The organism is Aeromicrobium sp. Leaf289, assembly GCF_001423335.1.
In the GTDB taxonomy this organism is placed as follows: domain Bacteria; phylum Actinomycetota; class Actinomycetes; order Propionibacteriales; family Nocardioidaceae; genus Aeromicrobium.
Window position 1 is genome coordinate 1 of sequence record NZ_LMNK01000001.1, and the last position, 111,870, is coordinate 111,870.

The 111,870-nt window shown below is 71.9% G+C and carries 115 protein-coding genes, 1 tRNA gene, 3 rRNA genes and 1 riboswitch (1 of these 120 only partly in view); of the genes, 79 read left to right on the forward strand and 40 right to left on the reverse strand.

Going from position 1 to position 111,870, the window contains the following annotated elements; all coding sequences use genetic code 11:
• Positions 1-196: 196 nt before the first annotated feature.
• The 43 genes from ASF37_RS00005 to ASF37_RS00215 all read left to right on the forward strand — a co-directional run bounded on the left by ASF37_RS00005 (position 197) and on the right by ASF37_RS00215 (position 40,107).
• Positions 197-1,715: ribosomal RNA gene (locus ASF37_RS00005) — 16S ribosomal RNA — on the forward strand.
• Positions 1,716-2,044: 329 nt separating this feature from the next.
• Positions 2,045-5,152: ribosomal RNA gene (locus ASF37_RS00010) — 23S ribosomal RNA — on the forward strand.
• Positions 5,153-5,265: 113 nt separating this feature from the next.
• A 5S ribosomal RNA gene (gene rrf / locus ASF37_RS00015) occupies positions 5,266-5,382 on the forward strand.
• The 16S, 23S and 5S rRNA genes sit together here, the layout of an rRNA operon.
• Before the next feature lie 490 nt (positions 5,383-5,872).
• The gene (locus tag ASF37_RS00020; protein ID WP_235499157.1) at positions 5,873-6,508 is read left to right on the forward strand and encodes a tetratricopeptide repeat protein; all 636 of its coding nucleotides are present in this window, start codon (positions 5,873-5,875) and stop codon (positions 6,506-6,508) included.
• Between the two features lie 126 nt (positions 6,509-6,634).
• Positions 6,635-6,979: a single-stranded DNA-binding protein gene (locus ASF37_RS00025; protein ID WP_055968446.1), complete on the forward strand. Its 345-nt coding sequence runs from the start codon at positions 6,635-6,637 to the stop codon at positions 6,977-6,979.
• Positions 6,980-6,988: 9 nt separating this feature from the next.
• Complete coding sequence (locus ASF37_RS00030; protein ID WP_056554783.1) at positions 6,989-7,999, forward strand: HAD-IIA family hydrolase; 1,011 nt, start codon at positions 6,989-6,991, stop codon at positions 7,997-7,999.
• Between the two features lie 4 nt (positions 8,000-8,003).
• Entirely contained in the window at positions 8,004-8,267 is a 264-nt protein-coding gene (locus ASF37_RS00035) for a hypothetical protein (protein WP_056578419.1), read from the forward strand.
• Positions 8,264-9,103: a TlyA family RNA methyltransferase gene (locus ASF37_RS00040; RefSeq protein ID WP_056578422.1), complete on the forward strand. Its 840-nt coding sequence runs from the start codon at positions 8,264-8,266 to the stop codon at positions 9,101-9,103. Before ASF37_RS00035 ends, ASF37_RS00040 begins: the two co-directional genes overlap by 4 nt.
• Positions 9,100-10,032, forward strand: a complete 933-nt coding sequence (locus tag ASF37_RS00045; RefSeq protein ID WP_056578426.1) for an NAD kinase — start codon at positions 9,100-9,102, stop codon at positions 10,030-10,032. The genes ASF37_RS00040 and ASF37_RS00045 overlap by 4 nt, the downstream gene beginning before the upstream one ends.
• Entirely contained in the window at positions 10,032-11,717 is a 1,686-nt protein-coding gene (recN, locus tag ASF37_RS00050; protein ID WP_055968437.1) for a DNA repair protein RecN, read from the forward strand. The genes ASF37_RS00045 and recN overlap by 1 nt, the downstream gene beginning before the upstream one ends.
• A gap of 79 nt (positions 11,718-11,796) precedes the next feature.
• The gene (steA, locus tag ASF37_RS00055) at positions 11,797-12,978 is read left to right on the forward strand and encodes a putative cytokinetic ring protein SteA (RefSeq protein WP_056578429.1); all 1,182 of its coding nucleotides are present in this window, start codon (positions 11,797-11,799) and stop codon (positions 12,976-12,978) included.
• Positions 12,979-13,827 (forward strand): copper transporter, encoded by an 849-nt coding sequence (locus tag ASF37_RS00060; protein WP_056554768.1) that lies wholly within the window; start codon positions 12,979-12,981, stop codon positions 13,825-13,827. It abuts the gene before it with no gap.
• A gap of 159 nt (positions 13,828-13,986) precedes the next feature.
• Positions 13,987-15,690, forward strand: coding sequence for a CTP synthase (locus tag ASF37_RS00065; RefSeq protein ID WP_056578432.1), 1,704 nt, complete (start codon positions 13,987-13,989; stop codon positions 15,688-15,690).
• Between the two features lie 15 nt (positions 15,691-15,705).
• Positions 15,706-16,314: an NUDIX domain-containing protein gene (locus tag ASF37_RS00070; protein WP_055968429.1), complete on the forward strand. Its 609-nt coding sequence runs from the start codon at positions 15,706-15,708 to the stop codon at positions 16,312-16,314.
• On the forward strand, positions 16,311-17,261 hold the full coding sequence (gene xerD / locus ASF37_RS00075; protein ID WP_056579137.1) for a site-specific tyrosine recombinase XerD: 951 nt from the start codon (positions 16,311-16,313) through the stop codon (positions 17,259-17,261). Before ASF37_RS00070 ends, xerD begins: the two co-directional genes overlap by 4 nt.
• Positions 17,262-17,391: 130 nt before the next feature.
• On the forward strand, positions 17,392-18,240 hold the full coding sequence (locus ASF37_RS00080) for a ParA family protein (protein WP_055968427.1): 849 nt from the start codon (positions 17,392-17,394) through the stop codon (positions 18,238-18,240).
• 2 nt (positions 18,241-18,242) lie between these two features.
• Positions 18,243-18,584: a hypothetical protein gene (locus ASF37_RS00085; RefSeq protein WP_369815143.1), complete on the forward strand. Its 342-nt coding sequence runs from the start codon at positions 18,243-18,245 to the stop codon at positions 18,582-18,584.
• Positions 18,581-19,462 carry a ScpA family protein gene (locus ASF37_RS00090; protein WP_055968423.1) on the forward strand — a complete coding sequence of 294 codons (882 nt, stop codon included), beginning with the start codon at positions 18,581-18,583 and terminating at the stop codon, positions 19,460-19,462. The genes ASF37_RS00085 and ASF37_RS00090 overlap by 4 nt, the downstream gene beginning before the upstream one ends.
• Positions 19,455-20,252 (forward strand): SMC-Scp complex subunit ScpB, encoded by a 798-nt coding sequence (scpB, locus tag ASF37_RS00095; RefSeq protein ID WP_082506323.1) that lies wholly within the window; start codon positions 19,455-19,457, stop codon positions 20,250-20,252. Before ASF37_RS00090 ends, scpB begins: the two co-directional genes overlap by 8 nt.
• Positions 20,239-20,979: a pseudouridine synthase gene (locus tag ASF37_RS00100; protein WP_056578435.1), complete on the forward strand. Its 741-nt coding sequence runs from the start codon at positions 20,239-20,241 to the stop codon at positions 20,977-20,979. The genes scpB and ASF37_RS00100 overlap by 14 nt, the downstream gene beginning before the upstream one ends.
• Positions 20,976-22,028 (forward strand): prephenate dehydrogenase, encoded by a 1,053-nt coding sequence (locus tag ASF37_RS00105; protein ID WP_056578438.1) that lies wholly within the window; start codon positions 20,976-20,978, stop codon positions 22,026-22,028. Before ASF37_RS00100 ends, ASF37_RS00105 begins: the two co-directional genes overlap by 4 nt.
• Before the next feature lie 53 nt (positions 22,029-22,081).
• Entirely contained in the window at positions 22,082-22,753 is a 672-nt protein-coding gene (gene cmk / locus ASF37_RS00110) for a (d)CMP kinase (RefSeq protein WP_055968417.1), read from the forward strand.
• Entirely contained in the window at positions 22,750-23,472 is a 723-nt protein-coding gene (locus tag ASF37_RS00115; RefSeq protein WP_082480204.1) for a 1-acyl-sn-glycerol-3-phosphate acyltransferase, read from the forward strand. Before cmk ends, ASF37_RS00115 begins: the two co-directional genes overlap by 4 nt.
• Positions 23,465-24,817, forward strand: coding sequence for a ribosome biogenesis GTPase Der (gene der, locus ASF37_RS00120; RefSeq protein ID WP_056578441.1), 1,353 nt, complete (start codon positions 23,465-23,467; stop codon positions 24,815-24,817). The genes ASF37_RS00115 and der overlap by 8 nt, the downstream gene beginning before the upstream one ends.
• A gap of 117 nt (positions 24,818-24,934) precedes the next feature.
• On the forward strand, positions 24,935-25,750 hold the full coding sequence (locus ASF37_RS00125; protein ID WP_369815219.1) for a pseudouridine synthase: 816 nt from the start codon (positions 24,935-24,937) through the stop codon (positions 25,748-25,750).
• 49 nt (positions 25,751-25,799) lie between these two features.
• Positions 25,800-25,873 (forward strand) — tRNA-Pro (locus tag ASF37_RS00130).
• Positions 25,874-25,981: 108 nt separating this feature from the next.
• Positions 25,982-26,263, forward strand: a complete 282-nt coding sequence (locus tag ASF37_RS00135) for a YrhK family protein (RefSeq protein WP_056554760.1) — start codon at positions 25,982-25,984, stop codon at positions 26,261-26,263.
• 149 nt (positions 26,264-26,412) lie between these two features.
• Entirely contained in the window at positions 26,413-27,240 is an 828-nt protein-coding gene (locus tag ASF37_RS00140; RefSeq protein WP_056578448.1) for an amidohydrolase family protein, read from the forward strand.
• A gap of 75 nt (positions 27,241-27,315) precedes the next feature.
• On the forward strand, positions 27,316-27,840 hold the full coding sequence (locus ASF37_RS00145) for an MSMEG_0572/Sll0783 family nitrogen starvation response protein (RefSeq protein WP_055968405.1): 525 nt from the start codon (positions 27,316-27,318) through the stop codon (positions 27,838-27,840).
• 10 nt (positions 27,841-27,850) lie between these two features.
• Positions 27,851-28,933 carry an MSMEG_0568 family radical SAM protein gene (locus ASF37_RS00150; protein WP_056578451.1) on the forward strand — a complete coding sequence of 361 codons (1,083 nt, stop codon included), beginning with the start codon at positions 27,851-27,853 and terminating at the stop codon, positions 28,931-28,933.
• Position 28,934: 1 nt separating this feature from the next.
• On the forward strand, positions 28,935-30,341 hold the full coding sequence (locus ASF37_RS00155) for an MSMEG_0567/sll0787 family protein (RefSeq protein ID WP_056578454.1): 1,407 nt from the start codon (positions 28,935-28,937) through the stop codon (positions 30,339-30,341).
• Entirely contained in the window at positions 30,338-31,192 is an 855-nt protein-coding gene (locus ASF37_RS00160; RefSeq protein WP_055968398.1) for a carbon-nitrogen hydrolase family protein, read from the forward strand. Before ASF37_RS00155 ends, ASF37_RS00160 begins: the two co-directional genes overlap by 4 nt.
• The gene (locus tag ASF37_RS00165) at positions 31,185-31,487 is read left to right on the forward strand and encodes an MSMEG_0570 family nitrogen starvation response protein (protein WP_055968396.1); all 303 of its coding nucleotides are present in this window, start codon (positions 31,185-31,187) and stop codon (positions 31,485-31,487) included. The genes ASF37_RS00160 and ASF37_RS00165 overlap by 8 nt, the downstream gene beginning before the upstream one ends.
• Positions 31,484-32,737, forward strand: a complete 1,254-nt coding sequence (locus ASF37_RS00170) for an MSMEG_0569 family flavin-dependent oxidoreductase (RefSeq protein ID WP_055968394.1) — start codon at positions 31,484-31,486, stop codon at positions 32,735-32,737. Before ASF37_RS00165 ends, ASF37_RS00170 begins: the two co-directional genes overlap by 4 nt.
• A gap of 1 nt (position 32,738) precedes the next feature.
• Positions 32,739-33,584, forward strand: coding sequence for a carbon-nitrogen hydrolase family protein (locus ASF37_RS00175; protein WP_055968391.1), 846 nt, complete (start codon positions 32,739-32,741; stop codon positions 33,582-33,584).
• Entirely contained in the window at positions 33,584-34,684 is a 1,101-nt protein-coding gene (locus ASF37_RS00180) for an MSMEG_0565 family glycosyltransferase (protein ID WP_055968388.1), read from the forward strand. Before ASF37_RS00175 ends, ASF37_RS00180 begins: the two co-directional genes overlap by 1 nt.
• On the forward strand, positions 34,681-36,135 hold the full coding sequence (locus tag ASF37_RS00185) for an AMP-binding protein (RefSeq protein ID WP_082506324.1): 1,455 nt from the start codon (positions 34,681-34,683) through the stop codon (positions 36,133-36,135). Before ASF37_RS00180 ends, ASF37_RS00185 begins: the two co-directional genes overlap by 4 nt.
• Positions 36,136-36,190: 55 nt before the next feature.
• Positions 36,191-37,417 (forward strand): endonuclease/exonuclease/phosphatase family protein, encoded by a 1,227-nt coding sequence (locus ASF37_RS00190; RefSeq protein WP_156364796.1) that lies wholly within the window; start codon positions 36,191-36,193, stop codon positions 37,415-37,417.
• 51 nt (positions 37,418-37,468) lie between these two features.
• On the forward strand, positions 37,469-37,906 hold the full coding sequence (locus tag ASF37_RS00195; protein WP_056573199.1) for a MarR family winged helix-turn-helix transcriptional regulator: 438 nt from the start codon (positions 37,469-37,471) through the stop codon (positions 37,904-37,906).
• 4 nt (positions 37,907-37,910) lie between these two features.
• Positions 37,911-38,261 (forward strand): YnfA family protein, encoded by a 351-nt coding sequence (locus tag ASF37_RS00200; RefSeq protein WP_055968382.1) that lies wholly within the window; start codon positions 37,911-37,913, stop codon positions 38,259-38,261.
• A 42-nt stretch (positions 38,262-38,303) separates the two neighbouring features.
• The gene (locus tag ASF37_RS00205) at positions 38,304-39,077 is read left to right on the forward strand and encodes an inositol monophosphatase family protein (RefSeq protein WP_056578458.1); all 774 of its coding nucleotides are present in this window, start codon (positions 38,304-38,306) and stop codon (positions 39,075-39,077) included.
• Entirely contained in the window at positions 39,074-39,682 is a 609-nt protein-coding gene (locus ASF37_RS00210; protein ID WP_056578461.1) for a TIGR00730 family Rossman fold protein, read from the forward strand. Before ASF37_RS00205 ends, ASF37_RS00210 begins: the two co-directional genes overlap by 4 nt.
• Entirely contained in the window at positions 39,679-40,107 is a 429-nt protein-coding gene (locus ASF37_RS00215; protein WP_255353911.1) for an NUDIX domain-containing protein, read from the forward strand. The genes ASF37_RS00210 and ASF37_RS00215 overlap by 4 nt, the downstream gene beginning before the upstream one ends.
• An 11-nt stretch (positions 40,108-40,118) precedes the next feature.
• On the opposite strand, the gene ASF37_RS00220 is transcribed toward ASF37_RS00215, so the two are convergent.
• The gene (locus ASF37_RS00220; protein ID WP_055968376.1) at positions 40,119-40,487 is read right to left on the reverse strand and encodes an RNA-binding S4 domain-containing protein; all 369 of its coding nucleotides are present in this window, start codon (positions 40,485-40,487) and stop codon (positions 40,119-40,121) included.
• 36 nt (positions 40,488-40,523) lie between these two features.
• Here ASF37_RS00220 and ASF37_RS00225 point away from each other — a divergent pair, with 36 nt between their 5' ends.
• Together ASF37_RS00225 and ASF37_RS00230 are read left to right on the forward strand one after the other, a co-directional pair.
• Positions 40,524-40,796, forward strand: coding sequence for an RNA-binding S4 domain-containing protein (locus ASF37_RS00225; protein WP_055968374.1), 273 nt, complete (start codon positions 40,524-40,526; stop codon positions 40,794-40,796).
• Complete coding sequence (locus ASF37_RS00230) at positions 40,793-41,605, forward strand: spermidine synthase (RefSeq protein ID WP_200914363.1); 813 nt, start codon at positions 40,793-40,795, stop codon at positions 41,603-41,605. Before ASF37_RS00225 ends, ASF37_RS00230 begins: the two co-directional genes overlap by 4 nt.
• 15 nt (positions 41,606-41,620) lie before the next feature.
• On the opposite strand, the gene ASF37_RS00235 is transcribed toward ASF37_RS00230, so the two are convergent.
• A complete protein-coding gene (locus ASF37_RS00235) occupies positions 41,621-42,040 on the reverse strand; it encodes a hypothetical protein (protein ID WP_055968373.1) in 420 nt (139 codons plus the stop codon).
• 10 nt (positions 42,041-42,050) lie between these two features.
• Complete coding sequence (rocD, locus tag ASF37_RS00240) at positions 42,051-43,262, reverse strand: ornithine--oxo-acid transaminase (protein WP_056578464.1); 1,212 nt, start codon at positions 43,260-43,262, stop codon at positions 42,051-42,053.
• A gap of 58 nt (positions 43,263-43,320) precedes the next feature.
• On the opposite strand from rocD, the gene ASF37_RS17010 reads away from it, so the two are divergent.
• The 4 genes from ASF37_RS17010 to ASF37_RS00260 are packed head-to-tail and all read left to right on the forward strand — an operon-like array spanning position 43,321 to position 47,068.
• Positions 43,321-43,827 (forward strand): hypothetical protein, encoded by a 507-nt coding sequence (locus ASF37_RS17010; protein ID WP_056578467.1) that lies wholly within the window; start codon positions 43,321-43,323, stop codon positions 43,825-43,827.
• 52 nt (positions 43,828-43,879) lie between these two features.
• The gene (locus tag ASF37_RS00250; RefSeq protein WP_200931152.1) at positions 43,880-44,602 is read left to right on the forward strand and encodes a YcnI family protein; all 723 of its coding nucleotides are present in this window, start codon (positions 43,880-43,882) and stop codon (positions 44,600-44,602) included.
• The gene (locus tag ASF37_RS00255) at positions 44,595-45,113 is read left to right on the forward strand and encodes a copper resistance CopC family protein (protein WP_162239218.1); all 519 of its coding nucleotides are present in this window, start codon (positions 44,595-44,597) and stop codon (positions 45,111-45,113) included. Before ASF37_RS00250 ends, ASF37_RS00255 begins: the two co-directional genes overlap by 8 nt.
• On the forward strand, positions 45,110-47,068 hold the full coding sequence (locus ASF37_RS00260; RefSeq protein WP_056554737.1) for a cytochrome c oxidase assembly protein: 1,959 nt from the start codon (positions 45,110-45,112) through the stop codon (positions 47,066-47,068). Before ASF37_RS00255 ends, ASF37_RS00260 begins: the two co-directional genes overlap by 4 nt.
• A 95-nt stretch (positions 47,069-47,163) precedes the next feature.
• On the opposite strand, the gene ASF37_RS00265 is transcribed toward ASF37_RS00260, so the two are convergent.
• Positions 47,164-47,781, reverse strand: coding sequence for a superoxide dismutase (locus ASF37_RS00265; RefSeq protein ID WP_055968361.1), 618 nt, complete (start codon positions 47,779-47,781; stop codon positions 47,164-47,166).
• Positions 47,782-47,988: 207 nt separating this feature from the next.
• Here ASF37_RS00265 and ASF37_RS00270 point away from each other — a divergent pair, with 207 nt between their 5' ends.
• The 10 genes from ASF37_RS00270 (at position 47,989) to gcvP (ending at position 56,524) form a co-directional block, all read left to right on the forward strand.
• On the forward strand, positions 47,989-48,564 hold the full coding sequence (locus tag ASF37_RS00270) for a CDP-alcohol phosphatidyltransferase family protein (protein WP_235492973.1): 576 nt from the start codon (positions 47,989-47,991) through the stop codon (positions 48,562-48,564).
• A 9-nt stretch (positions 48,565-48,573) separates the two neighbouring features.
• Entirely contained in the window at positions 48,574-49,386 is an 813-nt protein-coding gene (locus ASF37_RS00275; protein WP_056578470.1) for a DUF881 domain-containing protein, read from the forward strand.
• 2 nt (positions 49,387-49,388) lie between these two features.
• The gene (locus ASF37_RS00280) at positions 49,389-49,721 is read left to right on the forward strand and encodes a small basic family protein (RefSeq protein WP_055968355.1); all 333 of its coding nucleotides are present in this window, start codon (positions 49,389-49,391) and stop codon (positions 49,719-49,721) included.
• On the forward strand, positions 49,714-50,442 hold the full coding sequence (locus ASF37_RS00285; RefSeq protein WP_056578472.1) for a DUF881 domain-containing protein: 729 nt from the start codon (positions 49,714-49,716) through the stop codon (positions 50,440-50,442). The genes ASF37_RS00280 and ASF37_RS00285 overlap by 8 nt, the downstream gene beginning before the upstream one ends.
• Positions 50,443-50,503: 61 nt before the next feature.
• Positions 50,504-50,881: a glycine cleavage system protein GcvH gene (gcvH, locus tag ASF37_RS00290; protein ID WP_055968352.1), complete on the forward strand. Its 378-nt coding sequence runs from the start codon at positions 50,504-50,506 to the stop codon at positions 50,879-50,881.
• Positions 50,882-51,009: 128 nt separating this feature from the next.
• Positions 51,010-51,444, forward strand: coding sequence for an FHA domain-containing protein (locus tag ASF37_RS00295; RefSeq protein ID WP_055968350.1), 435 nt, complete (start codon positions 51,010-51,012; stop codon positions 51,442-51,444).
• Positions 51,441-52,157 (forward strand): MerR family transcriptional regulator, encoded by a 717-nt coding sequence (locus ASF37_RS00300; RefSeq protein ID WP_055968348.1) that lies wholly within the window; start codon positions 51,441-51,443, stop codon positions 52,155-52,157. Before ASF37_RS00295 ends, ASF37_RS00300 begins: the two co-directional genes overlap by 4 nt.
• Positions 52,158-52,161: 4 nt before the next feature.
• A complete protein-coding gene (locus tag ASF37_RS00305; RefSeq protein WP_055968346.1) occupies positions 52,162-52,623 on the forward strand; it encodes a bifunctional nuclease family protein in 462 nt (153 codons plus the stop codon).
• A 178-nt stretch (positions 52,624-52,801) separates the two neighbouring features.
• Positions 52,802-53,392, forward strand: coding sequence for a MerR family transcriptional regulator (locus ASF37_RS00310; protein ID WP_056578476.1), 591 nt, complete (start codon positions 52,802-52,804; stop codon positions 53,390-53,392).
• Between the two features lie 52 nt (positions 53,393-53,444).
• Positions 53,445-53,533: riboswitch (glycine riboswitch) on the forward strand.
• A 225-nt stretch (positions 53,534-53,758) separates the two neighbouring features.
• Entirely contained in the window at positions 53,759-56,524 is a 2,766-nt protein-coding gene (gene gcvP / locus ASF37_RS00315) for an aminomethyl-transferring glycine dehydrogenase (protein ID WP_235499948.1), read from the forward strand.
• 13 nt (positions 56,525-56,537) lie between these two features.
• Here the strand turns inward: gcvP and ASF37_RS00320 are convergent, their stop codons facing one another.
• The 3 genes from ASF37_RS00320 to sigK all read right to left on the reverse strand — a co-directional run bounded on the left by ASF37_RS00320 (position 56,538) and on the right by sigK (position 58,664).
• Positions 56,538-57,302 carry an alpha/beta fold hydrolase gene (locus tag ASF37_RS00320; protein WP_235499928.1) on the reverse strand — a complete coding sequence of 255 codons (765 nt, stop codon included), beginning with the start codon at positions 57,300-57,302 and terminating at the stop codon, positions 56,538-56,540.
• Between the two features lie 64 nt (positions 57,303-57,366).
• On the reverse strand, positions 57,367-58,071 hold the full coding sequence (locus ASF37_RS00325) for an anti-sigma factor domain-containing protein (RefSeq protein ID WP_055968339.1): 705 nt from the start codon (positions 58,069-58,071) through the stop codon (positions 57,367-57,369).
• The gene (gene sigK, locus ASF37_RS00330) at positions 58,068-58,664 is read right to left on the reverse strand and encodes an ECF RNA polymerase sigma factor SigK (RefSeq protein WP_055968337.1); all 597 of its coding nucleotides are present in this window, start codon (positions 58,662-58,664) and stop codon (positions 58,068-58,070) included. The genes ASF37_RS00325 and sigK overlap by 4 nt, the downstream gene beginning before the upstream one ends.
• A 149-nt stretch (positions 58,665-58,813) precedes the next feature.
• Here sigK and ASF37_RS00335 point away from each other — a divergent pair, with 149 nt between their 5' ends.
• From ASF37_RS00335 to ASF37_RS00345, 3 genes are read left to right on the forward strand one after another with little or no spacing between them, the layout of a single operon-like run.
• Complete coding sequence (locus tag ASF37_RS00335) at positions 58,814-59,500, forward strand: alpha/beta hydrolase (protein ID WP_055968334.1); 687 nt, start codon at positions 58,814-58,816, stop codon at positions 59,498-59,500.
• Between the two features lies 1 nt (position 59,501).
• Entirely contained in the window at positions 59,502-59,867 is a 366-nt protein-coding gene (locus ASF37_RS00340) for a hypothetical protein (protein ID WP_055968332.1), read from the forward strand.
• Positions 59,860-60,294 (forward strand): hypothetical protein, encoded by a 435-nt coding sequence (locus ASF37_RS00345; protein ID WP_055968329.1) that lies wholly within the window; start codon positions 59,860-59,862, stop codon positions 60,292-60,294. Before ASF37_RS00340 ends, ASF37_RS00345 begins: the two co-directional genes overlap by 8 nt.
• Here the strand turns inward: ASF37_RS00345 and ASF37_RS00350 are convergent.
• The 7 genes from ASF37_RS00350 to ASF37_RS00380 all read right to left on the reverse strand — a co-directional run bounded on the left by ASF37_RS00350 (position 60,264) and on the right by ASF37_RS00380 (position 67,281).
• Positions 60,264-61,082, reverse strand: a complete 819-nt coding sequence (locus ASF37_RS00350; RefSeq protein WP_056578482.1) for a hypothetical protein — start codon at positions 61,080-61,082, stop codon at positions 60,264-60,266. The two genes, ASF37_RS00345 and ASF37_RS00350, sit on opposite strands and share 31 nt — an antisense overlap.
• Before the next feature lie 31 nt (positions 61,083-61,113).
• On the reverse strand, positions 61,114-62,298 hold the full coding sequence (gene cobA / locus ASF37_RS00355) for a uroporphyrinogen-III C-methyltransferase (protein WP_055968325.1): 1,185 nt from the start codon (positions 62,296-62,298) through the stop codon (positions 61,114-61,116).
• A 2-nt stretch (positions 62,299-62,300) separates the two neighbouring features.
• Positions 62,301-63,593 (reverse strand): sulfate adenylyltransferase subunit 1, encoded by a 1,293-nt coding sequence (locus tag ASF37_RS00360; RefSeq protein WP_056578484.1) that lies wholly within the window; start codon positions 63,591-63,593, stop codon positions 62,301-62,303.
• Entirely contained in the window at positions 63,593-64,531 is a 939-nt protein-coding gene (cysD, locus tag ASF37_RS00365; RefSeq protein ID WP_056573172.1) for a sulfate adenylyltransferase subunit CysD, read from the reverse strand. Before cysD ends, ASF37_RS00360 begins: the two co-directional genes overlap by 1 nt.
• 37 nt (positions 64,532-64,568) lie before the next feature.
• The gene (locus ASF37_RS00370) at positions 64,569-65,393 is read right to left on the reverse strand and encodes a phosphoadenylyl-sulfate reductase (RefSeq protein WP_082480214.1); all 825 of its coding nucleotides are present in this window, start codon (positions 65,391-65,393) and stop codon (positions 64,569-64,571) included.
• Positions 65,394-65,455: 62 nt separating this feature from the next.
• Entirely contained in the window at positions 65,456-66,703 is a 1,248-nt protein-coding gene (locus tag ASF37_RS00375) for an MFS transporter (RefSeq protein WP_056573170.1), read from the reverse strand.
• A complete protein-coding gene (locus tag ASF37_RS00380; RefSeq protein WP_056573167.1) occupies positions 66,700-67,281 on the reverse strand; it encodes a winged helix-turn-helix domain-containing protein in 582 nt (193 codons plus the stop codon). Before ASF37_RS00380 ends, ASF37_RS00375 begins: the two co-directional genes overlap by 4 nt.
• A 103-nt stretch (positions 67,282-67,384) precedes the next feature.
• Here ASF37_RS00380 and ASF37_RS00385 point away from each other — a divergent pair, with 103 nt between their 5' ends.
• Positions 67,385-68,005: an L-threonylcarbamoyladenylate synthase gene (locus ASF37_RS00385; protein ID WP_055968315.1), complete on the forward strand. Its 621-nt coding sequence runs from the start codon at positions 67,385-67,387 to the stop codon at positions 68,003-68,005.
• Positions 68,002-68,715 (forward strand): alpha/beta fold hydrolase, encoded by a 714-nt coding sequence (locus ASF37_RS00390; protein ID WP_055968312.1) that lies wholly within the window; start codon positions 68,002-68,004, stop codon positions 68,713-68,715. Before ASF37_RS00385 ends, ASF37_RS00390 begins: the two co-directional genes overlap by 4 nt.
• Here ASF37_RS00390 and ASF37_RS00395 read toward each other — a convergent pair.
• The 5 genes from ASF37_RS00395 to ASF37_RS00415 are packed head-to-tail and all read right to left on the reverse strand — an operon-like array spanning position 68,701 to position 73,729.
• A complete protein-coding gene (locus ASF37_RS00395; protein ID WP_056554701.1) occupies positions 68,701-69,852 on the reverse strand; it encodes an MFS transporter in 1,152 nt (383 codons plus the stop codon). The genes ASF37_RS00390 and ASF37_RS00395 overlap by 15 nt on opposite strands.
• Before the next feature lie 34 nt (positions 69,853-69,886).
• A complete protein-coding gene (locus tag ASF37_RS00400) occupies positions 69,887-70,804 on the reverse strand; it encodes a DNA-3-methyladenine glycosylase (RefSeq protein ID WP_056578487.1) in 918 nt (305 codons plus the stop codon).
• The gene (locus ASF37_RS00405) at positions 70,801-71,391 is read right to left on the reverse strand and encodes a DUF1992 domain-containing protein (protein WP_056578490.1); all 591 of its coding nucleotides are present in this window, start codon (positions 71,389-71,391) and stop codon (positions 70,801-70,803) included. The genes ASF37_RS00400 and ASF37_RS00405 overlap by 4 nt, the downstream gene beginning before the upstream one ends.
• A 57-nt stretch (positions 71,392-71,448) precedes the next feature.
• Positions 71,449-72,969, reverse strand: coding sequence for a glycerol kinase GlpK (gene glpK, locus ASF37_RS00410; RefSeq protein WP_056578493.1), 1,521 nt, complete (start codon positions 72,967-72,969; stop codon positions 71,449-71,451).
• Positions 72,970-73,006: 37 nt separating this feature from the next.
• Positions 73,007-73,729 carry an MIP/aquaporin family protein gene (locus ASF37_RS00415; RefSeq protein ID WP_255353795.1) on the reverse strand — a complete coding sequence of 241 codons (723 nt, stop codon included), beginning with the start codon at positions 73,727-73,729 and terminating at the stop codon, positions 73,007-73,009.
• A 240-nt stretch (positions 73,730-73,969) separates the two neighbouring features.
• Here ASF37_RS00415 and ASF37_RS00420 point away from each other — a divergent pair, with 240 nt between their 5' ends.
• On the forward strand, positions 73,970-74,245 hold the full coding sequence (locus tag ASF37_RS00420; protein WP_056573147.1) for a hypothetical protein: 276 nt from the start codon (positions 73,970-73,972) through the stop codon (positions 74,243-74,245).
• A 20-nt stretch (positions 74,246-74,265) separates the two neighbouring features.
• Here ASF37_RS00420 and ASF37_RS00425 read toward each other — a convergent pair whose 3' ends face one another.
• A complete protein-coding gene (locus tag ASF37_RS00425; RefSeq protein ID WP_056578496.1) occupies positions 74,266-75,537 on the reverse strand; it encodes an HNH endonuclease signature motif containing protein in 1,272 nt (423 codons plus the stop codon).
• An 83-nt stretch (positions 75,538-75,620) separates the two neighbouring features.
• Positions 75,621-76,160, reverse strand: coding sequence for a putative immunity protein (locus ASF37_RS00430; RefSeq protein WP_056578499.1), 540 nt, complete (start codon positions 76,158-76,160; stop codon positions 75,621-75,623).
• A 41-nt stretch (positions 76,161-76,201) separates the two neighbouring features.
• Between ASF37_RS00430 and ASF37_RS00435 the strand changes: the two genes are divergently transcribed.
• The gene (locus ASF37_RS00435) at positions 76,202-76,780 is read left to right on the forward strand and encodes a DapH/DapD/GlmU-related protein (protein WP_235499929.1); all 579 of its coding nucleotides are present in this window, start codon (positions 76,202-76,204) and stop codon (positions 76,778-76,780) included.
• Here the strand turns inward: ASF37_RS00435 and ASF37_RS00440 are convergent.
• Together ASF37_RS00440 and ASF37_RS00445 are read right to left on the reverse strand one after the other, a co-directional pair.
• On the reverse strand, positions 76,777-77,712 hold the full coding sequence (locus ASF37_RS00440; RefSeq protein ID WP_200931153.1) for a GNAT family N-acetyltransferase: 936 nt from the start codon (positions 77,710-77,712) through the stop codon (positions 76,777-76,779). The genes ASF37_RS00435 and ASF37_RS00440 overlap by 4 nt on opposite strands.
• 170 nt (positions 77,713-77,882) lie before the next feature.
• Positions 77,883-78,686, reverse strand: a complete 804-nt coding sequence (locus ASF37_RS00445; RefSeq protein WP_056578501.1) for an alpha/beta fold hydrolase — start codon at positions 78,684-78,686, stop codon at positions 77,883-77,885.
• A gap of 143 nt (positions 78,687-78,829) precedes the next feature.
• Between ASF37_RS00445 and ASF37_RS17530 the strand changes: the two genes are divergently transcribed.
• Positions 78,830-80,590: a GNAT family N-acetyltransferase gene (locus tag ASF37_RS17530; RefSeq protein WP_056573130.1), complete on the forward strand. Its 1,761-nt coding sequence runs from the start codon at positions 78,830-78,832 to the stop codon at positions 80,588-80,590.
• Here the strand turns inward: ASF37_RS17530 and ASF37_RS00455 are convergent.
• Both ASF37_RS00455 and ASF37_RS00460 read right to left on the reverse strand, forming a co-directional pair.
• The gene (locus tag ASF37_RS00455) at positions 80,574-81,527 is read right to left on the reverse strand and encodes a DMT family transporter (protein WP_055968279.1); all 954 of its coding nucleotides are present in this window, start codon (positions 81,525-81,527) and stop codon (positions 80,574-80,576) included. The genes ASF37_RS17530 and ASF37_RS00455 overlap by 17 nt on opposite strands.
• Positions 81,520-83,874: an excinuclease ABC subunit UvrA gene (locus tag ASF37_RS00460; RefSeq protein ID WP_056578504.1), complete on the reverse strand. Its 2,355-nt coding sequence runs from the start codon at positions 83,872-83,874 to the stop codon at positions 81,520-81,522. Before ASF37_RS00460 ends, ASF37_RS00455 begins: the two co-directional genes overlap by 8 nt.
• An 87-nt stretch (positions 83,875-83,961) precedes the next feature.
• Here ASF37_RS00460 and ASF37_RS00465 point away from each other — a divergent pair, with 87 nt between their 5' ends.
• From ASF37_RS00465 to ASF37_RS00475, 3 genes are read left to right on the forward strand one after another with little or no spacing between them, the layout of a single operon-like run.
• A complete protein-coding gene (locus ASF37_RS00465) occupies positions 83,962-84,390 on the forward strand; it encodes a hypothetical protein (RefSeq protein WP_056554675.1) in 429 nt (142 codons plus the stop codon).
• On the forward strand, positions 84,387-85,550 hold the full coding sequence (locus tag ASF37_RS00470; protein ID WP_055968273.1) for an MFS transporter: 1,164 nt from the start codon (positions 84,387-84,389) through the stop codon (positions 85,548-85,550). The genes ASF37_RS00465 and ASF37_RS00470 overlap by 4 nt, the downstream gene beginning before the upstream one ends.
• 9 nt (positions 85,551-85,559) lie before the next feature.
• Entirely contained in the window at positions 85,560-85,946 is a 387-nt protein-coding gene (locus ASF37_RS00475; RefSeq protein WP_055968271.1) for a low affinity iron permease family protein, read from the forward strand.
• Positions 85,947-85,950: 4 nt separating this feature from the next.
• On the opposite strand, the gene ASF37_RS00480 is transcribed toward ASF37_RS00475, so the two are convergent.
• Both ASF37_RS00480 and ASF37_RS00485 read right to left on the reverse strand, forming a co-directional pair.
• Positions 85,951-86,745 carry an alpha/beta fold hydrolase gene (locus ASF37_RS00480; RefSeq protein WP_056578507.1) on the reverse strand — a complete coding sequence of 265 codons (795 nt, stop codon included), beginning with the start codon at positions 86,743-86,745 and terminating at the stop codon, positions 85,951-85,953.
• A gap of 45 nt (positions 86,746-86,790) precedes the next feature.
• Positions 86,791-87,699: an alpha/beta hydrolase gene (locus tag ASF37_RS00485; protein ID WP_055968267.1), complete on the reverse strand. Its 909-nt coding sequence runs from the start codon at positions 87,697-87,699 to the stop codon at positions 86,791-86,793.
• A 55-nt stretch (positions 87,700-87,754) separates the two neighbouring features.
• On the opposite strand from ASF37_RS00485, the gene ASF37_RS00490 reads away from it, so the two are divergent.
• The 6 genes from ASF37_RS00490 (at position 87,755) to ASF37_RS00515 (ending at position 93,545) form a co-directional block, all read left to right on the forward strand.
• Positions 87,755-88,414: an MBL fold metallo-hydrolase gene (locus tag ASF37_RS00490; RefSeq protein ID WP_055968265.1), complete on the forward strand. Its 660-nt coding sequence runs from the start codon at positions 87,755-87,757 to the stop codon at positions 88,412-88,414.
• A gap of 25 nt (positions 88,415-88,439) precedes the next feature.
• Positions 88,440-89,369, forward strand: coding sequence for a DMT family transporter (locus ASF37_RS00495; protein WP_082506365.1), 930 nt, complete (start codon positions 88,440-88,442; stop codon positions 89,367-89,369).
• Between the two features lie 45 nt (positions 89,370-89,414).
• The gene (locus ASF37_RS00500) at positions 89,415-90,950 is read left to right on the forward strand and encodes a UDP-N-acetylglucosamine 1-carboxyvinyltransferase (RefSeq protein WP_055968263.1); all 1,536 of its coding nucleotides are present in this window, start codon (positions 89,415-89,417) and stop codon (positions 90,948-90,950) included.
• Between the two features lie 44 nt (positions 90,951-90,994).
• A complete protein-coding gene (locus ASF37_RS00505) occupies positions 90,995-91,771 on the forward strand; it encodes a glycerophosphodiester phosphodiesterase (protein ID WP_055968618.1) in 777 nt (258 codons plus the stop codon).
• Positions 91,768-93,108, forward strand: coding sequence for an MFS transporter (locus ASF37_RS00510; protein ID WP_055968261.1), 1,341 nt, complete (start codon positions 91,768-91,770; stop codon positions 93,106-93,108). Before ASF37_RS00505 ends, ASF37_RS00510 begins: the two co-directional genes overlap by 4 nt.
• Before the next feature lie 62 nt (positions 93,109-93,170).
• Positions 93,171-93,545: an RNA polymerase-binding protein RbpA gene (locus tag ASF37_RS00515; RefSeq protein ID WP_055968259.1), complete on the forward strand. Its 375-nt coding sequence runs from the start codon at positions 93,171-93,173 to the stop codon at positions 93,543-93,545.
• 13 nt (positions 93,546-93,558) lie between these two features.
• On the opposite strand, the gene ASF37_RS00520 is transcribed toward ASF37_RS00515, so the two are convergent.
• The 3 genes from ASF37_RS00520 to ASF37_RS00530 are packed head-to-tail and all read right to left on the reverse strand — an operon-like array spanning position 93,559 to position 96,975.
• Positions 93,559-94,371: a polyprenol monophosphomannose synthase gene (locus tag ASF37_RS00520; RefSeq protein WP_082506366.1), complete on the reverse strand. Its 813-nt coding sequence runs from the start codon at positions 94,369-94,371 to the stop codon at positions 93,559-93,561.
• Positions 94,372-94,385: 14 nt separating this feature from the next.
• Positions 94,386-95,885, reverse strand: a complete 1,500-nt coding sequence (gene lnt, locus ASF37_RS00525; RefSeq protein WP_055968257.1) for an apolipoprotein N-acyltransferase — start codon at positions 95,883-95,885, stop codon at positions 94,386-94,388.
• Positions 95,886-95,898: 13 nt separating this feature from the next.
• On the reverse strand, positions 95,899-96,975 hold the full coding sequence (locus ASF37_RS00530) for a Xaa-Pro peptidase family protein (RefSeq protein WP_056578512.1): 1,077 nt from the start codon (positions 96,973-96,975) through the stop codon (positions 95,899-95,901).
• A gap of 106 nt (positions 96,976-97,081) precedes the next feature.
• On the opposite strand from ASF37_RS00530, the gene ASF37_RS00535 reads away from it, so the two are divergent.
• Positions 97,082-98,629 (forward strand): M20/M25/M40 family metallo-hydrolase, encoded by a 1,548-nt coding sequence (locus ASF37_RS00535; RefSeq protein ID WP_056578516.1) that lies wholly within the window; start codon positions 97,082-97,084, stop codon positions 98,627-98,629.
• Between the two features lie 136 nt (positions 98,630-98,765).
• Entirely contained in the window at positions 98,766-99,701 is a 936-nt protein-coding gene (locus ASF37_RS00540) for a 5'-3' exonuclease (RefSeq protein WP_235499930.1), read from the forward strand.
• On the opposite strand, the gene ASF37_RS00545 is transcribed toward ASF37_RS00540, so the two are convergent.
• The 8 genes from ASF37_RS00545 to pafA form a co-directional block, all read right to left on the reverse strand.
• Complete coding sequence (locus ASF37_RS00545) at positions 99,691-102,477, reverse strand: RNA helicase (RefSeq protein ID WP_056578519.1); 2,787 nt, start codon at positions 102,475-102,477, stop codon at positions 99,691-99,693. The genes ASF37_RS00540 and ASF37_RS00545 overlap by 11 nt on opposite strands.
• Before the next feature lie 23 nt (positions 102,478-102,500).
• Positions 102,501-103,370 carry a YegS/Rv2252/BmrU family lipid kinase gene (locus tag ASF37_RS00550; protein WP_056578522.1) on the reverse strand — a complete coding sequence of 290 codons (870 nt, stop codon included), beginning with the start codon at positions 103,368-103,370 and terminating at the stop codon, positions 102,501-102,503.
• A 35-nt stretch (positions 103,371-103,405) separates the two neighbouring features.
• Positions 103,406-104,248 carry a twin-arginine translocase subunit TatC gene (tatC, locus tag ASF37_RS00555; protein ID WP_235492968.1) on the reverse strand — a complete coding sequence of 281 codons (843 nt, stop codon included), beginning with the start codon at positions 104,246-104,248 and terminating at the stop codon, positions 103,406-103,408.
• Positions 104,249-104,251: 3 nt separating this feature from the next.
• Positions 104,252-104,530 (reverse strand): twin-arginine translocase TatA/TatE family subunit, encoded by a 279-nt coding sequence (tatA, locus tag ASF37_RS00560; protein ID WP_055968245.1) that lies wholly within the window; start codon positions 104,528-104,530, stop codon positions 104,252-104,254.
• Between the two features lie 25 nt (positions 104,531-104,555).
• Positions 104,556-105,521 carry a YafY family protein gene (locus tag ASF37_RS00565; RefSeq protein WP_235492967.1) on the reverse strand — a complete coding sequence of 322 codons (966 nt, stop codon included), beginning with the start codon at positions 105,519-105,521 and terminating at the stop codon, positions 104,556-104,558.
• Entirely contained in the window at positions 105,518-106,486 is a 969-nt protein-coding gene (locus ASF37_RS00570; protein WP_055968242.1) for a YafY family protein, read from the reverse strand. The genes ASF37_RS00565 and ASF37_RS00570 overlap by 4 nt, the downstream gene beginning before the upstream one ends.
• 20 nt (positions 106,487-106,506) lie before the next feature.
• Positions 106,507-107,427: an FKBP-type peptidyl-prolyl cis-trans isomerase gene (locus tag ASF37_RS00575; RefSeq protein WP_056577377.1), complete on the reverse strand. Its 921-nt coding sequence runs from the start codon at positions 107,425-107,427 to the stop codon at positions 106,507-106,509.
• Between the two features lie 103 nt (positions 107,428-107,530).
• A complete protein-coding gene (gene pafA, locus ASF37_RS00580; protein WP_055968239.1) occupies positions 107,531-108,892 on the reverse strand; it encodes a Pup--protein ligase in 1,362 nt (453 codons plus the stop codon).
• Between the two features lie 114 nt (positions 108,893-109,006).
• Here pafA and ASF37_RS00585 point away from each other — a divergent pair, with 114 nt between their 5' ends.
• Positions 109,007-109,987: an aldo/keto reductase gene (locus ASF37_RS00585; protein ID WP_056578525.1), complete on the forward strand. Its 981-nt coding sequence runs from the start codon at positions 109,007-109,009 to the stop codon at positions 109,985-109,987.
• A 34-nt stretch (positions 109,988-110,021) separates the two neighbouring features.
• Here the strand turns inward: ASF37_RS00585 and ASF37_RS00590 are convergent, their stop codons facing one another.
• Both ASF37_RS00590 and prcA read right to left on the reverse strand, forming a co-directional pair.
• Positions 110,022-111,641 carry an alpha/beta hydrolase gene (locus ASF37_RS00590; RefSeq protein WP_056578528.1) on the reverse strand — a complete coding sequence of 540 codons (1,620 nt, stop codon included), beginning with the start codon at positions 111,639-111,641 and terminating at the stop codon, positions 110,022-110,024.
• 114 nt (positions 111,642-111,755) lie between these two features.
• Positions 111,756-111,870, reverse strand: partial view of a proteasome subunit alpha gene (gene prcA, locus ASF37_RS00595; protein WP_056578531.1) — the 3' end only. It continues 581 nt past the right edge of the window; only the last 115 of its 696 coding nucleotides appear in the window; its start codon lies off the right edge, out of view — the gene reads right to left on this strand; its stop codon occupies positions 111,756-111,758.

Sequence of the window (111,870 nt, forward strand, 5' to 3'; positions counted from 1 at the left end):
TGTGCGTCTGATCCTTGAGAACTCAACAGTGTGCCAAAAGTCGACGAGATAATCAGTAGTAACCCTCGTCTGTGGTGTCGGGGCCCTTGTGGTCTTGATGCTGTGGCGAGTTTTGAAATTCCGACAATTGACTGTCAGCAGTCAGTTCTCAGGAATCAAACCAAGTAGTGATGTAGCTCCCTTTGGGGGTGCATTTTCAACGGAGAGTTTGATCCTGGCTCAGGACGAACGCTGGCGGCGTGCTTAACACATGCAAGTCGAGCGGTAAGGCCACTTCGGTGGTACACGAGCGGCGAACGGGTGAGTAACACGTGAGCAACCTGCCCTTCTCTTCGGAATAAGCGTTGGAAACGACGTCTAATGCCGAATATGACTTCCTTTTGCATGATTGGAAGTGGAAAGCTCCGGCGGAGAGGGATGGGCTCGCGGCCTATCAGCTAGTTGGTGTGGGTAATGGCCCACCAAGGCGACGACGGGTAGCCGGCCTGAGAGGGTGACCGGCCACACTGGGACTGAGACACGGCCCAGACTCCTACGGGAGGCAGCAGTGGGGAATATTGGACAATGGGCGAAAGCCTGATCCAGCAACGCCGCGTGAGGGATGACGGCCTTCGGGTTGTAAACCTCTTTCAGCGGGGACGAAGCGAAAGTGACGGTACCCGCAGAAGAAGGACCGGCCAACTACGTGCCAGCAGCCGCGGTAATACGTAGGGTCCGAGCGTTGTCCGGAATTATTGGGCGTAAAGGGCTCGTAGGCGGTCTGTCGCGTCGGGAGTGAAAACTCAGGGCTCAACCCTGAGCGTGCTTCCGATACGGGCAGACTAGAGGTATGCAGGGGAGAACGGAATTCCTGGTGTAGCGGTGGAATGCGCAGATATCAGGAGGAACACCGGTGGCGAAGGCGGTTCTCTGGGCATTACCTGACGCTGAGGAGCGAAAGCATGGGGAGCGAACAGGATTAGATACCCTGGTAGTCCATGCCGTAAACGTTGGGCGCTAGGTGTGGGGACCTTCCACGGTCTCCGTGCCGCAGCTAACGCATTAAGCGCCCCGCCTGGGGAGTACGGCCGCAAGGCTAAAACTCAAAGGAATTGACGGGGGCCCGCACAAGCGGCGGAGCATGCTGATTAATTCGATGCAACGCGAAGAACCTTACCTGGGTTTGACATATACCGGAAAGCTGCAGAGATGTAGCCCCCCTTGTGGTCGGTATACAGGTGGTGCATGGCTGTCGTCAGCTCGTGTCGTGAGATGTTGGGTTAAGTCCCGCAACGAGCGCAACCCTCGTCCTATGTTGCCAGCACGTYATGGTGGGGACTCATAGGAGACTGCCGGGGTCAACTCGGAGGAAGGTGGGGATGACGTCAAGTCTTCATGCCCCTTATGTCCAGGGCTTCAAGCATGCTACAATGGCCGGTACAAAGGGCTGCGAAACCGTAAGGTGGAGCGAATCCCAAAAAGCCGGTCTCAGTTCGGATTGGGGTCTGCAACTCGACCCCATGAAGTCGGAGTCGCTAGTAATCGCAGATCAGCAACGCTGCGGTGAATACGTTCCCGGGCCTTGTACACACCGCCCGTCACGTCATGAAAGTCGGCAACACCCGAAGCCGGTGGCCCAACCCTTGTGGAGGGAGCCGTCGAAGGTGGGGCTGGCGATTGGGACGAAGTCGTAACAAGGTAGCCGTACCGGAAGGTGCGGCTGGATCACCTCCTTTCTAAGGAGCATTTGGCTGTCCGGCTTGTCCGGGGAGTCCATTGCACTGAACGTGGACGTTCGTTCCACGCAGTGCAGCTCACTAGTGGACGTCGACTAGTTGGACGATCGCTGACGATGCTCGTCAGTACACCCTTCGGGGCAGGAACCTCGAGCAGAGAACGTGATCGCGCCTGGCACACTGTTGGGTCCTGAGGGATCAGCTTCGGCTGTATTCCTCGGACCGTATCTACCGACGAACCGCTCGCTGTTGGTGAGCAGGCGTCGATTCGGGTGCGGGACCGAACGTATCTTGAGAACTTCACAGTGGACGCGAGCATCTTGTAGCAACAACAAGCTACTAAGTGCACATGGTGGATGCCTTGGCATCGAGAGCCGATGAAGGACGTTGGAGTCTGCGAAAAGCCCCGGGAAGGTGACAACCGACCTGTGATCCGGGGATGTCCGAATGGGGAAACCCACCTGGAGGAAAGTCCAGGTACCTCTGCCTGAACACATAGGGCAGCTGGAGGGAACGCGGGGAAGTGAAACATCTCAGTACCCGCAGGAAGAGAAAACAACCGTGATTCCGGAAGTAGTGGCGAGCGAAACCGGAAGAGGCTAAACCTCAGTGATGTGATAGCCGGCAGGCGTTGTCACTGGGGGGTCGTGGGGCCGCAATGCTGGTTCTGCCGAATCAGCGAAGAGTCACAAACCATGAGTGAAGTGGAAACCGACTGGAAAGTCGTGGCGTAGAGGGTGAGACCCCCGTACACGTAAGCTCATGGCTCTTTTGCGTTACCCCGAGTAACACCGAACCCCTGAAATTCGGTGTGAATCTAGCGGGACCACCCGTTAAGCCTAAATACTCCTCGATGACCGATAGCGGACTAGTACCGTGAGGGAAAGGTGAAAAGTACCCCGGGAGGGGAGTGAAAGAGTACCTGAAACCATGTGCATACAATCCGTTGGAGCTCTTCCTTGTGAAGGGTGACAGCGTGCCTTTTGAAGAATGAGCCTGCGAGTTAGCGTGGTGTAGCGAGGTTAAGGCGAGGGCCGTAGCCGTAGCGAAAGCGAGTCCGAATAGGGCGTTTGAGTTGCACCATCTAGACCCGAAGCGGAGTGATCTATCCATGGGCAGGTTGAAGCGCGGGTAAGACCGCGTGGAGGACCGAACCCACCTAGGTTAAAAACTGGGGGGATGACCTGTGGATAGGGGTGAAAGGCCAATCAAACTCCGTGATAGCTGGTTCTCCCCGAAATGCATTTAGGTGCAGCGTTGCGTGTTTCTTGCCGGAGGTAGAGCACTGGATGGGCTAGGGGGCCTACAAGCTTACTGAACTCAGCCAAACTCCGAATGCCGGTAAGTGAGAGCGCAGCAGTGAGACTGCGGGGGATAAGCTCCGTAGTCGAGAGGGAAACAGCCCAGACCATCAGCTAAGGTCCCAAAGAGATTGCTAAGTGGAAAAGGATGTGAAGTCGCAGAGACAACCAGGAGGTTGGCTTAGAAGCAGCCACCCTTGAAAGAGTGCGTAATAGCTCACTGGTCAAGTGATTTCGCGCCGACAATTTAGCGGGGCTCAAGCAATCCACCGAAGCTATGGCATTCGTACATGTACCCGGCCCTTTGGGGTCCAGGTGTGCGGATGGGTAGGGGAGCGTCGTGTGGCGAGCGAAGCGGCGGGGTGACCCAGCCGTGGACGCCACACGAGTGAGAATGCAGGCATGAGTAGCGAATGAGGAGTGAGAAACTCCTCCACCGAATGACCAAGGGTTCCAGGGTCAAGCTAATCTTCCCTGGGTAAGTCGGGACCTAAGGCGAGGCCGACAGGCGTAGTCGATGGACAACGGGCTGATATTCCCGTACCGGCACTGAAGCGACCCTGCTGAATCCAGTGATGCTAAGTGCCCGAAACTAGCCTCCAGCTCCTTCGGGAGCATTGGCTAGCAGAGCGCATGACCCGAACTGGTACTAGGCAAGCAATGGTGTGACGCAGGAAGGTAGCTCAACCGCGGCGATGGTAGACCGCGGCCAAGGTCGTAGGGCGAACGGTAGGCAAATCCGCCGTTCATGTGCCTGAGAGCTGATGGGGAGACGATTTAGTCGAAGTGAGTGATCCTATGCTGCCGAGAAAAGCATCTAGCGATGTTTCAGAGCCGCCCGTACCCCAAACCGACTCAGGTGGTCAGGTAGAGAATACTAAGGTGATCGAGTGAATCATGGTTAAGGAACTCGGCAAAATGCCCCCGTAACTTCGGGAGAAGGGGGGCCGGATTCGTGAGTGGACTTGCTCCACGAAGCGTTGAAGGCCGCAGAGACCAGGCCCAAGCGACTGTTTACTAAAAACACAGGTCCGTGCTAAGTCGAAAGACGCCGTATACGGACTGACTCCTGCCCGGTGCTGGAAGGTTAAGGGGACGTGTTAGCGCAAGCGAAGCACAGAACTTAAGCCCCAGTAAACGGCGGTGGTAACTATAACCATCCTAAGGTAGCGAAATTCCTTGTCGGGTAAGTTCCGACCTGCACGAATGGAGTAACGACTTGGGCGCTGTCTCAACCATGAACTCGGCGAAATTGCACTACGAGTAAAGATGCTCGTTACGCGCGGCAGGACGGAAAGACCCCGGGACCTTTACTATAGTTTGGTATTGGTGTTTGGTTCAATTTGTGTAGGATAGGTGGGAGACTGTGAAGCCCGGACGCCAGTTCGGGTGGAGTCATCGTTGAAATACCACTCTGATTGAACTAGATATCTAACCTAGGTCCATTATCTGGATCAGGGACAGTGCCTGATGGGTAGTTTAACTGGGGCGGTTGCCTCCTAAAATGTAACGGAGGCGCCCAAAGGTTCCCTCAGCCTGGTTGGCAATCAGGTTTCGAGTGTAAGTGCACAAGGGAGCTTGACTGTGAGACTGACAAGTCGAGCAGGGACGAAAGTCGGGACTAGTGATCCGGCGCTGGCATGTGGAAGCGGCGTCGCTCAACGGATAAAAGGTACCCCGGGGATAACAGGCTGATCTTCCCCAAGAGTCCATATCGACGGGATGGTTTGGCACCTCGATGTCGGCTCGTCGCATCCTGGGGCCGTAGCAGGTCCCAAGGGTTGGGCTGTTCGCCCATTAAAGCGGCACGCGAGCTGGGTTTAGAACGTCGTGAGACAGTTCGGTCCCTATCCGCCGCGCGCGTAGGAAACTTGAGAAAGGCTGTCCCTAGTACGAGAGGACCGGGATGGACGAACCTCTGGTGTGCCAGTTGTTCTGCCAAGAGCACGGCTGGTTGGCTACGTTCGGAAGTGATAACCGCTGAAAGCATCTAAGCGGGAAGCACGTTTCAAGATGAGGTTTCCCACTGGTTTATCCAGGTAAGGCCCCCAGCAGACCACTGGGTTGATAGGCCGGAAGTAGAAGTGCAGCAATGCATGGAGCTGACCGGTACTAATAGGCCGAGGGCTTGTTTCTTACAAGATTACTGCGCGTCCACTGTGAGGTTCCCGAGATATGAGTCGGGAACATGCTCGATCAGGTCCCCGCCGGGGCTTGTTCGGGTAGATCGATTGATATCTCCATAGAGTTTCGGCGGCCATGGCGAAGGGGAAATACCCGGTGACATTCCGAACCCGGAAGTCAAGCCCTTCAGCGCCGATGGTACTGCGTGGGAGACTGCGTGGGAGAGTAGGACGCCGCCGGACAATCATTAGCGCGAGGCCGCTCCCTTCAGGGAGCGGCCTCGCTGCATTTCCCGATGGTACTGCGTGGGAGACTGCGTGGGAGAGTAGGACGCCGCCGGACAATCATTAGCGCGAGGCCGCTCCCTTCAGGGAGCGGCCTCGCTGCATTTCAGCAGGAGTCGGAATGAGTGAGCAGAAGGGCCCCCGTGGTGGGGGCGCAGGTCGTGGAGACGGCCGACGTGGATCGACCGGTGGTCGAGGCGGATCGAGCGGTCGGCCCGGTGCTGGCGGTCGGTCGGGCTCGGGCGGCCGTGGTCGTGACGAGAGCCCCCGTGGTGGGCGTCCTGGACAGGGGCGTTCGGACGGAGGGCGGCGAGGCGACGGTGCAGGGCGCCCGGAGCGTCGTGACACCCGGGGGCGACCCGGGACGGGCGGCACCGGCCGTCGTCCCGAGCGCGAGGAGCGCACGGTCGACCAGGTCGTCTACGACGGTCCGCCGATCCCGGACGACGTGTCGGCGAAGGACCTGGACCGGTACGCCCGCGACCAGCTGCAGAACCTGCCGGCCAAGCTCGCCGACCGGGTCGCGCGCCACCTCGTGATGGCGGGGCTGCTCGTCGCCACCGACCCGGAGACGGCCTACAAGCACGCGCTCGCGGCGCGGGCCCGAGCGCAGCGCAACGGCCTCGTCCGCGAGGCGTGCGGCGAGACCGCGTACGCCGCCGGCAAGTTCGCCGAGGCGCTGTCGGAGCTGCGCGCTGCGCGTCGCATGAACGGACAGCTGCTCTACGCGCCCATGATGGCCGACTGCGAGCGTGCCCTGGGACGACCGGAGAAGGCGCTGGCCTACGACACCCCGGACATCCGGGCCGCGCTGGACGACGCCGGCGGCGTCGAGCTGACCATCGTGGTCGCGGGCGCCCGACGCGACCTGGGTCAGGTCGACGCTGCGCTCCGTCTGCTCGAGACCGAGTCGCTGAACAGCAAGAACCGGTCCGAGTGGGTCGCTCGCCTGCGCTACGCGTACGCGGACACGCTCCTGGCGGCCGGCCGCCAGGAGGAGGCCGTCGAGTGGTTCCACCGGGTCGTGGCGGTCGACGGCAACAAGATCACTGATGCCGAGGAGCGCCTCTCCGCGCTGTCGTGACCTCTGCGCGCGAGCGCACCGCAGGGCCGGGCCGTCGTCCACAGGGACGATGCGCCCGGCCCTTCGTCGTCCACAGGGCTTGCCGGATGGCTGGGCTCGCGACGCCGACGCGGCCACGCTGGGGGGATGTCTGAACCACAGCACCACAACCAGGTGGCCCTGACCGGGCGGGTGTCGGGGACCCCGGAGGCACGCACGTTGCCGAGTGGCGACGAGATCGTCACCTTCCGCCTCGTCGTCCGTCGCACGAGGCCGCGGCGCGGCACGGCCCGGTCGGCGCAGACCGTCGACACGATCGAGTGCGTGGCCTGGTCGTCGCGCCTGCGTCGGACTTGCGTGCGGCTGCCGGACGGCGCGGTCGTCTCGGTCACGGGCGAGCTGCGTCGCCGGTTCCAGCGCGGGTCCGGCGGCGCCCAGAGCTGGTACGCCGTCGAGCTGACCACGTGCTCCCGGTCGCCGGCGGCTCAGTAGGCTCGTGCCATGCCGCTCCGGAGCACCGACGTCCCGCTCTGCGACCTGCACGACGTCGTGATGCTCGACCTCGACGGGGTGGTCTACGTGGGGGCCGACGCGGTCGACGGCGCCGCCACGGCCCTGCAGACGGCCGTCGAGCGGGGCCTCCGACCGGCCTACCTGACGAACAACGCGTCCCGGCCGGCCACCGTGGTGGCCGACCACCTGCGACGGATCGGCATGCCGGTCCCGGACGACGCCGACGTGGTCACGTCCGCACAGGCGGTGGCCCGTCTCATGGCCGCCGATCTCGCGCCGGGAGCACGGGTCCTCGTGGTCGGTGGCCCCGGGCTGAGGGAGTCGCTGGAGTCCGAGGGTCTGGTGCCGGTCGACGGTCCCGACGGCGAGCCGGTCGCCGTCGTCCAGGGGTTCCACCCCGACATCGGCTGGTCGGACCTCGCGGAGGTCGCCTACGCCGTCGGCCGCGGCCTGCCGTGGTACGCGAGCAACCGTGACCTCAGCATCCCCACGCCGCGCGGGACCGCGCCGGGCAACGGCTCGCTCGTTCAGGCGGTCGCCAACGCGACCGGCCTCGAGCCGGTCGTCGCAGGCAAGCCCGAGCGGCCCCTGTTCGACGAGACGGTCCGGCGGACGGGGGCACGTCGACCCCTCATGGTCGGCGACCGGATCGACACCGACATCGACGGCGCCACCGCGCTCGACATCCCGTCCCTCGCCGTGCTCACCGGCGTCAGCGACCTCCAGGAGATCGCCGGCCTCGACCCGCGGCGTCGTCCCACCTACGTGGCGACGGACCTGCGGGGTCTCGTGGAGACCCACGAGCACGTGGCCGTCGACGGTGACGTGGCGCGGTGCGGTCGGGCTGCGGCCCGCCTCGACGGCGACGTGATCCGGCTGACCGACGGCGACCCCGCCGAGACCGCGTCGGTCCGCGCCCTCCTCGGACTCGCCTGGGCGACGCGCGACACCCGAGGGAGCGACGCCGACCTCCGACTCGTCGACGGTCTGGGAGGATGACGAGGTGAGCGAGCAGAGCGACCGCCCGACCGTCGCGTCCCACGGCGACGAGGCACCCGACGTCGATCCCGCCGGCGATCCGGTGGCGGACCTCGTCGCGCGGGCCCGCGAGGCGTGCTCCGGCCACCCCGAGCTCCTCGAGCAGCTGGACCACCTCGACCGGCTCGACGAGGTCGAGCTGTCACGCCGACCCGAGGTGCTCGACGCCGCGCACCGCACGCTGCGCGAGGTGCTCGCCGGCGCGGGACGGCCGGACCCGCGATCGTGACCCGCCGCGTCCGGCTCGACTCCGAGCTCGTGCGACGCGGCCTGGCCCGCTCCCGGGACCACGCGGCGCAGCTGATCGAGGACGGCCGCGTGCGCGTCGGCGGTCAGCGTGCCACGAAGCCGGCCACGCAGGTGGGCACGGACCAGCCCGTCGTGGTGAAGGACGGCGACGACGCCGGCTGGGCCTCCCGCGGAGCCCACAAGCTCCTGGGTGCCCTGGCTGCCTTCGAGCCCGGAGGACTCGAGCTGGCAGGTCGACGCTGCCTCGACGCCGGTGCCTCGACCGGTGGCTTCACCGACGTCCTGCTGCGACGCGGCGTCCGGGAGGTCGTGGCGGTCGACGTCGGATACGGCCAGCTGATCTGGAGGCTGCGGGACGACCCGCGCGTCCAGGTGCACGACCGCACCAACGTGCGCACCCTGACCCGCGACGACATCGGCGGCCCCGTCGACGTGGTCGTGTCGGACCTGTCGTTCATCTCCCTTACCGTGGTCATGCCCGCGCTGACCGCCGTGTGCGACGAGAAGGGTGACATCGTGCTGATGATCAAGCCGCAGTTCGAGGTCGGACGCGGGAACCTGGGCAAGAACGGCGTCGTCCGCGACCCGGACCTGCACGCCGACGCCGTGCTGCGCGTCAGTGCTGCCGCCCTCGAGCACGGGTGGGACACCCGCGGGCTCGCCGCGAGCCCGCTGCCGGGCCCGGCGGGGAACGTCGAGTACTTCTGCTGGCTGCGGCACGACCCCGACGGTGACCCCCTCGAGCGCCGCGACGTCCTCGACGTGATCGGAACAGGGCCCCTGGGTGCCCGCCCCGACCAGGGAGGCCAGACATGAGCGCGCGCCGCATCCTGCTCATCGTGCACACCGCCCGCGCCGAGGCCACCTCGCTCGCTGCCCGGTTGGCGACCGACCTACGAGGGGCCGGGCTCGCCGTCTGCGTGCTGGAGTCCGACCTCGACGAGCTGCAGGCCGCCGGCATCGGGGAGGTCGGAGTGATCCCGGCCACCGAGGGCGCGGCCGCCGGGTGCGAGCTCGCGATCGTCCTGGGCGGTGACGGCACCATCCTGCGCGCCACCGAGATCTGCCGTGGCACCCTGACGCCCGTCCTGGGCGTGAACCTGGGTCACGTGGGCTTCCTGGCCGAGGCCGACGTCGAGGACCTCCAGGCCGTGGTCCAGGGCGTCGTCGAGCGGTCCTACCGGGTCGAGGAGCGGCTGACGGTGGAGGTCGAGGTCACGGTCGGGGGCGAGGTCGTCGCCAGGAACTGGGCCCTCAACGAGGCCACCGTCGAGAAGGCCTCCCGGGAGCGCATGCTCGAGCTGGTCGTGGAGATCGACGACCGACCGGTCTCCCGGTGGGGGTGTGACGGCGTGGTCTGCGCGACCCCGACCGGCTCGACCGCGTACAACTTCAGCGCCGGAGGCCCGATCGTGTGGCCCGAGGTGGAGGCACTGCTGCTCGTGCCGATCAGCGCCCACGCCCTCTTCGCCCGCCCGCTCGTCGTCTCGCCCGCCTCGACCCTGGCGATCGAGGTCGTGGGGGAGACCACCGCGGGGGTGCTGTGGTGCGACGGCCGCCGCGCCGCCGACCTGCCGCAGGGCGCTCGGGTCGAGGTCCGTCGCAGCGGTACGCCGGCGCGCCTCGCCCGGCTGCACGAGGCGCCGTTCGCGGACCGGCTGGTGCGCAAGTTCGACCTCCCGGTCGCGGGCTGGCGCGGCGCCGCCGAGCAGCGCGGGGTCGAGCGACGGGGCGGGGGTCGCTGATGTGGCAGCACCTGCGGCTCAGCTCCCTCGGCGTCATCGAGTCCGCCGAGCTCGAGCTCGACTCCGGCTTCACCGTCATCACCGGTGAGACCGGTGCCGGAAAGACGATGGTCGTCACGGCACTCGGCCTGCTGCGTGGTGGTCGCGCCGACCTCGGGCTCGTGCGTCACGGAGAGCGTCAGGCGCGTGTCGAGGCGAGCGTGGAGGTCGCGCCCGGCTCCACGGTGGGTCGGATCGTCGACGACGCCGGGGGAGCGGTCGACGACGACGTGGTCGTCCTGGGTCGCGTGCTGTCGGCGCAGGGACGGTCGCGGGCCTTCGCCGGCGGAGCGACCGTGCCCGCAGCCCTGCTGGCGGAGATCACCGACGAGCTGGTCGCGGTGCACGGGCAGTCGGACCAGCACCGCCTGCTGCGCGGACCGGCCCAGCGCGCGGCTCTGGACGCCTTCGCCGGTGAGCCGCTCGCGGACCTGCTCGCGGAGTACACCCCGCAGCACGCCCGGCTGAAGGCGGCGCACGCTCGGGTGCGCGAGCTCACGGAGCACGCCCAGGAGCGTGCCCGCGAGCTCGACCTCCTGCGCCACGGGCTCGCCGAGATCGAGGCGGTCGAGCCGCTCGAGGGCGAGGACGACCAGCTCGTCGCCGAGGAGGGGCGCCTCGCCCACGCCGAGGCACTCGCCCGGGCTGCCCTCGCGGCGCACGAAGGCCTGGCGGGCGACCACGGGACGGCCGCGCGCGACGTCGTGGCCGTCGCCACCGCGGCCCTCCAGGACGTCGCCGGCCACGACCCGACGCTCGACGACCTCACGACGCGGCTGCGCGAGGTCGGGATCCTGCTCGACGAGGTGTCTACCGACCTGAGCGCGTACGCCGACGGGGTGGAGGTCGACCCGGCGCGGCTCGCGGCCGTCCAGGAGCGCCGTGCGGCGATCGTCTCGTTGCAGCGCAAGTACGGGCCCGGCGTCGCCGACGTGCTCGCGTGGCAGCAGAAGGCCGCCACGAGCGTGGAGGACCTGGACCACGACGACCAGGCCATCGCCGAGCTCGAGGACGAGATCGCACGGCTGACCCCGCAGGTCCACGACCTCGCGCGGCGGATGAGCGAGGTCCGGCGCGAGGCGGGGGAGCGGCTGGGCGCCCTGGTGTGCGAGGAGCTCGCCCAGCTCGCCATGCCGTCGGCCCGACTCGAGGTGGCGGTCCGCGTGGCCGACGACGCCGTCCTGTCCGCGCACGGCCTCGACGAGGTCGAGCTGCTGTTCGCCGCCAACAACGGTGCCGCGCCGCGGCCGCTGGCCAAGGGAGCCAGTGGCGGTGAGCTGTCGCGACTCATGCTGGCGCTCGAGGTGGTGCTCGCCGACCGGACCACGGTCCCCACGCTCGTCTTCGACGAGGTCGACGCGGGCATCGGTGGTCGCGCCGCGGTCGAGGTGGGCCGCCGGCTGGCCCGTCTCTCGCGCGGCCCCCAGGTGCTCGCGGTCACCCACCTGCCCCAGGTGGCGGCCTTCGCCCACCACCACTTCCACGTGACCAAGGACGACGACGGCAACGTCACGTCCAGCAGCGTGGTGCGTCTGGACGGCCAGGCGCGCGTCGACGAGCTCGCCCGCATGCTGGCCGGCCAGGACGACTCCGAGGCCGCCCAGGCCCACGCACGCGAGCTGCTGGACCTGGCGCGGCAGCAGTAGCCGACGCGGTGGTGGGCCGGGGACGCGCCGGGCCCGCGCTGCGCGGCCGAGGCGGGTCCCCGTGCCACGATGGACGACGATGTCTCGACGAACCCGCCCCTCCGAAGGTGCAGCCGACGACACGACCGACGACATCGTCGGCGTCGTGCGCTTCGCCCGCACCGGTGACGCCTCCTCCAAGGCGCTGCGCGACGGCGACATCGCCGTCGTCGACCTGCCCGACCTCGACCGCGGCCAGGCCGAGGCCCTCGTGGCCCGCAACGTCCGCGCGGTCCTCAACGCGGCGGAGTCCTCGACGGGCCGCTTCCCGAACCTCGGCCCCCAGGTCCTGGCCGACGCCGGCGTCACCCTCATCGACCACGTGGGCGCCGGCATCTGGTCGCGTCTGCGCAGCGGCGACACGGTGCGGATCGCGGACGGCAAGGTCTTCAAGGACGAGGTCCTCGTCGCGCAGGGCCACATGGTCGACGACGCGACGCGCTCCCAGCGGCTCGGCGTCGCCGAGCGCGACCTCGCCACCCGCCTGGGGTCCCTCACCGCCAACGCCTCGGACCACCTCGAGCGCGAGCGCGAGCTGCTGCTCGAGGGTGCGCGCATCCCGCGGCTCCCGACCCGGCTGCGCGGTCGGCCGGTCGTGGTGGTCTCGCGCACGTACGGATGGCAGGACGACCTCAAGCGGATCCGACGCTGGATCAGGGACTCCGGCGCCGTCGTCGTCGGCGTGACGGCGGGAGCCGACGCGTTGATCGACGCCAAGATCACGCCCGACGTCGTCATCGGCCACCTCGACGACCTCTCCGACCGGGCCCTGCGCAGCGGGGCCGACGTCGTGGTCGTGACGCCCTCGGGACGCAGCGAGGGGCACGAGCGGTTCGAGCGAGCCGGTGTCGACGTCGCGACGTTCACCGCCTCCGGTGCGCCGAGCGACCTCGCGATCCTGCTGGCCGACTCCAACGACGCACCCGTCATCGTCGAGGTCGGCGCACCCCGCGGGCTGGTGGAGTTCCTCGAGCGGGGCACCGCCGAGGTCGCCAGCTCGTTCGTCACCCGGCTGCGCGCGGCGAGCACGCTCGTCGACGCGCGTGCCGTGGCCCACTTCACCCGACGCACCATGCCCGCCTGGCCCGTGCTGCTCGTCCTGGTCGCGGGGGTGCTGGCCGTCGTCGCGGCGATCGGCGTCACCCCGACCGGTCGCGACTGGTACGAAGCGCTGGGCGACAGCCTGGGCGATCTCCGAACCTGGCTCGAAGGACTGCTGTAGATGATCACCTTCCGGTACCACCTCGTCTCCATCGCGGCCGTGCTCCTCGCACTGGCCGCCGGTGTCGCACTCGGAGCGGGCGTGCTCGACGAGTCGCTCTCGGCACCCGAGGACGGCAGCGCGAGCACCGGCGGCGACGCCGCGCTGGCCTCCTTCGAGGACGGCTACGCGGCCCGGACCTCGTCCGGCCTCATCGACGGGTCGCTGGACGACCGTTCGGTGGTCGTGCTGACGCTGCCCGGCGCACGCGACGACGAGGTCGCCGGTGTGCGCCGGGACCTCGAGCGGGCCGGTGCCACGGTGACCGGGACCGTGGGCCTGACCGCGAAGCTCATCGACCCGGGCAACCGCCAGTTCGCGGAGAGCGTCGCCGAGGAGGCGGCCCCCGACGCCAGCGGCGAGGGGTACACGCGGGTGGGCGCGGCGCTCGGCAGCTCGGTGCTGGGCGATGCCGGCGGCGAGCTCGACGAGACGGCGCGCACCGTGGCGTCCGCCTTCGACGAAGGTGGACTCACGGCCGCCGAGGAGGCGCCCGACGCCTTCGCCGACCTGGCCGTCGTCGTCACCGGTCCGTCGCGCGTCGGTGACGCCGCCGAGGTCCTGTCGGGACTGGTCCGGTCGATCGCGGGCTCCGGTTCCGGTGCCCTCGTCGCGGGCCCGTCGTCGGCGAGCCGCGAGGGCGGGGCCGTCGACGTGGTGCGGCGGGAGGCCTCGCAGGTCTCCACCATCGACGTGATCGACTCCGCGGCCGGGCGCGCGGTCACGGCTCTCGCGCTGGCGCGGGCCGCCGACGGCGAGACGGGCTCCTGGGGCACGTCGCGCAGCAACGACGGACCCGTCCCCGAGTAGCACGGACCCGCGCGGCGCGTCGCGCCCGGGCTGGTCACGGGCGGGGTCGGGAGCGGCTACACTGGAATCCCGTGGAGCAGTGACGGCCCCGGCCGGCCCGCACGGATCGTCCGACACCCTCGCTGCGCCGCATCCAGGCCCACGACCACGGGAGTCACCTTGCAGGGCAGCGCCGTCACCAAGCACGTCTTCGTCACCGGCGGGGTCGCCTCCTCGCTCGGCAAGGGGCTCACCGCCTCGTCGCTCGGCCGACTGCTGAAGTCCCGCGGTCTGCGGGTCACGATGCAGAAGCTCGACCCCTACCTCAACGTCGATCCCGGGACGATGAACCCGTTCCAGCACGGCGAGGTGTTCGTCACCGACGACGGGGCCGAGACCGACCTCGACATCGGCCACTACGAGCGCTTCCTCGACGAGGACCTCGTGGGTCGCGCGAACGTGACCACCGGACAGGTGTACTCCGAGGTCATCGCCCGGGAGCGCCGCGGCGACTACCTCGGCGACACCGTGCAGGTGATCCCGCACATCACGAACGAGATCAAGGACCGGATGCTCGCCATGGGCGGGCCCGACGTCGACGTCGTGATCCACGAGATCGGCGGCACGGTCGGCGACATCGAGAGCCAGCCGTTCCTGGAGTCGGCCCGCCAGGTGCGCCACGAGATCGGCCGCGGGCACGTGTTCTTCCTGCACGTGTCGCTGGTGCCGTTCATCGGCCCGTCCGGTGAGCTGAAGACCAAGCCCACGCAGCACTCGGTCGCGGCGCTGCGCTCGATCGGCATCCAGCCCGACGCCATCGTCTGCCGCTCCGACCGCGAGATCCCCGAGTCGGTCAAGCGCAAGATCTCGCTCATGTGCGACGTCGACACCGAGGCCGTCGTGACCGCGAGCGACGCCCCCTCGATCTACGACATCCCCAAGGTGGTCCACCGCGAGGGTCTCGACGCCTACGTCGTGCGCCGTCTCGACCTGCCGTTCCGCGACGTCGACTGGACCGAGTGGGACGCGCTGCTGCGCCGGGTCCACCAGCCCGCCGACGAGGTGACCATCGCGCTGGTCGGCAAGTACGTCGACCTGCCCGACGCCTACCTCTCGGTGGCGGAGGCGCTGCGGGCCGGTGGCTTCGCCAACGACGCGAAGGTGAACCTGCGCTGGGTGCCGTCCGACGAGTGCGCGACCGAGTCGGGTGCGGCACGGCACCTCGGCGACGTCGACGGCATCTGCGTGCCCGGCGGCTTCGGCATCCGTGGCATCGAGGGCAAGATCGGTGCGCTGCACCTCGCCCGGACCCGCGGCATCCCGACCCTCGGCCTCTGCCTGGGCCTGCAGTGCATCGTGATCGAGCACGCCCGGAACGTGGCCGGCATCCCCGGGGCGAGCTCCACCGAGTTCGACCCCGACGCGAGCGACCCGGTGATCGCCACCATGGCCGAGCAGCACGCGTTCGTCGAGGGCGCCGGCGACCTGGGCGGCACCATGCGGCTCGGCCTGTACGAGGCCGCCCTGGCGCCCGGCAGCATCGTGGCGGGCGTCTACGGCGCCGACAAGGTCGAGGAGCGCCACCGGCACCGCTACGAGGTCAACAACGGCTACCGTGACCAGCTCGAGCAGTCCGGACTGGTCTTCAGCGGCACCTCGCCCGACGGCACGCTCGTGGAGTTCGTCGAGCTGCCGGCCGACGTGCACCCGTTCTACGTCGCCACGCAGGCGCACCCCGAGCTGCGCTCGCGTCCCACCCGCCCGCACCCGCTCTTCGCCGGTCTCGTGAAGGCCGCCCTCCAGCGCCAGCGCGAGACCCGGCTGCCCGTCGACGAGCCCGCCGCGCACGGCGTCGAGGCCAACGCAGGCACCCCGACGGCCTGACCGGATGACCCTCTCGTGAGCGCGCACCCGACCCTGCCGGGAGAGCTGGTCGACGACGTCGCCGATCGACCCGCCACGTGGCCGGTGGCCTCCAGCGATCGGGTCTACAGCAGCGCGTACCTCGACGTCGACGTCGACGTGATCGTCGACCCGCAGGGGGACGAGCACTCACGCGCCGTCGTGCGACCGAACGGCGCCGTCGGCGTGCTGGCGCTCGACGAGGACGACCGACTGCTGCTCGTCGTGCAGTACCGACACCCCGTGGCCGCACGGCTGGTCGAGCTTCCTGCCGGCACCCTCGACGTCGAGGGGGAGGAGCCCCAGGAGGCTGCGGCTCGCGAGCTCGCGGAGGAGGCCGACGTGGTGGCCGCCGAGTGGGCGCCGCTGATCTCGCTGCTGTCGAGCGCCGGGTACACGAGCGAGGCCTGCCAGATCTTCCGGGCCAGCGGTCTCAGCGCGGTCCCCGAGGACGAGCGGACCGAGCGGCGGGCCGAGGAGGCCGGCATGGAGCAGTGGTGGGTGCCCTTCGAGAAGGTCGTCGACGCCGTGCTCGACGGGAGCGTGCGCGACGCGACGATGTGCGCCGCGGTGCTCGCCGAGGCCGCCCACCGTCGGTCCCGATGAGCGACGGGTCCACGACCGGGACCGGCGACCTCGACCGCTCGATCCTGGACTACGTGAGCCACCTGGGGGTCGAGCGCGGCCTGGCCGCCAACACCTTGGCCAGCTACCGCCGTGACCTGCGGCGGTACCGCGAGCACCTCCACGGTGCCGACGTCACCGACGTCGCCGACGTCACCGAGACCGACGTGCTGGCCTTCCTGGCGGCCCTGCGCACCGGGAACGACGAGCACCCACCCCTGGGCGCCTCCAGTGCGGCGCGCGCCGTGGTGGCCGTCCGGGGGTTCCACAAGTTCTGCCTGCGTGAGCAGCTGGTGGCGCAGGACGTCACGGCCGCGGTCAAGCCGCCGCGACCGGCCTCCAGGCTTCCGAAGGCGCTCCCGCTGGCCGACGTCGAGGCGATCCTCGAGGCCTCCGGTGCGGCGGGCACCAGCCTGGCCAAGCGCGACCGAGCCCTGCTCGAGGTCCTGTACGGGACCGGGGCCCGCATCTCCGAGGCCGTCGGTCTGGACGTCGACGACGTCGACCTCGAGGAGGGCACCGCCCTGCTGCGCGGCAAGGGTGGCAAGCAGCGGCTCGTGCCCGTCGGATCCTTCGCCAGAGGTGCGATCACCGACTACCTGACCGTCGCGCGGCCGGGGCTCGTCTCGGTGACGGGCACCGGTGGCGCAGCCCTGTTCCTCAACGCGCGAGGTGGACGGCTGAGCCGGCAGAGCGCCTGGACGGTCCTGGTGCGCGCCGCCCGCGCGGCCGGCGTCGGGGTCGACGTCTCGCCGCACACCCTGCGCCACTCCTTCGCCACCCACCTGCTCGACGGGGGCGCCGACGTGCGCGTGGTGCAGGAGCTGCTCGGGCACGCCTCGGTGACGACCACGCAGATCTACACGCTCGTGACGGTCGACCGGCTGCGCGAGGTCTACGCGACGTCGCACCCCCGCGCTGGTTACTGAGTGCTGGTGACCGAGTGCCGGTCACGGTGCGCCGGTCTTCGGGCGCCGGCTGCCGAGAGCCACCCACGGATCGCGATACAGTGACACGACGATCGCCGGGCAGGCGACCAACGCGGCGTGAAGGAGACAGATGAGCGACGACCTCGGGCCCACCGGACGCCCACGACCGGACTTCCCCGAGCCGTCCCCCCGCCGCGGTGGGCAGCCTGCGCAGATCATCGCGATGTGCAACCAGAAGGGCGGCGTGGGCAAGACCACGACCACGATCAACCTGGGTGCCGCCCTCGTCGAGGCCGGCCGTCGGGTGCTGCTGCTCGACTTCGACCCGCAGGGGTCGCTCACCGTCGGGCTCGGCTTCAACGCCCATGAGCTCGAGCAGTCGATCTACCACGTGCTGATGGACCGCGAGCTCACGCTCAAGGACATCGTCCTCGAGACCGCGGTGCCCGGCCTCGACCTCGTCCCGGCCAACATCGACCTCTCGGCCGCCGAGATGCGCCTGGTGACCGAGGTCGGTCGTGAGCAGGTGCTCGCCCGTGCTCTGCACCCCGTGCTGCACGACTACGACGTGGTCCTCATCGATTGCCAGCCGTCGCTCGGCCTGCTCACGGTGAACGCCCTCACGGCGGCCGACGGCGTGATCATCCCGCTCGAGTGCGAGTACTTCGCGCTCCGGGGCGTGGCGCTGCTCAAGGAGACCATCGAGAAGGTGCGCGACCGCACGAACTTCGACCTCAAGATCATCGGTCTGCTCGGCACCATGTACGACGGGCGCACCCTCCACGGCCGCGAGGTGCTGCAGACGCTCGTGCAGGGGTGGGGCGACCTGGTCTTCCACACCGTCATCCGGCGCACCGTCAAGTTCTCCGACGCCACGGTCGCGGGTCTGCCGATCACCGAGTTCGCGGGCGGGTCCCCGGGTGCCGCGTCGTACCGCCAGCTGGCCCAGGAGGTGCTGCATCGATGCCCCGACGCGTGAGCATGCCCGGGGCGGACGAGCTGTTCCGCCCCACCGCCCCCGCGTCGCAGGCCCGCAAGCCCACCGGCGGGGGTGCGGACGGCCCGCCGGCACAGGGGCGGGACGACGCGTCGCAGGCCCCGCCGCGTGACAGCGGGCGGGTCAAGCACGACGAGAAGATGACGGTGTACGTGACGTCGGCCGAGCTGCTGGCGATCGAGCAGGCGCGGCTCGGGCTGCGCGGCACCGTGGGGCGCAACGTCGACCGCGGCCGACTCGTGCGTGCCGCCATCGCGCTGGCCCTGGAGGACCTCGAGATCCGGGGCGAGGAGAGCGACCTCGCCCGTCGCCTCGGCTCCGCATGAGCCTGCCGGTCGACGAGGCCGGCCTCGACACGGACGGCACGGACGGGGTCGACGAGGGGAAGGGCTTCCACGTCGACGTCGGGGTCTTCGAGGGACCGTTCGACCTCCTGCTCTCGCTCATCTCCAAGCACCAGCTCGACATCACCGAGGTCGCGCTCTCGACCGTGACGTCCGAGTTCATCGGCTACGTGCGCGAGCTGGGCGGCGACCTCGAGCAGACCACGCAGTTCCTGGTGGTCGCCGCGACGCTGCTCGACCTCAAGACCGCGCGGCTCCTGCCCCAGGCCGACGTGGAGGACGAGGAGGACCTCGCCCTCCTGGAGGCGCGTGACCTGCTGTTCGCCCGCCTCATGCAGTACCGGGCCTTCAAGCAGGTGGCGCGGTTCGTCGCGGACCGGCTGGCCACCGAGGGGCGCCGCCACCCCCGCCAGGTCGGTCTCGAGCCGCGCTTCGCGGCACTGCTGCCCGAGGTGATCGTGTCCGTCGGGCCGGACGAGCTGGCCGCCCTGGCCGCGCGGGCGCTCGAGCCGAGGCCCGAACCGATCGTCTCGCTCGCCCACCTGCACGCGCCCACCGTGAGCGTGCGGGAGCAGGCCCACCTCGTGGTCGACCGGCTGCGCCGCGAGCGGAGCACTACCTTCCGAGCGCTGACGGCCGACGCCGACCTGATGACCACCGTGGCGCGCTTCCTGGCCCTGCTGGAGCTGTTCCGCGAGGGTGTGGTCGGCTTCGAGCAGGCCACCCCGCTCGGCGACCTGCACCTGCGCTGGACCGGCACCGACGACGCGGACGTCGACATCGACGTCGGCGACGAGTTCGACGGCGGCCCGGTCGAGGAGCCCACCGCACCGACCACCCCGGAGGACGACGATGTCTGAGGACACGACCGAGACCCCGCTGGAGACCTCCACGCAGGACGGGACCGACGACGGGGGCCGTGAGGCCCCGGAGCCGGGGGGCCCGGCCTCGGACCCGTCGCTGCCCCGAGGCCCGCACGAGCTGGAGCTCGAGCTGCTGGAGCTGCGGCCGGCCCTGGAGGCCGTGCTCATGGTCGCCGACCAGCCACTCGACCACCTGACGCTCGCGCAGGCCGTCGGCCACCCGCCGGCCGAGGTCGAGGCGGCGCTGGGGGCGCTCGCCGCGGAGTACGACGAGCAGGCGCGCGGCTTCGAGCTGCGCAACGTCGGCGGAGGGTGGCGCTACTTCACCCGTGAGACGTTCGCCCCCGCGGTGGAGCGCTTCGTGCTCGACGGCCAGCAGGCCAGGCTCACCCAGGCGGCGCTCGAGACCCTGGCCGTGGTGGCGTACCGGCAGCCGATCAGCCGGTCGCGCATCTCGGCGATCCGCGGCGTGAACGTCGACGGCGTGGTCCGCACCCTCGTGACGCGCGGACTGCTCGAGGAGGCCGGCACCGACAGCGAGAGCGGCGCCTTCCTCTACCGCACGACCAGCTACTTCCTCGAGCGGATGGGGCTGGCCTCCCTCGCCGAGCTCCCCGACATCGCGCCCATGCTGCCCGAGATCGAGGAGATGGACGACGAGGTCGTGTCCCTGACGGCCCCTGCGGACGCTGCTGGACCCGAGGACGCGATCGACGACCCGCAGCCCGAGGAGCAGGACGGCGCGCCCGCCCCCGAGTCCGACGAGGTGCCGCATGAGCAGCGGTGAGGTCGAGGGCGTGCGCCTGCAGAAGGTGCTCGCGCAGGCCGGCGTGGGCAGTCGGCGTCGCTGCGAGGAGCTCATGGCCACCGGCCGGGTGGAGGTCAACGGCGAGGTCGTGACGCAGATGGGGGTCCGCGTCGACCCGCTCGCCGACGTGGTGCGCGTCGACGGCCGACGCATCCCTCCGCCGTCGGACCACGTGTACCTCGTGCTCAACAAGCCGCGCGGCGTCGTCTCGAGCATGGCCGACGAGCAGGGGCGCCGGGACCTCACGGAGTTCGTGGCCGGCCGCGAGGAACGCCTGTTCCACGTCGGCCGTCTCGACACGGACACGTCGGGGCTGCTCCTGCTGACCAACGACGGCGACCTCGCCCACCGACTGGCCCACCCCTCGTTCGAGATCACCAAGACCTACGTGGCGCTCGTCGAGGGCGCCGTGGGCGACTCCGTGGGTCGGAGGCTGCGTGCCGGGGTGGACCTCGACGACGGGGCCGCCTCGGTCGACCGCTTCGTGGTGAAGGACCGCGGGCGGAGCCGTTCGCTCGTGGAGCTCGACCTGCACATGGGGCGCAACCGGATCGTGCGGCGGTTGCTCGACGCCGTCGGGCACCCGGTCGTGGAGCTCACGCGGACCAGCTTCGGACCGGTGCGTCTGGGCGGTCTGGCGGTCGGTCGGTCGCGCGAGCTGTCACGCGAGGAGCTGGGGGACCTCTTCGATAGCGTGGCCCCATGACGTCGCTGCCCCCCACCCTCGTCGTGGGCTGTGGCCTCATCGGCACCTCCGTGGCTCTCGCACTGCGTGAGCACGGGATCGACGTGCACCTCACCGACCGCGACCCCGAGCACGTCGCAGCCGCCGTCGAGCGGGGTGCAGGCAGTCCGGAGCCCGTGCGCGACCCCGCCCTCGTGGTCGTGGCCGTGCCGCCCGGTGCCACCGCGGCTGCGGTCCGCGAGGCGCTGGAGACCTTCCCCGAGGCCGTGGTCACCGACGTGGCGAGCGTCAAGGGCAGCATCGTCCGCGCGCTCGACCGGACGGGTGAGATCGACCGCTACGTCGGCAGCCACCCGATGGCCGGCAGCGAACGGTCCGGTCCGCTGGCCGCCTCGGCGCGGCTCTTCGAGGGCCGTCCGTGGGTGATCACCCCCGTCGACGGGGCGAGCGACGCCGCCGTCCGGCTGGTCGAGGAGGTCGCCGTCATGCTCGGTGCGGTCCCGATCGTCATGGAGGCCGACGCCCACGACCGTGCGGTCGCGCTCGTCTCGCACGTGCCCCAGGTGCTGTCGACACTGGCGGCGGCACGCCTCGTCGACGCGCCGCCGGCGCACCTGGCCCTCGCCGGCCAGGGGCTGCGCGACGTGACCCGCATCGCCGGCAGCGACCCCGCGCTGTGGCGCGACATCATCTCCACGAACGCCGCCGAGATCGGCCAGGTCCTCGGTGCCGTGCGCGACGACCTCGACGCCATGATCGCGGCGCTGGACGACCGCGACGCCGTCGGCACGGTGCTCGAGGCCGGTCGTGCCGGGACCCGGTCCATCCCCGGCAAGCACGGCGGGGACCCCGTCGAGCTCGTCGTGGTCAACGTCCAGATCCCCGACACGCCGGGGGCGCTGTCGCGGCTCTTCGCGCACGTGGGGGAGTCGGGCGTCAACATCGAGGACCTGCGCATCGACCACGAGCTCGGTCGTCCGGTCGGCCTCGTCGAGATCTCCGTCGCGGCCGATCGGGCCGACACCCTGGTGGAGCGCCTCGCCGACCAGGGCTGGTCGGCCTACCGTTGACCCGTCCCACCTCGTCCCTCATCCCGAACCAGCACCCCAAGGAGTCATCCCCTGTGAGCAGCACCCTCGTCGTCGCCGTCGACGGACCGTCCGGCTCGGGCAAGTCGAGCACCGCGCGGGGAGTCGCGACGCGACTGTCGCTGGCCTACCTCGACACCGGGGCGATGTACCGCGCCGTCACGTGGGCGCTGCTCCAGCGCGGCACCGACCTCGGTGACCCCGACGCCATCGCCCGCGACGCGGCCGACGTCCAGATCGTCTCGGGCACCGACCCGCAGGCCCCCACCATCACGGCCGACGGGACCGACGTGTCGCAGGCCATCCGCGAGGACGACGTCACGGCGCACGTGAGTCCCGTCGCGGCGGTCCCGCAGGTGCGGACGCTCCTCGTCGAGCTGCAGCGCCGGGTCATCGCGTCGGCGGACCAGGGCATCGTCGTCGAGGGACGCGACATCGGTTCCACCGTCGCGCCCGACGCGGCCGTGAAGGTCTACCTGGTGGCCGACGCCGAGGCACGGGCGGCCCGCAGGGCCGCGGAGCGCGGAGGCGCGGACCAGGAGGCCACGGCCGCCTCGCTCGCCGCCCGCGACCGGATCGACTCCACGCGCGCCACGTCGCCCCTGACCCGCGCCGACGGCGCCGTCCAGATCGACGGCACCCACCTGAGCCTGGAGGAGGTCGTCGACGCCGTCGCCGCCCTGGTGGAGGAGGCCCGGACGGCGTGAGCGAGCACCTCCTCTCCGCAGCGCGGGGGAGTCGCCCTCCACAGGGCCTCCCGGAGACCGGGCTGCGGGTGCTCCGACCGCTCGCGCGGCGGTACCTGGACCGCCGGTGGGACGTGCGTCAGCGCGGTGAGCACCGGGTGCCCGACGACGGTCCCGTGATCTACGCGAGCAACCACATCGGGTGGCTCGACGGTCCGCTGCTCATCCTGTGCACCCCCAGGCCGGCCCACGCCCTGGTGAAGGTCGAGGCGTTCGAAGGTCGAACCGGACGCCTGCTGCGGTTCGCCGGGCAGATCCCGCTGGACCGGTTCCGACGCGACGTCGGGGCCCTGCGGACCGCGGCGCAGGCGCTCGCGAGCGGCCAGTCGGTCGTCGTGTACCCCGAGGGCCTGCGCGGGGCCGGTGACGTGGCCCGGACGAAGGACGGCGTCGCCTGGCTCGCGATGGTGAGCGGCGCCCCGGTGGTGCCGGTCGCGATCTTCGGCACCCGAGCCCCGGGTGAGCCCTCCGAGAGCAGGCCCGAGCGTGGTTCTCGCATCGATGTCGTCTACGGTGAACCCTTACGGATCACGCCCGTCCCGTGGCCCCGCACGCGGGCCCACGTGGCCGAGGTCGGGCGTCGGATCACCGAGCACCTGCGGCACCACGTCGAGTGGGCCGCGGCCACCGGGCACCTGCAGCTGCCCGGCCCCCTGCCCCGAGGAAGTACCGATGTCTGACACCCCCGCCCGCGAGCCGGTCGACCCCGCTCTGCCCGTCCTCGCGATCATCGGCCGTCCGAACGTCGGCAAGTCGACCCTCGTCAACCGCATCATCGGACGCCGCGAGGCCGTCGTCGAGGACGTCCCCGGCGTCACCCGCGACCGCGTGCCCTACGACGCGGAGTGGAACGGCAAGGCCTTCACGGTCGTCGACACCGGCGGCTGGGACCCCGACGCACGCGGACTCGCCGAGCGCATCGCCGCCCAGGCCGAGGTGGCCGTCCAGGCCGCCGACGCCGTGCTGTTCGTCGTCGACGCCACGGTCGGCATCACCGACGCCGACGCGGCCGTCGTCAAGATCCTGCGGGCGGCCAAGAAGCCGGTCGTGCTCGCGGCGAACAAGGTCGACGACCAGCGCAGCGAGCTCGAGGCCGCATCGCTCTGGAACCTCGGCCTGGGCGAGCCCTACCCCGTCTCGGCCCTGCACGGTCGTGGCAGCGGCGACATGCTCGACGCCATCCTGGCCGTCCTGCCCGACGCGCCGCCGGATCGCGACCCCGAGCTCGGTGGCCCGCGTCGCGTCGCCATCGTCGGCAAGCCCAACGTCGGCAAGTCCAGCCTGCTGAACCAGCTGGCGGGGGAGTACCGCGTCGTCGTGGACGACGCGTCAGGCACCACGGTCGACCCGGTCGACGAGCTCGTCGAGCTGGGCGGTCGCGAGTGGCGCTTCATCGACACCGCCGGCATCCGCCGTCGGGTCCGCGAGGCCTCCGGACACGAGTACTACGCCAGCCTGCGCACGTCCACCGCGGTGGAGCGCGCCGAGGTGGCCGTCGTGATCGTCGACGCCAGCCAGCCGTTCACCGAGCAGGACATCCGCATCGTCACGTCGGTGGCGGAGACCGGCCGGGCCCTCGTCGTGGCCTTCAACAAGTGGGACCTCGTCGACGAGGAGCGGCGCTACTACCTGGAGCGCGAGATCGAGCGTGAGCTCGTGCAGGTGCAGTGGGCGCCGCGGATCAACTTCGCGGCCCGCACGGGCTGGCACGTCGACCGTCTGGTGCGGGCGCTCGACGCCGCGCTGGAGGGGTGGGAGACCCGCGTCGGCACCGGTGCGCTGAACGCGTTCCTCGGCCGCCTCGTGGCCGAGCACCCGCACCCGGTGCGTGGTGGCAAGCAGGCCAAGATCCTGTTCGGCACCCAGGCGTCGACGGCGCCGCCCACGTTCGTCCTCTTCACGTCCGGCAAGCTCGAGGCCGGCTACCTCCGGTTCGTCGAGCGTCGGCTGCGCGAGGAGTTCGGGTTCGTCGGTACGCCCATCCACATCCAGCAGCGTCCTCGCGAGAAGCGCGGCAGGCGCTGACCCGAGGTGCCGCCGCGCTCACCCCTGCCGCCACGCCACGGGCTCGGTGCGGCCTGGGTGCGCACGCCCGACCACGACCGCACCTCTCCGGCCCCCGCGCCGACGCTGGGCGCGTGGTTGCGCGACCGGTTGCCCGAGCGGGTCGACGTCGAGGCGATGCTCGAGGCGGGTCGCTTCGTGCTGGGCGACGGCACACCGCTCGTCGGTGACGAGCCCTACCGCCCGCACACGTTCGTCTGGTTCCACCGCGACCTGCGCGACGAGCCCGAGGTGCCGGGCGACATGCCGGTGCTCCACGAGGACGACCGGCTCCTCGTCGTCGACAAGCCGGCCTTCCTCGCCACGATCCCGCGCGGGCGCCACGTGCGCCAGAGCGTCGTGGTCCGACTGCGCGACCAGCTCGGCCTGCCCGAGCTGACGCCCGCGCACCGGCTGGACCGGGTGACGTCCGGGGTCCTCGTGCTGGTCAAGGAACGGCGCTGGCGGGGCGCCTACCAGTCGCTGTTCGCCCGCCGGGAGGTGCAGAAGACCTACCTGGCGCTCGCTCGGCACGACCCCGGGCTCTCGCTCCCGCTGACCGTGAGCAACCACGTGCGCAAGGACCGGGGCACCCTGCGTGCCGAGGTGGTGCCCGACGCCCCGGTGAACGCGGTGACCCACGTCGACCTCGACGAGGTCCGCGGCGGGCTCGCGGTCTACCGCCTGAGCCCGGCCACGGGCCGCACCCACCAGCTGCGCCTGCACCTGTGTGGGCTGGGTGTCCCGATCGTCGGGGACCCGCTCTACCCCGACGTGCTCGACCTGCCCGTCGACGACATGAGCACGCCGTTGCAGCTCCTCGCCCACACGTTGTCCTTCGTCGACCCGGTCGACGAGCGGCCACGGACCTTCACGAGTCGGCGGAGCCTGCCGCTGACCGTCGACGACCGATGACCTCGCGCCGGTGCGCCGTGCCGCGTGGGGTAGGGTTGCGGAGGTTCATCGGGCTGTAGCGCAGCTTGGTAGCGCACCTGACTGGGGGTCAGGGGGTCGCAGGTTCAAATCCTGTCAGCCCGACCGAGAAAACCGCAGGTCAGAGGCCGTTCCCGCTCGCCGCGGGGGCGGCCTCTGCCTCGTTCTCAGCCCGTTCCTGCGCCGGCACGGGACATCGAGAGGGAGTGGACGATGACCAAGGACGACGACCTCACGCTGACCGTGGGCCGGGAGACGCTGGTGATCCGCCAGCGCTACGAGACGTTGAGCATCGTCAACGACGTCCTCGTCGCCCTCTGGTTCCTGGTCGGGAGCATCCTGTTCCTCTGGGAGTCCACCACCACGATCGGGACCTGGTTCTTCGTGGCCGGGAGCGTGGAGCTGCTCGCGCGGCCGCTCATCCGACTTGCGCGGCGCGTCCACCTGCAGCGCGCCGGCGATCCCAGCGGCCGGGACGACTTCCTCGACGGGTGATTCACTCGCCCGGTGACGCCCGGCCCGGGTGAGGGCACTCCGCGCACGACGGAGCTGCGAGGGCGTCGAAACAGGAACGACATCACCGCTTATCGCGGCTTTGTTCCGGACGTGACCAGCCTGAAACGACAGCCAGGCTGACTTGAGTCATGGCCCGCTCGCAGCTCGACTCCCATCGCCACATCGGTGCGCTGCCGGCCTACCCGTTCTACGGGGGCCCGGCGATCCGCGCCGACGTCACGGCGAAGGCGACCGTCGCCGAGTTCGTCGCCACCCTCGACGCCGAGGGCACGGATCGGGCGCTCGTCCTGCCCAACTACGGCGTCCCCGTCCCCGACGCGGCCTTCGACCTCAACCCCCTCGCGATCGAGGCCGCGCAGAAGGACGACCGCATCAGCTGCGGCCTGTGGGTCTCGCCCAAGGCCTCCGACGCAGCCCGCAACGACGCCGCGCTCGCGCTGGTGGGGGAGCAGGGCGTGAAGGCGCTCAAGACGAGCTTCCTGCTCGGTGGCAGCCCGTCCGACCCCGACTGCGCCGAGCAGATAGACCGCATCTTCACCACGGCCGCCGCTCACGACCTCGTCGTCCACGTGCACACGTCGCCGGGGGCGGCGTCCGACGTCGACGAGGTCGGCACGCTCGTGGAGCGGTACGGCGACGACACCAAGATCCACCTGGTCCACCTCGGAGGGGGCATGAGCGGCCACATGAAGCTGATCGGCGGTCGTCTCTTCGACTGGATCGAGGCGGGCAAGCAGGTCTACACCGACACGTCGTGGACCATCGGCTTCGCGCCCGCCTGGCTGGTCCAGGAGATCGAGAGGCGCGGCGTCGGCCACGACCGCATCCTCTTCGCCACCGACGCACCCTGGGGCGACTTCGAGGGCGAGCACGCGCGCCTCGCCGCCGCAGCCGGTGACGGTGAGCTCGCCGACCACTTCTTCCGCCGCAACTTCGAGGCGCTCTACGGCACCTAGCCCCCAGTCCCTGGACCACACCGACGTGGCACCAGTGCACGACCGACCGCACCACCGACATCCAGGAGAAGCCGCATGACCGACATCGACGACCAGATCGCCGAGAACATCGCCAAGTCGCTCGCCGAGATCCCGCACCCCTCGCAGCCGAAGGGCACGAACCTCTACGGCTCGACGAAGCTGTTCCCCGACTACCAGGCCGAGGACGGCGAGTCGTACTTCACGCTCGTGCACGGCATCCCGCACGAGTCGTCGGTCAGCTTCGTCGCGATCCTGCAGGCCACGCGTGCCCTGCGGAAGGGCTTCGACTCCGCGATGTACTTCTACGGACCCGGCACGCTCGCCTGCATGGCCACCCGCGGCTTCCCGACGACCGGGGACGCCGGCTTCCCGGGCGAGCTCAACATGAACGCCTCGCTCGAGACGTTCATCGGGGAGGGCGGCACGGTCTACTGCTGTCGCTTCGGGCTGGCCCTGCACGGACTCCGCGAGGAGGACCTGATCGAGGGCGTCATCCCGGCGCACCCGCTCGACGTGCAGGACGCGCTGATCCACTACGCCCGCAAGGGCGCCATCATCAACTCGACGTACAACCTCTGAGGCGGCCGGGATGACCGCACCGTCCTCCGAGGAGACGCGCACCAGCACGCGGGTCGACGTCGCGATCCAGGGCATCCGCCTGCTCGACGCCCCGATCACCCGCCCCAACGGCGCGGGCCCGAGCGCCGACGGGCACGTGCTCCTCGACGGGATCGGTGCGGCCATCCCGCTCAACCCCCGCAGCCCCTACTCCGTCGACGGCGGACGTCTGCTGCTCGACGGCGCCGACACCGGGCTCGGTGTGGAGGCGGTGTCCAGGCCGGCCTTCTACGACCTGACGACCTCCGACGGCACCAGCATGGAGAAGATCGCCCGCCTCCACGCCGCGAACGTGCTCGCCACGACGGTCGTGCAGACCTGCATGCGGTACGACGAGTCGGACCGCTGCCGCTTCTGCGCGATCGAGCAGTCGCTGGAGCAGGGCACGACGATCGCGGTGAAGACGCCTCAGCAGGTCGCCGAGGTGGCGAAGGCCGCCCACGACCTGGACGGCATCACCCAGATGGTCATGACCACCGGCACCTCCCGAGGACGCGACCGAGGTGCGACCCACCTCGCCCGCTGCGTCCGGGCGGTCCGCGAGGTCCTGCCGGACCTGCCGATCCAGGTGCAGATCGAACCACCGGCCGACCTCGCGTCGATCACCCAGCTGTACGACGCGGGCGCCCGGTCCATCGGGATCCACGTCGAGTCGATGGACGACGAGGTGCGGCGGCGCTGGACCCCGGGCAAGGCCACGGTGTCGATCGACGAGTACCGCGCAGCCTGGCGCGAGGCCGTGCGCGTCTTCGGGCACAACCAGGTCTCCACCTACCTGCTCGTGGGGCTCGGCGAGGACCCCGACGAGCTCGTCGCCGCGGCGCAGGAGCTCATCGACATGGGTGTCTACCCCTTCGTCGTCCCGTTCCGTCCGCTCGCGGGCACGCTCGCCACCGACGTCGACCACGCCCCGGCACCGGCCGCGTCGAAGGTCGGCTCGGTGACGATCCGCGTGGCGGCGGCGCTGCGTCGTTCCGGGATGGCCGGGTCCGACCAGGCCGCAGGCTGCGCCGCGTGCGGCGCGTGCTCCGCCCTCAGCTGCGAGGGGGCCTGACATGACCGTCGACAACGGGATCCTCACCGGCATCCGCCGTGTCCCCGTGGCGGCCACGGAGGCCTTCATCGTGGTCGAGGCCGGCCCGCCGGAGATCGACGCGTACCGACGGCTGCGACGCGAGGTGTTCGTCCGCGAGCAGGGACTGTTCGAGGGCCACGACCGCGACGACGCCGACGACGACCCCCGCACCGTCGTCCTCGTCGCCCGCACGACGGACGGCGAGGTGCTCGGGGGCGTGCGCGTGCACCCGGCGCCGCACCCGTCGACCGCCGGCCGCGACATCGGCTGGTGGCGCGGGAGCCGCCTCGCCGTCCTGCCGGCGGCGCGTCACGGCGTCGGCGTCGGTGCCGCACTGGTGCGGGCCGCCTGTGCCCGCGCCGAGTCGTCGGGCGCCCTGCGCTTCGACGCACAGGTCCAGGCCCGGCACGCAGCGCTGTTCACCCGGCTCGGGTGGGAGGCCCGCGGCGACGTCGACCTGCTGGGGCAGCCGCACGTCCTCGTCGACTGGCCCATCGGTCGGGTCCAGAGGCTCGCGACCGCCACGAAGGCGCCGCTCGGTGCCCTCCTGGCCGGGCTCGACGGGCCGGCCGGGTTCCGCGGGGACGACGGCGTCCCCGTGCCGGGCTCGGACCTGGTCGCCGCGTGCGACGCGATCCTGCCCTCGATGGTCGAGCGCGACCCCGAGTGGGCCGGCTGGTGTGCGGCGCTGGTCAACCTCAACGACCTGACGGCGATGGGCGCCGCACCGGTCGGTCTGCTCGACGCCGTGGGCGCCCGGGACGCCTCGTTCGCGCAACGCATCGTGGCCGGGCTCCGCTCCGCGGTCCAGGCGTGGGAGGTGCCCGTGCTCGGGGGCCACACCCAGCTTGGGGTGCCGGCCGCCCTGTCGGTCACCGCCCTCGGACGCACGTCGCGCCCGGTGCCCGGCGGGGGAGCGAGCCCCGGCGAGGCGCTGCGACTGACGGCCGACCTCGGCGGAGGCTGGCGACCTGGCTACACGGGAGCCCAGTGGGACTCCTCGTCGCACCGCACCGGCGAGCAGCTGCGAGCCCTGGGTGGCGTCGTCGGCTCCCTCGCGCCGACTGCGGCGAAGGACGTCAGCATGTCCGGCCTCGTCGGCAGCACGGGCATGCTCGCCGAGGCCAGCGGTGTCCGCGCCCTGGTCGACGTCGAGCGCGTGCCGACACCGCGGGGCGCCACGCACGGGGACTGGTTCACCTGCTTCCCCGGCTTCGCGATGGTCACCACGGATCGACCGACGGCGGACGCGGGCGACCTGCCCGGGTTCGTCACCTCAGAGGTCTGCGGCGAGATCACCGCCGGGGCCGGGGTCGGGCTGCGCTGGCCCGACGGAGTGGTGACGGAGGCCGTCCGCGGTCCCGTCACCGGAATGGGAGCAGCATGACCACCTTCGCAGCCGTCTCGGAGAACTTCGGGCGCGACGTCGACCAGAACCTCAGGCGCATCGCCGAGCTCGCAGCGTCCGCCCGCGGACGCGGGGTCGACCTGCTCGCCCTGCCGGAGGCCTGCCTCGGCGGCTACCTGTCCGTGCTCGGCCGGGGCCGGGACGGCAGCCACGACGAGCAGCCCGAGTCGCTGCCGCCCGTCATGGACGTGGAGGGTCCCGAGCTGCGTCGTGTCGCCGAGATCGCCGGCGACATGACCCTCGTCGTCGGCCTCTGCGAGTCCGACGGGGCCACCCGGTACAACAGTGCGGCGATCGTCACGGGGGACGGGGTGCTCGGCGTGCACCGCAAGGTGCACCAACCCCTCGGCGAGGGCTCCTTCTACGCGGCGGGCGAGACCTTCGAGGCGTTCTCGACGCCGGTCGGCCGCCTCGGCGCCCTGATCTGCTACGACAAGGCCTTCCCCGAGGCGGCGCGCGCCCTGGCCCTCGACGGGGCGGAGGTCGTGGCCTGCATCTCCGCCTGGCCGGCCTCCCGGACGGCGACGGCGGACGACCTCGCCGACGATCGCTGGACGCACCGCTTCAACCTGTTCGACAGCGCGCGGGCCCTGGAGAACCAGATCGTGTGGGTGGCCTCGAACCAGGTCGGCACCTTCGGCTCGCTGCGGTTCGTCGGGAGCGCGAAGATCGTCGGTCCCGGCGGCGACGTCCGAGCGACGACGGGGACGGACGGCGGCACGGCCGTCGCGAGTCTCGACGTCCGTGCCGAGCTCGAGGGTGCACGACGGGCCATGTTCCACCTCGGTGACCGCCGTCCGGAGACCTACCGGGAGCCCGTCCATGCCTGAGATGACGTTCTCGGTGCGCTGGCCCGACGGACGGATCGAGCCGTGCTACTCGCCCTCGCTCGTGGTGCACGACCACCTCGAGGTCGGCCGGACCTACGCCGTCGAGGAGTTCGTCCGACGTTCCTCCGAGGCGCTCTCGGTCGCGAGCGAGCGGGTCCGGGCGCGGTACGGCTTCGCCTGCAGCGCGTCCGACGCCTCGCGCGAGCGCATCGAGAACGCCGCGTCGGCGTTCGCCCCCGACGCGAGCGTCGAGGTCGTCGCGATGCACCCGCCCCTGCCAGGAGGACCCGCATGACCATCCCCGTCGCGATCGTCGGAGCCGGGCAGGCCGGGCTCTCCGTCAGCCACCACCTCATGGCGCGGGGCGTCGAGCACGTGCTCCTCGAGGCCGGCACGCCCGCCCACGAGTGGGCGGACAGCCGGTGGGACAACTTCACCCTGGTGACCCCCAACTGGCACTGCCGTCTCCCGGGCTACGCGTACGACGGGCCCGACCCGGACGGGTTCATGACCCGCGACGAGGTCGTCGCCTGGCTGGACGGGTACGTGCGCTCGTTCGACCCACCCGTCCGGGACCACACCCGCGTCGTGGAGGTCCGGGAGCGGGAAGGGGGCGGGTTCGTCCTCGACCTCGAGACCCCCGACGGCCCGGAGTCGATGGAGGCGCAGGACGTCGTCGTGGCCACCGGCGGCTACCACCGTCCGATCGAGCCGGCGTTCGCCCGGGCCATCGACCCGTCCATCGTCCAGCTGCACTCGCAGGAGTACATGCGGGCCGACCAGCTGCCGGCCGGTGCCGTGCTGGTGGTGGGGACCGGCCAGTCCGGTGCACAGATCGCCGAGGACCTCCACCTCGAGGGCCGCCAGGTCCACCTCGCACTCGGCAACGCACCCCGGGTGGCACGGACCTACCGCGGTCGCGACTGCATGACCTGGCTCGCCGACATGGGGCTCTACGACACGGCCGTGCAGCAGTACCCGGGCGGGCTCGCCGCGCGCGAGAAGACCAACCACTACGTCACCGGACGCGACGGCGGGCGGGACATCGACCTGCGCGTCTTCGCACGCGAGGGCATGCGTCTCTACGGTGCCGTCGTCGACGCCCGTGGCACCTCCCTCGACGTCGCGCCGACCCTGACGGCCTCGCTCGACGCGGCCGACGCCGTGTACACCTCCATCCAGCGGGACATCGATCGCTACATCGAGCGCGAGGGCATCGACGCCCCCGTCGAGGATCCGTACGCGCCTCCCTGGGCGCCCGCCGAGGACCCGACGTCCCTGGACCTCGCCGCCGAGGGGATCACGTCCGTCGTGTGGGCCATCGGCTACCGGCCCGACTACCGCTGGCTCCGCGTCGGGGTGTTCGACGGCACGGGACGACCCACCCACACGCGGGGCGTGACGTCGGTGCCCGGCCTGCACTTCGTCGGCCTCCCGTGGATGCACACCTGGGGGTCCGGGCGCTTCCTCGGCGTCGCGGCCGACGCCGGTCACGTGGCTGACTGCATCACGGGTGCCCTCCGCCCGGTGGTGCAGGAGGCCTGACGTGCGGATCGGCGCGGTCGCCGCCCACTTCGGGCGCGACCTCGACCGGGGCCTCGAGAAGATGCAGCGGATCGTCGACGACGCCCGGACGAGCGGCGTGGAGCTGCTCGTGTTCCCCGACGCCACCCTGGGTGGCTACCTCACCGACCTGCGGCACCCGTCCGCCGACGCGATGCCGCCCGCCCTGCGCGAGGACGCCTGGCAGATCGCCCGCGTCGTGGAGATGGCGGGCGACATGGTGGTCTGCTTCGGCTACACCGAGGAGACGACGCGGGGCGAGGAGGTCGTCCACCACAACGCGGCGCTCTGCGTGACCGGCGACGGGGTGCTCGGACGTCACCGCAAGGTGCACCAGCCCGCGGGCGAGGCGCTGGCCTACCGGGCGGGGGAGCGGTTCGGTGCGTTCGACACCCCGGTCGGCCGGCTCGGCATGGTGATCGACTACGACAAGACGTTCCCCGAGTCGGCCCGGTCGCTCGCCCTCGACGGCGCCGACGTCGTCGCCTGCCTCTCGGCCTGGCCGGCGAGCATCACGGACCGCGCGTCCCGTCTGCCTCAGGACCGCCAGTCACGGTTGTTCGACCTGTACGACAGCGCGCGGGCCGCCGAGAACCAGGTCGTGTGGGTGTCCTCGAACCAGACGGGGGTCATGGGCGGCCTGCGGTTCCTCGGCCAGGCCAAGGTCGTCGGCCCGGGCGGGGACGTGCTCGCCCGCACCTGGTCGAAGGGTGCCCTGGCGGTCGCCGAGGTCGACGTCCAGCACGAGATCGCCCGGTCACGCCGGATCCTCCACCACCTCGAGGAGCTGACGCCGAGCAGCTACGTCACCGATCGTCGGGGACGCTGATGCGCGTCGCTCTGCTCACCTACTCGACCAAGCCCCGCGGCGGCGTGGTGCACACCCTCGCCCTGGCCGAGGCGCTGGCCCGCCAGGGCTGCGACGTCGACGTCTGGACCTTGGCGCGCGGAGGTGACCGGACCTTCTTCCGATCCGTCGACCCGGCCGTCGGCGTCCACGCGGTGCCGTTCCCGGAGGTGCCGGCGGAGGGCGTCGGGGCCCGCATCGTCCGCTCGATCGACACGCTGGCCGCCGCGCTCGCCGACGTCTCCTACGACGTGGTCCACGCCCAGGACTGCATCAGCGCCAACGCCGTGCTGGCCGCCGGGCTGCCCTGCCTGCGCACGATCCACCACCTCGACACCTTCACCACCCCCGAGCTGGTGGCCTGCCACGACCGCGCCGTCGTCGAGCCGAGCGGGCACGTCTGCGTGTCGGAGACGGTGGCGATGGAGGTCGCGGCGCAGTTCGGCGTGCGACCGGTGGTCATCCCCAACGGCGTCGACGCCGCGCGCTTCGCTCGCGCGGCCGGGCCGGACGCCGCCGCCTCTCGAGGTCGGTGGCAGGAGGAGCTCGGACCGTACGTGCTCGCGCTCGGCGGCATCGAGCCCCGCAAGGGCAGCATCGACCTGCTGGAGGCCTTCGCGCTCATCCGCCGCCGACGCCCCGAGATGCGCCTGGTGTTCGCGGGCGGCGAGACGTTGTTCGACTACCGCGACTACCGCGCCGCGTTCGACCGGCGGGCGTCCGAGCTCCACCTGCAGCCCGCCCTGCTCGGCGTGGTCGACGACGACGAGCTCCCGTCCCTGGTGGCCGCGGCGTCGGCCATGGCGTTCGTGTCGACCAAGGAGGGCTTCGGTCTCGCCGCGATGGAGGCGCTGGCCGCCGGGGTGCCGGTCGTCGCCCGCGACCTGCCGGTGCTCCGCGAGGTCTTCGGTGACGCCGTCGTCTTCGCCTCGGACCTGATGAGCATCGCGGGATCGCTCGCAGACGTGCTCGAGAACCCGCCCGACCCGGAGGCCGGTCGGGTCCTGGCGCGCTCGTCGTCGTGGGAGGCGGCCGCGTCCGCCCATCTCGACCTCTACGCGCGACACGCAGGGCGGGCATGACGGTCAGCATCGGTCGCGCCCTCGACGTGCTGGCCCAGGAGGCACCCGACGCCGTGGCCGTCCGGCACGGCGACGTCACCATGACCCGACGCGAGCTGGACCTCGACACCACGCGCCTGGCGCGCCGGTGGTCCGACCGGGTGGGCCAGGACGACCTGGTCACCGTCGCGCTGCCGAACGGCCTCGACTTCGTGCGGGCCTGCTTCGCCGCCTGGAAGCTCGGTGCGACCCCACAGCCGTTGTCGACCACGATCGGGGCGGAGGAGCGTGACCGCGTCCTCGAGCTGGCCCGGCCGGCACTCGTGGTCGACCAGCCGATCGGCGTCGTGGACGGCGACGACGCCCCCGTGCCGGACCGGGTCGCGGCGTCGTGGAAGGCCCCGGTCTCGAGCGGGAGCACCGGTCGTCCGAAGCTCGTGCGCGCCGCCGCAGCGGGCACCGTCGACCCGCACGGGCCGGTCGCCGAGTTCGTCCCGCGCGACGCCGTGCAGCTGGTCGCCGGCCCGCTGACCCACGCCGCCCCGTTCGTCTACGCGATGCGGGGCCTGATGACGGGTCACGAGGTGGTGCTGATGTCGGGCTTCGACCCCGACGCGTGGCTCTCCCTCGTCGCCGAGCACCGGGTGACCTGGGGGATGCTCGTCCCGACGATGATGCACCGCATCCACCGACTGGGTCAGGACCGTCTCGACGCCGCCGACGTCTCGTCGCTGGACTCGGTGCTGCACCTCGGGGCGCGGTGTGCGCCCTGGCTCAAGCGCGCTTGGATCGACTGGCTGGGGCCCGACCGGGTCGTCGAGGTCTACGCCGGGACCGAGTCCCAGGGGATCGCGACGATCTCGGGACGGGAGTGGCTCGACCACCCGGGGTCGGTCGGTCGGGGCTGCGGCGGCTCCCGGTTCCGCGTGGTCCGGCCGGACGGGTCGGACTGCGACCCCGGCGAGGTCGGCGAGATCGTCATGCGTCGGGACGCGCCCACGTACGAGTACGTCGGCGCCCGACCGCAGGTGCGCGACGGCTGGCACACCCTGCGCGACAGCGGCCACCTCGACGCCGACGGGTACCTCTACGTCGGCGACCGCCTGGACGACGTCATCGTGACGGCCGGGGGACCGGTGCAGCCCGCCGACGTCGAGCAAGTGCTCGATGCCCACCCGGACGTGGCTGGATCCGTGGTCGTCGGACGTCCCGACGAGGAGCGCGGCGAGGTGGTGCATGCCGTCGTGCAGACCACCGCGAGCGTCGCGGAGCTGACCAGGTGGGTCGCCGGTCGGCTCGACCGGGAGAAGCGCCCACGCTCATGGGAGGTTGTCACGGAGTCGCTCCGGTCCGACACCGGGAAGGTGCGGCGGCGCGACTGGCGGGAGCGGTACGTCACCGCGGGGGCGCAGCGGGGCGACCGTCGCGGCGAAAGTGACGAAAGTCCTGCAGCGCCCGGGACCTTCGCCTAGGCTCGCACCGACGTCGTGCCGGGAGGCACTGGGAGAGGCGTCACGGGAGATCATCGTGTGGAGTCGTGTCAGCGCTGCCGTCGTGGGAGCCGTGCTCGTGGTGGGACTGCTCGGCGTGCCCGCGGAGGCGGCCGCCAAGCCGTCGAAGGTCGGGCTCATCACCTTCACGGGTGCGAGCCTCAGCGGGACCAAGGCGTCGCTCTCGCTGCGCTGGCCCGCGGCCCGCAACGCCAGGTCGTACGAGCTGTTCATCTCGCCGTCCTACAGCGGCGTGCTGAAGGCCAAGGTCTACAAGCGCACCAGCAAGACGTCGATCACCCTCGCGGGACTGAAGCGGGGCGCGACGTACTTCATCACCGTCCGCGGCGTGAACGGCTCGACGAAGGGCGCCCGCGCCTCGCGGGTGGGACGGACGACGATCGTCTCGCAGGGATCCGGCGCCCACGCGCCTCGGAGCGTGACGACGTGGAACCTGTGCACGGAGAAGTCGGGCTGTGTCTCCGGAGGCGGAGCGTGGTCGCGTCGCCAGGCGGCCTTCCAGGCCTTCGTGAAGGCCCGCAAGCCCTCCGTGCTCGCCCTCCAGGAGTCCAAGGTGCTCGCCTCCGGACGTCCGACCGCCGTGCCCGACTACACCCGCGCGGCCTACTACTCCAGCAAGTCCTTGTTCCTGGACTCCTCCGTCTACGGCGTGGTGACCAAGGGCGACACCACCCGCGACGAGATCGATGGCACCCTGCGCGAGTGCCGCGAGGCCGACGACGGACGGTACGGCTGCTTCTCGCTCGGTGGAGGCAAGTACGCGGTGTGGGCCGAGGTCGAGGACCTGGCCACGGGCCAGCACGTGATCTACGTGAGCGTGCACCTCACGAGCGGCAAGAGCGACGCGGCAGCGAGGACGCGCCGGACCGAGGTGACCAGGCTGGTCGACGCTGTCGCGAAGGCCAATCCCGACGGTCTGCCCGTCGTGCTGGCGGGTGACTGGAACAGCCACCGCAACCGGTCGAACGACTGGCAGGCCTCGGTGCTCCGCGCAGCGGGGTATCGCGACGCCTTCGACCTCGCCCGCAGCGTGGGCCGTCAGCACCACAACAGCTACAACGACTGGGAGACCTCCCCGACCACGTCGGTGACCTGGGGCGACCACGTCGACAAGGTGTGGGTCGTGCCCGGTCGGTCGGTCGTGAGCCGCTGGGAGAACGCGGCGCCGATGGCGGGGACCCGCTACGCCGCGCCGCTGGTCTCCGACCACAACCCGGTGCTGGTGCGCGTCTCGCTCGACTGACGGAGCGCGCGCACGGCCCATATTGCATCGTCCGCGATGTAATCTGGCCCGATGACCGATCCCACGGTGTCCGACCTGCTCTGCTTCGACCTGTACTCCACCTCGCGCCAGATGACGGCCGCGTACCGGCCCATCCTGGACGAGCACCACCTGACGTACCCCCAGTACCTGGTCCTGCTGGCGCTGTGGGAGCGGGACGGACAGAGCGTCAAGGACCTGGCGGCGCGTCTGCACCTCGACTACGGCACGCTGTCGCCGCTGGTGAAGCGGTTGGAGGCGCACGGACGCGTGGTGCGCGCGCGCAACCCCGCCGACGAGCGGTCCACCCTCGTGACCCTCACCGAGGAGGGCGCCGCGCTGAGGCCCCTCGCTGCGCGCATCTACGCCCACGGCGCCGAGATCCTCGACATGAGCGAGGCCGACCTCGTGACGCTGCGGCGGCTCGTCGGCACCGTGCGGGAGCGCCTGAGCGCGGCCGCGGGAGCCTGAGCGCATGGAGCCCGAGCGCCTCGACCTCGTCCGGTCCGTCGTCCTCTTCGTCCTGGCGGCCGTCGCCGAGATCGGCGGTGCATGGCTGGTGTGGCAGGGCGTCCGCGAGAACCGCGGCCTGCTGTGGATCGGTGCCGGCTTCGTCGCGCTGGGGATCTACGGCCTGGTGGCGACCCTGCAGCCCGATGCGAACTTCGGCCGGATCCTCGCCGCGTACGGCGGCGTGTTCGTGGCCGGCTCGCTGCTGTGGGGCATGCTCGTCGACGGCTTCCGGCCCGACCGCTGGGACGTGCTCGGTGCCACGGTCTGTCTCGTGGGGGTCGCGGTGATCATGTACGCACCCCGCGAAGCCTGACCCGCGCCGCGTCCGGGCGGCGTCGGACGGCAGGATGGTCGCGTGAGTGAACTCGCCGCCGATGCAGACCTCGCTGTCAGGCTCGTCACGGAGGCCGCCGCGCTGGCCGCCCGGATGCGGGCGGGCTCCGACCTCGACGTGCGCAGCAAGACCTCCGTCTCCGACGTGGTCACGGCGGCCGACCACGCCGCCGAGGCGCTCGTCGTCGAGGCGCTGCGGGCGGAGCGGCCGGACGACGGGCTGCTGGGCGAGGAGGGCACGGACGAGACCGGTTCGTCCGGCCGCCGCTGGGTGATCGATCCCGTGGACGGCACCTACAACTTCGCCAGTGGCTCGGACTACTGGTGCTCCGCCGTCGCCCTCGTCGACGGCGACGAGCTGCTCCTCGGAGCGGTGGCCCACGCGCGGGACGGGGTGCTCGTCGGAGGTCCCGGGACGCCCACCACCTGGAACGGTCGCGAGGTCGGACCCATGGCCGACGACGAGATCCGCCTGGTCGGCGCGGCCACCTACCTGCACCCGGGCAACGTGGGCGACGCGCACGTGCGCGACCCGTTCCTGCGTGCCGCGGCGCTCCCGGCCACCCTGCGCATGCACGGCTCGGGGTCGATGGACCTCGTCGGCGTGGTGACCGGACGACTCGGTGCCTGGTTCCAGCACAGCACCCCCGCGTGGGACTGGCTGCCCGGTGCCGCGCTCGTCAGGGGTGCTGGTGGCGTGGCGGAGCAGGTGGCGGTCGACGGGCTCACCTGGTCGGTGGCCGGTGGGCGCCGGAGCGTGACCGCCCTCCGAGGCGCGCTGGAGGCGGCGCCGTGACGGCCGGGGCCCGTGCGGAGCGAGCCGTCGCGGTGTTCTGCGGATCCAGCCTCGGGTCCGACGCGGCGTACGGCGACGCGGCCGCCCAGGTGGGCCGCACGCTCGCCGAGCGCGGCGTCACGGTGGTCTACGGCGGTGGCCGGGTGGGACTCATGGGGGCCGTGGCCGACGCCGCGCTGTCCGCCGGTGGCCGGGTGGTCGGCGTCATCCCGCAGTCGCTGCACGCGCGAGAGCTCGCGCACACGGGCGTCACCGAGCTGCACGTGGTCGAGACGATGCACGAGCGCAAGCTGCGGATGTCCGAGCTGGCCGACGCGTTCCTCGCCCTCCCCGGCGGCGCCGGCACGCTCGAGGAGATCGCCGAGCAGTGGACGTGGGCCCAGCTCACCATCCACGCGAAGCGGTGCGGCTTCCTCGACGTCAACGGCTTCTGGTCCCCGATCCGCCTGATGCTCGACCGGATGGTCGCCGAGGGCTTCGTCCGCCCGGAGCAGCAGGACATCGTCACGGTCGACGACGACCTGGAGCGCCTGCTCGCCCGCCTCGCCGAGCCGCCGGGCTGGACCGACAAGTGGGGCGGCGCGCTGCCGACCCCGACGCCGTGAGCGACCTGTCTCCGTCACCGCCCGACCGACCCGTCATCGAGGTCGTCGCGGCGCTGGTGAGCGGTCCGGACGGCCGTACCCTGCTCGTGCGCAAGCGCGGCACGGGTCTGTTCATGAACCCGGGCGGCAAGCCCGAGCCGGGTGAGGCGCACGTGGCGGCACTGCGCCGCGAGCTGGCCGAGGAGCTGGGCCTCGACGTGGCCGCCGACGCGCTCGATCCCCTCGCCACGATCCGCACCGTGGCGGCCAACGAGCCCGGTCACGACCTCCTCGCGCACTGCTTCACGCTGCGTCTGGACGATCCTCGGCACGCTGCGGCCGCAGAGATCGAGGAGGCGCGGTGGGTCGACCCCGCCGACCCGGACGTCGCGCTCGCTCCCTTGGCCTCGGACCACCTCCTGCCGTGGCTGGTCCGGGGGCTCTGAGCCGGTCGGTCTCACCGGCCCCGGAAGCGGTCCATCTCGCGGCGTTCACGCTTGGTCGGGCGACCGGCCCCTCGCTCACGTCGGGGCATCACGAGGCGTTCCTCGCGGGGCGGAGGGGGAGGCGAGTGATCGGTGTAGCACTCGACGGCGACGGCCGCACCGACCCGCTTGAGCAGCACCCTGCGGACCACGACGACACGGGGACCGCCGGGCGTGGTGGCCTCGACGCGGTCACCGACGTGCACGGCCTGCGACGGCTTGGCGCGCTTGCCGTTGACGTGCACCTGGCCGCCCTTGCACGCGGTCGTGGCGGCCGACCGCGAGCCGAACAGCCGCACCGACCACACCCACACGTCGGCGCGCACGCTCGTCGGCTCCACCCGTCCAGCGTAGATCCCGGGATCTAGGCTGGAGCCATGACACGACCCGACGAGGCGGAGACCATCGAGATCACCGGCGAGATGATCCGGCTCGGGCAGCTGCTGAAGTTCGCCGACGTCGCCGAGTCGGGGGCCCAGGCCGGTGAGCTGGTCGCCTCGGGCGACGTGCGCGTCGACGGCGAGGTCGAGACCCGGCGCGGACGTCAGCTGCACGCCGGTTCGGTGGTGACGATCGCGACCCCGCAGGGTGCGCGGGTGCTGCGTGTCGAGACGGGCTCCGGCGACGGCGACGTCGACGTGCCCTGGTGAGCCGCACCGTGGAGGTCGTCGCCGACCGGGACCGGCCCGGCGCCGCCACCGTGCGCGTCGACGGCACGGAGCAGTCGTACGTCGACCTGGACGATCCCACCCGCCTGGAGTTCGACTACGTGCGTCGCATGGCCGACGTCGTCGACACCTCGTGGCCGGCCGGCGAGCAGGTGCGCTCGCTGCACGTCGGGGGAGCGGGCATGACGCTCGCGCGGTACGTGGCCGTCACCCGCCCCCGCTCGCGCCAGCTGGTGCTCGAGCCCGACGCCGCCCTCACCGAGCTGGTGCGCCGCGAGCTGCCGCTGCCCGAGCGCAGCGGCATCCGCGTGCGGCCGCAGGACGGTCGCGCCGGCGTGGCCAGCCTGCGCGACGAGGCCTACGACCTGGTGGTGGTCGACGCCTTCGACGGCGCCCGCGTGCCGGCCGACCTGGTGACCCGCGAGTGGTACGCCGACGTCGCGCGCGTGGCGGGCTCCAGCGGGATCGTCCTGCTGAACCTCGCCGACCGGGCTCCGTTCGGCTTCGTGCGCAACGCGCTGCGGGCGATCGAGACATCGCTCCCGCACCTGCTCGTGAGCGCCGAGCCGGCCACCTTGAAGGGACGACGCCACGGCAACGTGCTGGTGGTCGCGTCCCGGTGCCCGGTCGATCCGGGCCCGCTCTCGCGTCGTGCGGCCAGCTCGCCGTTCCCCTACCGGGTCCTCGACACCGCGCAGGTCCGGGACAGGCTCGCCGGGGGAGAGGCCTTCACCGACGAGCGCACCGAGCCCTCACCCGCACCGCCCGGCGGGGCGACGTTCTTCTCCTGAGGCCCCGAGGAGTGCTCAGACGAGCCGCTCGCGCCACGCGGCGGGATCGCCCACCTGGAAGGCGGCGGCGTCGCCGAGCCCTTCGCGCTCCCACGTGACCACCAGCAGGTCCTGGCCGGACGAGCGGCCCATGAACGTCCGTGAGACGGACGCGGACGTGACGGTGTCCCGCGGGACCACCACGTCGCGGCCGGCCACGAGGGTGACGAACGCCAGGTGCTCGGGCCCGAGCAGCAGCGAGCCGATGCCACGGACCTGGGTCTGACGGTCCGACGCCACGGCGAAGAGGACGGCCTGCTCCGTGTGCTCGGGGCGGAGCTCGGCCACCCGACGCCGGTGCTGGCGGCGCAGACGCACCACGCGGACGACGGCCGCCGCGACCAGCAGCAGGACGAGACCCGCCACCAGGCCGAGCACCGTCAGCAGGACGTCCATGCCGGTCCGCTCAGGCCTTGAGCGCGCGCTCGAGCGCGTCGACCGCGTGGTCGATCTCGTCGCGCGTGATGACCAGCGGGGGAGCGATGCGCAGGGTCCGCTCGTGCGTCTCCTTGCACAGCACGCCCTCGTCGCGCAGCGCCATGGACACCTCGCGTCCGGTCTTGGCCATCGGGTCGATGTCGACGCCCGCCCAGAGTCCGCGGCCCCGGACCTCGGCGACGCCCTGGCCGACGAGGGCCTGCAGGCGGTCGTGCAGATGGCGACCGAGGTCGGCGGAACGCTCCTGGAACTCCCCGGACGCCAGCAGCTGCACGACGGCGCGCCCGACGGCACAGGCCACCGGGTAGCCGCCGAAGGTCGAGCCGTGCTGGCCGGGCTTGAGCACTCCCAGGACGTCGGCGCGGCCGACCACGGCCGAGACCGGGATGATCCCTCCGCCGAGCGCCTTGCCGAGCGTGTAGAGGTCGGCGCGGACGTCCTCGTGGTCCAGCGCGAACAGGCGTCCGGTGCGGGCCAGGCCCGACTGGATCTCGTCGGCGATCAGCAGCACCTGGTTCTCGGTGCACGCCTCGCGGACGTCGGCCCAGAATCCCTCGGGCGGGACCACGACGCCGGCCTCGCCCTGGATCGGCTCCATGAGCACGGCCGCCGTGTTCGGGCCGATCGCGTCGCGCACCGCCTGGGCGTCGCCGTAGGGCACCGTGACGAAGCCGGGGGTGAAGGGACCGTAGTTGTCGTGCGCGGCCGGGTCGTCGGAGAACGAGACGATCGTGGTGGTGCGACCGTGGAAGTTGTTCGTGGCCACGATGATCTCGGCGGCGTCGAAGGCCACTCCCTTGACCTCGTACGCCCACTTGCGGGCCACCTTGATGGCCGACTCCACCGCTTCGGCGCCCGTGTTCATGGTGAGCACCATCTCGGTGCCGGTGAGCTCGGCGAGCTCGCGGCAGAACGCCCCGAACTGGTCGTTGTGGAAGGCCCGCGAGGTGAGCGTGAGCCGGTCGATCTGCTCGTGCGCGGCCCGGACGAGGTCGGGGTGGCGGTGACCGAAGTTGAGAGCCGAGTAGCCGGAGAGGAAGTCGAGGTAGCGCGTGCCCTCGACGTCGGTGACCCAGGCGCCCTCGGCCTCGGCGATCACGACGGGCAGCGGGTGGTAGTTGTGCGCCCCCCACTGGTCGTCGAGCGCGATGATCCCTGCGGTGGTCTGCGTGTCGGACATGGCCACCACGGTAACGGCCGCCGCCAGGTCGCCGATGCCCCTGGCCTAGGGTCGTGCCGTGTCGATGATGCCCACCGTCAGCCCGCGGGGCGCCGCCGTGCGTGCGCTCCGGTCGGTGCTGGTGGGCCTGACCGTGGCCCTGTGCGGCGCCACGGCGCACGTGGGTGCCGGGGGAGAGGTCGGGGCAGGAGCCCTGCTCACGGTCGCGGTCGTCGCCTCGGCGACCACCGCACTCCTGGCCGGACGGCGGCTCACGACCGGCCAGCTCGTCGGTCTGCTGGCGCTCGGCCAGGTGGGTCTGCACGTCCTGGGGTCCGGATCGGGTCCGCACGACGCCTCGATGGTCCTCACGCACGTGGTGGCCACGGGCATCAGCCTGCTGGCGCTGCGCCACGCCGAGGACCTCTGGTGGCGTCTGGCCGACGCCGTCGGCGACGTGCTGGCTGTCCCGCAGGTCGTGCCCGTGCCTGTCGTCGACCACGTCGTCCGGGTGACGACGACCGTCCACCGCGGTCGTCGGGTGGTCCGGACGGTCAGGAGCCGCGCGCCGCCCTCGGCGGCGTGAGCGACCCGACCGTCCTGCACCACCCGTTCCTGCACCACCCGGAGGTTTCTTCATGTCCATGCACCACTCGCGTCTGCCTGTCCGGCTGACCGCCGCTCCACTCGTGACCGCCGCCGCCGTCCTCGCCCTCGCGGGACCGGCCTCGGCCCACGTGTCCGTCTCCTCTCCCGACGCCGCGCGCGAGGGGTACGGCAAGGTCGTGTTCCGCGTCCCCACCGAGTCCGACACGGCCGACACCACGAAGCTCGTCGTCACCCTCCCCGCCGACACCCCGTTCCTCCACCTCACCGCGCAGCCCAAGCCGGGGTGGAAGGTCTCCATGCAGGAGGGCACGCTGCCCGAGCCCGTGGAGGTCGACGGCACCGAGATCACCGAGGCCGTCCGCACGGTCACCTGGACCGCCGAGGGTGACGGCATCGCACCCGGTGAGTTCGACGAGTTCGCCCTCTCCGGCGGCCCCTTCCCCGACGCCGACTCGGTCCGGTTCGCCGCCGAGCAGACGTACGACGACGGCGAGGTCGTCGACTGGGACCAGGTGCAGCAGGGCGACGAGGAGCCCGAGAAGCCCGCCCCGACCCTCACCCTCCTCGCTGCCTCCGCCGACGCCCACGGCTCCGGTGGCCACGGGGCGGGTGCAGACACCGACGAGGCCTCGAGCGCGAGCGACGACCAGGGAGGCTCCGACACATGGAGCAGGGTGCTCTCCGCTGCAGCGCTCGCCGTCGCCGCGCTCGCCCTGCTGGGTGTCGTGCGGCAGGATCGACGCCGTGCGTAGATCTGTCGGTCCTCTCCTTGCGGCGCTCGTCGCGGCCCTCGTGGTCGCGGTGCCCCTGCCGGCGAGCGCGCACGCCGCGCTCGTCGGCACGGACCCGCGCGACGGCGCCGTGCTGGAGACGGCGCCGGCGTCGGTCACCCTCGAGTTCAACGAGCCGGTGACCCGCTCCGAGCTCGTGCTGACCGCGCCCGACGGGTCGCGCGTGCCCCTCGAGGTGTCCGCGCGCGACCGCGAGGTGACCGGCAGCGTCGGCGCGGACGCCGAGGCCCAGCGCGGCACGTACACCATCGCGTTCCGGGTGGTCTCGGCCGACGGGCACCCGATCGCCGGGACGTCGGAGTTCGAGACCACGTCGGGCCGGGCCGTCGAGCAGGTGGACCAGGTGCAGGACGACGAGTCGTTCCTGCACCGTCACGCCGAGCACCTCTGGTGGGCCGTCGGTGGTGGCCTGGTGGCCGTCGGCCTCATCCTGTGGCCGCTCCTCCGCCGACGCAGCGAGGTCGACTCGTGAGCGTCCTGCGGTCGAGCGCGGCGGCGTTCCTCGTCGCCGCCGCGGCCTGCGTCGCCGCCCTGAGCCTGGGCGGCGGCGCGCCCCAGCCCGTGCCCGAGGGTCTGCCCGACCCCGGGCAGCTGGTCGGGTGGGGCCTGCCGCTGCTCAGCGTCGTCTCCGACGCCCTGCTGGTCGTGCTCATCGGCCTGCTGCTCGCCGCGGTGTTCCTCCTGCCGTCGTCGAGCGACGTCGTGCAGGGCCTCAGCGTCGACGCCGTCCGTGGGGCCGCCCGCGCAGCCGCGGCGTGGTCGGTCGTGGGTGTCGCGCTGTACGTCCTCACCGTCGCGGACGTCTTCGCCCGCACGATCGGGTCGATCACCTTCCCTCTGCTCACCGAGCTGGCGACCACGTCCACGGGCGGCGTGGTCCTGCTCCAGGTGGTGGTCGGTGCCGTGGCCTGGGGCGTCCTGCGGTGGACGATCTCCGTCCGTGCCCTGGCGGTCGGCCTCGGCATCGTCCTCGCCTCCCTCGTGCCCGTCTCCTTCGCGGGTCACTCGGCGCAGTCGGGGTCCCACGACCTCGCGGCCCTGAGCCTGCTGCTCCACCTGGTCGGCGTCTGCCTGTGGGTCGGCGGCCTCGTCGCCCTGACCTGGGTGGCGTGGCGGGGGAGCAAACGACTCACGCCCGCGCTCCGTCGCTTCTCCAGCCTCGCGCTGTGGGCCTTCGTGATCGTCGGGGTCTCGGGCGTGGTGAACGCCGCCGTACGCCTGCGCAGCGTCTCCGACGTCGTCGGCACCGGGTACGGGCAGCTCGTCATCGCCAAGGTCGTGGCACTCGTGCTGCTCGGCTGGTTCGGCTGGGTCCAGCGGCGACGCCTCGCGGACCGCGACGCGGGTTTCCTGCCGATCGCCGCTTCCGAGGTGCTGCTGATGGCGGCGACGATCGGGCTGGCCGTGGCGTTGTCGCGCACCCCGACCCCGGTCGGCGACGTGCTGACCTCCCCGGCGCAGGAGCTGCTCGGCGGACCGCTGCCGCCGGCTCCCGACGCGCTGCGCCTCGCCTGGGGGTGGTCCGCCAACGGTCTCGGACTGACGATCGTCGCGCTCGGCGCCGCGCTGTACCTCCGTGGTCTGTGGACGCTGCGCCGTCGTGGGGTCCACTGGCCGGTGGGCCGCACGATCTCCTGGTTCGTCGGGCTGCTCGTCGTGGCCTGGAGCACCGTCGGTGGACTGGGGGAGTACTCGCACGTGCTGTTCAGCGCCCACATGGTCTCCCACATGCTGCTCTCCATGGTGGCGCCGATCTTCCTGGTGCTCGCCGCGCCGGTGACCCTCGCCCTGCGCACCCTCCCGGGCCCGCGCCAGCCGGGTGACGTCTCGCCGCGCACCCTGCTGACGTCGTTCCTGCACTCACGGCTCATGGCGTTCCTGACCCACCCCGTCGTGGGTCCGGCCCTGTTCGTCGGCAGCCTCTACGCGCTGTACTTCACCCCGTTGTTCGGGTTCCTCATGCGCGAGCACTGGGGCCACACGGCGATGGAGGTGCACTTCCTGCTGGTGGGCTCGCTGTTCTACTACGTGATCATCGGCGTCGACCCCTCGCCGCGACGCCTCCCGCCGCTCGCGCGGTTCGGCGTCATGCTCGTGACGTTGCCGTTCCACGCGTTCTTCTCGATCGCGATCATGTCGTCGGCGACCGTCCTCGCGCAGTCGTACTGGACGACGCTCGAGCGGCCCTACAGCACCGACCTGCTGGCCGACCAGTACCTCGGCGGCAGCATCTCGTGGGCGCTCGGCGAGGTCCCGCTGATCCTGGTGATGATCGCCCTGCTCGCGCAGTGGTTCCGCTCCGACCAGCGGGAGGCCCGGCGCCTCGACCGGGCGGCCGACCGCGACGGCGACGCCGAGCTCGCGGCGTACAACGCCCGGCTCCAGGACCTCGCCGCCCACGGCAAGCGGCGCGACCCGGACGCCTGACGGCCCGCCCTCGGCCCGGACGCCCACGTCCTGCACGCACCGGGGCCCCGCACCGAACTCGGTGCGGGGCCCCGGTGACGAGGGGGAACAGGTCCTCAGAAGATGACCTGGCCGCCGCTCGTGGCTGCCGTGAAGCGCTCCTGGGCGTCGGCCCAGTTCGCGATGTTCCAGAACGCCTTGACGTAGTCGCCCTTGACGTTGAGGTAGTCGAGGTAGAACGCGTGCTCCCACATGTCGAGCTGGGAGACCGGGATCAGCGTGGCCGGGATGTTGGCCTGCTGGTCGTACAGCTGCACGATGACGAGCTTCTGTCCGAGCGTGTCCCAGGCCGTGATGGCCCAGCCCGAGCCCTGGATGCCCAGGGCCGTGGCCTCGAACTGCGCCCGGTAGGCGTCGAACGAGCCGAAGTTGTCGTCGATGGCCGCGGCGAGCTCGCCGGTCGGCTTGTCGCCGCCGTCGGGGGACAGGTTCTTCCAGAAGATCGAGTGGTTGATGTGACCACCGAGGTTGAACGCGAGGTTCTTCTCGAGCAGGTTGATCGTGTCGTACGACCCGGCCGCGCGGGACTCCTCGAGCTTCTCGAGGGCCGTGTTGAGGCCGTTCACGTAGTTCTGGTGGTGCTTGCTGTGGTGCAGCTCCATGATCTTGCCGGAGATGTGCGGATCGAGTGCGCCGTAGTCGTAGGGCAGCTCGGGCAGGGTGTAGTCGGCCACGCGTCCTCCTAGGTCGGGGCACACGTGGTGCCCGCGGTTTCGAATCTGGTCGTGCTCGTTCAGTCTGTCAGTCGCTCCCGCACGCGCAAGAGCGGCCCGCCATGCGGACGCGGGGAGCTTTCGTCGCGCCGGTCCGGGACGTCCCCGTCCGTGCGGTGCGATGCCCTAGGCTGATCCCCGCGATGACGGAGCAGCAGGAGGATCGACGTGGGTGAGGACAGGGTCCTGACGATCCCGAACCTGCTCAGCGTGGTTCGGATCGTCCTGCTGCCGGTCTTCCTCTGGCTGGTCCTCGTGCCCGAGGCCGACGTGCTGGCCCTGCTCGTGCTCGTGGTCTCCGGCATCACCGACTACCTCGACGGCAAGCTCGCCCGGCGCCTCAACCAGACCTCGAAGATCGGCGCGATCCTCGACCCCGTCGCCGACCGGCTCTACATCCTCGCCGTGGTCGTCGGGCTCGCGCTGCGCGACATCATCCCGTGGTGGCTGGCGGTCATGCTGCCCCTGCGCGACGTCTTCCTGTTCAGCCTGGTGCCGTTCCTGCGCACCCGGGGCTACAGCTCCCTGCCGGTGCACTTCCTCGGCAAGGCCGCCACGGCGGGCCTGCTCTACGCCTTCCCGCTCCTGCTGCTGGGCGACGGCAGCGGCACGGTCGCCGACCTCGCCGACGTCTTCGGCTGGGCCTTCGCCATCTGGGGCGTGGGTCTCTACTGGTGGGGCGGGGTGCTGTACGCCTTCCAGGTGCGCCGGCTGCTGGCCACCACCGAGCGCGTCCCGCGCTGAGGTCGCTGGGTGTCCGCCGTCCGTCCCGCCGAGAACCTGCTGGAGCAGGTGGCCGAGAACGCGCTCGACGACGACTACTACGTCGTGCGGGCGGGGGAGCCGTACGGCGACCGCTCCGCGACGACACCCGCGGTCGGTGTCGTGGTGGCGGTCCTCGCGGCGCTGCTGACCATCACGGCGGTCCAGACGCAGAACGACCGGCCCGGGTCCGACCTCGAGCGGCGCACCCTCGCCGCCGACGTGGCCGACCGGCGTGACGTCCTGGCCGCCCGTCAGGGTGCCGCCGAGGCGTTGCGCGACCAGGTCGCAGCGCTCCAGGGCGGCGCCGGCCCCGAGACGTCGACCGACGTCGCCTCCGACACGGTGCTCGCCGGGGGCAGGGCGCTGCGTGGCACGGCGCTCGTGGTGACCATGACGGGCAGCCCGGACGGCGAGCGCGCGGGTCGCCTGACGGTGCAGGACCTGCTGACCGTGGTGAACGGGCTCTGGTACGCCGGTGCGGAGGCGATCTCGGTGGGTGGCCAGCGCCTCACGTCGGAGTCGGCGATCAGCAGCATCGACGGCAACCTCACCGTCAACTTCTCGCGCATCGAGGTCCCGGTGCGCATCGTCGCCCTGGGCGACGGCGCCTCCCTGCGCTCCCGGCTGGAGTCCAACCCGGCGGGACGGTACCTCGCGGGTCGGGCCGACAGCGTCGGCATCTCCGTGGGCATGGCACCATCGGACGACGAAGAGGTGCCGTCCGCGCCCGAGGAGCAGACTGGCCTGCGCCGCGCCGAGCCTCTGCCGGCGTCGGCGGACGACGCGCGAGGGGAGGGCTGAGCATGATCCCGGTGCTCGGACTCGTGGTGGGCGTGGCGCTCGGGCTGTTCCTGCAGCCGGAAGTGCCGTTGTGGCTGCAGCCGTACCTGCCCATCGCGATCGTCGCCGCCCTCGACGCCGTCGTCGGCGCCCTGCGCGCGCTCGGGGAACGACGCTTCGACGACCGGGTCTTCGTGGTCTCCTTCATCTCCAACGTGTTCATCGCCGGCTTCATGGTCTTCCTCGGCGACCAGCTCGGCGTGGGCTCGCAGCTGTCGACCGGCGTGATCGTGGTGCTGGGCATCCGCATCTTCGCCAACGCGGCGGCCATCCGGCGCAGGATCTTCCATGCCTGAGCCCGACGACGCCGCGCCCGTCGCCCAGGAGTCCGGCAACCGGTTCGCGTCGCAGGCCGTGGTGGCCCTGCTCGTGGGCGCCCTCGCCTTCGGTGTCACCGTCCAGGTCCGTCAGGACGACTCGACCGACTTCGGGTCCTTGCGGGGGATCGAGCTCGTCGAGCTGCTCAAGTCGGTGGACGTCGCGAACGAGCGCCTCGCGGCCCAGATCGACGACCTGACCGCCACCCGCGACCGGCTCCTGAGCTCGCGCGGCGACTCCGGCGAGGCCGAGGACGTGGCGCGCCAGCGGGCCGAGCAGCTCGCCGTGCTCGCCGGCTCGATCGGTGCCACGGGCCCCGGCGTCCGGCTCAGCATCGACGACGCCGACGGCGTGGTCGACGCGGGACTGGTGCTCGACGTGCTCCAGGAGCTGCGCGAGGCGGGGGCCGAGGCGATCGTCGTGAACGAGACCGCCCGCGTCGTGGCGCAGACCTACGTGCTCGACGACGAGGACGGCCTGCGCATCGGAGGTCGCCAGGTCACCAGCCCGTACGTGATCGACGTCATCGGGGATCCCGGCACCCTGGACGAGGCGGCGTCGTTCCGCGGCGGCATCATCGACATCCTCCGCGCCCGCGGCGCCCAGGCCTCGGTGGCCCGGCGCGACACCATCACCATCACGGCCCTGGCTGACGTGAAGACCCCCGAGTACGCTCGTCCCGACGTCGGCGGCTCGTGAACCGGCCCCAGCTGATCTCACGACCCCACCCCACCACGACAGCACTGACCAGGAGCGACGCGTGATCCCTGAGGACCTGTACTACAGCGAAGAGCACGAGTGGGTGCGCGTCGAGGGCGACGTCCTCGTCGTGGGGATCACCGACTTCGCGCAGGACCAGCTCGGCGACATCGTGTTCGTCGACCTCCCCGACGTCGGCGACGACGTCCAGTCCGGGTCCGTCGTGGGCGAGCTCGAGTCCACGAAGTCGGTCAGCGACATCTTCTGCCCGGTCGACGGCGAGGTGGTGGCCCGCAACGAGAGCCTCGACGGGGCGTCGGAGGTCATCAACTCCGATCCCTACGGCGAGGGCTGGCTGTTCAAGGTCCGCCCCGCCGACGATGACCCCACCGAGGCCCTGCTCGGCCCCGAGCAGTACACCGCTCTCGTCTCGTCCTGACCTTCGCGGAGGGGCCCTGGGCGACCGTCCACGGGTGCTAGGTTGGACACCTGAACCTCGACCTCGGGGTCAGACATGGTCCCACCGTCCAGCCCACGCCCAGCACACGTACAGCCAGGAGTGATCCGATGTCCTCGCCCGGTCCCGAGCACGGCAACATCCCGGACGAGACGACGCACATCCCGTTGATCGACGCCGACACCGAGGAGATGTCGTCGACCGACGTCGCCGCGGTCGAGAACCTGCCGCTGGGCAGCGCGATGCTGCTCGTCCAGCGTGGTCCGGGTGCCGGTGCACGGTTCCTGCTCGACACCGAGAAGGTCTCGGTCGGGCGTCACCCCGACAGCGACATCTTCCTCGACGACATCAGCGTCTCGCGGCGTCACGCCGTGTTCGCCCGCGCGGGCCAGGGCTACGTCGTGAGCGACCTCGGCAGCCTGAACGGCACCTACGTGAACCGCGACCGCATCGACGGCGACATCACGCTCGGCGGCGGCGACGAGGTCCAGATCGGCAAGTACCGGCTCATCTACTTCGCCGGCGCGCAGCGAGGCCAGGCGTGACCCAGCCGCTGCCCGAGCTCGCGCGGCTCGGCATCGGCAAGGTCCTCGCCGAGCTCCGCGAGGAGTTCCCGTCGCTCACGATCAGCAAGATCCGCTACCTCGAGCGCGAGGGTCTGCTGGAGCCCGAGCGGACCCCCTCGGGCTATCGCAAGTTCTCCTTCGACGACGTGGAGCGGCTGCGCTTCGTGCTGCGCCAGCAGAAGCGGTACTGGCCCCTGAGCGCGATCCGTCAGGCCCTCGACGAGATGGACCGAGGTCTGGTCCCGCAGACCGACATCGACGGCAACATCCGCGTGCCCGACGTCTCGAGCGACGCCGACGGCCTGCCGACGCCCGCGGCGTTCCTGGAGGGACGCAGCCGGGTGCGGCTGAGCCGGGCGGAGGTGCTCGAGAGCTCCGGCGCCACCGAGGAGCTGCTCGAGCAGGTCGAGCAGCACGGGCTGCTGGCCCGCCGACCCGGCCAGAGCGCCTACGACGGCGACGACCTCGTCGTCGTCGACGCGGTGGTCCGGCTGGCGGCCCTCGGGGTCGAGCCGCGCCACCTGCGCGCGGTCGTCACCGCCGCCGAGCGCGAGTCCGACCTGCTGGCCCGCGTGGTGCCCGAGCGTCGTCGGCGGGAGGACAAGGCCGCCGCTGCCGAGCAGCTCGGTGAGCTCGCGGCCCTCACCATGCGCCTGCACACCGTTCTCCTGCGCCACCACCTCCGGGACTGACGCCGTGCGTGAGCTCGACGTGGTCGGCGTCCGGGTGGAGATGCCCACGAACCAGCCGCTCGTGCTGCTGCGCGAGAGCGACGGCGTGCGCTACCTTCCGATCTGGATCGGTGCCGTCGAGGCGTCGGCCATCGCCTTCGCCCAGCAGGGTGACGCGACGCCCCGCCCCCTGACGCACGAGCTGATGCAGCGGGTGGTGGAGGTGCTGGGCGACGAGCTCGACGAGGTGCGCATCACCGACGTGCAGGACGGCGTCTTCTTCGCCTCGCTCGTCTTCGGCTCGGGCGCGACGGTCGACGCCAGGCCGTCGGACTCGATCGCGCTCGCCCTGCGGACGGGTGCGCGGATCGTGTGTGCCGAGGACGTGCTGGACGAGGCCGGCATCGCCTCGACCACCGACGAGGACCAGCAGGTGGAGCGGTTCCGCGCGTTCCTGGACGACGTCGAGCCCGAGGACTTCGCCTGAGAGGTCGGACGACCGGATGAACCCTCAACCCTCGCGTGAGGGTTGCGACACGCCGGTGAACGCCGATGTGATTGACCGGGGGCACCCGCGGGCCTACCGTGAGACCACTGCCGCAAGCGAACACCGTTGTAGTTTCGCCGAGGTGGTCTTTCTTCTCCCCATCTGGAAGGCCAGACCCATGATCGAGCGACGCGACGACGCCCCGGCTGCTGCGGAGGCCGCCGAGGCCGCTGCGCAGGCCGGCGACCAGGGTCTGCTGTTCACCGACGACCTCGAGCCGCTGCCCCGCAACACCGGGTTCCGTGGCCCCACGGCCTGCAGCGCCGCCGGCATCACCTACCGCCAGCTCGACTACTGGGCACGCACCAAGCTCGTGGAGCCGACCGTGCGGTCGGCCACCGGCTCGGGCACGCAGCGGCTGTACTCCTTCAAGGACATCCTGCTGCTCAAGATCATCAAGCGACTGCTCGACGCGGGTGTCTCGCTGCAGCAGATCCGCACGGCCGTCGAGCACCTGCGCGAGCGCGGGACCGACGACCTCACCCAGGTCACGCTCATGAGCGACGGCGCGAGCGTCTACGAGTGCCGTTCGGCCGACGAGGTCATCGACCTGCTCCAGGGTGGCCAGGGCGTCTTCGGCATCGCCATCGGCGGTGTCTGGAAGGAGATCGAGGGCACGCTGCACGAGCTGCCGAGCGAGCTCTCCGTCTCCGACGACACCGCCGCCGACGAGCTCGCCGCGCGGCGCCGCGCCCGTCTGACCAGCTGAGGGCCCGCCTCGCCGCTCGCGCGTGCCGTCGCTGGTACCGTGAGCGTGCTGTCGAGCACGCGTGGGAGAGATCGCCCAGGCGGCGCCGAAGGGGCAATTCCTCCCCGGAACCTCTCAGGCACCACGGACCACGCGGACAAGGCGACCCTGAAGCACCCGTTCCGGCGGGGGTGACAGGTGGGGAGGGACCCAGTCGACGACCCCTGGAGCCCTCTCATGTCCTCTGACCGCCCCTCCTTCGACAGCCCCGCCCTCGACAGCACCGCGTCCCCCGACCGGCCGCCGTCGGTCCCGGCGGCCCTGCGCCGCGACACCGACCACTTCGTCGACCGTCACATCGGACCGCGCGCGAGCGACCAGCAGGCCATGCTGGCCCGGATCGGCCACGACTCCCTCGACTCGCTCATGCGGGCCGCGGTGCCGGAGAGCATCCGCGCCTCGGCTCCGCCCGCGCTGCCCGAGGCCCTGGGGGAGCCGGAGGCGCTCGCGACCCTCAAGGCCCTCGCGACGCGCAACAACCCCGGCGTCTCGATGATCGGGCTCGGGTACCACCCGACCGTCACCCCGGCCGTGATCCGCCGCAACGTCCTCGAGGACCCCGCCTGGTACACGGCCTACACCCCCTACCAGCCCGAGATCTCGCAGGGACGGCTCGAGGCGCTGCTCAACTTCCAGACGATGGTCGCCGACCTCACCGGTCTGTCGACGGCCAACGCCTCCCTCCTCGACGAGGGAACGGCCGCCGCCGAGGCCATGACGCTGGTGCGCCGCGCCGCGCGGGGCAAGGACCTGCGGCCCCTCGTGCTCGACTCGCGCCTGCTGCCGCAGACGATCGCCGTGGTGCGCACGCGTGCCGAGGCGCTCGACATCGAGCTGCTCGACGTCGACCTGGGCGTCGACGACGTGCCGGCCGACGTGGCGGGCGCGATCATCGCGTACCCGGCGGCCGACGGTGCCGTGACCGATCCCAGCCGAGCCATCGAGGCGGTGCACGCCGCCGGAGGGCTCGCCGTCGTCGTGGCCGACCCGCTCGCGCTCGTCCTGCTGCGCTCGCCGGGGTCGCTGGGTGCCGACGTCGTCGTCGGGTCGTCCCAGCGCTTCGGCGTGCCGATGTTCTACGGCGGACCGCACGCCGGCTTCATGGCGGTGCGCGACGGCCTGGAGCGACACCTGCCCGGGCGACTCGTGGGAGTCTCGGTCGACAAGGCGGGCCGACCCGCCTACCGGCTGGCCCTGCAGACGCGTGAGCAGCACATCCGCCGGGAGAAGGCGACGTCGAACATCTGCACCGCCCAGGTGCTGCTCGCCGTCACGGCGTCGATGTACGCGGTCTACCACGGCGCGGAGGGCCTGCGGCGGATCGCCGACCACGTGCACACCACGGCTGCCACGCTCGCGGCGGGTCTGGTGGCCGGTGGCGTCGAGGTGCTCCACGAGTCGTTCTTCGACACGGTCGTGGCCCGTGTGCCGGGCGAGGCCGACGCCGTCGTCGGCCGGGCTCGCTCCGAGGGGCTGCACCTGCGCCGCGTGGACACCGACCACGTGGCGGTGAGCACGTCGGAGGTGACCACCCTCGGCCACCTGCAGACCGTCTGGCGGGCCTTCGGGGCCGACACCTCGCACACGGCGCCCGCCCCGGCAGCCCTGCCCGACGCCCTGCTGCGCGACGACGCGATCCTCACGCACCCGGTGTTCTCCGAGCACCGCAGCGAGACGCAGCTGCTGCGCTACCTCCGCACGCTGAGCGATCGCGACTACGCCCTCGACCGCGGGATGATCCCGCTCGGCTCGTGCACCATGAAGCTCAACGCCACCGCCGAGATGGAGCCGATCAGCTGGCCCGGCTTCGCCGACCTCCACCCCTTCCTGCCGGCCGAGGACGCCGCCGGCATGATCGAGCTGGTCGAGACGCTCGAGTCCTGGCTCGCGAGCGTCACCGGCTACGCGGCGGTCTCGGTGCAGCCGAACGCCGGGTCCCAGGGCGAGCTGGCTGGTCTGCTGGCCATCCGGGCGTGGCACCGCAGCAACGGCGACGAGGCCCGCGACGTCTGCCTGATCCCGAGCTCGGCCCACGGCACGAACGCCGCCTCGGCCGTCATGGCCGGCATGCGCGTGGTCATCGTCAAGGCCACCGAGGTGGGCGAGGTCGACCTCGAGGACCTGCGCCGCACGTGTGCCGAGCACGCGGACGACCTCGCCGCGATCATGGTCACCTACCCGTCGACCCACGGGGTGTACGAGGACGGCATCACCGAGCTGTGCGACGTGGTCCACGCAGCCGGCGGCCAGGTCTACGTCGACGGCGCCAACCTCAACGCCCTGCTGGGCCACGCCGAGCCGGGCACGTTCGGTGGCGACGTGTCGCACCTGAACCTGCACAAGACCTTCTGCATCCCGCACGGCGGCGGCGGACCGGGCGTGGGCCCGGTCGCGGTGGCCGAGCACCTGGTCCCGTTCCTGCCGAGCCACCCGCTGCACCCGGTCGCGGCGCGCCGTGAGGGGATCGGTGCCATCAGTGCCGCCCCGTACGGGTCGGCCGGCATCCTGCCGATCCCGTTCGCGTACGTGTCGATGATGGGGGCGCAGGGACTGACCGACGCCACGTCGGTGGCCGTGCTGTCGGCCAACTACGTCGCCGCACGGCTGAAGGACGCCTTCCCGGTGCTCTACACCGGACGGTCCGGGCTCGTGGCCCACGAGTGCATCCTCGACCTGCGCGGCATCGCCAAGCAGACCGGGGTGAGCGTGGACGACGTGGCCAAGCGGCTCGTGGACTACGGCTTCCACGCCCCCACGATGAGCTTCCCGGTGGCCGGCACCCTGATGGTCGAGCCCACCGAGTCCGAGGACCTGGCCGAGCTGGACCGCTTCTGCGACGCGATGCTCGCGATCCGCGCCGAGATCGACCAGGTCGCGGCAGGGGAGTGGCCCGAGGGCGACAACCCGCTCGCCCAGGCGCCGCACGCCGCACGTGAGCTGCTCGACTGGCAGCACGCCTACCCGATCGCCACGGGCGTGTTCCCGACCGGCAGCACCCAGGACAAGTACTTCCCGCCGGTGGGCCGCATCGACCAGGCCTACGGCGACCGCAACCTGGCCTGCTCGTGCCCGCCGATCGAGGCCTTCGCCTGACGGCGCCGGGACCTCAGCGTCGGTCGGCCGCGTCGCCCCACCAACGGACGACCCGGTCGACCACGACGGAGGGGTGACGCACCCACTGCACGTGGTCGGTGGTCCCGCCGTCGGGGGTGGCGTCCTGCGTGTACACCCAGCGGGTGACCGCCGACGGCTCGCAGAACAGCTCGATGAAGCGCTTGTTGGCCGCCGACACGGCGTAGGCGTCGGCCTGGAGGTGCACGACGAAGGTCGGCGTCGACACCTTGGACGAGGCGTCGAACGGAGGCTCGCCGGTGCGCACGAAGTGCGCCCACTCCCGCATGAGCGTGGCGGCACCGGGTGCGCCGAACGCAGGCTTGGGCAGGTGCCCGAGGACCCGGGCGAGGACGGGGACGGCCGAGGCGAACGCCAGCATCGGCAGCCCTCCGTAGGGGTAGTACCGGTGGTGCGGGACGGAGGCGCCGACGAGCACGAGGCCGTCGGCCGTGCGTCCGGGGTCGGCGCTGCTCTGAAGGCCGATCGCGAGCTGCGCCCCGAGGCTGTGGCCCATCAGCAGGACGGGGCGCTCGGGGTCCTCACGACGGGCGGCCGAGACCGCGTCGGCGAGGTCGGCGATCTCGTCGCCGTAGGACCAGTCGGCCGAGCGGGAGGCGACCGGGGTGTCCGGCTCGAAACCTCGTCGGCCGAGCGCGCGCGCCTGCCACCCCACGTCCTCGAAGGCGGCGACGAGGGGCCGGTAGAAGCGCGACGGCACGGCCATGGCGGGGGAGACGAGCACGATCGGGTCGGACACGAACGTCATCGTGACGTACCGCGCCGACCGGCCGACCGCCAGGGTCGAGCAGGGGCGTCGAGCCTCAGGCGTCCATCTCGGCGACCGGGTCGGTCGTCGGGGCCGGCGACCCTCCGTCGGGCTCGACGGTGACGGCGAACGCGTCGGCACCGCTGATCGACTTCGCGTACATCATCCCGGCTCCGCGTCCGAGGACGCCGACGGAGCGCGGGATCCCGTCGTGCATCGCCCAGACCTGGTAGACGTGGTCGTCGTCGAGCGTCTCGAGATCGGTGCCCATGACGACGGCCGCGTCGTGCGACGGGGAGGCGACGATGCGCATCGTGCCCCCGGTGCGCACGCTCCCGTCCAGCATGGTCGCGTCGTCGGCCACCATGACCGCGCTGATGCCTGCGGTGTCGGCCCGCAGCTCCTCGGCCCGGTCGTGCTCGACGAGGTACCCACCGACGGACACCGCGGCCACCAGGAAGGACGCCGCGACCAGCAGGCGGGGCACGGCTCGCCGCACCCGGCTGTGCTGGGCGATCGACGTGACCACCGGCCGCTCCTGGGCGGTGGTGGCCACCTCGGCCAGGAGCCGGTCGCGCAGGGCGAGCGGCGGACTGTCGGCCTCGGCCTCGGCCAGGCGTGCAGCGGTCAGGTGGAAGCCGCGGAGCTCCTGCCTGCACTCGGCACACTGGTCGAGGTGGGCCTCGAAGCGGCCCCGCTCGTGGGGGTCGAGGGCGTCGAGCGCGTACGGCGCGGCGAGTCCGTGCAGATCGGTGGTCATGAGGCCTCCACCCCGAGGCAGTCGCGCAGGCGGATCAGCCCGTCGCGCATGCGGGTCTTGACGGTGGCCGGGTTGGCGTCGAGCACCTGGGCGACCTCCGCGTACGTGTATCCCTGGTAGTACGCGAGGTTGACGGCCTCGCGCTGCAGGTCGGTGAGTCCCTCCAGGCAGCGACGCACCTGCTCGTGCTCCAGCCGCACCGTGACGGTCTCGAGCACCTGGTCGTGGTCGACGCCGGGGGACCAGTCATAGCTGTTCTCGCGGTTGGTGGCGGCCTGGTCGTGCCGGACGGCGTCGACCGCGCGGCGGTGGGCCAGCGTCAGCACCCAGCTCTTGGCACTGCCACGGGCCGGGTCGAAGCGGGCGGCGGTCTGCCAGACCTGGAGGAAGACCTCCTGGGCGACCTCCTCGGCCCGCGCGGGGTCGCGGATGACCCGGCGGGCCATCCCGAACACGGTGGCACCCAGGGCGTCGTAGAGAGCGGCGAAGGCCGTCTCGTCCCCTCGTGCGACGAGGACCAAGAGGTCGTCGGGCTCGACGGGTTCCTGGGACTCGGGAACGGCGGCGAGCCGATCGGCTGCTGACTGGCTCATGCGCGACTCCTTCCCGAACAAGCTTCTACGTGCCATTCGCGGCTGCCTTCGAGTCGGATGGGTGGTGCAGGGGAGGAGTTCTCACAACATCCTAGGCGGGACCCTCTGCTCGCCCTGCGACCGTGGTCCCGCTGTGCCACCGTGGTCGCATGGACGCCGAGCAGCGATCGGGTCGCCTGGACGACGTGCACGTCCCCCAGCGGCCGAGGGCCGTCGTGCTGATGCTGCACGGAGGCCGGCAGCAGAGCGAGGAGCCGGTGCGCAACCGGCACGCGAGCTGGTGGCGGATGGCCCTGCTGTCGAAGGCGTTCGCGCGCACCGCTCGCCGTGAGCACCTGGCGGTGCACCTGCTGCAGTACCGCGCACGCGGATGGAACGACGCGGCCCGCCCGTGGCCCGTGGCCGACGCGCGCTCGGCTCTCTCCGCGCTCCGCGAGCGGCACGGCGACCTGCCGGTCGTCCTCGTCGGGCACTCGATGGGTGGGCGCACCGCGTGCCGCGCGGCCGACGACCCCTCGGTGGTCGGTGTCGTGGCCCTGGCGCCGTGGCTGCCGCAGGGTGAGCCCGTGGGCGCGCTCTCCGGACGTGCCCTGCACGTCCTGCACGGCACGATGGACCGGTGGACGTCGGCACGGCTCAGCGCCGACTTCGTGGAACGTGCTCGACGGGTGGCCACCGAGGCCACCTGGGAGTCGCTCGCCGGCGCCGGGCACTACATGTTCCGGCGGGTGCGGGCCTGGAACGCGTTCGTGGAAGACTCGGTCCTGCGGATCGTCGGCGCACGGGCGGACGGCCGCCACGACCACGACGACGACGCCACCAGAGGACCAGCCTGACGTGACCGACACGATCGCCTACGGCGTGGCACTCCTCGCGACCGTGGTGGCCGTGTTCGCGGCGGGCCACACGGTCCGGGACGCCCCGTTCGGCAATCCGCTCTTCTACGCCGTCGCCGTGCTGGAGGCCGTGCTCCTCGTGGTGATGGTCGGGGCCTTCGTGGCGCTGGCCGGCACGGACCGCGACGTCGCGGGTGGGCTCTTCGTCTCCTACCTCGTGACCGTCGTGGTGATCCCGCCGGCGGCCGTCCTCTGGGGGATCGCCGAGAAGAGTCGCTGGGGCACGGGGGTCGTCGTGGTGGCGCTCCTGACCGTGGCCGCCCTCATGGTGCGGCTCCTGGGCATCTGGAAGGGAACCTATGTCTGAGTCGTCCGCCCCGTCGCCGGGTCGCACGTCCACCGGGCCGGGCCGCGCCCTCGTCGCCGTCTACGCGGTCTTCGCCGTCGCGGCCACGGCACGGTCGGTCTACCAGCTCCTCGTGAAGGCGGACGAGGCCCCGGTGGCCTACACCCTCTCCGCCGTCGCCGGCGTCGTCTACGTCGTGGCGACCGTGGCGCTCGCGACGGACCGGCACCGGCTGGCCGTCGCCGCCGTGGGCTTCGAGCTGGTGGGGGTGCTCGGCGTCGGTGTGCTGTCGCTCGTCGACGGTGCGCTGTTCCCCGACCAGACGGTGTGGTCCGACTTCGGTGCCGGGTACGGGTACATCCCCCTGGTGCTGCCGTTCGTGGGCCTGTGGTGGCTGCACCGCACCGCGGGCCAGGCTCAGTCCAGGCCGCAGGCCGACCGCACGTAGTCGAGGATCGCGGTCCGGCGCTGACGGTCGAGCGGCAGGACGAAGGTGGTCCCGTCGGGCAGACCGGGAGCGGAGACCTCGACGGGGACGAGGCGACCCACCTTGTCCTCGGCGATCGCGTGCGGGTCGCAGCGCGCCGGCTCGAGGACGAGGTCGGCGCGTACCGGAGCGCCACCGACCGCCACGTCGGTCGCGGACCCACGGGTGGGCCGGACGAGCGGCGTGGGGCGGTAGCCCACGATCCGGACCGCGCTCGCCCGATCGCGCGGCGTGAGCGTGATCGGGATGCGCAGTGCACCGCCGTCCTCCACCGGCAGGCCGACGTCCAGCCGCGCGGCTCCTTCCAGCGTCGCGCGGGCGCAGTCGCCGTCCAGGACCCGCGTCACGGCCCCGTAGCGGTCCTCGACGGCGAGGGTGGATCGTCGTTCGCCGTCGTCACCGACCCGGTAGGTCAGGGTCACGGTGTAACGCGTCGTGCCACCGCACCGCCCACGGGGGATCGTGACGACCACGTCGGTGTCGTACCCCGCTCCCACCGTCTCGGTGCCGGTCCAGACGACGGCGCGGGAGCGGCTGGAGGTCAGCACCAGGTCGGAGACGACCAGGTCGCGGTCGCTGCGGTTGCTGATCCGCACGAACGCCCCACGGTCCTGACGCTGCATGCGGCCCTGGTCGACGAGGGCGCTCACGCCGTCGGGCAGTGGAGCGTCCTGCGGGTCCGGGCTGCAGGCCGGGAGGAGCGCGGCGAGCAGCGCGACGCCACCGACGACGACGCGGGCGGACCTCATGTCGTCATGGTGACGTGTGGTGGGGGTCGTGTCAGGAGGCCCAGTCGGGGGAGAGCCGCACGACCTCGCCCACGACGGTGACGGCGGGGGAGCGGACTCCCCGCTGGACGCAGAGGTCGGCGATCGTGCCGAGGGTGCCGACGGTCGTGCGCTGGTCGGGGGCGAAGCCACGCTCGACCACCGCCACCGGTGTGCCGGGCGCGTGCCCCGCCGCGACGAGGCTGTGCGCGCTCTCGGCGAGCCGGCGCACGCCCATGAGCATCACGATCGTGTGGCCCGGGGACACGGGCAGCTCACCGAGCTCGTCGTGGGCCGTGACCACGCTGAACCCCGTGGCCACGCCGCGATGGGTCACGGGGATGCCGGCAGCCGCCGGCACGGCGATCGCGCTCGTGACCCCGGGGACGACCTCCACGGCCACCCCGGCGGCCTCGCACGCCAGGCGCTCCTCGCCGCCGCGACCGAGCACGTAGGGATCCCCGCCCTTGAGCCGCACGACGACCTTGCCGGCGCGGGCGTGCTCGACGAGGAGCCGGTTGATCTCGTCCTGCGGGACCGGGTGGTGGTCGGGCAGCTTGCCCACGTCGATCACCTCGACGTCGGCCGGCAGCTCCGCGAGCACGTCGAGCGGGGCGAGGCGGTCGACCACCACGACGTCGGCCTCGGCGAGAAGACGCCGCCCGCGCGTGGTCAGGAGGTCGGCGCTGCCGGGGCCCCCGCCCACGAGGGCCACGAAGCCCTCGGGGTGGTGGGTCCGGTGCCGCAGCGGGAGGTCGCCGGACTGCAGGGCCGCCGCGACGGCGTCGCGCAGCGTGGAGGCTCGACGGGCGTCGCCACCGCCGCTGACCGCGACGTGCACGTCGTCGACCGCGGCGACCGCCGGCATCCAGGCGGTCGCCCCGTCGGGGTCGCCCCCCTTCAGGCACCACACGCGTGCCTGCTCGGCGTCGGCGGCCACCTGGTCGTCGACCGGGGTGTCGGTGGCGGTCTGCACGAGCCAGGCGCCGTCGAGGTCGCCCGGGCGGTACCCACGCTCGATCCAGGCCAGTCGGCCCTCGACCGCGAGCTCCCGGATGCGTGCGCTCACCGTGGGGGAGACCACCACGAGGTCGGCCTCGGCCGCCAGCAGGGCGTGGACCCGTCGGGTCGCCACGTTGCCACCCCCGACGACCACCACACGGCGTCCCTCGGGGCGCAGGGTCAGCGGCAGCGGCATGATCAGACCGAGGCGGTCGCGAGCAACGCGTCGCCGACCATGCCGGCCGCGAGGGTCGTGCCGTCCTGGGCGTCGACGAGCAGGAACGAGCCACCTGCGCGGGCGTGCAGGTACTCCTCGGCCGGGACGGGCGAGGCCAGCCTCAGGCGCACGTGGCCGATGTCGTTGAGCTCCAGGCGGTCGGCCGCGTCGAGGCTGGCGGTCTCGAGGTCGAGCCGGCCGGTGATCTCGGTGACCATCGCCTGCACCGTCCTGGTGCCGTGCTTCACGAGGACCTTCGTCCGCGGCGCCAGCGAGTGGTCGGCGAGCCAGGCGATCGTGCCGTCCACGTCCTGGGTGAGCGACGGGACGCTGCGGGAGGTGACGATGAGGTCTCCGCGCGCGACGTCGACGTCGTCGGTGAGCCGCAGGGTGACCGACTGCGGTGCGAAGGCCTCCGTCAGCTCGCCGTCGGCCGTGTCGATGGCGGCGACGGTGCTCGTGCGGCCGCTCGGCAGCACCGTGACCGGGTCGCCCGGGCGGACGAGACCCGACGCGATCTGCCCCGCGTACCCGCGGTAGTCGCGGTGCTCCTCGCCGCCGGCCGCCTGAGGCCGGATGACGAGCTGGACGGGGAAGCGCAGGGGCTCGGAGTGCGGCTCGCCCGCGGGCGAGAGCGTCTCCAGGAACGTGAGGAGGCTCGGTCCGTCGTACCAGGGGGTGCGCACCGACCGCTCCACCACGTTGTCGCCGTCGAGGGCGGACACCGGGATCGTGGTGACGTCGGTGAGACCCAGGGACGCCGCCGAGGTGACGACCTCGTGCGCGACGCGCTCGTAGGTGGCCTCGTCGAAGCCGACCAGGTCGATCTTGTTGACGACCACGACCACGTGCGGCACCCGCAGCAGCGACGCGACCGCGAGGTGTCGACGGGTCTGCTCCTGCAGCCCCTTGCGGGCGTCGACGAGCAGCACCACGACGTCGGCGGTGCTGGCGCCGGTGACGGTGTTGCGCGTGTACTGCACGTGCCCGGGGCAGTCAGCGAGGATGAACGACCGCTCGGCGGTCGCGAAGTACCGGTAGGCCACGTCGATCGTGATGCCCTGCTCGCGCTCCGAGCGCAGGCCGTCGGTCAGCAGCGCCAGGTCGGCGGAGGCGAGGCCGCGGTCGCGGCTGACCCGCTCGACGGCGTCGAACTGGTCGGCGAGCACCGACTTGGAGTCGTAGAGGAGCCGACCGACGAGCGTCGACTTGCCGTCGTCGACGGAGCCGGCCGTGGCGAGCCTGAGCAGCGTCTTGGTGGGCAGCGTGCGCATCAGAAGTACCCCTCCTTCTTGCGGTCCTCCATGGCGGCCTCGGACGCGCGGTCGTCGGCCCGGGTGGCTCCCCGCTCGGTCAGACGCGTGGCCGCGACCTCGACGACGACGTCGTCGACGGTGGCGGCGTCGCTCTCGACCGCACCGGTGCAGGACATGTCGCCGACGGTGCGGTAGCGGACCAGTCGGCGCTCGACGGTCTCGCCGGGCCGCGGCTGCGAGACGTCGCTGACGCTGACGAGCATCCCGTCGCGCTCGAAGACGTCGCGCTCGTGCGCGTAGTAGAGCTCCGGCAGCGCGATGTCCTCGGCGGCGATGTACTGCCAGACGTCGAGCTCGGTCCAGTTGCTCAGCGGGAAGACCCGCACGTGCTCACCCGGACGGTGGCGGCCGTTGTAGAGGTTCCACAGCTCGGGGCGCTGGTTGCGGGGGTCCCACTGGCCGAACTCGTCGCGCAGGCTGAACACCCGCTCCTTGGCGCGGGCCTTCTCCTCGTCGCGACGGCCGCCGCCGAAGACCGCGTCGAACTTGTGGTCGGTGATCCCGTCGAGCAGCGGCTGGGTCTGCAGCTGGTTGCGGGTGCCGTCGCTGCGCTCGCGAAGACGGCCGTCGTCGATGTAGTCCTGCACCGACGCGACCTCGAGGCGCAGGCCGAGCCGCTCGACCGTGGCGTCGCGGAAGGCGAGCACCTCGGGGAAGTTGTGGCCCGTGTCGACGTGCATGACCGGGAACGGCACCGGCGCCGGCCAGAAGGCCTTCGTGGCCAGGTGCAGCATGACGACCGAGTCCTTGCCGCCGGAGAAGAGCAGCACGGGCCGCTCGAACTCCGCCGCCACCTCGCGGATGATGTGGATGGCCTCCGACTCCAACCAGGAGAGCTGGTCGAGCCGGTAGGTCGGGCGGCCGGCCGTGCCGGGCGCGTCGTCGACGACGGTCATGCGTTCCTTCTCGATCTCGGCGGTCGTGCGGGGGCGCTCACGTGTGCAGGCCGCACTCGGTCTTGTCGACGCCGGCCCAGCGGCCGGCGCGGGGGTCCTCGCCCGGGGCGACCCGCCGAGTGCACGGCGCGCACCCGATGGAGGGGTAGCCGTCGTTGACGAGCGGGTTGACGATCACGTCGTGCTCGTCGGCGTAGGCGAGCACCTCGTCGAAGGTCCAAGCAGCGAGCGGGTTGACCTTGACCAGCTGGTTCTTCTCGTCCCAGGTGACGAGCGGCGTGTCGGCACGCGTCGGGCCCTCGTCGCGGCGGACGCCCGTGATCCACACCTCGTACGCGCCGAGGGTGCGGGTGAGCGGCTCGACCTTGCGCAGGTGGCAGCACAGGCCCGGGTCGCGGGCGAAGAGGTCCTTGCCGTGCTCGGCGTCCTGCTCGGCCACGCTCTGGCGCGGCTTGACGTCGACGATCGTGAGCTCCATGGACGACTCGACGGCGTCGCGGGTGCCGATCGTCTCGGCGAAGTGGTACCCGGTCTCGAGGAACAGCGTGTCGACCCAGGGCAGGTGCTGCGCGACCACGTGGGGGAGCACGGCGTCGGCCATGGAGCACGCGACTGCCGTGCGGTACCCGAACTCCTCCGCGACCCAGGCGAGCACCGCGCGGGTGCCGTCCGGGCCGGCCGGCTGGTCGGCGAACCGGGCCTCGGCCTGCTCGGCGACGGCGCGCAGGGAGGCCGGGTCGCGTCGCGGGCCGAGCACGGCCTCGCGGGTGCGGTGGTGCTCCACGCGGGCCTCGTCGTGGGCGACCTGACGGGCGCGACGCTCGGCGAGCGTCGGTCCCGCGGGCGGGATGGTCTCGGACATGGTCCCAGCGTAGGCGGCGGTCCCGAGCGGTGAGAGCGGTCGCCGCATCGTGGACAGGTGCGCTAGGACACCTCGACGGTCACGCGGTCCATGGCCCGGAAGCGACGGTCCACGACCGGTGCCAGCGTGGTCACGAGGTAGAGCACGCCGGCCACCAGGAGGGCGGCCCGCAGGTCCAGCAGGGCGAGCAGGGCGCTGCCCACGAGACCCCCGAACGGCATCAGGCCCCAGGCCACGGCGGTCGACATCGCGCCGACCCGGCCCACGAGGTGTCGCGGGATGCGCTCGAAGAACACGGCTCCCACGACCGGGTTGAGGAACCCGGAGGCGAGTCCGGCCACGGCCATGACGACCACCGGTGCCGAGGTGACGTCGGACCAGGCGAGCACGGCGAACCGGGGCAGGCCGCACACCACGAACGCGACGACGTAGACGGCGAACCGGGGCATCCGGTCGGCCCACGCGGCCGCCACGAGCGAGCCGACGACCGACGTCCCCGCCATGACCGCGAGCAGCAGTCCCACCGCGCCGACCCCGGACCCGGTCTCGACGGCCCAGACGGGCAGGAGGATCGCGGTGAACGCGACGTCCAGCAGGTTGGTGAACGCGATCATGACCGTGAGCGCCAGGATCACGGGGTCGCGGCGCAGGAACTGCCACCCCGCGCGCAGCCGCGCGAGGTAGGAGTGAGGATCGTCGTCGGCCGGCACGCCACGGCCGACCGAGCGGGCTCCGAGGCCCAGGACGACCGCCGCGAGCGCGAGCCCCGCGGCGTTCACGGCCAGGGCGTCCGCGGCGCCCACGAGGGCGACCAGGCCCGCTGCCAGCGCCGCGCCCACGAGGCTCGAGGTGCGCTCGACCGTGGACGCCAGCCCCGTGACGCGCTCCATGGGCTGTCGCGTGGACTCCGCGAGCACCGGGACGAGGCTGTGCCGGGCGGCGTCGGCCGGACCGCGCAGGGCGCCGGTGGCGGCGACGAGCACGAGGAGCGCGGGAAAGGAGAGCGCCTCGAGATGGTGCAGCGCGGGGATGGCGGCGACCGTGAACGCGCTCGCGGCGTCGCAGCCGACCGCCACGCGCCGGGCGCCGAGGCGGTCGATGGCCGGCCCCGACAGCACCTTCGCCACGACGAGGGGAGCGAGCTCGGCGAAGGCCACCACGCCCGCCGCGGTGGCGGATCCCGTGGTCGTGAGGGCGAGCCAGGGGAGGGCGACCGCGGCCAGCCGCGTCCCGGTGAGCGCGAGGGCGTCGGCGAGCAGCCAGGCGGCCAGGACCCGCCGACCCCGGTCGGTGAGCGGACGCCCGGTCACGTTCCCGTCACGCTCCCGGGCCAGGGGTTGGCGTGCAGGCGCACCACGACGGGACGGGCCTCGGGGTGGTCCTCGTCCTGCACCTCCTCGAGCACCGCCTCCAGCCGTTCGACGAGCCGCTGGGCCGTCTCGGGGCGCAGGCGCCGCACGTAGTCGCTCAGGGTCGAGGCCGAGCGCCAGGCCTGGGGCAGCAGAGAGAACTCCTCGACGGCGCGCTGCATCTGCTCGGCGTGCACGACCGCGACCGCCTGGGCGAAGGCGTCGACGGCTGCGAGCTCGTCGGAATCGCGGGGGCTGCCGGTCGACGTGCTGCGGTGCGAGGCACGCCACCGCCGGGTCCGGGCGTCGACGTCGTCGCCGGCGTCCTCGACGAAGCCGTGCACCGCGAGCTGGCGCAGGTGGTACGAGGTCGCTCCCGACGACGTCCCGGTCCGCGCGGCGAGCTCGGACGCGGTGGCGGGTCCCTCGAGCCGCAGCAGACCGAGCAGGCGCAGGCGCAGCGGGTGGCTGAGGGCTCGCAGTCCCGTCGGGGACGGGGTGACGCTGTCGGCGGTCGGGGCGTCGCACTCGTCGGTCATGACGCGAGGCTAGATCACAAAGGAGTCTTTGCAAAGATCTCTTGGCGATTCTGGTCGACCTGACGGGGGTGACCGGACGGCACCGGGCTCGTAGGGTCGAGCCATGGCGCGCTACCTCGAGATCCACCCGGAGAACCCCCAGCCCCGCGCGGTCGAGCAGGCCACCGCGATCCTGCGCGACGGCGGTCTGATCGCCTATCCGACGGACTCCGGCTACGCCCTCGGCGCCGCGCCCGGGAACCAGGAGGCCCTGGACCGGATCCGCAGCATCCGTCGGCTCGACGACAAGCACCACTTCACGCTCGTGTGCAAGGACTTCGCCCAGCTCGGCCAGCTGGTGCACGTCGACAACGCGATCTTCCGTGCCGTCAAGAGCGCGACGCCCGGCCCGTACACGTTCATCCTGCCGGCCACCCGCGAGGTTCCCCGGCGGATGCTGCACCCGAAGAAGAAGACGGTGGGCGTGCGGATCCCCGACCACGTGGTCGTGCGCGCGCTCCTGGAGTCGCTGGGGGAGCCGATCCTGTCGAGCACGTTGATCCTGCCCGACCACGACGAGCCCATGACCGAGGGGTGGCTGGTGAAGGAGGAGCTGGACCACCTCGTCGACGCGGTGGTGGAGTCCGGCGACGTGGTCGCCGAGCCCACCACGGTGGTCGACTTCGTGGACGGCGTCCCCGAGATCGTCCGCGAGGGCGCCGGCGACCCCGACCGCTTCCGATGAGCGGACCGGCCACCTTCGTCCTCGTCCCCGGCGCGGGAGGGGCACCGTGGAGCTGGAGCCGGCTCACCCCGTTGCTCGAGGCCGCCGGCCACCGGTGCGTGGTCGTCGACCTCCCCGGTCCGGACCCGACGGTCGACCTCGACGGCTACGTGGCGTTGGTCGTCGACGCCATCCACTCGGCGCGGGAGACGCCTGGACCCGTGGTGCTCGTCGGTCAGTCCTTCGGCGGGTTCAGCACGTCGGCGGCCGCCGCGCGGGAGCCGGTCGACCTGCTGGTGCTGCTGAACGCGATGATCCCGTCCCCGGGCGAGTCCGGCGGCGCGTGGTGGTCGGCCGTGGGCCTCTCGGGCGCCCGGCGCGAGGCCGAGGCGGCGGCCGGTCGCGATCCTCAGGCTCCTTTCGACCCGCTCGCGGTCTTCTTCCACGACGCCGCCGACGACGTGCTGACCGAGGTCGCTGACCAGGACCGCGACGAGTCCGACGCCTCCTTCGGGTCCGTCTGGCCGGCCGACGCCTGGCCCGACGTCCCCACGGTCGTGCTCGTCGCCGACGACGACCGGCTCTTCCCGCCCGACTTCCAACGACGCGTCGCACAGGAGCGGCTCGGCCTGGGGGTGACCGAGGTGCCGGGCGGCCACCTCAACGCCCTGACCCGACCGAGCGAGCTCGCCGAGGAGCTGGTGAGGATCGCCCGCTCAGCGGGTCGCTGAGGTGCGGCGACCGGCGATTGCGACGAGCGCGGAGGCCGCGGTGAGACCGGCGAGCAGCAGCATCGTCTGGGTGCCGTCCAGCCACGACAGCAGCAGGGTCGCGAGGTACGGCGCCGCGAAGCCGACGTAGGTGAGGCTGTAGAAGACGGCGTTCACCGTGGCCAGGTCCCGTGCCGGGGTGATCGTCTCGACCGTCCGGAGTCCGGCCACCAGGACGAAGCCGTAGGCCGTGCCCAGCAGCATGCAGGCCGGGACGACCAGCCAGGACGCGCCGGTGGTGGCGGCGAGCGCCCCCACGCCGAACCCGGCCACACCCGCTCCCATGCCCACGGCGAGCGTGACGCCGGTGGCGAGCCTGCGGCCGTACGGCTGCAGCGCGACCCCGGTGCCGAGGGTCAGGAAGACGAGCGCCCCGACCAGCGCGTAGGCCGGGCCGGGGACGTCGACGACCGCAGGCAGCGTGGCGAAGGCGAGGGTCGCCGTGCCGAACACCCACGGGGCCGTCGGCACGACCTGGGTCAGGAACCGGCGCGAGCCGAGCACCTGACGCAGGGTCGCGGCGTCGGGATCGCTGGTGGCGACGTCGTCCGGATCGGGCTCCGGCGCCGGACGCAGGAGCACCGCGACCGCGACGGTGAGCACCAGGTGCGGCACGTACGGCAGCACCGTGGGCGCCGGTGCCCACTGCGCCAGCACCCCGGTGACGAGCGGACCGGTGCCGAACCCGGCCGACAGCGCGATCGCCGCCCGGCGCGCACCGGTGCCGGGCGCGGCGTCGGACAGCTCCTTGACCCACGCGGTGCCGGGTGCGAACGCGGCGCCGCTCGCGACGCCGGCCAGGAGGCGACCGACGAGCAGCAGGGTGAGCGAGTGCCCGCCCACCATCAGGACGACGGTGGCGACGAAGGACAGCACGAGCACCGGGCGCAGGACGCGGCCGCGTCCGATCCGGTCCGAGACCGGGGCCACGAGCAGCAGGGCGGGGACCAGCCCCACCGCGTAGGCGCCGAACAGCGCGGTGACCTGACCGGCGGTGGCTCCGTCGACCTCCCGGTACACCGGCAGCAGGGCGGCGAACTGGTTCGCGCCCCATCCCACGGCGAAGAGCGCGAGCGCGGCTCGGAACCAGGACGGCACGACGCCACGCTACGCGCGGCGTCGGTGAGATCCCTCAGCGGGCGCGGTGGTCGACGCGTGACATGCGGGCCCCGTGCCGCTCGACCCGGACGTGTGGGCTCAGCTGCATGAGGCGCAGCGCCAGGAAGCGGTGGGGCCGGAACGGCTCCAGCACCTCCGCCACCTCGTGGTCGTGCTCGAGCCGGTGACCGAGCAGGGCGGTCCCGACCGTGCTGGCCAGGTGGTAGTCGCCGAACGGCACCGCGTCGGTGTCGCCGAAGGCCCGCGAGCCGACCTCGGCCGCGGTCCAGACGCCGACTCCTGGCAGCGACCGCAGGGCGGCCGAGGCGTCGGTGGGCTCGCGGTCGGCGAGTCGCTCGAGGGACTCGCCCAGACGCGTGACGGCCTGCACCGTCCGGTACCGCTTGGGGTCGACCCCGGCCCGGTGCCACTCCCACGAGGGCAGCGCCGCCCATGCCTCGGCCGTCAGCGGCAGCCGCATGCCCGACGGCGCCGGACCCGGCGGGACCTCACCGTGCCGTGTGAGCAGCTGGCGCCACGAGAGGAAGGCGTCGGCACCCAGGACCTTCTGCTCGATGATCGCCGGGACGAGCGCCTCGACCACCCGACGGGTGCGGGGTACCCGGAGCCCGGGGTGTCGTCGATGGGCGTCGGCGACCACGGGGTGGGCCAGGGGAGGGCGGTGCGGCTGGTCCCCGCCGAGGCACGCAGGCAGCTCGTCGAGCACCTCGGCCGCACCCGGACCCCACGCCACGGCCTCCACGACGTGAGCGTCCAGCTGGCGCAGGTGGAGCGTGGCCGGGCCCGACGGCGGTCGCGTGGCGCGCCAGACCTCGGCACCCCGGCCGCGGAAGGCGGGGTCGGCGGGGCCGCGGCGCAGGGTCGACAACGTGCGCCAGACGTCGAGGGGTGCGGTGCTGCGCCAGGTGCGGCGCAGCCCTTCGTCGGTCACGCGCCGCCGCGTCGGGCGCGGAGGCGATCGCGCCACGACACCCGCCGGGGCGGGGGAGGGGAGGGGCGTGCCGCAGCCCGCCGGCGCAGGCGCTCGCGCCAGGCGCGCACCTCGTCGTCGACGTCGCGGGTCGGGGTGATGACCGGCGGACCGCCCTGGAGCTGGCGTCGTGCCTCGACGACGCGACGGTTGAAGTCCGCGAGCATCTCGCGGACGCGTTCCTCCGAGCCGGTGGAGTCGAGGAGGTCGTCGAGCTCGGCGTCCTCCTTGCGCAGCGCCAGGGCGGGTGGCAGGACGCCGGAGACGTTCTCGCGCTCGATCAGCTGCTTGAGCCACCAGTCGGGATCGTGGCGGAAGACCCGGGGCGGCAACGGCTTGCCGGCCAGCGGCAGGTCGTCGAAGTCGCCGCGGGCGATCGCGGCTCGGATCTGGCCGTCGACGTAGAGAGCCTGGTCCTCGGGGCGCCGCCCGCGTGCGGGGCCCGCGCCCTCGTCAGCGGCGTCCGGGTCGGGAGCGCGCGACGTGTCGGGCGCCGGGTCGTCACCGAGGCGGTAGTGCGCCGCTCGGCGTCGCGGGTCGTCGGACATCGTTCCTCCTGCCACCACTCTAGGCAGGAGGAACGACACCGGCCGCTCGGCCGATCCTCAGTCGACGTCGTCGTCGACCCAGTCGAGGGTCTTGGTGACGGCCTTCTTCCAGCTGCGGTAGTACTTCTCGCGCTCGTCCTCGGGCATCTGCGGCGTCCACCGCTTGTCCTCGCCCCAGTTGGTGCGGATGTCGTCCTCGTTCTCCCAGTAGCCGACGGCCAGACCCGCGGCGTACGCAGCGCCGAGCGCGGTGGTCTCGGCGACCTTCGGGCGGACGACGTCGACGCCGAGGATGTCGGCCTGGAACTGCATGAGGGTCTCGTTGACGACCATGCCGCCGTCGACGCGCAGCTCGGTGAGCGGGACGCCGGAGTCGGCGTTCATGGCGTCGAGCACCTCGCGCGTCTGGTACGCCGTGGACTCCAGCACCGCCCGGGCGATGTGGCCCCGGTTCACGTAGCGCGTCAGGCCCACCAGGGCGCCGCGTGCGTCGGGGCGCCAGTGCGGGGCGAACAGGCCCGAGAACGCCGGCACGAAGTACGCCCCGCCGTTGTCGTCGACCTGCTTCGCGAGGTCCTCGATCTCCGGCGCGCTGCCGATGAGGCCGAGGTTGTCGCGGACCCACTGCACGAGGGACCCGGTGACGGCGATGGAGCCCTCGAGCGCGTACACCGTGGGCTCGTCGCCGATCTTGTAGCAGACGGTGGTGAGCAGCCCGTTCTCCGACGGGACGGCCTCGGTGCCGGTGTTGAGCAGCATGAAGTTGCCGGTGCCGTAGGTGTTCTTGGCCTCGCCCTTCTCCAGGCAGGCCTGCCCGAAGGTCGCGGCCTGCTGGTCGCCGAGGATGCCGGCGACCGGGGTGCCGTTGAGGATGCCGGGCTTGCACTCGCCGTACACCTCCGAGCTCGACCTGATCTCCGGCAGCATCGACAGCGGGATGTTCATGTCGGCGGCGATGCTGTCGTCCCACTGCAGGGTCTCGAGGTCCATCAGCAGCGTGCGGCTCGCGTTGGTGACGTCGGTGACGTGGACACCGTCGTTCTCCGCGCCGCCCGTGAGGTTCCACAGCACCCAGGTGTCCATGTTGCCGAACAGCAGCTCGCCGGCCTCGGCGCGCTCCTGGGCGCCCTCGACGTGGTCGAGGATCCAGCGGACCTTGGGCCCGGAGAAGTAGGTGGCCAGGGGCAGCCCGACCGTCTCCTTGTAGCGGTCGAGCCCGCCGTCGGCTGCCAGGCCGTCGACGATCTTCTGGGTGCGGGTGTCCTGCCAGACGATCGCGTTGTAGATCGGCTGTCCGTTGGACTTGTCCCACACGAGGGCGGTCTCGCGCTGGTTGGTGATGCCGACCGCGGCGATGTTCTTGCTGTTGAAGTTCGCCTTGGCCAGGGCGCCGCCGATGACGTCGCGCGTGTTGGTCCAGATCTCGAGCGCGTCGTGCTCGACCCAGCCGGCTCGCGGGAAGATCTGCTCGTGCTCGACCTGGTCGACGGCCACCACCGATCCTGCGTGGTCGAAGATCATCGCGCGGGTCGAGGTGGTGCCCTGGTCGATGGCGAGGACGTACGTGTTGTCGGCCATGCTCGAATCTCGATTCTGTGTGGGGTCGGGGTGCGGGTCAGACGTAGTTCGCGGCGGCGGCCAGGAGGCCTCCGAGGATGCCACCGATGGCGGGTCCGACGACAGGGATCCAGGAGTAGGACCAGTTGCTGTCGCGCTTGTCCTTGATCGGCAGCACGAAGTGGGCGATGCGTGGGCCCAGGTCGCGCGCCGGGTTGATGGCGTAGCCCGTGGGACCGCCGAGGCTGGCGCCGATGCTGACGACGAGCAGCGCGACGGCCAGGGGGCCGAGCTCGGTGGGTGTCTTGCCGAACGCGATGATCACGAACACGAGGACGAAGGTGCCGATGATCTCGGTGATGAGGTTGGAGGACGTGCGCGCGATCTGCGGTGCGGTGCAGAAGACGCCGAGCTTGTCGTCCGGATCGCTCTCCGGGTCGTCGAACTGGTCGCGGTAGGCAAGCCAGCACAGCGTGGCGCCGATGAAGGCGCCGAGCAGCTGCGCGGCGAGGTACACCAGCACCTTGACGGCGGTGTTGCCGCCGAGGTCGTCGCCGGACGCGACGAGCCCCAGGGTCACGGCGGGGTTGATGTGCGCGCCGGACTTGTAGGCGACGTAGACGCCCGCGAACACCGCCAGGCCCCAGCCGAAGCTGACCATGAGGAAGCCGCCGGCGTTGCCGTTCGTCTTGGCCAGCGCGACGTTCGCGACGACGCCGCAGCCGAGCAGCAGGAGCGTGGCGGTGCCCATGACCTCGGGCAGGAAGATGTCTGTGAGCACGTGGTCCCCCCGGCCGACCCGACAGACTCGTCGCCCGCTCGGTGCGGACGTCCCCCGAGACGCCTCGGTCGGTGTGCATCGAGCCTATCGTGACCCCCGTCACATCGCGTGGGGGTGCGGCGCCGCCGGGACCGGGAGGGTGTTCCAGGTCGGGGGAGTCGAGCCGTCGGGTCGTGACCTCCGGGGTTCCGCGCTCGTTGGGGGTGATGACATCGATCGGGGGTCGCGAGGAGGTCGTCGTTGCCCGTCCTGACCTTCGACATGCCTGCGGACTCCGGGGCGAGCCTGTGCGTGTCGACGCGACTGCTCGTGCGGGCCCCCGAGGTCGAGCTGTGCTGGCTCGAGGGTGACGAGGGCGTCCTGGTGCTGCGCCTGGAGTGCGACGAGAGCGACGTCGCAGTCCTTCGGCACCACGTGCTGACGGCTCACCCAGCAGTCGTGGACGCAGCGTCGCCGGGGGAGGGTCCTCCGGCACGCCCCGGGGCACGGCGCGGCGTCGGTCGGCATCGGCGCTGACGTCGGCTGTCGACGCCTCGTCAGGCGGCGACGTACTCGAAGGCCCCCGCGGCGGGGTAGTGCTCGGCGAGCACGACGACGGGTTCGGCCCTCCTCGTCCAGGTGCGGGTGAAGGCGGTGCGTCCGGGCACGGTGCGGGTGGGCAGGTGCCATCGGGTGGTGCCGGCCTCGTCGTGGTCGACGGGGAGGGCTCCGCGGGTCTTGAGTCCGTGGTGGGACCGACATCGTGGGTGGAGGTTCGTTGCGGTGGTGGGTCCGCGGTCTGGGCGGTCGGGGTCGAAGGGTCGCTGGTGGTCGAGGTCGCACGCTTCTGCGGGCTTGTCGCAGGTGGGGATGTCGCAGACGCCGTCGACGAGCTCGAGGGCGCGGCGTAGTGGGGCGGTGGGGAAGCGGCCGAGCTCGGTGACGTCGAGGATGCCGCCGGCCTCGTCGGTCAGGAGGCGACTGAACAGCGTGCCGGGGGTGGTGGCGAGCTCGCGGACCAGGGTGGGGTCGACGGCGTGCTGGCCGTCGCCGGTGACGGCGGGTTCGTCGTCCAGCCCCAGCAGGGTGGCCAGGGGGACGGTGATGCCGACGTGGAACCGGCCGCGGCCGGGGGTGTCGGTGGTGCGGGCGAGGAGTCGGTCGGTCAGGACGTCGGCGCGGGCCTGGGAGAGGCGGCGGTCGTCGGCTGCGTCGGCGGCACGGGAGGCCTTGGCGGCCAGGGACAGCTCGCGCTCGATCAGCAGGGCGTCGTGGGTCGGGATGAACGCCTGGAGCAGGCTCATCCCGTCGTCCATGGCCGTGATGGTCACGTGGCGCTGGGCGGTCGCCTCGCGGCGGCGCCGTGCAGCATCGTCGGCCTCGACCCGGGTCACGAACCGGCGCAGCCAGCCCTTGAGCTGGGACAGGGTGTGGGTCGTCGCGTAGGGGACGACGGACTCGTCGAGCAGCTCCACCGACGCGACCTCGTGCAGGCGCCACCGGGCCGAGGCGATCGCGCGGGCCTTCGCCCGATCGAGCTCTCCGGCGCTGTGCGCGGCCCACGCCGTCGGCAGGTCCGTCGTGAGGGTCCTGGTCGCCGCGACCAGGTGCGCGACGAAGCCCGACGCGACCTCGAGCTCGACCGTGACCTCCAGGATCGCGACCTGCCGGGCGTCCTCGGCCGAAGCCGCGCTCCGCCCGGCCGCGACCGCGTCGGACCGGCGGCCGTCCACGAACGCCAGCACCGCCGCCGCCTGCGCCGCCTCGGCCCGCCACAGCGCTCGCGACGCATCCGTCGCGAGGCCGAGGAGAGAGTCCGTCGAGGTCATGTAACGAACATACATTCGACGCCCGACATCGAGTTTCGCCGCGTTCGCCTCGGTGCCAGGAGCATCGGGACGGGGGAGTGGAGCTACTCGTCCGCGCTTCGCAGGCTCACGTCGAGGCGGGTCATGAGTCGGGCGACCGGCGTGCGACCCGTCGGCACCGGGGGATAGCGGCGCAGGATCGCCACGAGCGCGGGGGAGGCGAGGTGTCGAGCGTCGTCGAGGACGCGGTCGGCCTCGGCGGGGTCGTCGGCGGCCAGGGCCGCGGCATGTGCCGCGCAGGCGGCGGCCCGCAGGATGTGGCCGACCTGGGTGGACGCGGCGATCGGGTGCAGGTAGGCGGCCGCGGCCGCGTCTCCTGCTGCGCGCGCTGCGTACCTGGCGGGGGACTCGCCGGCCTCACGCGCGGCTCGGTGCGCCTCCAGAGCGGCCGTGCGCTGCCTGGCCGACCGTCGAGCGCCTGCGACGAACACCCGCGCGGCGGCCAGCGCCTCCCGCGGACGCGAGTCGTCAGGAGCGACGGCCTCGAACAGGTGGAGCACGGGCTCGGCGCACTTCAGTGCGAACGCCGCGACGACCCGCAGGTCGTGCTCGCTCAGCTCGACGGCATCGTGCGGGGGAGTCACGTGATGATCCTGCCCTGTACGTTGGCGGCTAGGGTCCGAGCATGGTCGACGACGGGGACACCGTGACGGTGCGCGGAACAGGGCCGCGGGCCTTCGCCAGCGGGACCGAGGAGTCTCGGGCCATGCTGCGAGAGGTCGAACGCGCCTGGGAGATGTGGCCACGTCTGAATGCAGTGGCACCGGGGGACTTCGCGGCGATGCGCACGCTCCTCGAGGAGCTCACCGGTCGTGAGATGGACTCGTCGGTCCGGGTCGTGCCGCCGTTCCATCCCGACGGGGGGAACCGGCTCCGGTTCGGCCGGAACGTCTTCGTCAACCACGGGTGCACGGTCGTGGTCGTCGGCGGTGTGGAGATCGGCGACGACGTGATGATCGGCCCGAATGTGCAGCTCGTCAGCGGGGGACACTCGCTCGATCCTTCGACCCGGCGATCGGTGTCCACATGTGCACCCGTCCGCATCGGCCGCGGCGTGTGGATCGGCGCGGGAGCAACTGTCCTGCAGGGCGTCACCGTGGGCGACGACGCCGTCGTCGCGGCAGGTGCGGTGGTGACGCGCGACGTCGCGCCGCGGACGCTGGTCGGTGGTGTTCCCGCGAGCGTGCTGCGGGACGATCTCTAGCGAGGCGCCTCCAGGACGAGGCGAACCTCGGTGAGCTGGTACCCGGCTCGCTCGAACGCGGTCGCCATCGGCAGGTTCGTCATGTCGGTGGTGGCGGTGATCCGGTCGGCGCCCGCCTGTGCGTGCACGCGGGTCACCTCGCCCAGCAGGTCGTCGACGAGTCCCTTCCCGCGGTGTCCCGGCAGCACCCCGAGGTAGCCCACGTTGCGGTGGTAGGGCGTCGCCGACGGCACGATGAAGCCGACCGCCTCGCCGTCGCGGCCCGTCGCGATCTTCCACCAGGCGCGTTCTCCTGGACAGCCCGCGTAGAACTCGACGTCGTCCCGGGCCTGGCTGAGCTCGTCCGTGCTCACCAGTGCTCGACGGGTCTCGACGTCGAGACTGCCTCGGGCGGCCTGGCGGAACAGCTCCACAAACTCCGCGTCGGAGCCCGGCCGGAACTTCACCCGCGTGCTGGCCGCCGGAACCCCGTACTCCGGCGTCCACGCGTACTGGCGACGTTCGAGCGACTCGGTGATGTCGACGTCGGCCAGCGCCTTGCACCGCCACGCCACAGCGCGGACGGACCGCTCGTCGTCACGCCAGCTACCGGGGACTCGCACCGTGAACGAGGGGAGCTGGCTCCCGGCGGCCGCCGCGTGCTCGCCGAGGCCGGCACGCAGCAGGTCCACCGCAGCGGTGCGTGGGTCATCGACCTCCGGGAGGACGTCCAGGGCGTCGAGGGCGCTGGGCGTCGACCCGTCTCGACCCCACCACAACGCGCGGCCCACCAGACGTCCTTCGTCCTCGAGGACCCAGGACCACTCCGGCCGCATGCGGCCGGCGTCGAAGTCGTCGCGCACCTGGTCGCGCGGCAGGCCCACCAGTCCAGGGTCGTCGGGGAACTCGACGAGAGCATCGACGTCAGCGGGTGTGGCTCGACGGCAGATCACGATCGAGCTCCTCGCCGCGCTGCGTACTCGAGTTCCGACCACCGCTCCGCCATGCCTGCAGCCTAGGACCGGAGGACGTCGTGATGCCTGGCTCGGTCAGGGGAGTCTTCGGCAGCGGTAGGGCCGGCACGGGAGGCTTACTTGACATAATGTGCATTATCGGAGCATTGTCAGAGTGGGCGAGAGTGGCCTGTCGGGGCCACCGCGCCGACGTGGTCGGCCAGGTCGTTCACCCACCGGCGCACGTCGTCCGGATCCTCCGCCACGACGCTGCGACAGTGCGGCAGGACGGCGCCGAGCTCGTCGGCGGTCTCCAGCGGGTGCGCCGGGTCGGCAGTCCACGCCAGCACCAGTGTCGGGACGTCCAGCGTCGTCAGGGACGACCTGGACGGCAGGTCCGACGACGCCGCTCCGCGCAGCACCGTCGGGAGCAGGCTCGGTGGCACGTCGGGCAGGGTGTCAGGACGTCCTCGGGTTGCCGGAGGCTGCGGAGCGCCTGCGCCGGCGGCCATCCAGGCCGCCACGCCGCTGGACTCGACGAGCCGCGCCGCCCACTCGTACTCCGACGCCTTCGACGCGCGGGTCCGCCAACCGGTCGGCGGGATCATCAGCGTGAGGGTCGCGAACCTGGCCGGGTCGCCGAGGGCGGCGTGCAGGAGCGTCCCCGTGCCCATGGAGGCCCCGATCCCGTGCACCACTTCCCCACCGAACACGTGTTCGACGAGCAGGTGGAGGTCGTCGGCCAGCTGCGGCCAGCAGTAGTCGCCGATGCGGTCGCGCCCGGTGGACCGACCGTGCCCACGGGCGTCGTAGCGAAGGAGTCGCACGCCCTCGAGCCCACCGGCGACGTCGAGCCCCAGGGCCGCCTCGCGGTGCCGGCTCGACGTGAGGCCGTGCAGCGCCACCACCGCAGGCCCGTCCGCACCGGTCACGTCGAAGTCGAGCGTGGCCCCTGGTACCGCGAACGACGACACGGTGGCTGCTCCTCGTGCTCGGCTCCCCTGACGGCCCAGGCTACGACGACCGGGACGCTCGGAGCGCCGGCGCGACCCCACGTGTGACCGAGCCGACACGTGCCTGCCCTGACCGGTGGCTCGATCGGCCTAGAGTGAGCCGCATGCGGCTGACCCATGTGGCCCACCTCCGGCTGCCGTTCGGTCGCATCGTGGGCTACGACCTCGACGTCGGACCCGTCGGCGAGCAGCTGCCGATCTCGTTCGACCAGGCTCGCCACGTGGGCCTGGGCGACCGTGCCGGGTCGTGGATGGCGATCACCTTCCGCCCGCCCGACGTGGACCGCGACACGCTGGCGGCGGCCTGGCTGTCGGTGGTCCGGCGCCACGGCACGCTCCGCACGGTCTTCTCCCCCGCCCCCTCCGACGGGCCCGACACCGGTCCCACGCTGCACGAGGTCGAGCTGGGTCCCGGGCGGTGGCGGGAGCACCCGGTGGGTCCCGGCACGCGGCTCAGCGACGCGATCCGTGGGGTGCTCGACGAGCACTGCACGCCGTTCTCGTCGCCCTCGCACCGGCTGTGCGTGGTCGAGTCGCACGACCGGCCCACCGTCGTGGTCGCCGCGGACCACGCACACGTCGACATGTGGTCGTTGCTGGTCGTCGTGCGGGACCTGCAGCGCGCGCTCGCCGGAACCCTCGACGACGCGGCTCCGGCGCGACCGTTCGCCGACCACACCGCCGCGCTCGTCGAGCGTGAGCGCGCACCGCAGTCGGTGCGCGAGCGCTGGAACGAGGTCATCGAGGCGTGCGGCGACACCATGCCGCGCTTCCCGCTCCCGCTGGGCGACGTGGAGCGACCGGTTCCCGAGCGGGTCGAGCTGCGCGACGTGCTCGACGTCGACGCCCTCGCCTGGCTGTCGCGAGGGGCGCGCGCCCGCACCGTGTCGACGCTCGCGCTCGTGACCTCGGCCCTGACCCAGGTCACCCGCGACCTGGCCGACGCTCCCCTGCGCGCCGTGTTCCCGGTCCACAGCCGGTACGAGGACACGTGGCACGACTCGGTCGGGTGGTTCATCACCAACGCCGTCCTCGACTCCCCCGACGCCGACCCCGTGGCGTGCGCCGCGGCCGTGAAGGAGGCCATCGGACTCGGTTCGTGGCCGCTCGAGGACGTGTTCGCGCCTTGGGGCGGCATGCCGCAGTCGCCGGGGATGTTCGCGATCTCGTGGCTGGACCTGCGGCGGCTGCCGGTGCACGTCGACCACGTGGGGCTCGAGGCCCAGTATGTGAGCGCGGCCGGGCGCACCGACGGCGTCATGGTCTGGTTCGTGCTCGACGAGGCGGGGATGCACCTGCGGTGCCGCTACCCCGACACCGAGCAGGCGCGGGCGAGCGTCGGAGGGTGGCTGGACGAGGTCGTCGACGAGATCCGCCGCGCTGCGCGCGACGCCGGGGCGACGCTGGAGGTCGACGGTGCGCTGCTCCAGGTGGGACGGGCCGAGCGGCACGACGTGCCGGCGATCCTCGCGCTGCTCGCGGACGACCCGATCGGCGCGACACGCGAGCTGGCCGACGCGACCGCCTACGAGGACGCCTACGACGCCCTGGTGCGCGATCCGTCCCAGCTGCTCGTGGTCGTGCGCGACGGCGACACGGTGGCGGCCACCGCGCAGCTGACCGTCATCCCCGGGCTGTCACGGGGCGGCGCCACACGGCTGCAGATCGAGGCCGTGCGGGTGGCGTCGGCGTGGCGCGGCCGAGGGCTCGGTGGTGCCCTGCTGGAGTGGGCGCACGAGCACGGACGTGCCCGCGGTGCCGTGCTGAGCCAGCTGACGACCGACACGTCGCGCGTCGACGCCCGCCGGTTCTACGAGCGCCTCGGGTACGAGGCGAGCCACCTGGGGCTCAAGCGTCCGCTCTGAGACCGGACCGGCCCCGGGTGGGGCGTGACGGGTCGGTGCGTGCCGTGGCGAGCACCGCGAGGCCGCACGCCAGCACGACGAGGCCGAGGCCCGCGACGGCGCCGACCCGCTCCCCCAGCACGACGACACCCAGCACCGTGGCGCAGAGCGGCTCGGCGAGCGTCAGCGTGGCGACGTCGGCGGCGGGCAGGCGTGCCAGCCCCCAGCCGAACAGCAGGTACGCGACCGCGGTGGTGACCACGCCGAGCCACAGCACCAGCAGGAGCCCGGGCCCGCTCCAGAGCCATGGACCGGCCAGCAGCACGAGGGCGGGGAGGCTGACGACGCCGGCCGTGCCGAACAGGACCCCCATGGTCCGGCCCGACGACCAGCCGCGGCCGAGCAGCTCCTTCGCCGCGAGCGTGTACAGCGCGTAGGAGGCGCCGGCTCCGACGGACCACCCCACCGCGGAGCCCGCGACCGCCGACCCCGACGCGAGGCCCGACACCAGCACCACGCCCACGATGCCGAGGGTCGTCGCCACGCCCCACCGGACGCCGGGCACGCGACGGCGCAGCACCGCCTCGAGCGCCCCCGTCACGACCGGTGCGGACCCGAGCGCCACGACGGTGCCCACGGCGACGCCGTTGCGGGCCGTGCCCTCGAAGAACGTGGGCTGGTAGGCCACGACTCCTCCGGCGCCGACGGCGACGACCACCCAGGCGGGCATCCTCGCGCCGGCGGGAGACGGTGGAGCGACGCCGGTCGCCCGGCCCCGGGACAGCCACGTCGCTCCCAGGGCCAGGAGGGTGCCGCCCAGGGCGATGCGGGCCAGCCCCACGGCGACGGGCGACCCGGCCACGTCAGCCAGCTCCTGCGCGGTCCCGGTGGTCGCGAAGCACAGCGCGGCGAGGACGATCGCGCCGACGGCCCGCCCTCGGGGTGCGCCGTCAGGCATCGACGTAGCCGGCCAGGTGCTCCCCGGTGAGACCGGCGCGGGCGGCGACCAGCTCGGCCGGGGTTCCCTCGAAGACCACGCGGCCGCCCTCGTGGCCCGCGCCCGGACCGAGGTCGATGATCCAGTCGGCGTGGGCCATCACGGCCTGGTGGTGCTCGATCACGACGACCGAGCGACCGTCGTCGACGAGCCGGTCGAGCAGCCCGAGCAGGTTCTCGACGTCGGCGAGGTGCAGGCCGGTGGTGGGCTCGTCGAGCACATACACCTCGCCGGCGTCCGACATCTGCGCGGCCAGCTTCAGCCGCTGGCGCTCACCGCCGGAGAGGGTGGAGAGCGGCTGCCCGAGCGTCAGGTAGCCCAGGCCCACGTCGACGAGGCGCGCGAGGATCTTCTGGGCAGCGGGGACGCGCCCCTCCCCCTCGGCGAAGAACGCCGCCGCCTCGATGATCGACATCTCGTGCACCTCGGCGATGTCCTTGCCCCCGAGGGTGTGCTCGAGCACCTCCGCGCGGAACCGACGGCCGCCGCACTCCTCGCACGGCGACTCGACGGTCGCCATGACGCCCAGCTCGGTGATGATCACGCCGGCGCCGTTGCACGTGGGGCAGCCGCCCTCGGAGTTGGAGCTGAACAGCGCCGGCTTCACCCCGTTGGCCTTGGCGAACGCCTTGCGGATCGGCTCGAGCAGGCCCGTGTAGGTGGCGGGGTTGCTGCGTCGGGACCCCTTGATGGCGCCCTGGTCGATGACGACGACCCCGTCACGCCCTGCGATCGAGCCGTGCACGAGCGAGCTCTTGCCCGAGCCGGCCACGCCGGTCACCGCGCAGAGCACGCCCAGTGGCACGTCGACGTCGACGCCCTGCAGGTTGTGGGTGTCGGCGCCGCGGATCTCCAGGTGGCCGGAGGGCCGGCGGACGGTGTCCTTGACCCGGGTGCGGTCGTCGAGGTGGTGACCCGTCACGGTGTCGCTGGCCCGCAGTCCGGCGACGTCGCCCTCGAAGCAGATGGTCCCTCCGCCCGAGCCGGCTCCGGGTCCGAGGTCGACGACGTGGTCGGCGATGGCGATCGTCTCGGGCTTGTGCTCGACGACGAGCACGGTGTTGCCCTTGTCGCGCAGCTGCACGAGCAGCCGGTTCATCCGCTCGATGTCGTGGGGGTGCAGGCCGATGGTGGGCTCGTCGAAGACGTAGGTGACGTCGGTCAGCGACGACCCGAGGTGCCGGATCATCTTGGTCCGCTGCGCCTCGCCGCCCGACAGCGTCCCGGCGGGGCGCTCCAGCGAGAGGTAGCCCAGGCCGATGTCGGTGAAGGAGTCGAGCAGGTGCTGCAGGCCCTTGAGCAGCGGTGCGACCGACGGCTCGTCGAGCTCGCGCAGCCACTCGGCCAGGTCGCTGACCTGCATGGAGCAGAGGTCGGCGATGTTCCTGCCCCGGATGCGGGACGAGAGCGCCTCGGGCGTGAGGCGGGTGCCGTCGCAGTCGGGGCAGGTCGTGAACGTGACCGCACGCTCCACGAACCGACGCACGTGCGGCTGCATGGCCTCGAGGTCCTTGCTCAGCATCGACTTCTTGACCTTGGTCAGGACGCCCTCGTAGGTGAGGTTCACCCCGTCGACCTTGATCTTGGTGGGCTCGCCGTGCAGGAGCGTCTGCAGCTGGTCCTGGGTGAACTCCCCCACGGGCGTGTCCATCGGCAGGCCGGCGCCGGCGAAGATGCGGCCGTACCAGCCGTCCATGCTGTAGCCCGGGACGAGCAGCGCGCCGTCGGCGAGGGTCTTGCCGGCGTCGTAGATGGCCGTGAGGTCGAAGTCGTTGACCGACCCCATCCCCTCGCAGCGTGGGCACATGCCGCCGAGGTAGACCTCCTTGCGCGCCACGCGCTTCTCGACCCGGCCGCCCTTCTCGGTCTGCATGACGCCGCTGGCGGTGCGGGTGGGCACGTTGAACGCGAAGGCGGTCGGCGGGCCGACGAAGGGGTCGCCGAGGCGGCTGAACAGGATCCGCAGCATCGCGTTGGCGTCGGTGGCGGTGCCGACGGTGGATCGCGGGTTGGCGCCCATGCGTTCCTGGTCGACGATGATCGCCGTCGTGAGCCCCTCGAGGTGGTCCACCTCGGGCCGCGCGAGCGACGGCATGAAGCCCTGCAGGAACGCGCTGTAGGTCTCGTTGATGAGGCGCTGGGACTCCGCGGCGATCGTGCCGAACACGAGCGAGCTCTTGCCCGAGCCCGACACCCCCGTGAACACGGTGAGCCGACGCTTGGGCAGGTCGACGCTCACGTCCTGGAGGTTGTTCTCGCGGGCGCCCTGCACGCGGATGACGTCATGGGTGTCGGCGGTGTGGGCCATGGGCCCAGGCTAGCGATCCGCGGGACCGCCGGTTGCCGTCCGCGCCCAGCATCGGAGCCGTGGCGAGCCACCTGGCATCCTCGTGCGGTGAGTACTCCCCACCGTGTGGTCCAGCACGTCGCCCGCGTGCTGCTCGGCGCCTTCCTCGTCCTCGCCGGGGTGGCGCACGTCGTGGCGCGCGAGGAGTTCCGTGCGCAGGTTCCGTCGTGGTTCCCGGTCGACGAGGACCTCACCGTGCTCGCGTCGGGTGCGGTGGAGCTGGTCCTCGGTCTGGCGGTGCTGCTGGCACCGGCGGCACGGCGGGCGCTCGTCGGGCTGCTCGTCGCGACCCTGTTCGTCCTGGTCTTCCCGGGCAACGTCGCGCAGTACGTGGAGGGGGTCGACGCGTTCGGCCTCGACACGGACCGCGCGCGGCTCGTCCGCCTTCTCTTCCAGCCGCTGCTCGTGCTCTGGGCGCTGTGGTCCTGCGGAGCCTGGCCCCGCGCGGCGCGACCCCGCCCGGGGCGTGACACGTGACGCCCGCCGTCCGAGCGGCGCGCAACGCCGTCGCCGTCGTCTTCGCCCTCAACGGGTTCATGTTCGCCAGCTGGATGGCGCGGCTCCCCGCGGTCCGTGACGCGCTCGGGCTGTCCCCTGCCCAGCTCGGCCTGCTCCTGCTCGCGATCTCCGCCGGGTCGCTGACCGGCCTCCCGCTCGCCGGAGCCCTGTGCGACCGGTTCGGCGCCGCCCGCGTGGTCGCCGTGTCCGCGGTCGTCGTCGCCCTGGCGCAGACCGCCGCGGCCGCCGGGGCGGAGTCGGGCGTCGCGCTCGCCGCCGCGGTGCCGATGGCCTTCATGGGCTTCGGCATCGGTGCGTGGGACGTGGCGATGAACCTGCACGGCGCTCGTGTCGAGCAGCACATGGGTCGTACGGTGATGCCCCGCTTCCACGCAGGCTTCAGCCTCGGCACCGTGGTCGGTGCGGGGCTGGGCGCCGGTGCCGCGGCGCTGGACCTCGACCTGCGCGTCCATCTCGCGGCCACCAGCACGATCGGTCTCGTGGGCGCGCTCGCGGCGGTCCGGGCGTTCCTGCCCGGCCACGAGGACCACGGCGAGGATCCGCAGGGCGCACGGTCCGCGTCGGCCTGGACGGAGCCGCGCACGCTGCTCATCGGCCTGATGGTGCTGGCTCTCGCCTTCACCGAGGGGACGGCCAACGACTGGTTGGCGGTGGCCCTGGTCGACGGCTACGACGTGCCGGACTGGGCCGGTGCGCTCGGCTTCGGCGCCTTCGTCACGGCGATGACGCTGGGCCGGGTCGTGGGCCCGGCGCTGCTCGACCGCCACGGTCGGGTGACGGTGCTCTGGTCGACGATGGGACTGGCCTTCGTCGGCGTGCTGCTCACCGTCCTGGCGCCCGTCCCCGAGCTCGCGGTCGTCGGCATCCTGCTCTGGGGCCTGGGCGCCTCGCTGGGGTTCCCCGTCGGCATGAGCGCCGCCGCCGACGACCCGCGCCGCGCCGCGGCCCGGGTCAGCGTGGTCTCCACGATCGGGTACACCGCCTTCCTGGCCGGCCCGCCCCTGGTCGGCTTCGTCGGCGAGCACTCCGGCACGCTCCAGGCGCTGCTCGTGGTGGCCGCCCTGCTGGTCCCGTCCGCGCTCGTCGTTCCTGCTGCGCGGGAGCGCCGCACGCCCTAGCGTGCCGTCATGGGTACTGAGGAGGCCGCCCGCGGCGGCGACGACCGGTCCGTCTTCGACCGCTTCGTGGAGTCGGCGGAGTCGGTGGTCACCCGGGCTCCGTTCTTCCTGGTGTGCGCCGGCATCGTGGTGGCGTGGGCGGTCAGCCTGCCGCTCTGGGCCGACCTGAAGGCGTGGCAGGTCGCGATCCACACCGTCGCGAGCGTCCAGTCGCTGTTCCTGCTCGCCCTGCTGGAGAACGCCGGGCGGCGGGCCGAGGAGGCGTCGCAGGAGAAGCTCAACGTGATCGCCGAGGCGCTGGCCGACCTGATGGAGTCACGGGCGCGCGACGACGAACGGCTGGGCGAGTCGGTGCAGCGCCTGCGCGACGCGGTCGGTCTCGAGGACCGGCACTGACGGCTCAGGCCAGGAGGAAGGTCCGTAGCGCCGAGGCGAAGGCGTCCGGTTTCTCCGAGTGGACCCAGTGGCCGGCGCCCTTCACGGTCACGAGGCGTGTGCGGGGGAACAGGGTGCGCATGTGTTCGGCGTCGTCGTCGCCGACGTAGTCCGACCGCTCCCCCGCGAGCCAGAGGACGGGCCGGTCGAAGGTCCCGTCGATCTCGGGGAAGCCGCCGATGACCGGCAGGTCCCGGCGCAGGAGGGCGAGGTTCGCCATCCAGCGGAACCCTCCGCCCTCGCTCGGGGGGATCGATCGCAGGTTCTGCAGGAGGAACCCGCGCACCGTGTCGTCGTCGATCCGCTCGCGCAGCTGCTCGTCGGCGTCGCCGCGCCGCGCGAGCGTGTCGAGGTCGAGCGAGGCCAGGCTGTCCAGCAGGTGCTCGAACTCCCCGGCGCCGTCGCTCGGAGCAGGGGCGATGTCCACCACGACGAGTCGGTCCACGAGGTCCGGGTGACGCAGGGCCAGCACCATGGCGACCTTGCCGCCCATGGAGTGCCCCACGACGTGGGTGCGACCCCCCGACGCCCACCGCTCGCTCAGGAACGCCGCCACCTGGTCGGCCACGTCCACGTAGTCGACGGAGTCGGTCCACGCGGAGTGGCCGTGGTTGGGCAGGTCGACGAGGAGCGAGCGCAGCTCGGGCTGCAGCGCCTTGGCGGCCTGCGTGAAGTTGCGGCCCTGGCCGAAGAGTCCGTGCAGGAAGACGACCCGCTCCCCCGTGTCGCCGACCTCGCGGGCGTAGATGGCGTCGGTCACGGACCCAGGGTAGATCGGCGGTGAGGACCGTCCGCACGTGCCGTCCTAGACGAGTGCCCGTGCGATCGCGTCGGCCATGAGGTCCATCCAGCGACGCGCCTGGCGCAGGTCCGCCGGGTCGAGGAAGTAGTGGTCCTGACCGGGGACGACGTGGTGCTCCACCGGGATGCCCACGTCGGCGAGACGCCGCGCGTAGGCGTCCCCCTCGGCCCGCAGCGCGTCGTGCTCGGCGGTGACGACGAGCGCCGGTGGCAGCCCGTGCAGGTCGTCGGCGAGCAGGGGTGACGCGTACGGCTCGCTGCGGCGTGAGGCGTCCTTGAAGTACGTCGCGCGGACGAGCCGGACCGTCCGTTCGCTGATCATCGGTCGCGGGACCGTGGCGGGCTTGTGGGTGGTCGAGACGTCGAGCGACGGCACGCCGAGCAGCTGCAGACGCGCCGGCTGGTGCCCCTGGTCCCGGGCCTGCAGGCAGACCGACGCGGCGAGGTTCCCGCCTGCACTGAAGCCGCCGACCACCAGGCGGCGTCCGTCGAGGCCCTGCGTCCCGGCGTTCTGGGCGACCCACTCGACCACGTCGTGCGCCTGGTGGTGCGCCACCGGGTACCGGTGTCGCGGCGCCACGTCGTAGTCCACGTTCACCACGGCCGCACCGGTCGTGGCGACGACGTGCCGGGCGAAGAAGTCGTCCATCGCCGCGTGCCGCATGAGGAAGGCCCCGCCGTGCAGGTGCACGTAGACGCCTGGCGCCGAGGGGGCGTCCCCGGAGCGCGCCGCGTGCCGGCCTGCCGTGGGTCGGTAGACGTAGCAGCGGACGGTCCCGTGCCGGGTCGGCACCCGCCAGGTCTCGGGGTCCTCGACGTCGGCGCCGGAGATCTGCAGGGCGTCGCCGTAGCGCACCGTCAGCGGTGCGGTGAGGTTCATCAGGAGCGCCGTGGCGTCCGCGTACCAGCCCATGTGTGCCATTCGACACCGCGCTGCGTCCGGATCGGCGCAGGTGCATCATGGGCGTGTGAGGATCACGAGACTCGGACACGCCGCCCTCCTGCTCGAGACGTCGGGGGCGAGGGTGCTCGTCGATCCGGGCGCGTTCAGCCTCGACGCCGCCTTCGAGCTGAGCGACCTGGACGCCGTGGTCGTCACCCACCAGCACCCGGACCACCTGCACCCGGCGCGCGCCGCCGAGGTCGTGGCCGCCAGCCCGGGGGCGGTCTTCCTGGCCGATCCCGAGACCGCCGAGCAGCAGGGCGGACCGTGGCGCGCGCACGCCGACGGCGTGGTCACGCAGGTCGGCGACATCACCCTCACCGGCGTCGGTGCCCGGCACGCCACGATCCTGCCCTCGATCCCGGTGGTCGCGAACGTCGGCGTGCTCGTGGAGGGCCCGAGCAGCGACGGCGGGACGACCACGCTCTTCCACCCCGGCGACTCCTACGAGTCGACCCCGGCCGGTGTCGACCTGCTGGCGCTGCCCCTCAGCGCCCCCTGGGCGAGGATCAGCGACACGGTGGCCTTCCTGTCCGGCGTCGCGCCGCGCGGCTTCCTGCCCATCCACGACGCGACCATCGCCGACGTCGCCTACGACCTGTACTGGAACCACGCCGTGAACCACGGCGGGGTCGACGCCGAGCAGGCGCACCGCCTCGCCCCCGGCGACACCCTCGACGCCTGAGGTGGAACGCCCCCTCCTGCGGGCCATGACGGTCCCGCTGATGCTGCTGGTCGGTGCGCTCGTCACGCTGCAGTCGCGTGTCAACGGCTCGCTCGCCGGCCAGCTCGGTGACGGTCTGCGGGCCGGCGCCCTGGCCGCGGTCGTGAGCTTCGGCAGTGGTTTCCTCCTGCTCACGCTGGTGGTCCTGTCGCACCCGCGCCGACGGGCCGGGCTGCTGCGGGTGCGCGACGCCCTGCGGCTCCGCAGGCTGCGGCCGGTCGAGCTGCTCGGCGGCCTCGGCGGGGCCTTCTTCGTGGCGAGCCAAGGCATCGCCGTCGGCATCATCGGGGTGGCTCTGTTCATCGTGGCGTTCACGGCCGGTCAGTCGGTGGCGTCGCTCGTGGTCGACCACGTGGGGCTCGGACCGGGCGGCCGGCAGGCCGCGTCCCGACCGCGGGCGATCGCCGCCCTGTTCGCCGTCGCCGCGGTCACGGTCAAGGTGCTCGGCGACCTCCACGGCACCGAGCTCGGGCTCTCCCTGCTGCTGGCGTCCCTGGCGCTGGTGGCCGGGTGCCTGCAGGCGGTGCAGCAGGCGCTGAACGGTCGGGTCTCGGCGATCGGCGGTCCTCTCGCGACGACGTGGAACAACTTCGTCGTCGGCACGGCCGCTCTCCTGGTGCTGCTCGTGGTGAGCCTGGCCCTCCCCGGCCGGATCGACGGCTTCCCCACGCAGTGGTGGTACTACGTCGGCGGCGTCCTCGGGGTCGGCTTCATCGCGATCTCCGCCGTGGCCGTGCAGATCCACGGTGTCCTCGTGCTGGGGCTGTGCTCGATCGCCGGCCAGGTCGTCGCGGCGGAGGTCGTCGAGGTGGTCGATCCCGACGTCGCGGTGTCCCCTCTGGGCCTGCTCGGCGGGGTCCTGGCCGTGCTCGGCGTGGTCGTGGCGCTCGTCGCACGTCGGCCCCCGCGGAGGTGACCTGACCGTCGTTGTCTTATCTCACAACTGAGATAGTGTGGTCAGGTGACTTCACGAGACGACTACCTCGCCCGCATCGGCACCCTCATCCGCGACGCGCGTCAGCACAGCGGTCTCACGCAGACCGAGCTGGCCACGCAGCTGCGCACCAGCCAGAGCGCGGTCAACCGGATCGAGAAGGGCCAGCAGAACCTGACCCTCGAGATGATCGCGCGCATCGGCACGGCGCTCGACTCCGAGATCGTCAGCGTCGGCACGTCCGGCCCGAGCCACCTGCGGGTCAAGGGCGGCACGCGGCTCTCGGGCTCGATCGACGTCAAGTCCAGCAAGAACGCCGGTGTGGCGCTGCTCTGCGCGTCCCTGCTCAACGAGGGAACGACGATCCTGCGCAAGGTCGCGCGGATCGAGGAGGTCAACCGGCTCCTGGAGGTGCTGTCCTCCATCGGCGTGCGCACCCGCTGGCTGGGTGACGACGGCGACCTCGAGCTGGTCGTCCCGGCCGAGCTGGACCTCGCCGCGATGGACGAGGCCGCGGCCCGGCGCACCCGCAGCATCATCATGTTCCTCGGACCGCTCATGCACCGCGTGGAGCAGTTCGAGCTGCCCTACGCCGGCGGCTGCGACCTCGGCACGCGCACCGTCGAGCCCCACATGACGGCACTGCGCCCGTTCGGGCTCAAGGTCGTGGCCACCGAGGGCAGCTACCACGTCGACGCCGCCCGCGGCGTCGGGCCGGAGCGGCCGATCGTGCTCACCGAGCGCGGCGACACCGTCACCGAGAACGCGCTGCTGGCCGCCGCCCGCTTCGACGGCGTGACCGTGATCCGCAACGCGAGCCCCAACTACATGGTCCAGGACCTCTGCTTCTTCCTCGAGAAGCTCGGCGTGGGCATCGAGGGCATCGGCACGACGACCCTGCGGGTCACCGGCAAGCCGAAGATCAACACCGACGTCGACTACGCGCCGAGCGAGGACCCGATCGAGGCGATGAGCCTCATCGCCGCCGCGATCGTCACGCAGTCCAGCATCACCGTGCGCCGCGTCCCGATCGAGTTCATGGAGATCGAGCTCGCCCTCCTGGAGGAGATGGGACTGCACTACGACCGCAGCGAGGAGTACCCGGCCGAGAACGGCCAGACCAGGCTCGTCGACATCACCACGCACCCCTCGTCGTTGCGGGCACCGATCGACAAGGTGCACCCGATGCCGTTCCCGGGCCTCAACATCGACAACCTGCCGTTCTTCGCGGTCATCGCCGCCACGGCCGAGGGTCAGACCCTGCTGCACGACTGGGTCTACGAGAACCGCGCGATCTACCTGACCGAGCTCAACAAGCTGGGCGCGCGGGTCAAGCTGCTCGACCCGCACCGGGTCCTGGTCGACGGACCGACGCACTGGAGCGGGACCGAGATCGTGTGCCCGCCGGCGCTGCGACCGGCCGTCGTCATCCTGCTGGCCATGCTCGCCGCCAAGGGCACCTCCGTGCTGCGCAGCGTGTACGTCATCAACCGTGGCTACGAGGACCTGGCCGAGCGGCTGAACGCCCTCGGTGCGCAGATCGAGACCTTCCGCGACATCTGACGACGAGGGCGTCCCGCGGACCCTGCGGGCGCTAGCGTGAGGTGGTGTCCAGCCACCCGTACCTCGACGCGCCCCTCCCCCTGGCCCTGGCCCACCGCGGTGGCGCCCTGCTGCCGGTGAACGGGGGCCTGGAGAACACGTTGGCAGCGTTCACGAACGCGGTGGCGCTCGGGTTCCGCTACCTCGAGACCGACGTGCACGCCTCGCGGGACGGCGTCGTCTACGCGTTCCACGACGAGCACCTGGGTCGCCTGACCGGGGTCGACACGCCCCTGGCCGACCTGACGGCCGAGGAGGTCGACGCCGTGCGGGTGGTCGGCAAGGAACCGGTGCCGCGCCTGGCGACGTTGCTGGAGGCCTTCCCGCACGCGCGGTTCAACATCGACGTGAAGTCCGACGCCGCCGTCGTCCCGACTGTCGAGGTCATCCGTGCTGCCGGGGCGCAGGAGCGGGTCTGCCTCGCCTCGTTCTCCGGCCGTCGCCTGGCTCACCTCCGCCGGATCTGCCCCGAGGCCGCCCGCTCGGCCGGGCCGCTGGAGGTCGCGGCGCTGCGGCTGGGTCCCGTCGCGGCGATCCGCCGGTACGCCGCCCGGCGCGGTGTCCACTGCCTGCAGGTGCCGGTGCGCAGGGGCCCCGTGACGGTCGTGACGCCACGATTCGTCCGCCACGCGCACGCGACCGGCCTGCAGGTGCACGTGTGGACCGTCGATGACCCCGACGAGATGCGATGGTTGCTCGACATCGGCGTCGACGGCATCGTCACCGACCGTCCCGACGTCCTGCGCGACGTGCTGACCGAACGAGGAGCCTGGCCACGATGAGCACCGGACGCACGAGTCACGCTGACGGCGGCGGGGCGGTCGCCCGCAGCACCAGCCGGGGCCAGGTCCTGGCCTGGTCCTTCTGGGACTGGGGCTCGGCCGCGTTCAACGCCGTGATCGTCACGTTCGTGTTCTCGGTCTACCTCACCGACGGCGTCGGCAAGGACCTGCCCGGACCGGTCTCGGCCAGCACGTGGCTGGCGTGGTCGATCGCGGCCGGCTCCCTCGTGATCGCCGTCCTCGCCCCCGTCCTGGGCCAGCGGTCCGACGCGGGCGGGCGGCGCAAGCGCTCCCTGGCCCTGCTCACGGGCGCCGTCGTCGTCCTGATGGCCCTCATGTTCTTCGTGAAGGACGACTACCACTACCTGTGGCTCGGCCTGCTCCTGATCTCGCTGGGCATCGTGCTGTTCGAGCTGGCCCAGGTCCCCTACTTCGCCATGCTCCGCCAGGTGTCCACGCCCGAGACGGTCGGCCGGGTGTCCGGGCTCGGCTGGGGCTTCGGCTACCTGGGCGGCATCGTGCTGCTGATCATCGTGTTCGTCGGGCTGATCAGCGGCGACGGTGGCCTCCTCGGCGTGACCACCGACGACGGGCTCAACATCCGGCTCGTGGCGATCGTGTCCGCCGTCTGGTTCCTCGTGTTCGCGCTGCCCGTGCTGCTGTTCGTCCCCGAGCTCCCGGCCGAGGCGAGCCCGCTGCCCCGCACCGGCTTCGTCGACTCGTACCGCGTGCTGTTCGCCGAGGTGCGGACCATGTGGCGCGACGACCGCGAGACCCTCAAGTTCCTCATCGCCAGCGCCCTCTACCGCGACGGTCTGGCCGGGGTGTTCACCTTCGGTGCGGTCATCGCCGTGTCCGTGTACGGCTTCACCGACGAGACCGTGATCCCGTTCGGCATCGTGGCCAACGTGGCCGCGGCGGGCGGTGCGATCCTGGCCGGTCGTTTCGACGACCGTGGAGGGCCGCGTCGCGTGGTGGTGTTCTCGCTCGTGTCGATGATGGTCGTGGGCACGGTGCTGCTGTTCGTCGAGGGCAGCACGGGGTTCTGGATCTTCGGGCTGCTGCTGTGCCTGTTCGTCGGTCCGGCCCAGTCGGCGTCCCGCACCTACCTGGTGCGCCTCACGGCGGTCGGCAAGGAGGGCCAGAACTTCGGCCTCTACGCCATGACGGGGCGTGCCGCGTCGTTCCTCTCCCCCGCCCTCTTCGGGCTCTTCGCCTTCATCGGCGGTGACGACCGGTGGGGCATCGTCGGCATCCTCGTGGTCCTCGCCGCCGGGCTCGCGGCCCTCTTCCTGGTCGCTCCCCAGGTCCGCGACCGCGCACTCGAGGTGCGGTGACGACGTACTCAGGGGAATCTCAAGGGGGTGCCCTACGTTGGTACCGATGAGAGGAGTGACCCATGGCTGAACGAGCACTGCGCGGGGCCCGGCTGGGTGCCCAGAGCTTCGAGGACGAGCGCGGGGTCGAGATGGCCCCTCGTCAGGAGATCGAGTACGTCTGCGACGACGGACACACCTTCACGGTGACCATGTCGGTCGAGGCCGAGGTCCCCTACGAGTGGGAGGACCCGAAGACCGGCCGCATCGGCAAGCAGGCCGACGTCGCGGAGCCGGCGAAGAAGGAGGAGAAGGCGGCGCGTACCCACTGGGACATGCTGCTGGAGCGACGCTCGGAGTCCGAGCTCGAGGAGATCCTCACCGAGCGCCTGGAGCTGCTGCGCTCCGGCGAGATCGGTCCGCCGCACCTGCACCGTCGCAAGCGCAAGACGGCCTGACGGCCCGTCGGGCTCAGCCCGACCCGTCCGAGCCCGCCCCGAGACCCCGGTCCTGCACCGGGGTCTCGTGCTGTCCGGGTCCGGCGTCGCTGGGGCGGGGCAGCGCGGCCCGGGCGAGCGTTCCCACCCGCAGCCGGCGGGGCACCCGGCGGGCGAGGCCCCAGAGGGTCACGCGCCACAGCGCCTCGCGCACGATCGCCGAGCTCATCTTGGACCGTCCGAGAGCGCGCTCGACGAAGGTGACCGGCACCTCCACGATCCGCAGTCCTGCCGCGTGGACCCGGCGCGTCATGTCGATCTGGAAGCAGTACCCCTGCGAGGCGACGCCCGCGAAGGCGATCCGGCGCAGCGTGTCGGCCCGGAAGGCACGGAAGCCGGCAGTGGTGTCGTGCACGGGCAGGCCGAGCGCGAGGCGGGCGTACATCGTGCCGCCCCGCGAGATCATCCGTCGGTGCCAGGGCCAGTTGACCACCGAGCCCCCCGGGACCCAGCGCGAGCCGATGACGAGGTCGGCCGACGCGACGGCGGCCAGGAGGTCGGGCAGCTCCTCGGGCAGGTGGGAGCCGTCGGCGTCCATCTCCACCAGGACGTCGTAGCCGCGGTCCAGGCCCCAGGCGAAGCCGGCCCGGTAGGCGGCTCCGAGCCCGTCCTTGCCCGTGCGGTGGAGCACGTGGACGGCGGGGTCGCGCAGCGCTCGCTCGTCGGCGAGCCGGCCGGTGCCGTCGGGCGAGGCGTCGTCGACCACGAGGACGTCGGCGTCGGGGACGCAGCTGCGGAGCCGCTCGAGGGTGCCGGGCAGGCTCTCCGCCTCGTCGTAGGTCGGCATGATCACCAGGACGGTCACGACGACGTCCTCCGGACCGCGCGACGGCGGTGCAGGATGCCGAGGACCCAGCCCAGCAGACCGATCGACACCAGCGCCACGGCGGGCCAGCGGCCCGCGGCGGTGGCCGGGGTCGTCCCGGTGGCCGTGCCGACGTCGGCGACCAGCGTGGCGGGCTCCTCGGTGGGCGCCTGCTGGACCACGCGCCCGTCGGCGTCGACGATGCCGCTGATGCCGTTCGTCGACGGCACGACGACCCAGCGGCCGGTCTCGATCGCGCGGAGCCGCGAGATCTTGAACTGCTGCGCGGGCTGCGACGTGCCGGTGAAGCTGGCGTTGCTGGTCTGGACCACGAGCATCTCGGCCCCGCCGCGCACCGCGTCCTCGACGATGCCGTCGTAGGCGATGTCCCAGCAGATGGTGTCGCCGACGACGACGGACCCGGCCTGCAGGTCGCCCGCCCGGTCCCCCGGCAGCATGTCGCGCGGGATGTCGCGGTCGAAGCGCGGGACCAGCCCACCCAGCTCGCGACGGAACGGCACGTACTCGCCGTACGGCACGAGCCTGCGCTTCACGTAGACCTCGCCGGGGCCGTCGCCGTTCCAGACCACACCGGCGTTGTAGGCGGTGTCGTTCGTGGGGCCGTCGAGGATGGCGCCCACGAGGATCGGCGCACCGATCCGTTGCACCAGGGACTCGATGCGGGCGGCGAGGGCCTCGTCGGCGAAGGGGTCGACGTCGAGCGCGTTCTCCGGCCAGATGACGAGGTCCGGTGCCTGGGTCCGCCCGGACTCCACGGCCGCCGCCAACCTGCTCGTCTCGGCGAGGTGCAGCTCGCCGATCTCGCCGCGGGGCCAGGTCAGGAAGGCGCCCGGCGTGTTGCCCTGGATCGCGGCGACGCGCCGCTCCGGACCCGGGTCCGCGAGCCCCGTGGGCAGGAACAGCCCGCCCAGGATGACGGCGACGACGACGGCGACGGCCGCGGTCCGACGCAGGACCCCGGAACCGGCCAGCACGACCAGCATCGCCGCGAGCACGAACAGCAGGGCGGACGTGCCGGGCATCCCGACGAGGCGCGCGTACGGGGCGAGCGGGGTGTCGATGGACGTGTGGGCCAGGCGTCCCCACGGGAACCCGGAGAACGGGAAGCCGCCGCGCACCTGCTCGCCCAGCACCCAGGCAGCGGCGCCCCACACGGGCCACCAGGGCAGCCGTAGCGCCGCGCGGAGCGGCAGGGCGATGACGGCCAGCAGCACGGTCTGCGCGACCACGAGCGCGACGTAGGCCCCGCTGCTGACCGCGTTCATCCACCAGATGAGCGGCGCCATGAAGGCGAGTCCGTAGACCGCACCCGTGGTCATGACCGCGACCACGCGAGCCTCCGCCTGGCGGCGCAGCACCCAGACGAGCAGGGCCACGCCGACGACCATCGTGTACGGCACGGACCACGGGTCGAAGGCTGCCGCGCTGAGCAGTCCGGAGACGGCCGCCAGCACGGCGGCCAGGTACCACCTCATCGGGGTGACCGTCTCACAGGACCGTGAGCGCGCGCGGTGCGTGGTTGAGGACCTCGAGGCCGTCGTCGGTGCAGACGGCGATGTCCTCGATGCGGGCGCCGAAGCGCCCCTCGAGGTACACGCCGGGCTCGATGGAGAACGCCATGCCGGGCTCCAGCACGAGGGCGTTGCCCTCCACGATGTAGGGCTCCTCGTGCGTCTCGGTGCCGATGCCGTGCCCGGTGCGGTGGATGAACAGGTCCCCGAGGCCGGCGTCGACGAGGACCTGGCGACCCACGGCGTCGACGGACTCCGCGGTGACGCCCGGTCGTGCGTGCTCGCGCTGGACGCGCTGGGCCTCCTCCAGCACGGCGTACGCCTCGAGGTACTCCGCCGGGGCGCTGCCGCCGGCGAGGTAGTTGCGGGTCGAGTCCGAGCAGTAGCCGGCCGCCGTCGTGCCGCCGATGTCGACGACCACGGGGTCACCCAGCTCGATCGTGCGGTCGGAGACCTCGTGGTGGGGCGACGCACCGTTGGGGCCGGAGCCGACGATGACGAAGTCGACCTGCGCGTGCCCCTCGTCGACGATCGCGCGGGCGATGTCGGCGCCGACCTCGCGCTCGGTGCGTCCCGGACGGAGCCACTCCCCCATGCGGGCGTGCACGCGGTCGATGGCGGCGCCCGCGTCGCGCAGGGCCGCGATCTCGTCGGTGTCCTTGCGCATGCGCAGCTGGGTGAGCAGGGGGCCGGCGAGGCTGACCCGGGCGAACCGGTCCTGCAGGGCCAGGACGCGCTCGGCCCACATCTGGTTGTCGACCGCCACGGTGGCGTCGGCGGGCAGGAGCGAGGCGAGGAGGGCGTAGGGGTCGTCGGTCTCGCCCCAGGTGGCGATCTCCACGTCGACCCCGGCGGCCTCGGCGGCCGCCCGCTCGAGCGCGGGCACCACGAGGGTCGCGGGCCCGTCGGCGGGCACCACCAGGCAGGTCAGACGCTCGAGCGGCTTGGCGTGGTAGCCGGTCAGGTAGCGCAGGTCGGCGCCGGGCGTGACGAGCACGGCTCCGACGGACTGGGCACGAGCGAGCTCTTGGGCGCGGATCCAGCGAGAAGTCACCCGCCGAGCCTACGTCGTGGGCCAACGCAGGACCTTCGACAGGTGCCCCGTCCGCCGCCGTCGCCTAGGGTGAGGCGTACATCACATCGAAGGATCGGGGGGTCCCATGCGCAAGATCGTCGCTGCCACCGCAGCCGTCGTCCTGTCCGCCGGGCTCGTCTCCGCGTCACCGGCACTCGCCGGTGGCTCGAAGGGCGAGGTCGACACCACCAAGCTGACCAAGGCGGTGCAGGTCAACGGGGTGCTCCAGCACCTGCGCCAGCTGCAGACCATCGCCAACCGCAACGGCGGCAACCGAGCGTCCGGACTGCCCGGCTACGACGCGTCGTCGGCCTACGTCGCCAAGACGCTGCGTGCGGCGGGCTACACCGTGCGCAAGCAGACGTTCACCTTCCCGTTCTTCGCCGAGAACGGCCCGGCCACGCTGACCCAGCTCACGCCGGGCGAGAAGACGCTCGAGACGGCCGTGTTCACGTACTCCGGATCGGGTTCGGTCACCGGCACCGTCGTGCCGACGAAGGACGTGGTCATCCCGGCCACGCCCGAGCCGAGCAGCACCTCCGGGTGCGAGGCGTCGGACTTCGAGGCGGCCCCCGCGGATCCCGCGATCGCGCTGGTCCAGCGCGGCACCTGCGACTTCGGCGTCAAGGCGGCCAACGCGAAGGCCGCCGGCTACGACGCCGTCATCATCTTCAACGAGGGCAACCCCGAGCGCACCGAGCTCGCCGTGGGCACGCTCGGCACCCCGATCGACGTCCCGGTCGTGGGCCTGTCCTACGACGACGCCGTCGCCCTCGTCCAGGACGCACGCTCCGGCGGTGCCACCGCTCGCGTCACGACGGACACGGTGACCGACCTCGAGCGTGAGACGCACAACCTGATCGCCGACTGGCCGAAGCGCACGAAGAACGACGACCAGGTCGTCGTGGTCGGTGCCCACCTGGACTCCGTCCCGGAGGGCGCGGGCATCAACGACAACGGCACCGGCACCGCGGCGATCCTCGAGATCGCCGAGCAGATGGCCACGACCGGCTACACGAAGAGGGCACAGCGCCCCGTCCGCTTCGCCTTCTGGGGTGCCGAGGAGCTGGGCCTGCTCGGCTCGCAGCACTACGTCGACACGCTGTCCGACGCGAACCGGTCGAAGATCTACGCGAACCTGAACTTCGACATGCTGGGCTCGCCCAACTTCGTCCGGCTGGTCTACGACGGGGACGGGTCCGCGTTCGGCGCTGCCGGTCCCGCCGGGTCGGGCCAGATCGAGAAGGTCTTCACCGACTTCTTCGACGGCTCGGGCCTCGAGACCGATCCGACCGCGTTCGACGGCCGGTCCGACTACGGACCGTTCATCCAGTACGGCATCCCGGCGGGCGGCCTGTTCAGCGGTGCCGACGACGTCAAGACGCCCGAGCAGGCTGCGATCTACGGGGGTACGGCGGGCGAGACGCTCGACCAGAACTACCACTCGGCCGCCGACGACATCACCAACATCAACACGACGGTGCTCGGCCAGCTGAGCGACGGTGCGGCGCACGCGACGGCGACGTTGGCGCTGTCGAAGAAGGGTCTCTACGGCGACGCCGCGCGGGCCAAGGTCCGCACGAGCGCCAAGAAGGCTCCGGCCGTCACCCAGGGGCCGCAGGCCCAGCGTTGACGACACCGCGTTGACGACACCGCGCTGACGCGTTCCTCGCGTCTCGGAACACCATCGCCCTCCCAGCACGACCGGGAGGGCGATGGTGTTCGGGTTCGGGACGGTAGTCGCCCTGGCGACGCCCTACGCTGGCGACGTGACCACCGGACGCCTGCTCCTCCTCGACTCCGCCAGCCTGTACTTCCGCGCGTTCTACGGCGTGCCCGACTCGTTCAAGGCGCCCGACGGGACGGTGGTGAACGCGTTGCGCGGGCTGCTCGACTTCGTCTCGACCCTCGTCGACCAGCACTCCCCCGACGCCGTGGTCGCGTGCTGGGACGACGACTGGCGTCCGCAGTGGCGGGTCGACCTGCTGCCCTCCTACAAGACCCACCGGGTGGCCGAGGTCGCCGACCCGACCTCGGGTGAGCTGGTCGCGGAGGAGTCGCCGGAGCTGCTGAGCCCGCAGGTCCCGCTCATCGCCGAGGCGCTGGGCATCCTCGGGATCCCCGTGGTCGGCAGGCAGGGCGCCGAGGCCGACGACGTCATCGGCACGCTCGCGCAGGCGTGGGACGGGCCGGTCGACGTGGTCACCGGCGACCGCGACCTCTTCCAGCTCGTCGACGACGACGCGCAGGTGCGCGTGCTCTACACCGCGCGAGGGGTCTCGTCGGCCGACGTGGTCGACGCCGCGTGGATCCGCGCCAAGTACGGCGTGGAGCCGCAGCAGTACGCCGACTTCGCCACCATGCGCGGCGACACGTCCGACGGCATCCCCGGCGTCGCCGGCATCGGCGAGAAGACCGCCGCGACGCTGCTGGGCGAGTTCCACGACCTCGACGGCATCGTCGCGGCCGCCCAGGACCCGGACTCCTCGATCAAGCCGCGGGTCCGGCAGTCGCTGCTGGACACCCGCGACCTGATCGACGTCATGCGTCAGGTCGTGCGGGTGCGCGACGACGTGTGCGGCACCGACGTCGTGCGGCCGCTGGCGCCGCTGTCCCCCGAGCAGCGCGACGCCCTCGAGGCGTTCGGGGCGCGGTGGGGCCTCGGTGGCGTGCCGGAGCGTCTCGTGAAGGCGCTCAGCCGCTGAGCGAGGAGTAGGCCACCACACCGCGTCGCAGGCCGTCGAGCGTCTGCCGGGCGGTCGTGCGCAACGGTCCGGGGCCGGCGGCGTCGGCGACCTGCGCGACGAGGTCGATGAGCTGCTTCATGGCGCGCACGAAGTCACCGGCGGCCATGCCCGTGGTGCGCAGGACCTCGTCGAGCGGTGCTCCACCGACCCAGGCCGACGCGGTCTCCGCGAACCCGAAGTCGGGCGTGGACAGGAAGCGGACCCGGTTCCGACGCTCCAGGGCCTGCAGGTCGGCGCACAGCGCGAGCATCGTCTCCGAGACGTCGAGCGTGCGTCGGTCCGGGAACCGAGGGGCGGGCGGGTCGTCGATCCTGCTCTCGAAGGTGAGGCCCGACAGCACGGCACCCAGCTGGCCAGCGTCCAGACCGTCCCAGACCCCCTGCCGCAGGCACTCGCTGACGAGCAGGTCCAGCTCGCTGTACAGCCGCTGCAGGCGACGGCCGTCGGTGGTGACCTCGTCGCCGTCGAGATAGCCGAGCTCGTCGAGGACCTCGCACACGTGGTCGAACTGGCGCGCCACGGTGTTGGTGCGCTGCTCGATGCGGCGCCGCTGGTTGGCGGTGTCGCGCTCGAGCTTGGTGTAGCGCTCGGCCCATCGGGCGTGCGCCTCGCGATCGGGGCACGCGTGGCACGGGTGCTCCTTCATCGCCCGCCGCAGCTCGGCCACACGCGGGTCGGTGCGCTCGTCCGCGACCCGCTCGGTCGGGCGGTCGGCGTGGTAGCCGGTGTCGTTGTGCCAGCGCAGGCCCTCGGCGCGGTCCCGCAGCGAGGACGCGAGGTCGCGGCGCGCCTGGGCGTTGCGCGCGTTGAACGACCTGGGGATCCGCATCCGCGTGATGGGCTCCACCGGCACCGGGAAGTCGATCGTCCCGAGACGCCGCGAGTGGCGGCTCGCCGTGAGCACGAGCGGACGAGGAGCCTCCGGAGACCCGCTGACACCGGGGTCGAGCACGACGGCGAGCCCGGCGAACTTGCCCCCGGGCACGTTGATGACGTCGCCGACCTTGAGCGCCGCCATCGACGCGACGGCCTCCTGGCGGCGGTCGGCCTTGCGCTGGCGTGCTCCGGAGGACTCGACGTCGCTCAGCTCGCGGCGCAGCGCCGCGTACTCCAGGAAGTCTCCGAGGTGGCACTGGGCGGCCTCGCGGTAGCCGTCGAGCGCGTCGTCGGCCTTGCGGATCTGGCGGACCATCCCCACCACGGCGCGATCGGCCTGGAACTGGGCGAACGACTGCTCGAGCAGCTCGCGTGCCGGCCGGCGGCCCATCTGGTCGACCAGGTTGACCGCCATGTTGTAGGAGGGCCGGAACGAGGAGTTGAGCGGGTAGGTGCGGGTGGAGGCGAGACCGGCGACCTGCCGGGGGTCGAGCTGGGGCTGCCAGAGCACGACACCGTGCCCCTCGACGTCGATCCCGCGTCGTCCGGCCCGCCCGGTGAGCTGTGTGTACTCCCCCGGCGAGACGTTGACGTGGGCCTCTCCGTTCCACTTCGTCAGCCGTTCGATGACGACCGAGCGTGCGGGCATGTTGATGCCGAGCGCCAACGTCTCGGTGGCGAACACGACCTTGACGAGCCCGTCGCTGAACAGCTGCTCCACGACCTCCTTGAACGCGGGCAGCATGCCCGCGTGGTGCGCGGCGACTCCTCGCCCCAGACCGTCGCGCAGCTCGTGGAAGCCGAGGACGTGCAGGTCCTCGTCGGGCAGGTGCGCGCACGCCTCGTCGACCCGCGCCTCGATCTCCTTGCGCTCGTCGGGCGTGGTCAGCATGATGCGCGCGTCGAGCACCTGCTGGACGGCCGCAGCGCACCCGGCCCGGCTGAAGACGAAGACGATGGCGGGCAGCAGGCCCTCGGCCGCGAGCTTCTCGACGACCTCCACCCGGCTGGGCGTGCGGTGCCGGCTCTGCGGCCGCTTGCCGCCCTTGGCCGGCCGGCCGCGACCGCCGCCCTTGCGTGCGCGGTCCAGCTGCCAGTCCTGGCGCGCCATGCTCTCGAGCTGGCGGTTGACGCGGGGGCCCTCGTCGGACGACCCGCTCGAACCGGGTCGGGTCTCGGCCGTGTCGTCCTCGAACAGCGGGAACAGCTTGCGACCCACCAGCACGTGCTGGTGCAGAGGGACCGGGCGCCGCTCCTCGACGATCGTGGTGGTGGAGCCCCGGACCTCGCTGAGCCAGTCGCCGAACTCCTCGGCGTTGGAGACCGTGGCCGACAGCGAGATCACGCTGACGGACTCGGGCAGCCCGATGATGACCTCTTCCCACACCGCTCCGCGGAAGCGGTCCGCGAGGTAGTGCACCTCGTCCATGACGACGAAGCCGAGCCCGTCGAGGGTGCGCGAGCCCGCGTAGAGCATGTTGCGCAGCACCTCGGTGGTCATGACGACCACCGGAGCCTCCCCGTTGACGGTGCTGTCGCCGGTCAGCAGCCCCACACGGTCGGCGCCGTAGCGCTCGACCAGGTCGTGGAACTTCTGGTTCGACAGCGCCTTGATCGGCGTGGTGTAGAAGCACTTGCGCCCGGTCGCGAGGGCGAGGTGCACCGCGAACTCACCGACGAGCGTCTTGCCGGAGCCCGTCGGAGCCGCGACCAGCACCCCGCGCCCGTCCTCGACCTCGTGGCACGCCTCGACCTGGAAGGGGTCGAGCGTGAAGCCGTAGAGACCACGGAACTCGGCGAGGTGGGGGTGGCGACGCGAGGCCGTGGCCTGGGCGAACTTCTCGGCCGGGCTCGTCATGCTCCCCAGCCTACGGATCGCGGCTACGGAACGAGGACGCGCAACGCGGCGGGGCGCACACGGGTCGTCATCGGAAGAGGGCCGAGACGCTCGCCGTCGCCGTACGCGACGATGCCCGGGCACTCCAGGACGGCCTCGCGGACCAGGTGCCGCTCGAACTCCGGGAGGTCCACGTGCGTCCCGCGGTACAGCCGCGGGAACACGCGGACGAGCTTCGTCTTGCTGACCGGCCTGATGATGCAGACGTCGAGCAGGCCGTCGTCGAGCACCGCCCCCTCGGCGATCCTCAGCCCCCCGCCGAAGGACGGTCCGTTGCCCACGGCCACGAGCATGGCCTCGGTGTCGAGCCTGACGCCGTCGAGGGTCAGCGTGAACGACAGCGGGGAGAACGCGCGGAGCTCGGCGAGGATCGCGAGGTTGTAGCGCATGTTGCCGCGGGGCCAGCGCATGGCGTTGGCGCGCTCGTTCACCTTGGAGTCGAAGCCCGACGCCACGACGGTGACGACCGGCCCGTGGTCGGTGTCGGCGAGGTCGATCGTGCGCGTGCGGCCCGACAGGACGACGTCGAGCGCGGCGTCGGGGTCCCCCACGGGGATCCCGAGCGACCGTGCGGTGTCGTTGCCGGTGCCGGCGGGCAGCAGGCCGACGGTGACGTCGCGCGCGGTGAGCGCCGGCAGCACGTCGTGCAGCAGGCCGTCACCTCCGACGACGAGCACCAGCTCCGATCCCGCGTCGACCTCGGCCGCGACGGCAGCGCGCGCCTGGGCGCCGTCGGCGCTGTGCACCCGCACCATGTCGTGACCGGCGCGGGTCAGGCGGTCCCCCGCCTCCCGCGCGATCTGCTCGCCCCGCTGCTTGCCCGAGACCGGGTTCACGACGAGCGTCACGAGCATGGCCGCAGCCTAGACCCCGCGCAGTCGCACGATGGTCAGTCCTCGTCGAGGCGTGACGGTCCGTCGAGCGGGGAGGCGTCGTCGTCGGCGGTCGCGTCGACGCGCTCACGTCCGCGCCGCCGATCGGTGATCTTGGTGATGATCTCGGCGATGAGGTAGAGCACCGTCATGGGTGCGGCCAGGAAGAGCATGGTGAGCGGGTCGGTGGTGGGCGTCGCGATCGCGGCGAACACGAAGATGCCGATGATGGTCCAGGGCCGTGCCGACGCCAGCTGCTTCGCCGACACGATCCCGAGCCGGTTCAGCATGACCACGACGAGCGGGATCTCGGCGGCGACGCCGAAGACGAGCAGCATCTTGATGATGAAGTCGAAGTACTCGGCCCCGGTCACGAGGCTCCCGAACCCGTCGGGCACGAACCCGATGAGGATCTCCATCGCCTTCGGCAGGACGACGTAGGCCAGGGCGGCGCCACCGACGAACAGCGGGGCGCCGGTGCCGGCGAGGATGGCCGCCCACTTCTTCTCGTGCCGGTGCATCGCCGGCAGGATGAACGCCCACAGCTGCCACAGCCACAGCGGGCTCGAGGCCAGCAGGCCGAACACGAGCGAGATCTTCAGCTGGAACTGGAACGCGCCGCCGACGCCGGTGATGACCAGCTCGGACTCGATGCCCTGCGTCTGCAGGATCGGCCGCATGTCGTTGTACGGCTGGGTGAGGAAGTCCAGGATCGGGCCGTAGAAGACGAACCCCAGGATCGTGAAGACGAGGATCGCGAGCACGGCACGCGTGAGGCGCGTCCGGAGCTCGCGGAGGTGCTCCACGAGCGGCATGGTGCCGCCGGTGGCCCCGGACGGCGTGCCGCTGATCGCGGCCAAGCCTTAGCCCTGCTCGGGGGTGGAGTCGCGGCGCACCGGCTCGGGGCGCACCGTGAGGTCGTCGGCGACCTGGTCGGGGCGCACCGTCGGGTCGGAGGCGGCGGCCACGTCGGCGTCGTCGCGCTTGTCGTCGCCGTCGTTCAGCTCCTTGACCTCGGACTTGAAGATCCGCAGGGCACGTCCGGACCCGCGGGCGAGCTCGGGAAGCTTGCGGCCGCCGAACAGCAGCAGGACCACGCCGAGGATGAGGAGGATCTCCGTAGGGCCGATCTGCCTGAACATGATGTCTCTTTCGTCGGGTGCGGTCTCAACCATCGTACGCGGCGAGTGCTGAACGTGCCGTGTCCATCACCTGTCCGCGAAGTGTGCGTGGCTCGACGACGTGCACCGTGCCACCGTTGCGCAGCACGAGCCGACGCAGCCAGGCCTCGTCGCCCCCGTACAGGCGCACGCGGCGACGGCCGTCGACCTCGCCGAGCTCCTCGACCTGGTAGTACTCGGTGAGCCAGTGCGCAGCCGGGTCGAGGTCGAGGACGGCGGACGGGGTCTGGTCGCTCACGGAGAACAGCTCGTCGCCGAGGTCGCGGGCGGTGGCGTCGTGGCGCTCGACCGCCTGGCCGGTGTCGACGGCGCGCGTGATGCGGTCGAGCCGGAAGAACCGGACGTCCTCGGCGCGCAGGCAGTAGGCCTCGAGGTAGGTGTGGCCCTGCCGGGCGAACAGCTGCTGCGGGTCGACCTGGCGGGTCGTGACGTCGTCGCGGGAGTCGGTGGCGTAGTCCAGCTCGAGCCGGCGGCCGTCGGCCAGCGCGGCCGCCACGGTGTCGCGGATGGCGGGATCGACCTCGGCGACGTGCACGTCGACGGCCTCCACGGCGGTGTCGCCGGCCACGGCGGTCTCCAGCTTGGCCAGGGCGGCGTCGACGATCGGCAACTGAGGACCGGCGGCCGACGCGCGCAGGGTGCGCAGCGCGGCGACGAGCGCGATGCCCTCGTCGGCTGTCAGGCGCAGGGGTCGGGACAGGAACTCGGCGTCGCGGATGTGGATGACGTCGTCGCCCTCGAGCGCGGCGAGGTCGACGTCGATGAGCTCACCGGCGTACTCCCCCACCCCGGTGAACATGAGCAGGCGAAGGTCGTCACGGATCTGCTTGGGCGGGACACCGAACTCGCGGGCGACGTCGTGGACCGGCACCCCGTCGTTGCCCTGCAGGTACGGCACGAGCGCGAGCATCCGCACGACCTGCTGTGCGGAGCGGTTCGTCGGTCGGCTCACGAGGCCGCCCCCGTGGCCTCGAGCACGGCGCGCAGGCGGCCGATCACCTGGTCACGGAGCTCCGGCGGGTCGAGGACGACGACGTCGGGCCCGTACGAGGCGATCTCGGCGGCCAGGTCCCAGCCGGTGGAGAACGGGACGACGAGCTCGTCGCGACCGTCGTCGCCCGGAGTGACGGAGGCGGCGCTGCGGCGCAGGGCGTTGGCCCGGGCCGTCGCGACGCTGAGGCGCGCGGTGCGGTCGGACGGACGGGGGAAGAGGGCCGTGGCGGCCGCGGAGACGACCTCCTCGGCCGGGCGCTCGAACGCGCCGGGCTCGCCGTCGTGCTCCAGGTCGCCGACGACGCGGGAGAGGCGGAACATGCGCGGCGCGTCGCGGTCGACGTCGTGGCCGACGAGGTACCAGCGGCCACGCCAGGACAGGATCCGCCACGGCAGGACCCGCCGCTGCGTGGCCTCGGCGCCGGGGCGCCGGTACTCGAAGCGCACGGGGATACGACGGGTGGCGGCGTCGAGGGCCGCCTCGAAGGCCGGCTCGTGCGCCGACAGCTTGGGCTCGGCCATGCGCAGCACGTCGGTGTCGACCGCGACGCCGGCGGCCTTGAGCTTGACGAGGGCCGACGTGGAGCTGGTGGCCAGGCCGGCGTGCTCCCACACCTGCGCGGCCAGCCCCAGCACGGCGGCCTCCTCGCGGGTGAGGTCGAGGTCGGGCAGCTCGGCGGCGTCGCGTCGGATCCGGTACCCGGGCTCGTCGTCGAAGTACTTGTCGTTGGTGCCGGTCTCGACGGCGATGCCGAGCTCGCGCAGCTCCTCCTTGTCGCGCTCGAACTTGCGCTCGAAGGCCACCTGGGTCGAGGCGCGGTAGTCCGCGATCGCCTGGCGGATCTGTTCCTTGGACAGGTACTGACGGGTGACGAGCAGGGTGAAGATGAGGTTCATCAACCTCTCGGTCTTGCGGTCGGCCACGCCCCCAGCATGTCAGACGGTCAGGAGGCGTCCAGCAGGTCGATCGCGAAGGTCAGCGTGTCGCCGGGCTCGATGCCGCTGCCCTCCTGCGGGCTGTCGCCGTAGGCGGAGTCGGCGGGACACACCAGGACCACGCGGCTGCCGATCGTCTGGCCGGGCAGGAGGTCCTTCCAGCAGGCGATGACCTGGTCGAGCGAGAACGTCGACGGTGTTCCGCGGTCCCAGCTGCTGTCGAACACCTTGCCGTCGGGGTAGACCTGGCCGACGTAGTGCGCCGTGATGCTGGCCCCCTTGGCGACCTTCTCTCCGTCGCCCTTGATCGCGACGTACGCAGCCGCCTTCTCGGGGTCCTTCGTGACGTCGCCACTGGTCTCGAACCCGGCCGGCTTGTCGTCCTTCAGGGTGATCGAGGGGACGGTCTCGGGCAGCTTCTCGGCCGCACCCTTCGCCTCGGTGGGGACCTTGGCGACGATGTCGAACAGGAAGACCATGGTGTCGTCGGCCTTGACGCCCAGCGTCTGCTCGGCCTGGTCGCGCGCCTGGCCCTCGGCGAAGCCGTCCTTCGGCGGGATGGCGACCAGCACGCGGCTGCCGACCTTCTGCCCGGTCAGGCCCTTGACGAACCCGGTCAGCACGCTCCCCTCGGTGAGCTGCGTCGTGAGCGGGCTCTCGGCCTTGAACGAGTTGTCGAACTGCTTGCCCGTGCGACCGTTCACGGCCACGTAGTTGAGCTTGACGGTGTCGCCGTCCTGGACCTCGTCGCCGCTGCCCTCGTTGACGACCCGCGTCTCGGTGGAGTCGGTGGTGAAGTCCTCCGGGACCGTGACGCTCGGGTTCTTGCTCGAGCCGACCTCGACGGCGTCGAGTCCTCCACCGGAGCCGGAGCCGCAGCCGACGAGGACGAGGGCGGAGGTCAGGACGATCGCAAGGTTTCGACGCACGGGAGCACTTTCGTCGGGGTGATGGCCTCGATCACCGTAGCCCGGGCGCCCAAGAGGATCCTGAGCGGCGACCGTGCATCGGCCGTGGGGTCACGACGCTGCGTCACATGCCGTCGATGAGCCGCTGCACGCGGTCGTCGGCGGAGCGGAACGGGTCCTTGCAGAGCACCGTGCGCTGGGCCTGGTCGTTGAGCTTGAGGTGCACCCAGTCGACGGTGAAGTCGCGCCGGCGCTCCTGGGCACGCTTGATGAAGTCGCCGCGCAGCCGGGCCCGGGTGGTCTGCGGTGGCACCGACTTGGCCTGGAAGACCCCCAGGTCGGTCGTCACCCGCGCGACCGCTCCGCGGTTCTGCAGCAGGTAGAAGATGCCGCGGTCACGCCGGATGTCGTGGTAGGCCAGGTCGAGCTGCGCGATCCGCGGATCGGCCCAGCTCATGCCGTGCGCCGTGCGGTAGCGGTCGAGCAGACGGAACTTGATGACCCAGTCGATCTCGCGCTCGACGAGGGAGAGGTCCTCGGACTCCACGGCCTTGAGGGTGCGCTCCCACAGGTCCATCGTGCGGTCGATGGTGGGGGTGTGCAGGCCGTGCCGGTCGACGAACTCGGCGGCCTTGCCGAAGTACTCGGCCTGGATCTCCAGGGCGGAGAGCTCGCGGCCGTTGGCGAGCTGGACCTTGCGCCGTCCGGTCATGTCGTGGGAGATCTCGCGGATCGCCCGGATCGGGTTCTCCAGCGTCATGTCGCGCATCGTGACGCCCGCCTCGATCATGCGCAGGACCAGGTCCGTGGTGGCGACCTTGAGCAAGGTGGTGGTCTCGCTCATGTTGGAGTCGCCGACGATGACGTGCAGCCTGCGGAAGCGCTCGGCGTCGGCGTGCGGCTCGTCGCGGGTGTTGATGATCGGTCGCGACCGGGTGGTGGCGCTCGAGACGCCCTCCCAGATGTGCTCGGCGCGCTGGCTGACCGAGAAGATCGTGCCGCGGGGCGTCTGCTGGACCTTGCCCGCGCCGCAGATGATCTGTCGCGAGACGAGGAACGGGATGAGCACGTCGGCCAACCGGCTGAACTCGCCGCCTCGTCCGACGAGGTAGTTCTCGTGGCAGCCGTAGGAGTTGCCGGCGGAGTCGGTGTTGTTCTTGAACAGGTAGATGTCGCCGTCGACGCCGTCGTCGGCCAGGCGCTGCTGGGCGTCGAGCATGAGGCCCTCGAGGATCCGCTCCCCCGCGCGGTCGTGCGTGACCAGGTCGACCAGGTCGTCGCACTCGGGCGTGGCGTACTCGGGGTGGCTGCCGACGTCGAGGTAGAGCCGCGCGCCGTTGCGCAGGAACACGTTGCTGCTGCGCCCCCACGACACGACCCGGCGGAAGAGGTAGCGGGCGACCTCGTCGGGCGACAGACGACGCTGACCCTTGAACGAGCAGGTGACGCCGTACTCGTTCTCGATCCCGAAGATCCGCCGGTCCATGTCGTCAGCCTAGTCCGGCGACGCCGGCCCCGTCGGTCGAAGCGCCGGTCGCGGCGCGGTGCGCGCGGCACCGTTCGGGGCGCGGGCGCGCAGGCGGCCCGTAGGGTCGGGACCATGGAGCACAGGACCCTCGGAAGGACCGGCCGCGAGGCCTCGGTCGTCGGCCTCGGCACGTGGCAGCTCGGAGCGGACTGGGGCGACGTGAGCCGCGACGACGCCCGGGCCGTGCTGGACGCCGCCGTGGACTCCGGCGTGACGTTCCTCGACACGGCCGACGTGTACGGCGACGGCCGCAGCGAGCAGGCCATCGCGGACTTCCGGCGTGCGCGTCCGGACCTCGACCTCACGGTGGCCACCAAGATGGGCCGCCGCCTCGACCAGGTGCCCGAGAACTACGTCATGGACAACTTCCGTGCCTGGACCGACCGATCGCGCAGCAACCTCGGCGTCGACACGCTGGACCTCGTCCAGCTGCACTGCCCCCCGAGCGCGGTCGTGACCGACGACGAGGTGTACGACGCCCTCGACACGCTCGTCTCCGAGGGCGTCATGTCCGCCTACGGCGTGAGCGTCGAGACGTGCGACCAGGCGCTCGCCGCGATCGCGCGACCGGGCGTCGCGACGGTGCAGATCATCCTCAACGCCTTCCGGCTCAAGCCGCTCGACGAGGTCCTCCCCGCCGCGCGGGCGGCCGGCGTCGGGATCATCGCGCGGGTGCCGCTGGCCAGCGGCCTGCTGAGCGGGCGCTACACGGTCGAGACCACGTTCGCCGAGGACGACCACCGCTCGTACAACCGCAAGGGCGAGGCGTTCGACGTCGGCGAGACCTTCTCGGGCGTCGACTACGAGGTCGGTGTGCAGGCTGCGCGCGAGTTCACCGACCTGGTGCCCCAGGGCGTCTCCTCCGCCCAGGCCGCCGTCGCCTGGGTGGTCGCCCAGGAGGGCGTGAGCACGGTCATCCCCGGTGCCCGCTCCCCCGAGCAGGCCCGCGCCAACGCGCGCGCCGCCGCGGTCGACGTCCGGCCCGAGCTGCTCGAGGGCGTCCGGCGCATCTACGACACTCACCTGCGCGAGGCCGTCCACCCCCGCTGGTGAGCACCGGCGGGGGCGGACGTCGTCGGGCGGTGGCTCAGAGCCCGGGCAGCGGTGCCGGCAGTGCGGGTGCCGGGGCGCGCTGGGTGGTGGGCTGCTCCGCGAACGGGGCACGGTCCTGCGCGCAGGTCTCCCCGTCGTCCGGTGCGTCCCCGTCCACCAGGTAGCGCGCGACGACGGAGTCGGCGCACGCGCTGACCCCGAGCGTCGTGTGGCCGTATCCCTCGACCGTCAGCACGCGAGCGTCCGCGAAGTTCTCGGCGAAGGGTCGGGTGTTCGCGTACGGCGTCGCCGGGTCGAGGCGTGTGCCGATCACCAGGACGCTCGCGTCGGTCGTCTGCGTCCACGGCCCGGTGAAGGCGTCGCCGTCCCGCAGACCGATCTGCGGGCACTGGACGCCGACCCAGCTGCGGAAGCGTCCGAACCGCGGCGCGAGCCGGTCCTCGCGGTCGGCGAGCGCGGGGTACGCGGCGGGCGGGAGGATCGAGCGGGAGTCGACGCAGAGCTGGGCCAACGAGCTGCCGAGCGAGGTGTAGCGCTCCTGGGCCGGGGCCAGCTGCCGCTGCAGCGTCGTCGACGGCTCGCCGCCGCCCTGGGCGAGGAGCACGAGGAAGTCCGAGAGCCCGGCGAACGAGCTCGGCGAGTAGAGCTGGAGGAAGATCGACGAGATGGCCAGCGAGTAGGTGTACTCGACAGCGGTCCCCTGGACGTCGAGCGTCACGGGCTGCGTCCTCAGCCGCTCCAGGAGCTGGCCGACGACGTCCGAGGGATCACCCAACGCGTTCAGGGAGCAGCGCTCACCTGCCAGGCGGCACTGCTCGAGGAACGCGTCGAACGCCTCCTCCGCGGCCGGACCCTGGGCGAGACGTGCGCCGACCGAGCGCGGGTCGCGGTTCGCGCCGGAGTAGGCGTCCACGTCGACGGTGCCGTCGAGCACCATCGAGCCGACCCGGTCCGGGAACAGCCGGGCATAGGTCGCGCCGAGGTAGGTGCCGTAGGAGTAGCCCTGGTAGGCGAGCGTGTCATCGCCCACGGCACGACGCAGGAGCTCGAGGTCGCGCGCCACGTTCGCGGTGGACGCGTGGCGGATGACGTCGCCGGCCTCGTCGCGGCAGGCGCGAGCGATCCGTGCCGACTGGCCGACGAAGGCGCGCTCCTCGGCCCGGGTGACCGGGAACGCCGGGAGCCCCTCGAACGCGGCCGCCTCGTCCGCGGCGTCGTCGTAGCAGAGCGCGGGGTCGGACAGACCGACACCGCGCGGGTCGAACCCGACGAGGTCGTAGCGCTCGCGCACCTCGGGCGTGACGACGAGGTCGGAGATCTGGTGCAGGGTCGAGACACCCTCGCCACCGGGGCCCCCGAAGTTGAAGAACAGGCTGCCCTTCCGCGACTCCGGGTCGCTCGCCGGGAGCCGGGTGAGCGCGACGGTGGTGGTGGCGCCGCGGGGCCGGTCGTAGTCGGTGGGCAGCTCCACGGTGGCGCACTCGAAGCCCGCCGGCGCGCCCGCGCTGCAGGCCCCCCAGTCCAGCGAGGGCGTGGCGATGCGGTCGAGCCGCTTCTGCTCCGAGCCGCTGCGGGCCTGGGCGGGTGTGGTGGTGGTGGCCAGCAGGCCGGCGGCCAGCGTGGCCGCGGTGACGCACGACAGGAGACGTCGCATGGGTTCCCCCCGAGGGATCGATGACGTGACCCTCACGACGCTAGGCGTCGCGGTCGGGCAGGCGCATCGGTCGCGCGGCCGATGCCGCCTCCTCCCTCCGGCGGAGCGGAGGCGTCAGCCGGCGAGGGCCGTGGCGATCGTCGCCTCGTCGAGTCGCTTGAACTTGCGCGGCTGCGCACGGGTGCGGTCGAGGACCGCGGCCTCGAGGTCGCCGGCGGCGATCGAGCGG

Excerpts from the sequence above, each read along its gene's own strand:
- ASF37_RS00025 (WP_055968446.1), top strand. The coding sequence starts at position 6,635 with ATGTCTGAACCACAGCACCACAACCAGGTGGCCCTGACCGGGCGGGTG.
- ASF37_RS00030 (WP_056554783.1), top strand. The coding sequence starts at position 6,989 with ATGCCGCTCCGGAGCACCGACGTCCCGCTCTGCGACCTGCACGACGTC.
- ASF37_RS00045 (WP_056578426.1), top strand. The coding sequence starts at position 9,100 with ATGAGCGCGCGCCGCATCCTGCTCATCGTGCACACCGCCCGCGCCGAG.
- recN (WP_055968437.1), top strand. The coding sequence starts at position 10,032 with ATGTGGCAGCACCTGCGGCTCAGCTCCCTCGGCGTCATCGAGTCCGCC.
- steA (WP_056578429.1), top strand. The coding sequence starts at position 11,797 with ATGTCTCGACGAACCCGCCCCTCCGAAGGTGCAGCCGACGACACGACC.
- ASF37_RS00060 (WP_056554768.1), top strand. The coding sequence starts at position 12,979 with ATGATCACCTTCCGGTACCACCTCGTCTCCATCGCGGCCGTGCTCCTC.
- xerD (WP_056579137.1), top strand. The coding sequence starts at position 16,311 with ATGAGCGACGGGTCCACGACCGGGACCGGCGACCTCGACCGCTCGATC.
- ASF37_RS00080 (WP_055968427.1), top strand. The coding sequence starts at position 17,392 with ATGAGCGACGACCTCGGGCCCACCGGACGCCCACGACCGGACTTCCCC.
- ASF37_RS00085 (WP_369815143.1), top strand. The coding sequence starts at position 18,243 with ATGCCCGGGGCGGACGAGCTGTTCCGCCCCACCGCCCCCGCGTCGCAG.
- ASF37_RS00090 (WP_055968423.1), top strand. The coding sequence starts at position 18,581 with ATGAGCCTGCCGGTCGACGAGGCCGGCCTCGACACGGACGGCACGGAC.
- scpB (WP_082506323.1), top strand. The coding sequence starts at position 19,455 with ATGTCTGAGGACACGACCGAGACCCCGCTGGAGACCTCCACGCAGGAC.
- ASF37_RS00100 (WP_056578435.1), top strand. The coding sequence starts at position 20,239 with ATGAGCAGCGGTGAGGTCGAGGGCGTGCGCCTGCAGAAGGTGCTCGCG.
- ASF37_RS00105 (WP_056578438.1), top strand. The coding sequence starts at position 20,976 with ATGACGTCGCTGCCCCCCACCCTCGTCGTGGGCTGTGGCCTCATCGGC.
- der (WP_056578441.1), top strand. The coding sequence starts at position 23,465 with ATGTCTGACACCCCCGCCCGCGAGCCGGTCGACCCCGCTCTGCCCGTC.
- ASF37_RS00135 (WP_056554760.1), top strand. The coding sequence starts at position 25,982 with ATGACCAAGGACGACGACCTCACGCTGACCGTGGGCCGGGAGACGCTG.
- ASF37_RS00140 (WP_056578448.1), top strand. The coding sequence starts at position 26,413 with ATGGCCCGCTCGCAGCTCGACTCCCATCGCCACATCGGTGCGCTGCCG.
- ASF37_RS00145 (WP_055968405.1), top strand. The coding sequence starts at position 27,316 with ATGACCGACATCGACGACCAGATCGCCGAGAACATCGCCAAGTCGCTC.
- ASF37_RS00150 (WP_056578451.1), top strand. The coding sequence starts at position 27,851 with ATGACCGCACCGTCCTCCGAGGAGACGCGCACCAGCACGCGGGTCGAC.
- ASF37_RS00155 (WP_056578454.1), top strand. The coding sequence starts at position 28,935 with ATGACCGTCGACAACGGGATCCTCACCGGCATCCGCCGTGTCCCCGTG.
- ASF37_RS00160 (WP_055968398.1), top strand. The coding sequence starts at position 30,338 with ATGACCACCTTCGCAGCCGTCTCGGAGAACTTCGGGCGCGACGTCGAC.
- ASF37_RS00165 (WP_055968396.1), top strand. The coding sequence starts at position 31,185 with ATGCCTGAGATGACGTTCTCGGTGCGCTGGCCCGACGGACGGATCGAG.
- ASF37_RS00170 (WP_055968394.1), top strand. The coding sequence starts at position 31,484 with ATGACCATCCCCGTCGCGATCGTCGGAGCCGGGCAGGCCGGGCTCTCC.
- ASF37_RS00180 (WP_055968388.1), top strand. The coding sequence starts at position 33,584 with ATGCGCGTCGCTCTGCTCACCTACTCGACCAAGCCCCGCGGCGGCGTG.
- ASF37_RS00185 (WP_082506324.1), top strand. The coding sequence starts at position 34,681 with ATGACGGTCAGCATCGGTCGCGCCCTCGACGTGCTGGCCCAGGAGGCA.
- ASF37_RS00195 (WP_056573199.1), top strand. The coding sequence starts at position 37,469 with ATGACCGATCCCACGGTGTCCGACCTGCTCTGCTTCGACCTGTACTCC.
- ASF37_RS00200 (WP_055968382.1), top strand. The coding sequence starts at position 37,911 with ATGGAGCCCGAGCGCCTCGACCTCGTCCGGTCCGTCGTCCTCTTCGTC.
- ASF37_RS00225 (WP_055968374.1), top strand. The coding sequence starts at position 40,524 with ATGACACGACCCGACGAGGCGGAGACCATCGAGATCACCGGCGAGATG.
- ASF37_RS00235 (WP_055968373.1), bottom strand. The coding sequence starts at position 42,040 with ATGGACGTCCTGCTGACGGTGCTCGGCCTGGTGGCGGGTCTCGTCCTG.
- rocD (WP_056578464.1), bottom strand. The coding sequence starts at position 43,262 with ATGTCCGACACGCAGACCACCGCAGGGATCATCGCGCTCGACGACCAG.
- ASF37_RS00250 (WP_200931152.1), top strand. The coding sequence starts at position 43,880 with ATGTCCATGCACCACTCGCGTCTGCCTGTCCGGCTGACCGCCGCTCCA.
- ASF37_RS00280 (WP_055968355.1), top strand. The coding sequence starts at position 49,389 with ATGATCCCGGTGCTCGGACTCGTGGTGGGCGTGGCGCTCGGGCTGTTC.
- ASF37_RS00285 (WP_056578472.1), top strand. The coding sequence starts at position 49,714 with ATGCCTGAGCCCGACGACGCCGCGCCCGTCGCCCAGGAGTCCGGCAAC.
- ASF37_RS00295 (WP_055968350.1), top strand. The coding sequence starts at position 51,010 with ATGTCCTCGCCCGGTCCCGAGCACGGCAACATCCCGGACGAGACGACG.
- ASF37_RS00310 (WP_056578476.1), top strand. The coding sequence starts at position 52,802 with ATGATCGAGCGACGCGACGACGCCCCGGCTGCTGCGGAGGCCGCCGAG.
- gcvP (WP_235499948.1), top strand. The coding sequence starts at position 53,759 with ATGCTGGCCCGGATCGGCCACGACTCCCTCGACTCGCTCATGCGGGCC.
- ASF37_RS00325 (WP_055968339.1), bottom strand. The coding sequence starts at position 58,071 with ATGACCACCGATCTGCACGGACTCGCCGCGCCGTACGCGCTCGACGCC.
- sigK (WP_055968337.1), bottom strand. The coding sequence starts at position 58,664 with ATGAGCCAGTCAGCAGCCGATCGGCTCGCCGCCGTTCCCGAGTCCCAG.
- ASF37_RS00335 (WP_055968334.1), top strand. The coding sequence starts at position 58,814 with ATGGACGCCGAGCAGCGATCGGGTCGCCTGGACGACGTGCACGTCCCC.
- ASF37_RS00345 (WP_055968329.1), top strand. The coding sequence starts at position 59,860 with ATGTCTGAGTCGTCCGCCCCGTCGCCGGGTCGCACGTCCACCGGGCCG.
- ASF37_RS00350 (WP_056578482.1), bottom strand. The coding sequence starts at position 61,082 with ATGAGGTCCGCCCGCGTCGTCGTCGGTGGCGTCGCGCTGCTCGCCGCG.
- cobA (WP_055968325.1), bottom strand. The coding sequence starts at position 62,298 with ATGCCGCTGCCGCTGACCCTGCGCCCCGAGGGACGCCGTGTGGTGGTC.
- ASF37_RS00360 (WP_056578484.1), bottom strand. The coding sequence starts at position 63,593 with ATGCGCACGCTGCCCACCAAGACGCTGCTCAGGCTCGCCACGGCCGGC.
- cysD (WP_056573172.1), bottom strand. The coding sequence starts at position 64,531 with ATGACCGTCGTCGACGACGCGCCCGGCACGGCCGGCCGCCCGACCTAC.
- ASF37_RS00370 (WP_082480214.1), bottom strand. The coding sequence starts at position 65,393 with ATGTCCGAGACCATCCCGCCCGCGGGACCGACGCTCGCCGAGCGTCGC.
- ASF37_RS00380 (WP_056573167.1), bottom strand. The coding sequence starts at position 67,281 with ATGACCGACGAGTGCGACGCCCCGACCGCCGACAGCGTCACCCCGTCC.
- ASF37_RS00385 (WP_055968315.1), top strand. The coding sequence starts at position 67,385 with ATGGCGCGCTACCTCGAGATCCACCCGGAGAACCCCCAGCCCCGCGCG.
- ASF37_RS00390 (WP_055968312.1), top strand. The coding sequence starts at position 68,002 with ATGAGCGGACCGGCCACCTTCGTCCTCGTCCCCGGCGCGGGAGGGGCA.
- ASF37_RS00405 (WP_056578490.1), bottom strand. The coding sequence starts at position 71,391 with ATGTCCGACGACCCGCGACGCCGAGCGGCGCACTACCGCCTCGGTGAC.
- glpK (WP_056578493.1), bottom strand. The coding sequence starts at position 72,969 with ATGGCCGACAACACGTACGTCCTCGCCATCGACCAGGGCACCACCTCG.
- ASF37_RS00425 (WP_056578496.1), bottom strand. The coding sequence starts at position 75,537 with ATGACCTCGACGGACTCTCTCCTCGGCCTCGCGACGGATGCGTCGCGA.
- ASF37_RS00435 (WP_235499929.1), top strand. The coding sequence starts at position 76,202 with ATGGTCGACGACGGGGACACCGTGACGGTGCGCGGAACAGGGCCGCGG.
- ASF37_RS17530 (WP_056573130.1), top strand. The coding sequence starts at position 78,830 with ATGCGGCTGACCCATGTGGCCCACCTCCGGCTGCCGTTCGGTCGCATC.
- ASF37_RS00455 (WP_055968279.1), bottom strand. The coding sequence starts at position 81,527 with ATGCCTGACGGCGCACCCCGAGGGCGGGCCGTCGGCGCGATCGTCCTC.
- ASF37_RS00460 (WP_056578504.1), bottom strand. The coding sequence starts at position 83,874 with ATGGCCCACACCGCCGACACCCATGACGTCATCCGCGTGCAGGGCGCC.
- ASF37_RS00475 (WP_055968271.1), top strand. The coding sequence starts at position 85,560 with ATGGGTACTGAGGAGGCCGCCCGCGGCGGCGACGACCGGTCCGTCTTC.
- ASF37_RS00485 (WP_055968267.1), bottom strand. The coding sequence starts at position 87,699 with ATGGGCTGGTACGCGGACGCCACGGCGCTCCTGATGAACCTCACCGCA.
- ASF37_RS00495 (WP_082506365.1), top strand. The coding sequence starts at position 88,440 with ATGACGGTCCCGCTGATGCTGCTGGTCGGTGCGCTCGTCACGCTGCAG.
- ASF37_RS00510 (WP_055968261.1), top strand. The coding sequence starts at position 91,768 with ATGAGCACCGGACGCACGAGTCACGCTGACGGCGGCGGGGCGGTCGCC.
- ASF37_RS00515 (WP_055968259.1), top strand. The coding sequence starts at position 93,171 with ATGGCTGAACGAGCACTGCGCGGGGCCCGGCTGGGTGCCCAGAGCTTC.
- ASF37_RS00520 (WP_082506366.1), bottom strand. The coding sequence starts at position 94,371 with ATGCCGACCTACGACGAGGCGGAGAGCCTGCCCGGCACCCTCGAGCGG.
- lnt (WP_055968257.1), bottom strand. The coding sequence starts at position 95,885 with ATGAGGTGGTACCTGGCCGCCGTGCTGGCGGCCGTCTCCGGACTGCTC.
- ASF37_RS00535 (WP_056578516.1), top strand. The coding sequence starts at position 97,082 with ATGCGCAAGATCGTCGCTGCCACCGCAGCCGTCGTCCTGTCCGCCGGG.
- ASF37_RS00545 (WP_056578519.1), bottom strand. The coding sequence starts at position 102,477 with ATGACGAGCCCGGCCGAGAAGTTCGCCCAGGCCACGGCCTCGCGTCGC.
- ASF37_RS00550 (WP_056578522.1), bottom strand. The coding sequence starts at position 103,370 with ATGCTCGTGACGCTCGTCGTGAACCCGGTCTCGGGCAAGCAGCGGGGC.
- tatA (WP_055968245.1), bottom strand. The coding sequence starts at position 104,530 with ATGTTCAGGCAGATCGGCCCTACGGAGATCCTCCTCATCCTCGGCGTG.
- pafA (WP_055968239.1), bottom strand. The coding sequence starts at position 108,892 with ATGGACCGGCGGATCTTCGGGATCGAGAACGAGTACGGCGTCACCTGC.
- ASF37_RS00585 (WP_056578525.1), top strand. The coding sequence starts at position 109,007 with ATGGAGCACAGGACCCTCGGAAGGACCGGCCGCGAGGCCTCGGTCGTC.
- ASF37_RS00590 (WP_056578528.1), bottom strand. The coding sequence starts at position 111,641 with ATGCGACGTCTCCTGTCGTGCGTCACCGCGGCCACGCTGGCCGCCGGC.